This is a genomic window from Sporichthya brevicatena (assembly GCF_039525035.1).
Taxonomy (GTDB): Bacteria; Actinomycetota; Actinomycetes; order Sporichthyales; family Sporichthyaceae; genus Sporichthya; species Sporichthya brevicatena.
On sequence record NZ_BAAAHE010000006.1, the window covers coordinates 1 to 94503 of the forward strand.

General features: G+C 72.9%; 93 protein-coding genes and 1 pseudogene. 41 read left to right on the forward strand and 53 right to left on the reverse strand.

What is annotated here, in order from left to right; all coding sequences use genetic code 11:
* Together ABD401_RS02635 and ABD401_RS02640 are read right to left on the reverse strand one after the other, a co-directional pair.
* Window positions 1-456 (reverse strand): annotated as a pseudogene (locus tag ABD401_RS02635) (hypothetical protein); the annotation flags it as partial.
* Window positions 449-994, reverse strand: a complete 546-nt coding sequence (locus ABD401_RS02640; protein ID WP_425566048.1) for an RNA polymerase sigma factor — start codon at window positions 992-994, stop codon at window positions 449-451. The pseudogene ABD401_RS02635 and the gene ABD401_RS02640, both read right to left, overlap by 8 nt.
* Window positions 995-1096: 102 nt before the next feature.
* On the opposite strand from ABD401_RS02640, the gene ligD reads away from it, so the two are divergent.
* The 3 genes from ligD to ABD401_RS02655 all read left to right on the forward strand — a co-directional run bounded on the left by ligD (window position 1097) and on the right by ABD401_RS02655 (window position 3112).
* On the forward strand, window positions 1097-2029 hold the full coding sequence (gene ligD / locus ABD401_RS02645; RefSeq protein WP_344601293.1) for a non-homologous end-joining DNA ligase: 933 nt from the start codon (window positions 1097-1099) through the stop codon (window positions 2027-2029).
* Window positions 2030-2107: 78 nt separating this feature from the next.
* The gene (locus tag ABD401_RS02650; protein WP_344601295.1) at window positions 2108-2737 is read left to right on the forward strand and encodes a TetR/AcrR family transcriptional regulator; all 630 of its coding nucleotides are present in this window, start codon (window positions 2108-2110) and stop codon (window positions 2735-2737) included.
* A 147-nt stretch (window positions 2738-2884) separates the two neighbouring features.
* Entirely contained in the window at window positions 2885-3112 is a 228-nt protein-coding gene (locus tag ABD401_RS02655) for a DUF3107 domain-containing protein (protein ID WP_344601297.1), read from the forward strand.
* An 18-nt stretch (window positions 3113-3130) separates the two neighbouring features.
* On the opposite strand, the gene ABD401_RS02660 is transcribed toward ABD401_RS02655, so the two are convergent.
* A complete protein-coding gene (locus ABD401_RS02660; RefSeq protein ID WP_344601299.1) occupies window positions 3131-3823 on the reverse strand; it encodes a ferritin-like fold-containing protein in 693 nt (230 codons plus the stop codon).
* 109 nt (window positions 3824-3932) lie between these two features.
* On the opposite strand from ABD401_RS02660, the gene ABD401_RS02665 reads away from it, so the two are divergent.
* Complete coding sequence (locus ABD401_RS02665) at window positions 3933-5573, forward strand: DEAD/DEAH box helicase (RefSeq protein WP_344601301.1); 1641 nt, start codon at window positions 3933-3935, stop codon at window positions 5571-5573.
* 32 nt (window positions 5574-5605) lie between these two features.
* On the opposite strand, the gene ABD401_RS02670 is transcribed toward ABD401_RS02665, so the two are convergent.
* The 4 genes from ABD401_RS02670 to ABD401_RS02685 all read right to left on the reverse strand — a co-directional run bounded on the left by ABD401_RS02670 (window position 5606) and on the right by ABD401_RS02685 (window position 9672).
* Window positions 5606-8053 (reverse strand): DUF6923 family protein, encoded by a 2448-nt coding sequence (locus ABD401_RS02670; RefSeq protein WP_344601303.1) that lies wholly within the window; start codon window positions 8051-8053, stop codon window positions 5606-5608.
* Between the two features lie 77 nt (window positions 8054-8130).
* Window positions 8131-8310, reverse strand: coding sequence for a hypothetical protein (locus ABD401_RS02675; RefSeq protein WP_344601305.1), 180 nt, complete (start codon window positions 8308-8310; stop codon window positions 8131-8133).
* A gap of 216 nt (window positions 8311-8526) precedes the next feature.
* A complete protein-coding gene (locus ABD401_RS02680) occupies window positions 8527-8862 on the reverse strand; it encodes a hypothetical protein (protein WP_344601307.1) in 336 nt (111 codons plus the stop codon).
* Between the two features lie 36 nt (window positions 8863-8898).
* Window positions 8899-9672 carry a ParA family protein gene (locus ABD401_RS02685; RefSeq protein ID WP_344601309.1) on the reverse strand — a complete coding sequence of 258 codons (774 nt, stop codon included), beginning with the start codon at window positions 9670-9672 and terminating at the stop codon, window positions 8899-8901.
* A 99-nt stretch (window positions 9673-9771) separates the two neighbouring features.
* Between ABD401_RS02685 and ABD401_RS02690 the strand changes: the two genes are divergently transcribed.
* Complete coding sequence (locus tag ABD401_RS02690) at window positions 9772-10635, forward strand: alpha/beta fold hydrolase (protein WP_344601311.1); 864 nt, start codon at window positions 9772-9774, stop codon at window positions 10633-10635.
* 125 nt (window positions 10636-10760) lie between these two features.
* Entirely contained in the window at window positions 10761-11219 is a 459-nt protein-coding gene (locus tag ABD401_RS02695; protein WP_344601313.1) for an ATP-binding protein, read from the forward strand.
* 7 nt (window positions 11220-11226) lie between these two features.
* On the opposite strand, the gene ABD401_RS02700 is transcribed toward ABD401_RS02695, so the two are convergent.
* Window positions 11227-11889: a DUF6758 family protein gene (locus ABD401_RS02700; protein WP_344601317.1), complete on the reverse strand. Its 663-nt coding sequence runs from the start codon at window positions 11887-11889 to the stop codon at window positions 11227-11229.
* A 137-nt stretch (window positions 11890-12026) separates the two neighbouring features.
* On the opposite strand from ABD401_RS02700, the gene ABD401_RS02705 reads away from it, so the two are divergent.
* Together ABD401_RS02705 and trmB are read left to right on the forward strand one after the other, a co-directional pair.
* Complete coding sequence (locus ABD401_RS02705) at window positions 12027-12431, forward strand: NUDIX hydrolase (RefSeq protein WP_344601319.1); 405 nt, start codon at window positions 12027-12029, stop codon at window positions 12429-12431.
* Window positions 12428-13096, forward strand: a complete 669-nt coding sequence (trmB, locus tag ABD401_RS02710; protein WP_344601321.1) for a tRNA (guanine(46)-N(7))-methyltransferase TrmB — start codon at window positions 12428-12430, stop codon at window positions 13094-13096. Before ABD401_RS02705 ends, trmB begins: the two co-directional genes overlap by 4 nt.
* A 19-nt stretch (window positions 13097-13115) precedes the next feature.
* On the opposite strand, the gene ABD401_RS02715 is transcribed toward trmB, so the two are convergent.
* The 5 genes from ABD401_RS02715 to ABD401_RS02735 all read right to left on the reverse strand — a co-directional run bounded on the left by ABD401_RS02715 (window position 13116) and on the right by ABD401_RS02735 (window position 18308).
* Window positions 13116-14303 (reverse strand): Kelch repeat-containing protein, encoded by a 1188-nt coding sequence (locus ABD401_RS02715; protein WP_344601323.1) that lies wholly within the window; start codon window positions 14301-14303, stop codon window positions 13116-13118.
* 137 nt (window positions 14304-14440) lie between these two features.
* Window positions 14441-14950 (reverse strand): MaoC family dehydratase, encoded by a 510-nt coding sequence (locus ABD401_RS02720; RefSeq protein WP_019875706.1) that lies wholly within the window; start codon window positions 14948-14950, stop codon window positions 14441-14443.
* Window positions 14951-15195: 245 nt separating this feature from the next.
* Window positions 15196-16299: a DUF2332 domain-containing protein gene (locus tag ABD401_RS02725; protein WP_344601328.1), complete on the reverse strand. Its 1104-nt coding sequence runs from the start codon at window positions 16297-16299 to the stop codon at window positions 15196-15198.
* Window positions 16296-17261 carry an HpcH/HpaI aldolase/citrate lyase family protein gene (locus ABD401_RS02730; protein WP_344601331.1) on the reverse strand — a complete coding sequence of 322 codons (966 nt, stop codon included), beginning with the start codon at window positions 17259-17261 and terminating at the stop codon, window positions 16296-16298. The genes ABD401_RS02725 and ABD401_RS02730 overlap by 4 nt, the downstream gene beginning before the upstream one ends.
* A 132-nt stretch (window positions 17262-17393) precedes the next feature.
* Window positions 17394-18308 carry a DMT family transporter gene (locus ABD401_RS02735; RefSeq protein WP_344601333.1) on the reverse strand — a complete coding sequence of 305 codons (915 nt, stop codon included), beginning with the start codon at window positions 18306-18308 and terminating at the stop codon, window positions 17394-17396.
* Between the two features lie 147 nt (window positions 18309-18455).
* Here ABD401_RS02735 and ABD401_RS02740 point away from each other — a divergent pair, with 147 nt between their 5' ends.
* From ABD401_RS02740 to ABD401_RS02750, 3 genes are read left to right on the forward strand one after another with little or no spacing between them, the layout of a single operon-like run.
* Entirely contained in the window at window positions 18456-19802 is a 1347-nt protein-coding gene (locus tag ABD401_RS02740) for a magnesium transporter MgtE N-terminal domain-containing protein (protein WP_344601335.1), read from the forward strand.
* Window positions 19792-20310, forward strand: a complete 519-nt coding sequence (locus ABD401_RS02745) for a DUF1003 domain-containing protein (RefSeq protein ID WP_344601337.1) — start codon at window positions 19792-19794, stop codon at window positions 20308-20310. Before ABD401_RS02740 ends, ABD401_RS02745 begins: the two co-directional genes overlap by 11 nt.
* Window positions 20311-20329: 19 nt before the next feature.
* Window positions 20330-21484 carry an Mrp/NBP35 family ATP-binding protein gene (locus ABD401_RS02750; RefSeq protein ID WP_344601339.1) on the forward strand — a complete coding sequence of 385 codons (1155 nt, stop codon included), beginning with the start codon at window positions 20330-20332 and terminating at the stop codon, window positions 21482-21484.
* A gap of 3 nt (window positions 21485-21487) precedes the next feature.
* Here the strand turns inward: ABD401_RS02750 and ABD401_RS02755 are convergent, their stop codons facing one another.
* From ABD401_RS02755 to sigE, 3 genes are all read right to left on the reverse strand, one after another.
* On the reverse strand, window positions 21488-22066 hold the full coding sequence (locus ABD401_RS02755) for a twin-arginine translocase TatA/TatE family subunit (RefSeq protein ID WP_344601341.1): 579 nt from the start codon (window positions 22064-22066) through the stop codon (window positions 21488-21490).
* 119 nt (window positions 22067-22185) lie between these two features.
* Window positions 22186-22779, reverse strand: a complete 594-nt coding sequence (locus tag ABD401_RS02760) for a zf-HC2 domain-containing protein (protein ID WP_344601344.1) — start codon at window positions 22777-22779, stop codon at window positions 22186-22188.
* The gene (sigE, locus tag ABD401_RS02765) at window positions 22776-23372 is read right to left on the reverse strand and encodes an RNA polymerase sigma factor SigE (protein ID WP_425566051.1); all 597 of its coding nucleotides are present in this window, start codon (window positions 23370-23372) and stop codon (window positions 22776-22778) included. The genes ABD401_RS02760 and sigE overlap by 4 nt, the downstream gene beginning before the upstream one ends.
* A 164-nt stretch (window positions 23373-23536) precedes the next feature.
* Between sigE and ABD401_RS02770 the strand changes: the two genes are divergently transcribed.
* Entirely contained in the window at window positions 23537-24163 is a 627-nt protein-coding gene (locus tag ABD401_RS02770; RefSeq protein WP_344601348.1) for an O-methyltransferase, read from the forward strand.
* Between the two features lie 88 nt (window positions 24164-24251).
* On the opposite strand, the gene ABD401_RS02775 is transcribed toward ABD401_RS02770, so the two are convergent.
* Window positions 24252-25802: a leucyl aminopeptidase gene (locus ABD401_RS02775; protein ID WP_344601350.1), complete on the reverse strand. Its 1551-nt coding sequence runs from the start codon at window positions 25800-25802 to the stop codon at window positions 24252-24254.
* A 39-nt stretch (window positions 25803-25841) separates the two neighbouring features.
* The gene (locus ABD401_RS02780) at window positions 25842-26009 is read right to left on the reverse strand and encodes a DUF3117 domain-containing protein (RefSeq protein WP_019875696.1); all 168 of its coding nucleotides are present in this window, start codon (window positions 26007-26009) and stop codon (window positions 25842-25844) included.
* A 230-nt stretch (window positions 26010-26239) separates the two neighbouring features.
* Between ABD401_RS02780 and ABD401_RS02785 the strand changes: the two genes are divergently transcribed.
* Entirely contained in the window at window positions 26240-27022 is a 783-nt protein-coding gene (locus tag ABD401_RS02785; protein ID WP_344601353.1) for an enoyl-CoA hydratase-related protein, read from the forward strand.
* Window positions 27023-27039: 17 nt separating this feature from the next.
* Here the strand turns inward: ABD401_RS02785 and ABD401_RS02790 are convergent, their stop codons facing one another.
* The 3 genes from ABD401_RS02790 to ABD401_RS02800 are packed head-to-tail and all read right to left on the reverse strand — an operon-like array spanning window position 27040 to window position 28391.
* The gene (locus ABD401_RS02790; RefSeq protein ID WP_344601355.1) at window positions 27040-27612 is read right to left on the reverse strand and encodes a DNA-3-methyladenine glycosylase I; all 573 of its coding nucleotides are present in this window, start codon (window positions 27610-27612) and stop codon (window positions 27040-27042) included.
* Window positions 27609-28064 (reverse strand): SRPBCC family protein, encoded by a 456-nt coding sequence (locus ABD401_RS02795; RefSeq protein WP_344601357.1) that lies wholly within the window; start codon window positions 28062-28064, stop codon window positions 27609-27611. Before ABD401_RS02795 ends, ABD401_RS02790 begins: the two co-directional genes overlap by 4 nt.
* Window positions 28065-28391, reverse strand: coding sequence for a DivIVA domain-containing protein (locus tag ABD401_RS02800; RefSeq protein WP_344601359.1), 327 nt, complete (start codon window positions 28389-28391; stop codon window positions 28065-28067).
* Between the two features lie 143 nt (window positions 28392-28534).
* Between ABD401_RS02800 and folP the strand changes: the two genes are divergently transcribed.
* Window positions 28535-29347: a dihydropteroate synthase gene (gene folP / locus ABD401_RS02805; RefSeq protein ID WP_344601478.1), complete on the forward strand. Its 813-nt coding sequence runs from the start codon at window positions 28535-28537 to the stop codon at window positions 29345-29347.
* 11 nt (window positions 29348-29358) lie between these two features.
* Here folP and ABD401_RS02810 read toward each other — a convergent pair whose 3' ends face one another.
* From ABD401_RS02810 to ABD401_RS02840, 7 genes are all read right to left on the reverse strand, one after another.
* Entirely contained in the window at window positions 29359-29670 is a 312-nt protein-coding gene (locus ABD401_RS02810) for a hypothetical protein (protein ID WP_344601361.1), read from the reverse strand.
* 35 nt (window positions 29671-29705) lie between these two features.
* Window positions 29706-31421, reverse strand: a complete 1716-nt coding sequence (locus ABD401_RS02815) for a BNR-4 repeat-containing protein (protein ID WP_344601363.1) — start codon at window positions 31419-31421, stop codon at window positions 29706-29708.
* A 66-nt stretch (window positions 31422-31487) separates the two neighbouring features.
* Complete coding sequence (locus tag ABD401_RS02820) at window positions 31488-33185, reverse strand: BNR-4 repeat-containing protein (protein WP_344601365.1); 1698 nt, start codon at window positions 33183-33185, stop codon at window positions 31488-31490.
* A 31-nt stretch (window positions 33186-33216) separates the two neighbouring features.
* Complete coding sequence (locus ABD401_RS02825; RefSeq protein ID WP_344601367.1) at window positions 33217-34479, reverse strand: ATP-binding protein; 1263 nt, start codon at window positions 34477-34479, stop codon at window positions 33217-33219.
* A 60-nt stretch (window positions 34480-34539) separates the two neighbouring features.
* Window positions 34540-35211: a response regulator transcription factor gene (locus ABD401_RS02830; RefSeq protein ID WP_028984801.1), complete on the reverse strand. Its 672-nt coding sequence runs from the start codon at window positions 35209-35211 to the stop codon at window positions 34540-34542.
* A 182-nt stretch (window positions 35212-35393) separates the two neighbouring features.
* The gene (locus ABD401_RS02835) at window positions 35394-35993 is read right to left on the reverse strand and encodes a PH domain-containing protein (protein ID WP_344601371.1); all 600 of its coding nucleotides are present in this window, start codon (window positions 35991-35993) and stop codon (window positions 35394-35396) included.
* Window positions 35993-36802: a biotin--[acetyl-CoA-carboxylase] ligase gene (locus ABD401_RS02840; RefSeq protein ID WP_344601373.1), complete on the reverse strand. Its 810-nt coding sequence runs from the start codon at window positions 36800-36802 to the stop codon at window positions 35993-35995. Before ABD401_RS02840 ends, ABD401_RS02835 begins: the two co-directional genes overlap by 1 nt.
* Window positions 36803-36956: 154 nt before the next feature.
* Here ABD401_RS02840 and ABD401_RS02845 point away from each other — a divergent pair, with 154 nt between their 5' ends.
* The 3 genes from ABD401_RS02845 (at window position 36957) to ABD401_RS02855 (ending at window position 39151) form a co-directional block, all read left to right on the forward strand.
* Window positions 36957-38480 (forward strand): acyl-CoA carboxylase subunit beta, encoded by a 1524-nt coding sequence (locus ABD401_RS02845; protein WP_344601479.1) that lies wholly within the window; start codon window positions 36957-36959, stop codon window positions 38478-38480.
* Entirely contained in the window at window positions 38477-38731 is a 255-nt protein-coding gene (locus ABD401_RS02850; protein ID WP_344601376.1) for an acyl-CoA carboxylase subunit epsilon, read from the forward strand. The genes ABD401_RS02845 and ABD401_RS02850 overlap by 4 nt, the downstream gene beginning before the upstream one ends.
* 144 nt (window positions 38732-38875) lie before the next feature.
* A complete protein-coding gene (locus ABD401_RS02855) occupies window positions 38876-39151 on the forward strand; it encodes a DUF4242 domain-containing protein (RefSeq protein ID WP_344601378.1) in 276 nt (91 codons plus the stop codon).
* Window positions 39152-39179: 28 nt separating this feature from the next.
* On the opposite strand, the gene ABD401_RS02860 is transcribed toward ABD401_RS02855, so the two are convergent.
* Together ABD401_RS02860 and ABD401_RS02865 are read right to left on the reverse strand one after the other, a co-directional pair.
* Entirely contained in the window at window positions 39180-41231 is a 2052-nt protein-coding gene (locus ABD401_RS02860; protein WP_344601381.1) for a LuxR C-terminal-related transcriptional regulator, read from the reverse strand.
* A gap of 4 nt (window positions 41232-41235) precedes the next feature.
* Entirely contained in the window at window positions 41236-41712 is a 477-nt protein-coding gene (locus ABD401_RS02865; protein ID WP_344601383.1) for an ATP-binding protein, read from the reverse strand.
* Between the two features lie 91 nt (window positions 41713-41803).
* Here ABD401_RS02865 and ABD401_RS02870 point away from each other — a divergent pair, with 91 nt between their 5' ends.
* Both ABD401_RS02870 and ABD401_RS02875 read left to right on the forward strand, forming a co-directional pair.
* Entirely contained in the window at window positions 41804-42496 is a 693-nt protein-coding gene (locus ABD401_RS02870) for a haloacid dehalogenase type II (RefSeq protein WP_344601385.1), read from the forward strand.
* A gap of 37 nt (window positions 42497-42533) precedes the next feature.
* Window positions 42534-45053: a glycosyltransferase gene (locus ABD401_RS02875; RefSeq protein ID WP_344601388.1), complete on the forward strand. Its 2520-nt coding sequence runs from the start codon at window positions 42534-42536 to the stop codon at window positions 45051-45053.
* On the opposite strand, the gene ABD401_RS02880 is transcribed toward ABD401_RS02875, so the two are convergent.
* Window positions 45008-47602 (reverse strand): glycosyltransferase family 2 protein, encoded by a 2595-nt coding sequence (locus tag ABD401_RS02880; RefSeq protein ID WP_344601390.1) that lies wholly within the window; start codon window positions 47600-47602, stop codon window positions 45008-45010. The two genes, ABD401_RS02875 and ABD401_RS02880, sit on opposite strands and share 46 nt — an antisense overlap.
* A 116-nt stretch (window positions 47603-47718) precedes the next feature.
* Between ABD401_RS02880 and ABD401_RS02885 the strand changes: the two genes are divergently transcribed.
* A complete protein-coding gene (locus ABD401_RS02885; RefSeq protein WP_344601392.1) occupies window positions 47719-48114 on the forward strand; it encodes a hypothetical protein in 396 nt (131 codons plus the stop codon).
* Window positions 48111-50174, forward strand: coding sequence for an acyltransferase family protein (locus ABD401_RS02890; protein ID WP_344601394.1), 2064 nt, complete (start codon window positions 48111-48113; stop codon window positions 50172-50174). Before ABD401_RS02885 ends, ABD401_RS02890 begins: the two co-directional genes overlap by 4 nt.
* An 18-nt stretch (window positions 50175-50192) precedes the next feature.
* Here ABD401_RS02890 and ABD401_RS02895 read toward each other — a convergent pair whose 3' ends face one another.
* From ABD401_RS02895 to ABD401_RS02905, 3 genes are read right to left on the reverse strand one after another with little or no spacing between them, the layout of a single operon-like run.
* Window positions 50193-50810, reverse strand: a complete 618-nt coding sequence (locus ABD401_RS02895) for a PH domain-containing protein (RefSeq protein WP_344601396.1) — start codon at window positions 50808-50810, stop codon at window positions 50193-50195.
* A gap of 37 nt (window positions 50811-50847) precedes the next feature.
* Window positions 50848-51702 carry a class I SAM-dependent methyltransferase gene (locus ABD401_RS02900; protein WP_344601398.1) on the reverse strand — a complete coding sequence of 285 codons (855 nt, stop codon included), beginning with the start codon at window positions 51700-51702 and terminating at the stop codon, window positions 50848-50850.
* A complete protein-coding gene (locus ABD401_RS02905) occupies window positions 51699-52928 on the reverse strand; it encodes a homogentisate 1,2-dioxygenase (RefSeq protein ID WP_344601400.1) in 1230 nt (409 codons plus the stop codon). The genes ABD401_RS02900 and ABD401_RS02905 overlap by 4 nt, the downstream gene beginning before the upstream one ends.
* A 51-nt stretch (window positions 52929-52979) precedes the next feature.
* Here ABD401_RS02905 and ABD401_RS02910 point away from each other — a divergent pair, with 51 nt between their 5' ends.
* From ABD401_RS02910 to ABD401_RS02920, 3 genes are all read left to right on the forward strand, one after another.
* Window positions 52980-53585, forward strand: coding sequence for a Maf family protein (locus tag ABD401_RS02910; RefSeq protein ID WP_344601403.1), 606 nt, complete (start codon window positions 52980-52982; stop codon window positions 53583-53585).
* A gap of 170 nt (window positions 53586-53755) precedes the next feature.
* Complete coding sequence (locus ABD401_RS02915; RefSeq protein WP_344601406.1) at window positions 53756-54856, forward strand: WD40/YVTN/BNR-like repeat-containing protein; 1101 nt, start codon at window positions 53756-53758, stop codon at window positions 54854-54856.
* Window positions 54853-55140, forward strand: a complete 288-nt coding sequence (locus ABD401_RS02920; protein ID WP_344601408.1) for a ubiquitin-like small modifier protein 1 — start codon at window positions 54853-54855, stop codon at window positions 55138-55140. Before ABD401_RS02915 ends, ABD401_RS02920 begins: the two co-directional genes overlap by 4 nt.
* 10 nt (window positions 55141-55150) lie before the next feature.
* On the opposite strand, the gene ABD401_RS02925 is transcribed toward ABD401_RS02920, so the two are convergent.
* Both ABD401_RS02925 and ABD401_RS02930 read right to left on the reverse strand, forming a co-directional pair.
* A complete protein-coding gene (locus ABD401_RS02925; protein WP_344601410.1) occupies window positions 55151-55336 on the reverse strand; it encodes a hypothetical protein in 186 nt (61 codons plus the stop codon).
* A gap of 4 nt (window positions 55337-55340) precedes the next feature.
* A complete protein-coding gene (locus tag ABD401_RS02930) occupies window positions 55341-55931 on the reverse strand; it encodes a TetR family transcriptional regulator (RefSeq protein ID WP_344601412.1) in 591 nt (196 codons plus the stop codon).
* A 113-nt stretch (window positions 55932-56044) separates the two neighbouring features.
* Here ABD401_RS02930 and ABD401_RS02935 point away from each other — a divergent pair, with 113 nt between their 5' ends.
* Window positions 56045-56938: an SDR family oxidoreductase gene (locus ABD401_RS02935; RefSeq protein ID WP_344601481.1), complete on the forward strand. Its 894-nt coding sequence runs from the start codon at window positions 56045-56047 to the stop codon at window positions 56936-56938.
* Here ABD401_RS02935 and ABD401_RS02940 read toward each other — a convergent pair.
* From ABD401_RS02940 to ABD401_RS02950, 3 genes are all read right to left on the reverse strand, one after another.
* Entirely contained in the window at window positions 56910-57077 is a 168-nt protein-coding gene (locus ABD401_RS02940; RefSeq protein WP_344601414.1) for an acyl-CoA carboxylase subunit epsilon, read from the reverse strand. The genes ABD401_RS02935 and ABD401_RS02940 overlap by 29 nt on opposite strands.
* Entirely contained in the window at window positions 57074-58603 is a 1530-nt protein-coding gene (locus tag ABD401_RS02945; protein ID WP_344601416.1) for an acyl-CoA carboxylase subunit beta, read from the reverse strand. Before ABD401_RS02945 ends, ABD401_RS02940 begins: the two co-directional genes overlap by 4 nt.
* Window positions 58604-58669: 66 nt before the next feature.
* Window positions 58670-59839, reverse strand: a complete 1170-nt coding sequence (locus ABD401_RS02950; RefSeq protein WP_344601418.1) for an acyl-CoA dehydrogenase family protein — start codon at window positions 59837-59839, stop codon at window positions 58670-58672.
* An 83-nt stretch (window positions 59840-59922) separates the two neighbouring features.
* Between ABD401_RS02950 and ABD401_RS02955 the strand changes: the two genes are divergently transcribed.
* The 6 genes from ABD401_RS02955 to ABD401_RS02980 all read left to right on the forward strand — a co-directional run bounded on the left by ABD401_RS02955 (window position 59923) and on the right by ABD401_RS02980 (window position 67189).
* Window positions 59923-60471 carry a MerR family transcriptional regulator gene (locus tag ABD401_RS02955; RefSeq protein WP_344601420.1) on the forward strand — a complete coding sequence of 183 codons (549 nt, stop codon included), beginning with the start codon at window positions 59923-59925 and terminating at the stop codon, window positions 60469-60471.
* Between the two features lie 28 nt (window positions 60472-60499).
* Window positions 60500-62260, forward strand: coding sequence for an acetyl/propionyl/methylcrotonyl-CoA carboxylase subunit alpha (locus tag ABD401_RS02960; protein WP_344601422.1), 1761 nt, complete (start codon window positions 60500-60502; stop codon window positions 62258-62260).
* A 61-nt stretch (window positions 62261-62321) separates the two neighbouring features.
* On the forward strand, window positions 62322-62819 hold the full coding sequence (locus ABD401_RS02965; RefSeq protein WP_344601424.1) for a hypothetical protein: 498 nt from the start codon (window positions 62322-62324) through the stop codon (window positions 62817-62819).
* 17 nt (window positions 62820-62836) lie between these two features.
* Window positions 62837-63562, forward strand: a complete 726-nt coding sequence (locus ABD401_RS02970; RefSeq protein WP_344601426.1) for an enoyl-CoA hydratase — start codon at window positions 62837-62839, stop codon at window positions 63560-63562.
* Window positions 63563-63857: 295 nt separating this feature from the next.
* Window positions 63858-65411 (forward strand): HNH endonuclease signature motif containing protein, encoded by a 1554-nt coding sequence (locus ABD401_RS02975; protein ID WP_344601483.1) that lies wholly within the window; start codon window positions 63858-63860, stop codon window positions 65409-65411.
* Between the two features lie 260 nt (window positions 65412-65671).
* Complete coding sequence (locus ABD401_RS02980; RefSeq protein ID WP_344601428.1) at window positions 65672-67189, forward strand: DEAD/DEAH box helicase; 1518 nt, start codon at window positions 65672-65674, stop codon at window positions 67187-67189.
* 33 nt (window positions 67190-67222) lie between these two features.
* Here the strand turns inward: ABD401_RS02980 and ABD401_RS02985 are convergent, their stop codons facing one another.
* On the reverse strand, window positions 67223-68620 hold the full coding sequence (locus ABD401_RS02985) for an NAD(P)H-quinone dehydrogenase (RefSeq protein WP_344601430.1): 1398 nt from the start codon (window positions 68618-68620) through the stop codon (window positions 67223-67225).
* 117 nt (window positions 68621-68737) lie between these two features.
* On the opposite strand from ABD401_RS02985, the gene ABD401_RS02990 reads away from it, so the two are divergent.
* The 7 genes from ABD401_RS02990 to deoC are packed head-to-tail and all read left to right on the forward strand — an operon-like array spanning window position 68738 to window position 77074.
* Window positions 68738-69187, forward strand: coding sequence for a gamma-glutamylcyclotransferase family protein (locus tag ABD401_RS02990; protein ID WP_019875657.1), 450 nt, complete (start codon window positions 68738-68740; stop codon window positions 69185-69187).
* Between the two features lie 31 nt (window positions 69188-69218).
* The gene (locus tag ABD401_RS02995; protein WP_344601433.1) at window positions 69219-70031 is read left to right on the forward strand and encodes a purine-nucleoside phosphorylase; all 813 of its coding nucleotides are present in this window, start codon (window positions 69219-69221) and stop codon (window positions 70029-70031) included.
* 7 nt (window positions 70032-70038) lie between these two features.
* The gene (locus ABD401_RS03000; RefSeq protein WP_344601435.1) at window positions 70039-71553 is read left to right on the forward strand and encodes a phospho-sugar mutase; all 1515 of its coding nucleotides are present in this window, start codon (window positions 70039-70041) and stop codon (window positions 71551-71553) included.
* A gap of 10 nt (window positions 71554-71563) precedes the next feature.
* A complete protein-coding gene (locus ABD401_RS03005; RefSeq protein WP_344601437.1) occupies window positions 71564-73342 on the forward strand; it encodes an N-acetylglutaminylglutamine amidotransferase in 1779 nt (592 codons plus the stop codon).
* A gap of 18 nt (window positions 73343-73360) precedes the next feature.
* Window positions 73361-75124 (forward strand): N-acetylglutaminylglutamine synthetase, encoded by a 1764-nt coding sequence (gene ngg / locus ABD401_RS03010; protein ID WP_344601439.1) that lies wholly within the window; start codon window positions 73361-73363, stop codon window positions 75122-75124.
* Window positions 75121-76302 carry an osmoprotectant NAGGN system M42 family peptidase gene (locus ABD401_RS03015; RefSeq protein WP_344601441.1) on the forward strand — a complete coding sequence of 394 codons (1182 nt, stop codon included), beginning with the start codon at window positions 75121-75123 and terminating at the stop codon, window positions 76300-76302. Before ngg ends, ABD401_RS03015 begins: the two co-directional genes overlap by 4 nt.
* Window positions 76303-76312: 10 nt before the next feature.
* Complete coding sequence (gene deoC / locus ABD401_RS03020; protein WP_344601443.1) at window positions 76313-77074, forward strand: deoxyribose-phosphate aldolase; 762 nt, start codon at window positions 76313-76315, stop codon at window positions 77072-77074.
* Between the two features lie 73 nt (window positions 77075-77147).
* On the opposite strand, the gene ABD401_RS03025 is transcribed toward deoC, so the two are convergent.
* From ABD401_RS03025 to ABD401_RS03045, 5 genes are read right to left on the reverse strand one after another with little or no spacing between them, the layout of a single operon-like run.
* The gene (locus tag ABD401_RS03025) at window positions 77148-77360 is read right to left on the reverse strand and encodes a hypothetical protein (protein ID WP_344601445.1); all 213 of its coding nucleotides are present in this window, start codon (window positions 77358-77360) and stop codon (window positions 77148-77150) included.
* 57 nt (window positions 77361-77417) lie between these two features.
* Window positions 77418-78566, reverse strand: coding sequence for an adenosine deaminase (locus tag ABD401_RS03030; RefSeq protein ID WP_344601447.1), 1149 nt, complete (start codon window positions 78564-78566; stop codon window positions 77418-77420).
* Between the two features lie 53 nt (window positions 78567-78619).
* On the reverse strand, window positions 78620-79900 hold the full coding sequence (locus ABD401_RS03035) for a thymidine phosphorylase (protein ID WP_344601449.1): 1281 nt from the start codon (window positions 79898-79900) through the stop codon (window positions 78620-78622).
* Window positions 79897-80286 carry a cytidine deaminase gene (locus ABD401_RS03040; RefSeq protein WP_344601451.1) on the reverse strand — a complete coding sequence of 130 codons (390 nt, stop codon included), beginning with the start codon at window positions 80284-80286 and terminating at the stop codon, window positions 79897-79899. The genes ABD401_RS03035 and ABD401_RS03040 overlap by 4 nt, the downstream gene beginning before the upstream one ends.
* Window positions 80283-81515 (reverse strand): amidohydrolase, encoded by a 1233-nt coding sequence (locus tag ABD401_RS03045; protein ID WP_425566050.1) that lies wholly within the window; start codon window positions 81513-81515, stop codon window positions 80283-80285. Before ABD401_RS03045 ends, ABD401_RS03040 begins: the two co-directional genes overlap by 4 nt.
* 84 nt (window positions 81516-81599) lie before the next feature.
* Between ABD401_RS03045 and ABD401_RS03050 the strand changes: the two genes are divergently transcribed.
* Entirely contained in the window at window positions 81600-82901 is a 1302-nt protein-coding gene (locus tag ABD401_RS03050; protein WP_344601453.1) for a D-alanyl-D-alanine carboxypeptidase family protein, read from the forward strand.
* Window positions 82902-82940: 39 nt separating this feature from the next.
* Here the strand turns inward: ABD401_RS03050 and ABD401_RS03055 are convergent, their stop codons facing one another.
* Window positions 82941-83480 carry a 2'-5' RNA ligase family protein gene (locus ABD401_RS03055; RefSeq protein WP_344601455.1) on the reverse strand — a complete coding sequence of 180 codons (540 nt, stop codon included), beginning with the start codon at window positions 83478-83480 and terminating at the stop codon, window positions 82941-82943.
* Window positions 83481-83491: 11 nt separating this feature from the next.
* Window positions 83492-84532, reverse strand: a complete 1041-nt coding sequence (gene trpS, locus ABD401_RS03060; RefSeq protein WP_344601457.1) for a tryptophan--tRNA ligase — start codon at window positions 84530-84532, stop codon at window positions 83492-83494.
* 172 nt (window positions 84533-84704) lie between these two features.
* Between trpS and ABD401_RS03065 the strand changes: the two genes are divergently transcribed.
* Window positions 84705-86915, forward strand: coding sequence for an NADP-dependent isocitrate dehydrogenase (locus ABD401_RS03065; RefSeq protein WP_344601459.1), 2211 nt, complete (start codon window positions 84705-84707; stop codon window positions 86913-86915).
* A gap of 82 nt (window positions 86916-86997) precedes the next feature.
* Here the strand turns inward: ABD401_RS03065 and mdh are convergent, their stop codons facing one another.
* The 6 genes from mdh to purN form a co-directional block, all read right to left on the reverse strand.
* Window positions 86998-87954: a malate dehydrogenase gene (gene mdh / locus ABD401_RS03070; protein ID WP_344601462.1), complete on the reverse strand. Its 957-nt coding sequence runs from the start codon at window positions 87952-87954 to the stop codon at window positions 86998-87000.
* A gap of 124 nt (window positions 87955-88078) precedes the next feature.
* Window positions 88079-88363: a DUF3017 domain-containing protein gene (locus tag ABD401_RS03075; RefSeq protein WP_344601464.1), complete on the reverse strand. Its 285-nt coding sequence runs from the start codon at window positions 88361-88363 to the stop codon at window positions 88079-88081.
* A 43-nt stretch (window positions 88364-88406) separates the two neighbouring features.
* Complete coding sequence (locus ABD401_RS03080) at window positions 88407-89264, reverse strand: bifunctional methylenetetrahydrofolate dehydrogenase/methenyltetrahydrofolate cyclohydrolase (protein WP_344601466.1); 858 nt, start codon at window positions 89262-89264, stop codon at window positions 88407-88409.
* Window positions 89265-89292: 28 nt separating this feature from the next.
* A complete protein-coding gene (locus tag ABD401_RS03085) occupies window positions 89293-90789 on the reverse strand; it encodes a hypothetical protein (RefSeq protein WP_344601468.1) in 1497 nt (498 codons plus the stop codon).
* 401 nt (window positions 90790-91190) lie between these two features.
* Window positions 91191-92747 carry a bifunctional phosphoribosylaminoimidazolecarboxamide formyltransferase/IMP cyclohydrolase gene (gene purH / locus ABD401_RS03090; protein ID WP_344601470.1) on the reverse strand — a complete coding sequence of 519 codons (1557 nt, stop codon included), beginning with the start codon at window positions 92745-92747 and terminating at the stop codon, window positions 91191-91193.
* A 20-nt stretch (window positions 92748-92767) separates the two neighbouring features.
* Window positions 92768-93439 carry a phosphoribosylglycinamide formyltransferase gene (gene purN, locus ABD401_RS03095; RefSeq protein ID WP_344601472.1) on the reverse strand — a complete coding sequence of 224 codons (672 nt, stop codon included), beginning with the start codon at window positions 93437-93439 and terminating at the stop codon, window positions 92768-92770.
* 187 nt (window positions 93440-93626) lie between these two features.
* Between purN and ABD401_RS03100 the strand changes: the two genes are divergently transcribed.
* Window positions 93627-94445: a hypothetical protein gene (locus ABD401_RS03100; protein WP_344601474.1), complete on the forward strand. Its 819-nt coding sequence runs from the start codon at window positions 93627-93629 to the stop codon at window positions 94443-94445.
* The last annotated feature ends 58 nt before the right edge of the window (window positions 94446-94503 follow it).

The window sequence follows — 94503 nt, forward strand, 5'->3', positions numbered from 1 at the left end:
ACGCCCGCCCGGGTCCTCGGTGAACGCGTCGGCGGGCGCCGGCACAGCGAGCGGCGAGCCCGCGGCCCGGTCGGCGGCCGACTCGGGCACCCCGAGCGCCGTCGTCGTGTCGTTCGAGCTCGACCCGCCGGTGGAGGTCACGGCGAGCGGCACGCCCACGCCCAGCACGACCACCAGCGAGGCGGCCGCGGCGAGGACGCGCGGGTTGAGCTTGGAACGCCAGGAGCTCATCGCGACGACGGTCCCGCCGGCGGCGGCCGGGGGCAGCGGCGCCGCGGCGGCCCCGCTCTCCTCGGCGGCGAGGGCGCCGCCGATCAGGCCCAGCGCGCGGGCGATCGCGTCGGTGTCGGCCCGCACGGCGGCGTCGGCCGGGGCGGTGCCCTCGAGGCCGTCCAGGAGGCGATCCAGGGCGGCCGCGTACTCCTCGGGGTCCACCCCGGGGCGCTGGTCACTCATGGTCGATCACCTCCGTCTCGCGCAGTCGCTCGCGCATCGCGTTCACGGCCGCGTGCAGCCGGCTCTTCACGGTGCCCTCGGGGACGTCGAGCGCCAGGGCGATGTCCTTCACCGGCAGGTCCGCGTAGAACCGCAGCACGAGGACCTGCTTGTGCTGGTCCGGCAGGGCGTCGAGCCCCGCCGCGACCGCCATCGCCAGCACCCGGTCCTCGGGCGCCGGTTCCGGCGGGGACGTCCACCGGGCGGCGAGCCGCTCGCGCAGCCCGTCGTCCCGCTTCACCCCACGGTGCCAGTCGATCGCCACGCGTGAGGCCACCACGACCGCCCAGGCCACCGGGTCCCGGATGGGCTCCTGCCCCGGCCGGGCCGCCTGCTCGAGCAACCGCAGTCGGACCTGCTGGACGCCGTCGTCCAGCTCGGACCTCGGCACCCCACCGAGGGCGAGGACCGCACGCACGCGGCCCACACCCTCGGTCGGGAGCGGGTCGCCACCCGGCGGCGGGCCGCCGGGCGCCTTCCCGCGACCGTTTCCGGTCACCGTTCTCCCCCCAGGTCACATGGCGAGGACGCAGGACAGGGCGAAAACGTTCGGTGCCCGCCGCGATTCAGGCTGGACGCTACCGAAGATCGGCCTGCGAGCATGGGTGCCATGGCGGGTTCGAAGCAGGCCCAGAAGATCGCGGTCGAGGTCGAGGGCCGCCGGCTGCAGCTGTCGAACCTGGACAAGGTGCTCTATCCGGCCACCGGGTTCACCAAGGGCGAGGTCATCGACTACTACTCCCGGATCGCCCCGGTGCTGCTCCCGCACCTGGCCGGTCGGGCCGCGACGCGGGTGCGCTTCCCGGACGGCGTCGACGGCAATTCCTTCTTCGAGAAGAACGCCCCGAAGGCGACGCCGGAATGGGTCCGGACGGTCACGCTGCCCACCCCGGGCAGCTCCCGCGGCCGGGAGACCATCGACTTCGTCGTCGTGGAGGACGTCCCGACGCTGATCTGGCTGGCCAACCTCGCCGCGCTGGAACTGCACGTCCACCAGTGGACGGTCGGCCCCCGCGGGGGCGTGCACGGCGTCGACCGCCTGGTCTTCGACCTCGACCCCGGCGCTCCCGCGGCGCTGGCGGAGTGCGCCCAGGTCGCGCTGATGCTCCGGGAGGTGCTCGCGGACCTGGGGCTGGAGGCCCTGGCGAAGACCTCCGGGTCCAAGGGGATGCAGCTCTACGTGGGTCTCGCCGAGACCGACCCCGGCCGCACGCACGGCTTCGCCAAGGACCTCGCGGTCGCGATGGAGGAGGCGCACCCCGAGCTCGTCGTCCACCGCATGGAGAAGGCCCTGCGCGGCGGCAAGGTCCTCATCGACTGGAGCCAGAACGCCGCGGCGAAGACCACCGTCGCCCCGTACTCGCTGCGCGCCCGCGTCCGCCCGACGGTGTCGACGCCGGTGACCTGGGACGAGGTCGCCGAGGCGGCCGAGGGCCGCGAGCTCGCGTTCACCGCCCCCGAGGTCCTCGCGCGCGTCGACGAGCTCGGCGACCTGTTCGCCCCGCTGCTGACCGCGGACGTGCGCCTGCCCTGAGCCGTCCGGACGGACGAATCCGGTGCGCCGTGGTTACCGGCGGGTAGAGTTCGCCTCAGCGAACGAAGGGAATCCCAGGTGAGCGCCATCGAGGAGAGCCAGCCGCCCCGGGCGGGCCGGCTGCCGCGCAACGCGCGGCGCCGCCAGCTGCTCGACGCCGCGCTGTCCGTCTTCGTCGCGCAGGGGTACCACGCGGCCGCGATGGACGACATCGCCGACAAGGCCGGCGTCAGCAAGCCCGTGCTGTACCAGCACTTCCCGGGCAAGCGTGACCTCTACCTGGCGCTGCTCGACGAGAGCGCGGCCTCCCTGATGGAGGCAGTCCGGTCGGCGATGTCCGCCACCGACGACAACAAGGAGCGCGTCCGCGCGACGGTCGCGGCCTACTACGAGTTCGTCGAGGACAAGACCGGCGCGTTCCGCCTCGTCTTCGAGTCCGACCTCATCGGTGAGCCCGAGGTCCGGGACCGCCTGGAGGCCGTCGAGCGCCAGTGCGCCGAGATCGCCGCCGAGGTCATCGCCTCCGACACCGGCCTGCCGGACGCCGAGGCCCGGCTGCTCGGGGCCGGCCTGGCCGGGATCGCGCAGGTAACCGCCCGGACGTGGGCCGCGAACGGCGAGCCCCTCCCCCGCGAGCAGGCCATCGACCTCGTCGCCTCCCTCGCGTGGCGCGGGATCCGCGGCTTCCCGCGGACCGACGAGCACTGACCGTCCGCACGCCCGTCCGGATGCTGGGTCCCTGCGCCCTGGGCGAACGCGGCCCCCACCGGCCGTCACCGGGGCGCGCCACCCAGTAGCCTCGGCAGCGCGATTTGCCGAGCGCTCCGTCGAGCGCCACAGAGTTTCGGAGGGCCCGTGGAGATCAAGGTCGGGGTTCAGCACTCGCCGCGCGAGCTGGCCGTGGAGTCTCCGCTCAGCGCCGAGGAGCTCGAGTCGGTCATCAACAGCGCGCTGTCGAACCCCGACGGGGTCCTCACGCTGGTCGACGAGCGCGGCCGCAAGGTCGTCGTCCCGACCTCGAAGGTCGCCTACGTCGAGATCGGCGAGCCGGAGACCCGGCGCGTGGGCTTCGGCGCGCTCTAACTCCGTCCCCGGGCGGGCTCAGGCCTCCAGCCCCAGCGCCGCCATCCGCTCGCTGTGGGCGGCGGTCAACCGGCCGAGCATGGCGCCGATCTCGTTGAGGTCGATGCCGGGCCGGTCCGGGCCGCTGCCGCCCACGATCAGCGCGGCGAGCGCCTCGCGCTCCCCGGCGACGCGTTGGGCCTGCGTCAGCGCCTCGCCCATGAGCCGCCGGCCCCACAGCGCGAGCGGGCCGGCGACGCGGGGGTCGGCGTCGATGGCCGCCCGGACGTGCTCGACGGCGAACGCCGAGTGCCCGCTGTCGGCGAGGACCTCCTGGACCAGGCCGGCGGTCGCCGGGTCGAGGTACCCGCTGATCTCCCGGTAGAAGTCGGCGGCGAGGCCGTCACCGACGAACGCCTTGACCAGGCCCTCCAGCCAGTTCGAGGCCGCGGTCCGGCGGTGGAAGTCCCCCAGCGGCTCCACGAACGGCGCCATTGCGGCCGCCGGGTCCGCGCCGATCTTCACCAGGTGCTCCCGCAGCGTGGTGAAGTGGGTGAATTCCGCCACGGCCATGCGGGCGAGTTCGGCCTTGTCCTCGATCGTCGGCGCGAGCGCCGCGTCGTGCGCCAGACGCTCGAACGCGAGCAGTTCTCCGCACGCCATGACGCCCAGCAGGTCGACGACGGCCTCGTCCGGGCCGGCCTGCGGACCCCGGTCCCCCGCCGCGTTCACGGGGCGAGCCTAGGTGAGCCGCTATGCTGGCAACAGGTGTAACAGGCGTCGGCCGCTCCCGGTGGCTCGCCGTACCCCCTCGTACGCACAGCGCGCGGCGTCGTCGCGCGTGGGACCGCTTCGTTCACGGCGGTCACTCCCCGTCGCCGTCCACGAAGGACGGCCGAAACGAAGTAGGCGAATCCCTCTGACCACATTTTCCGAGCTCGGTGTCATCCCGGCCATCGTCGACGCCCTCGCTGACGAGGGCATCGTCAACGCCTTCCCGATCCAGGAACTGACCCTCCCCATCGCGCTGACCGGCACGGATGTCATCGGCCAGGCGCGCACCGGCACCGGCAAGACCCTCGCGTTCGGCATCCCGCTGCTGCAGCGGGTCGTCGCCCCGCTCGACGACGAGTGGTCCGAGCTGGTCGACTTCGGCAAGCCGCAGGCGCTGGTGATCGTCCCGACGCGCGAGCTGTGCACGCAGGTCGCGAACGACCTGCTGGTCGCCGGCAAGCGCCGCGGCGTCCGCGTCGCCGCCATCTACGGCGGCCGCGCCTACGAGCCGCAGGTCGCCGCGCTGCAGGCCGGTGTCGAGGTCGTCGTCGGCACGCCCGGTCGCCTGCTCGACCTGCGCAAGCAGCGTCACCTCGACCTCAAGCACGTGAAGTCGCTCGTCCTCGACGAGGCCGACGAGATGCTCGACCTGGGCTTCCTCCCGGACGTCGAGCGCCTCATCGAGGACACCCCGGCGAGCCGCCAGAGCATGTTGTTCTCGGCGACGATGCCCGGCCCGGTCCTCGCGATGGCACGCCGCTACCTGCGGACGCCGACGAACATCCGCGCCGAGGCCTCGGGCGACGAGACCACCGTCCCGCTGACCGAGCAGCACGTGTACCGCACGCACAAGATGGACAAGATCGAGTGCCTCGCGCGGATCCTGCAGGCCGAGGGCCGCAAGCTCGCGATGGTGTTCTGCCCGACCAAGCGGCTCGCCCAGCAGGTCTCGGACGACCTCGCCGACCGCGGCTTCGCCTCCGCCGCCGTCCACGGTGACCTCGGCCAGGGCGCCCGCGAGCAGGCACTGCGCGCGTTCCGCTCCGGGAAGGTCGACATCCTCGTCGCGACCGACGTCGCCGCCCGTGGCATCGACGTCGACGACGTCACCCACGTCGTGAACTACGTGTGCCCGGACGACGAGAAGACCTACGTGCACCGCATCGGCCGCACCGGCCGCGCGGGCCGGACCGGCGTCGCGGTGACGTTCGTCGACTGGTCCGACATGACCCGCTGGCAGCTGATCGACAAGGCCCTCGGCCTCGAGCTCGGCGACCCGGCGGAGACCTACTCCACGTCCCCGCACCTGTACTCCGAACTCGGCATCCCCGAGGGCACCAAGGGCACGCTCCCCCGTGCCGCCCGGACCCGCGCCGGCCTGGACGCCGAGGAGGTCGAGGACCTCGGCGAGACCGGGCGCAACCGCAGCAAGTCCGGCGGCGGCCGTGGCCCGGTCACGCCGCGCGGCCGCGCCGAGGAGGACCCCGGCCCCCGCAAGCCGCGACCGAAGCGCAACCGCACGCGGACCCGTACCCGGAGCGGTCAGCCGGTCGAGGCGGGCGCCGAGGGCAGCAGCGCCCCGGCCGAGTCCGCCCCCGCCGGTGGTCCGGCGGCCGAGGGCGGCGACGCCCCGGCGCGGACCCGCACCCGCAGCCGTCGGCGCACCCGCAGCGGCGCCGCCTCGGAAGGCGACGCCGCTACCGACTGACGTTCAGTCAGAACCGTTGCCGGCCTGCGCTGTCAGCAGCCGGTGACGTCGACGTCGTCCGGTGCGTTCGCGCCGCCGACGCTGCAGGCGCCGTAGCCGCGACCCGGGACGATCCGGGTCCGTGCGGTGTTCTGGTTGTTCCGCACGTTCGGGTCCCCCGGAGCCGAGACCCGGGCCTTGTTGTTGAGGGCGCCCTTGGCGTTGCGGCCGACCTTGCCGATCACCGAGATCGTCAGGCCCTTGCCGGCGCGGATCGTCCCGAGCTTGCACGTCACGGTCTGCTTCGCCGTCGAGCACGTCACGCCCTTCGGGAACTTCAGCTTCGCCGACGTCATCCCCTTGGGCAGCTTGTACTTCAGCACGCCGTCCGTACTGCGGCCCGGCCCGTGGTTACGGATCTTCAGCTTCAGCGAGATGCCGCCACCCGGGCGCACCGACGCCGGCGCCTTCACCACGACCGACAGGTCCGGACGCTGCCGCGTCGTCGTCGGCGGCTTGGGCGTCGGGGTCGGGGTCGGGGTCGGGGTCGGCACCACGACCGGTGTGGTGATCCCGCTCGTGTTGTTGCCCGGGGTCGGGTCCTCCTCGTTGCCGGTCACCGTCGCGGAGTTCAGCAGCGAGCCCGGAGTCGCCGGGGCCGTGCCGCCGTAGGTGATCACGTGGCTCTGGTTCGCCGGCAGCGGCGACCCGACGCAGTGCAGGGCGCCCGAGTCGATCGTGCACCCGGGGGTCGTCGTCGTCGCGTCCGCCAGACCCGCCGGCAGTTGGTCGTTGACCACGTAGCCCGAGCTGTGGCCCGGTCCGTGGTTGGTGACCGTGAGCGTGTAGGTCACCGGCTGCCCCGGCTGCACCGTCGCGGGGCTCGCGCTCTTGGTGATCGCGAGGTTCACGGGCTGACCGGGGCAGGCCGTGCCGTCGTTGTTGGACGACCCCGGGCCCGTCTGCGTCGACACCCGGGTGAACGTCGGCGTCGCCGAGTTCGCGGCGCCGATCGCGACCTGGTAGATGTCGCCGTTGGTGTTGTTCGACAGGCCCAGGTTGCCGTTGCCGTAGGTCCAGGCGACGCCGGTCGTGGCCCCGGCCGGGATCACGTCGCCACCCTCGAAGCGGCTCGTGGTCCCGTCGGTCTGGATCCGCACGAACCGGTCCGCGCCGGCGATCTTTCCCCAGAAGGCGCCGCCGACCCACGCCACGTCCGGCGGCAACCCGCCCCCGGTGGCGGGACCGGCCTCGGTGCGCGTCACCGCCGTTGCCGCGCGAGTCGCGACGTCGACGCGGAAGGTGGCGCCGGTGGAGTTGTTGAAGACCCAGAGGTTGCCGGCGTCGTCGAACGCGGCCGAGTTCACCCACCCGACCGTGGTCGGGCCGAGGTCGGCCACCACACCGTTCCCGTCGATGCGGAGCAGGTTCCACTGCCCGCCGGCGTCGATCCGGATCGCGTAGATCAGGTTGTCCTGCGGGTTCATCGCGATCGCGTTGTAGGTGACGCCGGTCGTGGCCGGGCTGACCGGGGTGACGTCGGTCGACCCCGGGCTCAGCGAGTCCAGCTGCGTGTCGTTCTTCTGCGCGAGGAAGATCCGCGGCGCCAGGCAGTCGAACGGGGTCGGGTCCGTGACCGTCAGCGTCGCGCCCTCCGGCGGGTTCAGACCCGTCGCCGTCACGTCACCCGGCGCGTTGACGTACGAGCCGGCGCCGGTCACCGCCACGTCCACCTCGAGCGTGCAGGCGGTGTCGCCCGCCTCGAGGTCACCGGCCAGCGCGATCGAGGTCGTTCCCGGGTCCGCAGTGACAACCCCGTCGGCGCAGTCGGTCACGGCGTTCGCCGGCGATGCGACCGTCATCCCGGTCGGCAGGGTGTCCGTGAACGACCAGTTCTCCTTCGCCGCCTGTTCCGTGGTGTTCGTGATCGTGAACCGCACCCGACCGGTCTGCCCCGTCTGGATCGCCGCCGGCACGAACTCCTTGTCGAGCGACGGCGTCGCGTCGAGGATCCGGATGTCGTCGAAGGCGAAGTCGTTGCCGCCCGCCGTCCCGTTCTCGTTCTGCATCACCAGGCCGAGTTCGGTGCCGGTGAAGAGCACCGAGTTGTCGGAGTCCATCCGCACGGTCGCCCTGGCGCCCCCGCCGGCACAGGGATTCAGGGCGGTGTCGTTGACGGGGATCAGCGTCGCGTCGTCCACGAGGAAGAAGTTCAGGCGCGGCTGCGGGTCGGCAGCACTCGCGGTGCAGTTCGTCACCGCGACGCTGACACCGAACGTGAGGAAGCGGTTGGTCACCGACAGCGGCAGCGGCGCTGACGTGCGCAGGACAGCCGCGTTCGCCGGCGAGGTCCCCTCGTTGTCCGTGAAGGCGGCGACGGCGTGATTCTGCCCAGGCGGCACCGTCCCGTTGAGCTCGCCCAGGTTCGCGGCCAAGGCCTGCAGACTGCCGTAACTCGAGCAGGCGCCGCCCACCGGATTGGTCTCCTCGCCGTTGAGCACGAACCCGTTGCACCCCTCGGGGAGGGCCCAGCCGTGCTCGGCCGAGTAGGTCTCGCCGTTGGCGCCGACGTACGCGGTCAGTGCCCGCGCCGGCTGCCCGGGCCCGGGCGGGTTGTTCTCGAATCCTCGTGGAAGATCACGACCGGCGCCTCGGGGATCCCGGGGGCCGCGGCGGCGGTCGGCCCGCTCGGTCCCGCGGGGGCGGCGTCCGCCCCGACGGCGACCAGGCCGCCGGCGAGCAGGGCGCCCGTGAGCATCGCGATCTGTGTCTTCCGAGCCGTCGCGAACGGGCGCACGGCAACCCCCCATCAAGCGCCGCGGCGGCAGCGCCCCCCAGACGTCGCCCGGGATGGGCCCGGGCAATCGGGGCGTAACGCTACGTAGGCAACCCGATCAGGATCGAGCGTGTTGCGCCAAATGAGTGGGACTTAAAAACCCTTCGCGTTCACGGTAGGTGACCGCGGTCGCGGCACTCAGCGGCGGAGGTCGACCCGGACCCACTGGTGGCGACGGCACGCGGGGCAGCGCATCCACGAGGGGTACTTCCCGCGCAGGATCGGGAGGTGGATGCTCGGGAGGGCAGCGAGCAGGGCCTGCCGCGGGCTCAGCGCGGAGACCGAGCCGCAGCCGGAGCAGGTCAGCTGCAGCGCCCCGCGGGCGACCGGCGGGGCCGGGGGCGGGGTCTCGACGGAGAACAGGGCGCGCTTGCCCTCCCGGTCGGGTCGGGGGTTGGGCACGGCCCCCGAACGCGGAGCGGCCGGACGGGCCGCGCTCCCCGAACGCGGACGCAGCCGGTCGAAGTCGCTCATGCGCTCACCCTTCTCTCGCTCCGAGGCCCGGACGCCTCAGAGCACCCCGTCCTTGATCAGCCGGTCCGCGAGTTCGCGGTAGGCCTGGGCGCCGCTGGACGACTTCGCCGTCGACAGCACGGACTTGCCGGCCGCCGGCGCCTCCGCGAACCGGATGGAGCGCGGGATCGGCGGCTCCAGCACCGCGACGCCGTAGCGCTGCGCCACGTCCGCGATGACCGCGCGCGAGTGCGTCGTGCGGCCGTCGAAGAGCGTCGGCAGGACGCCGAGCACCCTGAGGTCGCGGTTGGTGATCCGCTGGACGTCACCGACGGTGTCGAGCAACTGACCGACCCCGCGGTGCGAGAGGGTCTCGCACTGCAGCGGGATCAGGACGTAGTCGGCCGCGGTGAGTGCGTTCAGCGTGAGGACCCCGAGCGCCGGCGGGGCGTCGAGCAGGATCACGTCGTAGTCGGCGGCGAGCTCCGCGAGGGCCGAGCGCAGCGCAAACTCCCGGCCCGTACGCGTCATCAGCAGCGCCTCGGACCCGGCGAGGTCGATCGTCGCCGGCAGCAGGTCGAACCCGTCCGCGACCGGGTGCAGGGCGGTCTTCGCCGGGACCCGCCCGAGCAGCACATCGTGCACCGAGAGCTGCAGCGAGTCCGGGTCGAGCCCGAGGGAGAACGTCAGGCACGCCTGGGGGTCGAGGTCCACGACGACGACACGACGGCCGAACTCGTTCAGGGCGGCCCCGAGCGAGACCACGGTCGTGGTCTTCGCGACGCCGCCCTTCTGGTTGGCGACGGCAAGGGTCCGGGTCACCCCCCACATTCTGCCGCCCGGACATTACGTCGGATAGCGCCCGAACCGCACGCCGACGTGGATCACACCGACACGCCGCGCACTGTGACCGGACTAACGTGACCGCCCGTGAGCACACCTCCCCACCTGCGCCTGCCGGACTGCGCGAAGGCCTACCTCCTCGACACCGACCGCGGCCCGTTCGCGGTGCACGACGCCACGCCCCCGGACGGCGCCGCGGCGGCCGCCACCGTCCTGCTCGTCCCCGGCTTCACCGGGTCGAAGGAGGACTTCATCACCGCCCTGGAGCCGCTGGCGAGCGCCGGGTACCGGGCCGTGGCGGTGGACCAACGCGGCCAGTTCGAGACGCCCGGCCCCGACGACCCCGCGGCGTACACGATCGAGGCCCTCGGCGCGGACGTCGTCGCCGTCGCCCGCGCCCTCGAGGACGGCCCGGTCCACCTCGTCGGGCACTCGTTCGGCGGCCTCGCCGTCCGTGCCGCGGTGATCGAGGACCCGGCCGCGATCCGGTCGGCGACCCTGCTGTGCTCGGGCCCCGGCGCGATCGCCGGGCCGGAGGCGACGCGGTGTCAGATGTTCCTCGAGCTGCTGGCCGAGATGGAGCTCCCGGAGATCTGGACGTTCATCTCCTCGATGGCCGAGGCGAACGACGAGTACACCGGCGTCGGCAGCGACGTCGTCGACTTCATGGGCCGCCGCTTCCGCTCCTCGGCGAAGGCGAGCCTGATCGGGATGGCGACGATCCTGCTCGACACCCCGGACCGCAGCGCCGATCTCGCCGCCACCGGCGTCCCGTTGCTGGTCGCCTACGGCGAGGACGACTTCATCTGGCCGCCCGCCGAGCAGGCCGCCATGGCCGCGCGGTTGGGCGCCCGGCACGAGGTGATCGCCGACGCCGCGCACTCCCCCGCGGTGCAGGCACCTGAGGCCTTCGCCCGTCTCATGATCGATTTCATCTCGACCCTCCCGTGACGATCTCTTTTGGTCCGATGTGGTCTCGGCCGTTCGGGTACCGATTCGGACAAGCGCCTGCGCCGCGCTCCACACCCCGGCACCATGAACGAGTTCCTTGAGCGGCGCGGAAGGAAAGACAACCGGTGGAGCTTCGCACTGCCCTGCGCAACGACCCGGGTGAGGTCGAGCGGGCACGGAACCTGATCAGCGCGTGCATGCAGCGCTGGGGTATGCCGGAGGACGGCGGCGTTGCGCCGCTCCTCGTCAGCGAGCTCGTCACCAATGCCTTGCGCTACGGCGCGCAGCCGATGCGGATGGTCGCGAAGCAGGAGGGCTCGACCCTGCGGGTCGAGGTCCACGACGCCCGGGGCGGCGAGCCGCCGCGGCTGCGTCGCGCGGCGCCGGACAGCACCCACGGCCGCGGGATGATGATCGTCGACGCGCTGGCCGCCCGGTGGGGCTGGTCCGAGTTCGGCGGGGAGAAGCAGGTCTGGTTCGAGCTGGACCTGGAGCCGGCGTCGCCGGCGATCGAGCCCGCCGCCGAGGCCCCCGAGGACACCGCCTCCGCGGTCGAGAGCTCCGACGAGGTCGTCGCGGCCTGACAGTTCGTCAGGTCTGCTCGGGTCCGTCCGGGCCGCTCGGCAACGTCGTCAGGGCCGGCCCCAGGGGCAGGTCCAGGTCGCACGGGGCGTCACGCAGGTCGATCAGCGTGATGTGGTCGGCCACCAACGCGCCGGCCGACGCCGGCGTCAGGATCAGCCAGAGCCAGCACCCGAGCGCCTCCCCGACGTAGACCGCGCGGTCCGGCGCACCCGGCACGCACCACAGCGCGGTCGGGTGGCCGGCGGCGGCGATCTTGGCGTGCGGAACCTGCGTCGCGATGTCGGTGCCGGGGTCGGGACCGGCCAGGCCCGCGCAGCGCGCTCCCAGGCCGACCCCCGGCTCCTCGGCGACGATCACGAGATCGGCCGGTCCGCCGACCGGATTCGGACCGGTGAAGGCGACCGCGGTCGCGCGCACGCCGTGGCGGTCGTCGCCGGCGTGCGTGATGCCGGTGGCGAGCCACCCGGTCGGGAGCGGCCACGGCAGCCAGAACGGCACGTCCGGGGACGGACCCGCGTGGAGTTCGCGCTCGATGCGCTCCCGGGTGGGCAGGCCGACGGGAGCGAGCGGCTCGACGTCCTCGTGCACCTCGCAGCGCCAGGAGTTCGACCAGATGCCCGGGGCCCGGACGGGGCGGCCGCAGCGCGCGCAGGAGGGGTGGCCGCTCACCGCTGAGCACCCCCAGTTCCGCCCGGACGGGCACGACGTGGAATGACCCCACGCTCCTCCCCGCAACGCTGCGTCGTCAACCGTCCGCGTTTCCGGCACCACCGGTGCCCGCCTCCGTCGCCGCCTACAGTGACCGGGTGCTGCGAACCGTCCGCGTGCCCTGCGTCGGGGCCGTCGTCCACGACGACGACCACCGGTTGCTCGTGGTGCGCCGGGTCAACCCGCCGGGCGCCGGGCGCTGGTCCCTGCCGGGTGGGCGGGTCGAGGGCGCCGAGAGCGACCTCGACGCGGTCCGCCGCGAGGTGCTGGAGGAGACGGGCCTGATCGTGGCGGTCGGCGTCCGCGTCGGGACGGTCGAGATCCCGGCCGGCGACCTCGTCTTCGACGTCCGCGACTACGCGTGCGCCCCGCTCGGCGGCGACCTCGTCGCCGGCGACGACGCCGACGCCGTGCGGTGGGTCAGCCGCGCCGAACTCCTGCAGCTCGACGTCGTCCCCGGGCTGATCGACACCCTGAGCTCCTGGGGAGTGCTGCCCGCGTGAGCCCCAGCGTCTCCACCCCGGGCCCGCCGCCCCCGGGGCCGTTCCAGCCGCGCAGCTGGCGCAACCGCGGCCGGATGTCCGACGAGCACCGCGCCCGGCTCGCCGAGCGCGCCGCCGCGCTCGCGCTCCCCAACCCCGCGACCGCCGCGGCCTGGGCACCGACCGTGCTCGACATCGGCTTCGGGTACGGGGAGTCGCTCCTCGCGCTCGCCCAGGCCCGACCCGACGCCCGGGTGCTCGGCGTCGACGTCCACTCCCCCGGTCAGCTGCGGGCGATGGACGCCCTCGTCGACGCCGGCCTCGACGACGGGACCGTGCGGGTTCTCCCCGCGGATGTCACGGCGCTGCTCCCGGCTCTGACGCCGAGTTCGCTGGAGCTCGTGCAGGCGTTCCACCCCGACCCGTGGCCGAAACGGCGGCACGCCGCCCGCCGGCTGCTGCGGCCGACCGTGCTCGCGCGGATCACCGAACTGCTGCGCCCGGGCGGTGTGCTCCACGTCGTCATCGACAACGACACCTACGCCGGGTCGGTGCGTGAGACGACGGCGGACATCCCGGCCCTGCAGGAGATTCCGGCCCCCGAGGTGCCCGAGACCAAGTACGGGCGCCGCGCCCGCGCCGCCGGGCGGACGGTCCACTCGATGGCGTGGACCAGGCAGACCTGACGACCGACCTGACGGTCTGTCAGTCGGTGCCGTCGACGGTGAGCGCCCAGACGTCCGCCGTGAGCGCGGCCGAGCCGGAGCGGCCGTCGAACTGGCCGCCGACCACGTAGAGGGTGTCCCCGACCCACACCGCGGCGCCGGGCAGCCCCGGTGCCCCGTCGGGCGCGGTGAGGACGGACCACTCCGCGGTGCGGTCGTCGTAGAGCCAGCCACCGGAGGCCGACACCGGCCCGCCGAGCGCCTCGACCGCCCAGCCCCCGGAGTAGGCGTCGGGCGCCTCGACGAAGCGGCCCCAGGTCTGGGTCGCCGGGTCGAACGTGCCGCCGTAGGGCAGGCTCCGGCCCCAGTTGTCCACGGCGCCGCCGTCGGCCTCGCCGAGGGTGGGGTCGACCATGCGCTCCCCCGTCCACGCCCAGCGGTAACCACCGATGAGCTCGCTGTCCGGCAGTCGCGTCCAGGTCGTCAGGTCCGGGTCGAGGAGCGCCGCCCGCACGATCGGCGGGGCGGTGGACCCCGGCGCCTCCACGCTCTCCTTCGCGGTGAGCACGGCGCCGGCCGGGGTGTCGGTCAGCACTCGGTCGAAGCTCGGGCCGAGCGGGTCGACCGGCAGCCGCGACCACGTGTCCGTCGCGGGGTCGAAGATCTCGTCAGCCGCGTCCTCGCCGCTGGTCTCCTCGACGCGTTCCCCGGCGACCGCCGCGACGCGGTTCCCGAGCGCGGCGAGCCGGACGTCCCGGCGGTCGGTCGCCGGCAGCGGGTGCGTGTCCCAGGCGTTCGCCGCGGCGTCGAAGGAAACCAGAGCCGTGTCGGTGAGGACGTAGAGCACGTCCCCGGCCACGGTGGACGGGAACTGGTTGAGCAGGCCGAGCGGCGCCTCGGGGAGCGTCGTCCACTCGCCGGCGGCGGCGTCGTAGACGGCGCCGTCGCGGAGCGGGGCCGGGGTCGCCGCGCAGTCCGCGTTCGGCGGGCACGGCGGGCCGTCGTCGCCGCCGACCACCAGCAGACGGTCGGCGACGGCGACGGCGATCACGCCCGTGCGGGGGCTGAGCGGGGGCGCCGGCAGCTTCTGCCAGCGCAGCGCCGGACTCGCGGTCGGGGTGACCGCCGGGTCACTCGGTGCCGCGGTGCTCGTCGCCCCGGCCCGGGCCGCGTCCGCCGACGGGCCGTCGGAACTGCAGCCCGCCAGCGCGAGTACGGCAGCGAGCACGCCCGGGAGCACAGCGGTCACCGCCGAGGGACGCATGCACCGAGGACGCAGGGCGAGCTCCGAACGTTCGCTTCGGGACGGACCCTCCCAGTGTGACCGCCTTGCTACCGCTTGTCGCGCGACTCAGGCGGACCGGCTCACTTCTCCCGCGGAATCGGGGTCGGCCGGCCGGGCTGGTCCCCGCCGCGAGCGTCGAGGTACTCCTGCGTCGGCACCATGACCTTGCGACGGAAGATGCAGACGATCGTGCCGTCCTGCTTGTAGCCGATGGTCTCGACCTCGACGACCCCGCGGTCCGGCTTCGAGGTCATGTTCTTGCCGAGGACGGTCGTCTCGCCGTAGATCGTGTCGCCGTGGAACGTCGGCGCGACGTGCCGCAGCGAGGAGATCTCCAGGTTCGCGATCGCCTTGCCGGAGACGTCCTCGACGGACATGCCGAGCAGCAGGGAGTAGATGTAGTTCCCGACCACCACGTTCTTGCCGAAGTCCGTCGTGTTCTCGGCGTAGTTGATGTCCATGTGGAGCGGGTGGTGGTTCATCGTGAGCAGACAGAACAGGTGGTCGTCGTACTCCGTGACGGTCTTTCCTGGCCAGTGCTTGTAGACCGCGCCGACCTCGAACTCCTCGTACGTCCGCCCGAACTGCATGTCCCGCGTCCTCCTGCTGCGTCGATGTCGCGGGACATCCTGCCCCAGCGCCCGTCGCCGCCCTGTCCCCGGTCCGCGCCGGCCGTCTTCGGCTGGACGGATGCGGCACCTCGAGTTCCAGCGCCGCGCCCTGGCGCTGATGACCGTCGTCGACGGCGCCCGCACCTGACCACCGGTGGAGATGTCATCTCCACCGACCCGCCCGGCCGTGGAGATGACATCTCTTGTGCACTGCACAAGAGATGTCATCTCCAGTGCAGGGGGCGGGGGTGCCAGGTGACCCAGTCGCCGTGGGGGTGGCCGGAGGCGAGGTGGAGCGACGCGGGGGCGTCGGGGTCATCGGCGGGCCAGGACTGCAGCGTGAGGGCGAACTCCACCCCCGGCGGCACGGTGCGGGGGCGGCCCTCGAAGGACAGCCGCGCCACCGGGGCGTCCGCGCTCGCGCGGGAGCCGAGGGCGTCGAAGGCGGCCTCGAGCCCCGCCCGCACCTCGGCCGGGAGGTACTGCTGCATCACCGAGTGCCAGACGACCGTCACGGCGCCGGGCACGGGCTCCAGGCCCGCGACGGTGTCCACGGCGCTCTCGCGGCGCACCGGCACGGGCACGGCGTCCGCGAGGGCGAGAGCACCGCGCAGGCGTTCGAACCGCTCCACCTGGTCGGGCCAGACGTAGGAGAGCAGACGCAGCCGACCGGCCTCGGTGGCGACGTCCACCGGATCGAGGTCGGTGCCGATCCGCTCGACGATCTCGAGCGGACGGTCCAGGGGCGGGAGCTCGCCCTCCCACGGCTGACGGAGCGTCACTGGCGAGTCGACGGGCCCGATCCCGCGGCCTTCGCCGAGGTCGATGCGGACGAGGTCCGGGCGCAGGTTCAGCCCCGCGGAGGCCCCGATCTCGACCAGCCGCACCGGGAGGTCGACCCGCGCGCGCAGCGCGAGCAACCCGCCGATCAGCAACGCCGAGCGGCCGACCTCGTTCGTCTGCGGCGGCGAGACCAGGCCCGCGCGGACGTCGTCCGGCCGCGACGCCAGGACGTCCCGGAACGCCGCCCACGCCGCGTCGGGCTCGAACGGCGCGACGTCCGCACCGGCGACGCTCGGGTAGAACCGCGCGAGCTCCGGTGCCTCGCCGGCGAGCGCGAACCGGTGCACGGTGCCCACCAGCCGCAGCGCGAGCACGGCGGGGCTGGGGTCACCCGTCCAGTCCGCGCACACCGCCGCGACCGGTCCCCCGGCCGCGAAGTCGTCCGCGGCGAAGGTCAGCAGCGCCTCGTACATCGGCGACCCGATGTCGCCGCACGCCGCGGCCTGTGAGCGGAGGTGCTCCTCGATCGCGGCGTCGTGGCTCACTCGGCGGGCGGCTCGAACTTCGAGGTCCGGGAGAACCCGGCCGCGCGGCCCTTGCCGGCGACGACGAGCGCCATCTTGCGGGACGCCTCGTCGATCATCTCGTCGCCGAGCATGACCGCACCGCGCTTACCGCCGGCCTCGGAGGTGTAGTACTCGTACGCGTCGAGGATGAGCTCGGCGTGGTCGTAGTCCTCCTGCGACGGCGAGAACACCTCGTTCGCCGCCTCGACCTGACCGGGGTGCAGGACCCACTTGCCGTCGAAGCCGAGAGCGGCGGACCGGCCGGCGACGCGGCGGTAGCCGTCGACGTCGTGGATCTGCAGGTACGGACCGTCGATGGCCTGCTTGTCGTGCGCGCGGGCCGCCATGAGGATCCGCATGAGGATGTAGTGGTACGCGTCGCCGACGTCGTAACCGGGGGGCTGCTCACCCACGACGAGCGACTTCATGTTGATCGAGGCCATGAAGTCGGCCGGGCCGAAGATGATCGTCTCGACGCGGGGCGAGGCCGCCGCGATCGCGTCGACGTTGCACAGGCCGAGCGCGTTCTCGATCTGCGCCTCGATGCCGATCCGGCCCACCTCGAAGCCCATCGTCTTCTCGATCTGCGTGAGCAGGGTGTCGAGCGTGACGATCTGCTCGGCGGTCTGGACCTTCGGCAGCATGATGCAGTCGAGGTTCGCACCCGCGCCCTCGACGACCTCGATGACGTCGCGGTAGGTCCACGACGTCGTCAGGTCGTTGACGCGGACGGTGCGGACCTTGTTGCCCCAGTCGCCCTCGTTGAGCGCGGCGACGATGTTCTTGCGCGCCTCGGGCTTCGCGAGCGGCGCGACCGAGTCCTCGATGTCGAGGAAGACCATGTCGGCGGGCAGGCCCTGCGCCTTGCCGAGCATCTTCGGGCTGCTGCCGGGCACCGCCAGGCAGGACCGGCGCGGGCGGAGGTTCGCAGTTTCGGCCATTGGACGCTGCACCTTCTCGAAAACGGGACCGGGGGCGACTGCGGCGCAGCCTAACGGCCGGGCTCGGAGCGGCCCCAATCTCCCCGCAACCATCGATGGGCCCGAACGCCCAGGTCCGGCACGGATTGTGACTCAGTCCACAGGGAGGTTCGGTTGCTGCTCCGCCCGCGCCTGTCCCTCGGCGCGGACGACGACGTAGACGCCCGCGAGCAGCAGCAGACCGGCCGGGAGGGCGGTCCCGGGTGGGGCCTGGTCGAGGAAGACCGCGGCGAGGATCGCGGCCAGCGGCACCTCGAGCAGGATCGCCGTCGAGACCACGGTGGCGCCGACGCGCCCCACGACCCGGTTGAACATCGTGTGCCCGAGCAGTTGCGCGGTCAGGGTGAGCGCGGCGATCCGCAGCCAGGTCTCGCCGTCGTACCCGCCGAGGTCGACGCGAGCCGCCAGGCACACGACCAGCGTCGACGCCGCGGCCACGCCGTAGCAGAGCGAGGTGTAGACCGGCGTGGAGACGGTGCGCCGGACCTCCTCCCCCGCGGTCGTGTAGGCGGCGGCGAGCATCCCGCCGGCGATCGCGAGCACGTCACCCCAGACTGCGCGGCCGGAGACGGCGAGGTCGGCGCCGGTCAGCAGCAGGACGCCGGCGAGGGCGAGCGCGATGCCGCACCAGGTCTGCCGCGAGACCGGCCGCCCGAGCAGCCGGGAGCCGAGCGCGGCCCAGACCGGCTGGGCGCACACGAGCGCGGTCGCCGAGGCCACCGTCGTGTAGGTCAGGCTGGGCGTCCAGCACAGGAAGTGGACCCCGAGCAGCAGCCCGGACACGGTGATCAGGCGGATCTCACGCCGCGTCAGCGCCCGGTACTGCGCGCGGACGGCCGGGCGGACCACCGCGGCGGCCCCGATCGCGGCCGATCCCATCGCGTTGCGCCAGAACGCGATCGCCAGCGCCGGGGCGCCGATCGCGGCGATCATCGGCCCCGAGGTCGACACCGCCGCCACCGCGACACCGAGGACCACGAGGTCCGCGCGGGCGTGGCGGGAGTCCATCCGGGCGATTATTCGTGCCGGACGCGCCCCGCGCTGCGCCGCGGGCCGCGTGCGGGCGGATAACCTGGGCCGAACGTTCCGTATGCGCAGGTCCAGGCGCTGCGTCCATGCGCGGCGACGGCGCGCCCAACCCGCGGGGAGGCACGCATGTCCGGTGCCGCCACACGGGTCTTCGTCTCCCGGCTCGCCGGGCTGGCCGTCTTCGACCCCCGTGGTGACCAGGTGGGACGCGTCCGCGACGCCGTCGCGGCACTGCGGCCCGCCGGGGAGGTCACGCGCGTGGTCGGCCTCGTGGTCGAGGTGGGCATGCGCCGCCCGATCTTCGTGCCGATGGGCCGGGTCACCTCGATGGACCGCGGCCAGGTCATCACGACCGGCGTGGTCAACCTGCGCCGCTTCGAGCAGCGCAACGACGAGACGCTGGTGCTCGCGGAACTGCTGGACCGCAAGGTCCGGCTCACCGCCACCGGCGACGAGGTCACGGTCATCGACATCGGCATGGAGATGACCCGCAACCTCGACTGGGTCCTGTCGAAGGTGCACGTCCGCAAGGGCGGCGGCGGCAAGCTGCGCCGGCGCGGCGAGACCCTGACCGTCGCCTGGGACAGCGTCGAGGGCCTGACGGCCGGGCAGTCGACCCAGGCCGCGGCGAACATGCTCGCCGCGTTCGAGAACCTGCGCCCCGCCGACCTCGCGAACGTCCTGCACGACCTCAAGCCCGAGCGCCGCGCCCAGGTCGCCTCGGCGCTCGACGTCGACAAGCTCGCCGACGTCCTCGAAGAACTCCCGGAGGAGGATCAGGTCGAGATCGTCGGCCTCCTCGACGAGCAGCGCGCGGTCGACGTCCTCGAGGCGATGCAGCCCGACGACGCCGCGGACCTCCTCGGCGACCTGCCGACCCACGAGGCCGAGAAGCTGCTCGAGATGATGGCGCCGGAGGAAGCCGCGCCGGTCCGGCAGCTGCTCAGCTACGCCGACCACAGCGCCGGCGGTCTGATGACGACCGAGGCGGTGATCCTGCCGCCGACCGCGACCGTGGCCGAGGCGCTCGCGGCGATCCGCAACCCGGAGCTGACGCCGGCGATGGCGGCGCTGGTCTACGTCTGCCGCGCCCCGCTCGAGACCCCGACCGGGAAGTTCCTCGGCGCCGTCCACTTCCAGCGCCTGCTGCGCACCCCGCCCGGCGACCTCGTGTCCTCGGTGCTCGACAAGGAACTCAAGACGCTGCGCCCGGAGACGATGCTCTCCGACGTCGCCAGCTACCTCGCGACCTACAACGCGGTCGCGGCCCCCGTCGTCGACGCGCAGCGACGCCTCGTCGGCGTCATCAGCGTCGACGACGTCCTCGACCATCTGCTGCCGGAGGACTGGCGCAACGCCGAGACCGCCGAGGAGCCCGACGAGGACGACGCCGGGGCCGAAGGCCGTTCCTTCAGCCCGGACACCACCGGCGAGATCCGCGTCTACCGGCCGAGGAAGCGCCATGGCTCCTGACTGGCGCGAGCCGCGCGACCGACTGGACCAGCCCCGTCAGCCGGGGCGGCTGCCGAAGCGACCCCAGTGGGACGCCGAGACCTTCGCCGCGTTCGCCGAGCGCTTCGCCCGCTTCCTCGGCACGTGGAAGTTCATCGGCTACATGACCGTGTTCGTCGTGACCTGGTTCGTGTGGAACACGGTCCTGCCGGGCGACTGGCGGTTCGACGACTACCCGTTCATCTTCCTGACGTTGATGCTCTCGCTGCAGGCCTCGTACGCGGCGCCGCTGATCCTGCTCGCGCAGAACCGGCAGGCCGACCGCGACCGCGTCACCTACGAGCAGGACCGCACACGGACCGAGCGGAACATCGCCGACACCGAGTACCTGACGCGCGAGATCGCCGCGATGCGTAACTCGTTGGGCGAGGTCGCGACCCGTGACTTCCTGCGCTCGGAGTTGGGCCGCATGCTCGACGACCTGGACGAACGCGACCGGAGGGCCCGCGCCGAACGCGCGACCGAGTAGCGGGACATACGATGCGGGCATGTCTTCTGCACCGTCGGTCGAGGCCGTCCGCGCCGCACTGGCCACCGTCAACGACCCCGAGATCCACAAGCCGATCACGGAGTTGGGCATGGTGGCGGCCGTCGACGTCGCCGCCGACGGTGTGGTCTCCGTCACGGTGCTGCTCACCGTCGCCGGCTGCCCGCTGCGCGACACCATCACCCGCGACGTCACCGCCGCGGTCACCAAGGTGCCCGGTGTCACCGACGTCCGTCTGACGCTCGACGTGATGACCGCCGAGCAGCGCGAGGAGCTGCAGACCAAGCTCCGCGGCGGTGTCCCGGCGAAGGAGATCCCGTTCTCGCGGCCCGGCTCGATGACCCGCGTCTACGCGGTGGCCTCCGGCAAGGGCGGCGTCGGCAAGTCCTCGGTCACGGTGAACCTCGCCGCGGCGATGGCGGCCGACGGCCTGAACGTCGGCGTCCTGGACGCCGACATCTACGGCCACTCGATCCCCCGCATGCTCGGCGCCAACGGCCGGCCCACGCAGGTCCAGAACATGATCATGCCGCCGTCCGCGAACGGCGTGAAGGTCATCTCCATCGGCATGTTCGTCGAGGGCAACACCCCCGTCGTGTGGCGTGGCCCGATGCTCCACCGGGCGCTGCAGCAGTTCCTCGCCGACGTCTTCTGGGGCGACCTCGACGTCCTGCTGATGGACCTGCCCCCGGGCACCGGCGACATCGCGATCTCGATCGCGCAGCTCGTGCCGACCGCCGAGATCCTCGTCGTGACGACGCCGCAGCAGGCCGCCGCCGAGGTGGCCGAGCGCGCCGGCTCGATCGCGACGCAGACCCACCAGCAGATCGCCGGCGTGGTCGAGAACATGTCCTACCTGCCCTGCCCGCACTGCACCGCGGAGGGCAAGGAGCACCGCCTGGAGATCTTCGGCAGCGGCGGTGGCCGCCGCGTCGCCGAGGGACTGGGGCGCCTGCTCGGGCACGACATCCCCGTCCTCGGCGAGATCCCCCTCGACCCGCGCCTGCGCGAGGGCGGCGACGAGGGCAAGCCGCTGGCCGTCGCCGACCCCGAGGCACCCGCCTCGCAGGTCCTGCGCTCGATCGCGACCCGGCTCGGACACCGCTCCCGCGGTCTCGCCGGCCGGTCGCTCGGGCTCACCCCGGTCGGTCGCTAGACCTCAGGTCGCGTCGAGGTCGATCGGCGGGATCTCGTTCTCCGCGAGCACCCGTGACGCCCGCGGACCGACACCGTTCGCGGCACCGTTCGTGGCGCCGTTGGCCATCGGGGCGGCCGCGCGACTCGTGGAACCGTTGGAGCTCGCGGCGGCGTTGGCGGCGCGGGCGGCCTCGACCTGCCGCTTGCCGATCGCCGAGGTGCTGGACGCGTCGTCGGCCTTGCTCTGGGTCCGCGACTCCTCCTCCTGCTTCGGCGCCCCGAACTGCATGGGGTTGCGGAGATCGCGGAACTGATCCACGTCCTTGCGGATGTCGATGGTCTGGCGGAGCTCCTCGAACGGGTCGTCCGGGCCCAGCGCCTTCTTCATCATCCCGCGCGGGGTCAGGTCGGAGACCTTCACGTCGGCGAACTCCGGCCCGAGCTCACGGGTGAGCTCGTCCTTGGCGCCGTTCACGTATCCCCGGACCTGCTTCATCAGCTTGGCGGCGTCCGCCGCGAACTTGGGCAGCTTGTCCGGGCCGAAGACGATCACGGCGATGACGCCGAGAGTCATGAACTCCCAGCCACTGATGTCCAACACGTGATCTCTCCTACCCGCTCCCGCCGGGCAGACCGGGAGCCGCCCACAGGGTAGACCGGGAAAGTGCGCTCGTCAGCGGTCCGGTCACGCTCAGTCGCCCAAGCGACCCGTTCGGACGATCAGCGGACGGTGTGGGTGTGCCCGTAGAACACCTCGACGCCGGGCGGACCTTCCACCTGGGGCACGACGCTCGGGGCCGGGAACACGTGCGGGGCGGGCTCCGAGCCCGGGGACTGGGGCCCCACCACCTGGGCGAACGAGCTCCCGCCGGGTGGGGCCGGGTTCCCGGCGTTCTGGGCGTGCGCCGACGCCAGGCTCACCGCGGCGATCCCCATCGCCCCGGCCGCGAGCAGCGACCGGCGCACCCGCGAGCCCCGCGTCGCGTACGGGATCGCCGGCTCGGCCACCCCGAGGAACGCGACACGGACGGGCTTGCCGACCGGGACGGGCCGGGGAGCCGGTTCCGCGCCGAGCGGGCGGCGGCGCGGTGGCAACGGCTCCCCGGGGGCCGCGAGGTCGAGCAGCGCGCCCATCAGGTTCGCGGACGGGTCCGGCGCCGACAGGCGCGTCAGACCCGACTTCGTGCGGGACTCGGCCTCCACGGCCGCCCGGCAGCTACTGCACATCAGCAGATGCGCGGAGATCAGCTCCCGCGTCACGCGCGGCAGCTCGCCGTCCACGTAGGCGGCGAGCCGGTCTCCGAGGTGGTTCACGTCGCGACCTCCAGGGCCGCGGGCCGGCCGGTGGCGGCCTGACGGTGCTCCAGCGCGGCGCGCAGCTGCGCCCGTCCCCGGTGGATACGGCTGCGGACCGTGCCCAGCTTGATACCGAGCGTGGCCGCGATCTCCTCGTAGGACAGGCCCTCGATGTCACAGAGGACGACGGCGGCGCGGAACTCCGGCGGCAGCTGGTCGAGCGCGTACTGGATGTCGGCGTCGAAGCCCTGGTCGTCGATCAGCTGCTGCGGCGAGGGCTCACGGCCGGGCAGACGCTCGTGCGCGTCCTCCGGGAAGCCCTCGAACCGGATCCGCTGCCGGCGCCGGACCATGTCAAGGAACAGGTTCGTGGTGATGCGGTGCAGCCACCCCTCGAACGTCCCCGGCTGGTAGGTCGACAGCGAACGGAACACGCGGACGAAAACCTCCTGCGTCAGGTCCTCGGCGTCGTGCTGGTTCCCCGCCAGGCGGTAGGCGAGCCGGTACACCCGCGCGGAGTGCGTCCGGACGATCTCCTCCCAACTGGGGGGCACCCAGTCACCCTGCGCGGCTCCACCGCCGGGAGCTGGCCGGGCTGTGTCCACCGTGATCTCCTTCTCCGGACGCGGAGTCCCACCCTGGCGTGCCGCTCTGTGCGCGGCCTGTGAGCGCGGGATCGGCCCGGTAGCAACACAACGCGCGCGCCCTGCAGATCGTTCCTGCCCAGGTCAGTAGGCTGCAGACCACGAACGGCCCACAAGCGCGAGGAAGTTTCATGGCGGGCATCGGCACCGAGCACCTCGACGCCCAGGCGACGGCCGCCCTGGCCGATGCCTTTCTCGCCGAGGACGACGTCCTGCGGGCCGCACGCGCCCGCGCCGCCGAGAACGGTCTGCCGGTGCTCCCGCCGGCCGCCGGGGCGGCACTGCGCTTCCTCGCCGCCCTCCTGGACGCCCGCTCGGTGGTCGAGGTCGGCACCGGCACCGGCGTCACCGGCATCTGGCTGCTGCGCGGCATGCGCCCGGACGGGGTGCTGACCTCGGTCGACCCGGACCCGGACTACCAGCGCACCGCCCGCACCGCCTACGCCGAGGCCGGCGTCCCCGCGAACCGCGCGCGCCTCATCGCGGGCCGCCCGATCGAGGTCCTCCCCCGCCTCACCGACGGCGGCTACGACCTGATGTCGGTCTGCGCGGACCCGCTCTCCTACGCCGACTTCTCCCGTGAGGCCCCCCGCCTGCTCCGCGACGGCGGTGTCGTCGTCTTCGCCGACCCGACCGGCCGCGGCGCTGCGGCCATGCGCGAACTCGGTCAGAGCCTCGTCGAGAGCGAGGACTTCGCCCCCGTCCTGCTCCCGATCGGCACCGGCCTCCTCGCCGCGACGAAGCGGCCCGCGCGCTGACGGGTGCCTTCGACCCCCGAAAGCGCAGTACGACACACGCATTTTGCGTTCAGACGTGGCGTAGTGCGCTTTCGGGAATGAGCAGCACCTAGCGCGTGCGAGCCTTCGCGGGGTACGCCTCGAGCCAGCGGAGCAGGAGCCGGACGCCGTAGCCGGTGCCGCCCTTGGTGTTCTCGTGCTCGTCGCCGTCGATCTTGCCGGGGCCGGCCATGTCGATGTGGGCCCACGGGCGCCGGCCGACGAACTCCCGCAGGAACAGCGCCGCGGTGATCGCCCCGCCCTGCACCTTGCGGTGCTGCTGGTGGGGGACGTGGGCGAGGTCGGCGACCGGCGAGTCCAGCGCCGGTAGGTACTCGTCGACCAGCGGCATCCGCCACAGGCGGTCGCCCCCGGCGTCGGAGGCGGCGAGCAGGGCCTTGGCGAGCCGGTCGTCGGGGGTGAACAGCGCCGCCATGCGACGGCTCAGCGCGAGGGTCGCGGCTCCGGTGAGCGTCGCGAGGTCGACGATCACGTCGGGGTCGAGGTTCGCGTCGGCGTAGGCCAGAGCGTCGGCCAGGACCAGCCGACCCTCGGCGTCGGTGTTGAGCACCTCGACGGTCGTGCCGCCGTAGTGGGTGATGACGTCACCGGGGCGGAAGGCCGACCCGGACGGGAGGTTCTCGGCCGCCGCGACCAGGCCGGTGACCCGGACGCCGACGCCGAGCGCCCGCAGCGCCGACATCGCGCCGATCACCGCGGCGCCGCCGGCCATGTCGGCCTTCATGGCGACCATGCCGTCGCTGGGCTTGAGCGACAGGCCGCCGGAGTCGAAGGTGATGCCCTTGCCGACGAGGACGACGTGCGGCAGCGCGGCACCGGCCGGCGCGTCCGCGGGCGTGTACTCCAGGCGGATCAACCGGGGCCCGCGGGACGAGCCCGCCCCGACCGCGAGGATGCCGCCGAACCCGCCGGCCTCGAGGTCGGCCGGCTCCCAGATCTCGACGTCGAGACCCGCGCGGCCGGCCATCTTCTTCGCCTGGGCGGCGAGCCACGCCGGGGTCTTCTCGGCGGACGGGGTGTTCGCGAGGTCACGCGCGAGGCAGACCGCGTCCGCGGTGCGGAGGCCGCGCTCGACGGCCGGGCCCGCGGCCCCGGCCCGGCGCCCGTCGACGTGCAGGTCGACCGCGCCGACGTGGTCACGCTTCGGGGCCGCCCCGTTCGCGTTCGGCGTGTCCCCGCGCAGGGAGAACGCGTACGAGCCCAGGACCAGGCCCTCGGTGAAGGCGCGGACGCCGTCCGGGCCCGCGCCGGCCACGACGGAGGTGGCGAGGCGCTCCCGCGACCGCACGCGGCGTGCCAGGGCGGCGCCGGCGCGGCGCAGCGCCGTCGGGCTGCCGTCCCCGGTGCCGACGAGCAGGACCTGCTCGGCCGGGGCGGCCGGGTCCGTCAGCGGGATCGCGACGATCTCCGCCGCGTCGCCCCGGGCCTTCTCGCGGCGCGCGAGCGCCAGCAGGTCGAGCCCGAGGGCGGAGCCGGCGGCCGCCAGGCCGGGGCCGGCGACCGGGCCGTCCGGACCCTGCGAGATCGGGACGGCAAGAACGTCGGCACCCCCGCTGACCAGGGGCTTACCGACAACGACGTGCACGGCCGGACGGGCCATGGTTCTCCTTCGGCCGCGCGGACGGGTGCGACGAGCGGATTAGGAAACGACGCCCTTCAGGGCCTCACCGAGGGCACCGGCCTCGTCGGCCGACAGCTCGACGACCAGCCGGCCGCCACCCTCCAGCGGGACACGCATGACGATGCCGCGACCCTCCTTGGTGACCTCCAACGGGCCGTCGCCGGTCCGTGGCTTCATGGCCGCCATGCTCGCTCCTCAAGGTATTCGTCGATGTCGACCGCCCGGCGGGCGAGCCCGCGGGCGATGAAACGCCGCGTCGTTGATCTCCATTATCTCTGATGCACCGACCGACCCGGTGCGCTCACCCCCCTCCGGCGCGCCCCGGGCCCTCCGCGAGCCCGATCCGGGCCCGCACCGGGCCACTAGGCTCGGGCCGTTCCGCCGTCCGACACCGACGTCTGTCAGGGGTGCGCTCGATGTCCGATCCCGTTCTGGTCTCCACCGACGGCGGTGTCGCCACCGTCACCCTGAACCGGCCGGAGAGCTTCAACTCGCTGAACCTGCTGGCGCGGCTCCTGCTGCTCGACGCGCTGAAGTCGATCGCGGAGGACCCCGCCGTGCGCGCCGTGGTCCTGACCGGCGCCGGCCGGGGCTTCTGCGTCGGGCAGGACCTCGCGGAGATCGACTCGACCAAGTCGGCGAAGGAGCGATTCTCCGTCGTCCCGGAGCACTACGCGCCGATCGCGCGGCTCCTCGCCGAGATGGACAAGCCCGTGATCGCGGCGGTCAACGGGCCCGCGGCCGGGGCGGGGATGTCCCTGGCGCTCGCGGCGGACTTCCGGATCGCCTCGGAGAAGGCGAGTTTTACGACCGCCTTCGCCGGCATCGCGCTCAGCCCCGACACCGGCATGTCCTGGCACCTGCCGCGCCTGGTCGGGGTGAACAAGGCGACCGAGTTGCTCCTGCTCAACCCGACGGTCAAGGCGCCCGAGGCCCTCGAGATCGGCCTGGTCACCCAGGTCGTCGCCCCCGACGACCTCATGCCGACCGTCACCGCGCTGGCCGAGCGCCTGGCCGCCGGACCCACCCGTGCCTACGGCCTGATGCGCCGCGCCCTCCGCTACGCCCACGACCACGACCTCGCCGAGGTCCTGGCCAAGGAGCACGAGCTGATCGAGGAGGCCGGCGGGGCCGAGGACCACCTGAACGCGGTCGACGCCTTCCTCAACAAGCGCAAGCCGGAGTTCTCCGGGCGCTGAGACCGGCCCGCCCCCGGTCAGGGCGCGGTCTCGCACCCCGCCAGGTGGTCGTCGACCATGCCGGTCGCCTGCATGAGGGCGTACGCGGTCGTCGGACCGACGAAGGCGAAGCCGCGCTTCTTCAGCGCCTTGGCCATGGCGGTCGACTCCGGCGTCACCGCGGGCAGGTCGGCCATGGAGGCGAGGCGCCGCCGGCGCGGCGGCGGGGCGAAGGACCAGAGCAGCTCGTCCAGGCCGCCGGGCCCGAGCTCGGCCGCGGCGCGGGCGTTCTGCAGGGCCGCGAGTACCTTCGCGCGGTTGCGTACGATGCCCGGGTCCGCGAGCAGGCGGTCGACGTCGGCCTCGGAGAACTCGGCGACAGCGGGGATCGAGAAGTTCGCGAACGCCGCCCGGAAGTTCTCGCGCTTGCGCAGGATCGTCAGCCACGACAGACCGGACTGGAAGGCCTCGAGTGTCAGCCGTTCGTAGAGCCGGTCGTCCCCGTGGACGGTGCGGCCCCACTCGGTGTCGTGGTAGGCGACGTAGTCCGGAGCCGACAGCCCCCACGGGCACCGCCGGCGGCCGTCCGGCCCGGCGACCGCACCGCTCACGCGCCGGCCTCGCTGCAGACGGCGAAGCGCGCGAACCGCTTCAGGGCCAGGCCGATCACCGCGCGGGTCCCGATCGACAGGAACGGCGTCAGCAGGCGCCCGGGCGCACCGAACGGCGGGACCAGGTCCTCGCACCACACCACGCGGCTGCGGCGCTCCCCCAGCGACCGGACCTCGAACCAAGCGTTGCCCTTGAGCAGCCGACCGGTCTTGACCACGTCGAGCCGGTGCGGCGGGTCCCAGCGGGTGATCGTCATGCGGTCGGCAATGGCCAGCGGCCGGAAGCCGGTCCAGCCGATGAACTTCTCGCCCTCACCGTGGCCGGCGCCGCCGCCCACGACCTCGACGTGCGTGAGCGGCATCCACTCCGCGTGGCTCTCCCAGTCGACCAGGCCGGCCCACACCCGCTCGGCGGGCAGGTCGATGTCGACGCTCAGTTCGATCGGGCGCATTCAGGACTCCGGTCGGGGTTCGGCGATTTCCCGGGATTCGGCGGCGTTCCCCGCCTGGACGGCTTCCAGCTCACGGATCCGGGCGTCCCGGGTCGCGATCTCGTCGGCGAGGCGGTCGAGGACGGCGTCGACGGCGTCCATCCGGTAGCCGCGGACGACGACCGGGAAGCGGATCTCCGCCAGGTCGGTGGACGTGACCGGACCCTCGACGTCGGCGAGCGGCTGCGGGGTCGGGGCGACGCTGCCGAGCGTCCCGCCCACCCCCGCGGCGACCGCGGCCGTGCCGAACACGACCACCGCCACGACGACGACCATCAGCCAGAACACGGCGCCTCCCTCTGCCGCGGCGATCGTGCCACGGCACCCCGACGGACCCGCCGAGCGCACTCACCCTTTCCCACCCGAGGGAGCCGCCCGTGACCGCCTTCCGACTCGGTCGCCACACGTTCGGCGCGGACGAGCTCGCCGTGATGGCGATCGTGAACCGGACCCCGGACTCGTTCTACGACAAGGGCGCCACCTTCGACGACGAGCCCGCGCTCGCCGCCGTGGAGCGGGCCGTCGACGCCGGGGCGCGGATCATCGACATCGGCGGGGTGAAGGCCGGGCCGGGCGACGAGGTCGACACCGCCGAGGAGCTGCGGCGCGTGGTCCCGTTCGTCACCGCGGTGCGCGAGCGCTGGCCGCAGGTCGCGATCAGCGTCGACACCTGGCGCGCCGAGGTCGGGGCCGCGGTCTGCGAGGCCGGCGCCGACGTCCTCAACGACGCCTGGGGCGGGGTCGACCCGGACCTCGCCGCGGTGGCGGCGCAGTACGACGTCGGGATCGTGTGCACCCACGCCGGCGGCGCCGAGCCGCGCACCCGTCCGCACCGCGTCGCCTACCCGGACGTCATGGCCGACGTCCTCGAGCGCACGCTCGCCCTCGCCGAGCGGGCCGTGTCCCTCGGCGTCGCCCGCGAGTCGGTGCTGATCGACCCCGGCCACGACTTCGGCAAGAACACCCGGCACTCGCTCGAGGTCACCCGCCGGCTGCCGGAGATGGTCGCGACCGGGTGGCCGGTGCTCGTCTCGCTCTCCCGCAAGGACTTCGTCGGCGAGACGCTGAACCTGCCGCCCGACGACCGCCTCAACGGCACCCTCGCGACGACCGCGATCAGCGCCTGGCTCGGCGCGCAGGTCTTTCGCGCCCACGACGCCGCCGCCACCCGGCAGGTGCTGGACATGACCGCCTCGCTCCTCGGCACCCGGCCCCCCGCCGTCGCCCGGCGCGGACTGGCCTGAGCGCCGGCCGGTCAGCCGAACGTGCGCTGCAGGAGCATGCCGACCGCGGCCAGCTGGGCCGCGACCTCGACGTCCGCCGGCGGTGCCCCGGGGACGCTGTAGGGGCGCCGGACCTCCGCGGCGGCGACGACCATCGCCCGCCCGATCCGCGCCGCCTGCTCGGGCTCGAGCTCGTCGAACGACAACGACATCAGCGCCCCCGGACGGGACAGCACCGCCGCGTCCGTTGGGTCCTGGGTCAGCTCCATCACGCGCCGGTGCAGCGCCGCGGCCACCGGCGTCCGCACCGGCAACCGGACACCCCGCACCACGACCTCGGACACTGCGTTCTCCCACCCCCGGGCTTCGCGCCCGTCCGCTACAGCCGCTCGACCTTCGTGGACGCCGCGCCCCACGCCCCGCTCGGCCGGACCACGAAGTTGACCCGAGCGCCCGGCCGAAGCCCGTCCAGACGGACCGTCAGCTTCCCCGACCGGTTGGTCGTTCCGACCGGGCGGAGTCGAGTTTTCCCGTTGCGGACCACGCGCAGGAAGACCGGTACGCCCTCGGCGGGCACCGAGGTGTAGCCCTGCCGGGTCAGCACGATCGCGCGCAGGGCACCGGCGCGCGTCCGCCGCCACGTCAGCGTCAGGTACACCGGCCGGCGCCCGGTCGTCAGGCCCGTCACGGTGGTGTCGTACTTCGCGAGGCTCTCGTAGGGTCCGCGGAGCCACATCGCCAGCCACGGGCCACCGGACCCGACCGGCGTCGTCGGGGTGCGTGACCCGGGACTGTCCCCGATCTCGTGGCGCGTCCAGGTCTCGCCGTCGTCCGGGGTGCGCAGGTGAACGATCCGTCCGGTGCGCTCGCCCGGCGCGGCGTACGACAGGTAGACGTTGCGGGGATCGGCGGTGTCCAGCGTCATGCCCTCGGGGTACCGCGCCTGGCGCACGAGGGTCCGCAGCTGCCACTGCCCGTTGCGGAACCGCGCCCACTTGTACGCGGGCTGCGTCCCGTTCCCACCCAGGGACGTCACGGCCGCGATGGGCTCGCCGTTGACGACGGCGACGTCGTAGACACGTACCTGTCCGTCCGCCCCGGCGCCGTCGTACAGCAGGGAGGTCGACCGCAGGTCGATGGGACGGCCCGCCTTGATGTTCGCGAGGGTGTCCACCACGACACCGTCGGTCCGGCGCACGACGCCGTCGGCGATGCTGAAGTGGTAGAGCTTGTTCGGGCCGGACGATCCGGGCTGCCGGTCCGAACCCAGGACGTGCAACGTCGTGCCGTCGAAGGTGAACTTCAGATACGGCTGCTCACGCTGCTCGATCGGGTAGATCGTGCGCACCAGCGGGAACGCCTTGCTCCACCGGCGCAGGTCTCGACTGGTGGTCATCACCCAGAGGCGATCGGACTTGCGACGCACGATCGCGACGTACTGGTCGGTCTGCTGCGGCACCCGGAACAGGACCGCGTAGCTGGCGCCCTCGTTCTCCAGGCCGGAACCGGTCAGCTGGCGTCGCGGCGACCACTGGTCGATGCTGTCGGGATTGCGCGAGACCCGCAGATAGGCGGGGGTCTTCTCATGGCCGGACCACAGCGCCGCGTACCGCCCGCTCGCCGTCCGCATCAGCGCCGGCGAGTTGTGGTCGTCGACCGGTACCTTCCGCGCGATCGTGAACCGGCTCAGCCGCGCGTTGCTGTTCGCGATCTGCACCACTTGCAGATCACCGTTGTTCGCCAGGGCGGCGAAGGTGGTGCGACCGCGATCCTCGATCACCCGCGGGTCGAGGTACCACGACCAGGCCGACCGCCGCAGCAGCGGCGCCACCTTCGGGCCCGCCGGCGAGGCGCCCGGCCCGGTGGCGGCAACGCGTGAGGGTGACTCCTCGGGGGCGGGGCCGAGGTCGTCGAAGACGGCCGGCTGCCGCTCCTCCTCGAGCGGCTCCTCCCAGCCAGGTTCTGAGTCCGAGCCGAGGTCGAGACCGGGTATTCCGTCCGCCGACGCGGGGGTCAACACCGGTCCCGCACCCGCCACGAGGACGCCGGCCAGGACGCCGGCGAGCACGGCGGTGCGGCGTCGCCTCGAAGTCATGGTCGATTTGACCACAGGGGCCCAGCCTGCGGCCCGCGCTCGGCACCGCGGACCGACCCGGTCCGGTCAGCGCAGGCGGTGGGCCGAGGTGGAGGCCGCGCCCCAGATCGCCGTGGGCCGCACGACGAATCGGACCGTCGAGCCGTCCCGCACCCCGGTCAACCGCACGACGAGGCGACCGGACCGGTTCGTCGTTCCGACGGAGCGGAGCGTCGTCCGGCCGCCCGCGGTCACCCGCAACTGCACCGGGACGCCGTCCGCGGGGACCGTCGTGTAGCCCTGGTGGGCGACGAGTACGGCACGCATCACGCCGTCGCGGGCCCGTCGCCAGGTCACCGTCAGGTAGACCGGTCGGCGGCCGGTGGTCAGGCCCGTCACCGTGGTGTCGTAGTTGTTCCACTTCGTGTACCGGCCGTGCAGCCACATCGCGAGGAACGGCCCGCCGGATCCGACCGGGGTCGTCGGGGTCCGGGACCCGGGGGTGTCCCCGATCTCGTGGACGCTCCAGGTCTGCCCGTCGTCCTGCGTGCGCAGGTGCACGATCCGCCCGGTCTGGCCGGGGGCCGCGTAGGAGAGGTACACGTTGCGCGGGTCCGCGGTGTCCAGCGTCATGCCCTCGGGACGGATCGACTGCCGGACGAGCGTCCGCAGCTGCCACTTCCCGTTGCGGAACCGCGCCCACTTGTAGGCGGGCGCCGTGTCCGAGCGGCCGAGCGAGGTGACCGCGACGATCGGTTCGGAGTTCCGCACGGCGATGTCGTAGACCCGGACCTGTCCGTCGGCGCCCGCCCCGTCGTAGAGCAGGGTCGTGTTGCGCAGGTCGACCGGGCGGCCCGCCCGCACGTTGGCGAGGGTGTCGACGACGGTGCCGTCGGTCCGACGGACCACGCCGCCGCCGATGCTGAAGTGGTAGAGCTTGTTCGGGCCGGAGACGCCGGGCTGCCGGTCCGAGCCGAGCACGTGCAGCGTCGTCCCGTCGAAGGCGAACTTCAGATACGGCTGCTCCCGCTTCTCGATCGGGTAGATCGCGCGGACCAGCGGGAAGGCCTTGCTCCAGTGCTGCAGGTCGCGGCTCGTCGTCATGACCCAGAGCGCGTCGGTCTTGCGGCGCACGATCGCGACGTACTGGTCGGCCTGCTCCGGCACCCGGAACAGCACCGCGTAACTGGCGCCCACCTTCTCCAGGCCGGAGCCGGTGAGCACGCGCCGCGGCGCCCAGTCGTCGATGCTGTTCGGCTTGCGCGAGACGCGCAGGAAGGCCGGGGTCTTGCCGTGGCCCGACCACAACGCGGCGTACCGGCCGCTCGCCGTGCGCAGCAGCGCCGCGGAGTTGTGGTCGTCGACCTTCACCTTGCGCGCGATGGTGAACCGGCTCAGTCGCCCGCTGGCGTTGACGACCTGCACCACCTGCAGGTCACCGTTGTTGGCGAGGGCCCCGAAGGTCGTGCGGCCCCGGTCCTCGATCACGCGGGGGTCGAGGTACCAGGACCACGCCGAACTGCGCAGCAGCGGCGTGATCTTCAGTCCGTTCGCGGATGCCCCGGGCCCGGTGGCGGTCGTGCGCGACGGGGAGGCCTGCGGGGCGGGCCCGAGGTCGTCGAAGACGGCCGGCTGCGGCTGCGTCTCGAGCGGGTCCTCCCAGGCCGGTTCGGCCTCGGCGCCGACGCCGGAGCGGGCGGCGGAGGCCGGTGCCGACGTGGCACCGGCACCGGCGACCAGCAGCGCCGCGAGCGCGACGGCCACCGGCCGGAACGTCGAGAGCATGCGCCGATTGCACCACACCGGTGGGGGCGCCTCAGCCGATGACGTCGGGGTAGTCGGGGGCGGCGAGGAAGAGCGCGAACACGGCGGGCCGCTGCTGGACGAGCTCGAGGCGGGCCCCGTCGGCGCGGGCGAGGTCACGGGCGAGGGCGAGGCCGCGGCCGGTGCTCTCGCCGCCGGAGACGCCGGCCTCGAAGATGCGGTGGCCGAGGGCGTCGGAGACACCGCCGCCCTCGTCGGTGACCTCGATGACGACCGAGCCGCCGACGGTGCGGGTCCGGATCGTCACGGTGCCGCCGCCGTGGTGCAGGGCGTTCTCGACCAGGGTCGCGAGGATCTGCGAGACGTTCGCCGCAGTCGCACGGGCCGTCAGATTCGGCACCCCGACCAGCTGCAGCCCGCGTCCGGCCTTGCTGAACGCGACGCTCCACTCGTCGAGCTGCTGGGACACGATCTTGTCGATGTCGATGACGTCGGCCGCGACCGCGGTCGGGGTGCGGTTCTGCGCGAGCAGCTGCTCGACGACCTCGGTGAGGCGCTCGACCTGCGAGAGCGCGACGGTCGCCTCGTCGCGCATCGCGTCCATGTCGTCGGACATGGTGATCTCCTCCAGCCGCATGGACAGCGCGGTCAGCGGCGTCCGGAGCTGGTGGGAGGCGTTCGCGGCGAACTGCCGCTCGGCGGCGAGGATCCGGGAGATGCGTTCGGCCCGGCGCTCGAGGACGTCAGCGACGCGGTCGACCTCCGGCAGTCCGTAGCTGCGGCGGTGCCGGCGCCGGCGCGGGTCGCCGGAGCCGAACCGTTCGGCGGCCTCGGCCAGGTCGACCAGCGGGCGGGCGAGCGAACGCGCCTGCAGCGCGGCGAGCGCCCCGGCGGTCGCGACCGCGAAGAACGCCTCGACGAGGATCAGCAGCCACGCCTTGCGGATCTGACGCGTCACGCGACCGCGCGACTCGACCACCGTCACCTGCTCGCCGTGCTGCCCCGTCATGTCGACGCGCAGCGGGTTGCCCTCGTCCGGGGCCGGTCCCCCGAGCGGGAAGTTCTCGCCGCCGGGCAGCTTCACCGTCGCGCTGCGGTCCCGGGACACCAGGCGCGCGAGCGCGGAGGCGTCGACCTTCTCGCCGAGCTCGATCCGGACCTCGACGGTGTTCAGCAGGCGCTGCGCCTCGGCCCGCAGGCTGTCGTTGGCACTGCTCTCGATGCCGTTGCGCATCGCGACACCGAGCGGCACCCCGAGGAGGAACACCACCACGATGACGACCGACAGGGTCGACAGGACAAGGCGCCTACCCATGCCGGCAGCGCCCCTTCTCCCGACCGACCTCGGGCCGGATGGGTCGGCCCGCCACCGGAACTACTCGCGCTCGAAGCGGAACCCGACCCCACGCACCGTGGTGATGTACCGCGGGTTCGTGGCGTCGTCCCCGAGCTTCTTGCGCAGCCAGGAGATGTGCATGTCGAGGGTCTTGGTCGACGTCCACCAGGTGGTGTCCCAGACCTCGCGCATCAGCTGGTCGCGGGTGACGACCCGGCCGGCGTCGCGGATCAGCACGCGGAGGAGGTCGAACTCCTTCGCGGTGAGCTGGAGCTCGGTGTCGCCCATCCAGGCGCGGTGGGACTCGATGTCGATGCGCACGCCGCGGATGCCGTGCCCGACCTCCGGGGCGCCGCGGCGCAGCAGCGCGCGGACGCGGGCCAGCAGCTCGGCCAGGCGGAACGGCTTGGTGACGTAGTCGTCCGCACCCGCGTCCAGGCCGACGACCGTGTCGACCTCGTCCGCGCGGGCGGTGAGGACGAGCACGGGGATCACCTGGCCGTCGCCGCGCAGCCGGCGGCAGACCTCGAGGCCGTCCAGACCGGGCAGCCCGATGTCCAGGACGACGAGGTCGATCCCGCCCTGGCGGGCACGCTCGAGGGCCTGCACCCCGTCGGCGCGGACCTCGACCGCATAGCCCTCGCGCCGGAGCGCCCGGGCCAGCGGCTCCGAGATCGCGACGTCATCCTCGGCGAGCAACAGACGAGTCATGACCGAATGGTAAAGCGCAAAGCCCCTCGGAAACCGGCAACGCCACGACCAGCGGTTTTCGTGGCGCTTTGTCCGGGACGGGCGGTCAGGACGCCGCCGGCCGTCTCAACGACCGGTCAAGGCGTCGGTCAAGCGGGCGATCTTGGACCGGATGCCCGGTTCGCCCCGCGCGTCGACCGGGCTCAGGAGCTCGCCGGAAACTGCTGAGGCGGGAATGGCTGGTGTGACGACGCCGGGTTCGGCGGCGGAAACGCCGGCGAGGTCAACCCGGACGGACGAATCGCCGGGGGCCCGGAGTTGGCGACGGCGGCCGCGACGACCTTCTGGACCTCGGCCAGCATCGGGGTGTTCTCGATGACGAGGTCCCCGGCCGGGCTCGCGGTGGAGATCGTCAGCCGGCCGCTGCGGAACATCCGCTGCAGGAGGGTCCGACTGGCCGAGGACCCGATGACGCGGTCCAGCGGCACGTCCAGGCCCCGGCGGGAGAAGACCCCGTGGCGGACCAGCAGGCGCCGTGAGGTGAGCACCCAGCTGTGGGCGTACCAGCTCAGGAACGGCCAGACCGACCAGCGCAGGACGATCGCCCCGGCCGTGGCGCCGATGATCAACCGCAGGGTCGTCCGCGCCCCGGTGTCCGGGACGGTGCCGGCGAGGAACGCGGAGATGCCGGTCGTCGCGATCAGGATGATCACGGGCCAGACCAGCGTGAAGCAGTGCTCACGGAGCTCGAAGACCAGCTTCTCGCCCTCGAGCAGCGGGATCCGTTCCCGACGGCGCAACATCAGCCGGGCTCCCGGGCGCCGGCCGCCCGCACGTGGGTGACGTCGCCGGCCGCGACCCGGGCCGGGCCGTTCTCGGTCGCGATCACGAGCGAGCCGTCGGGGTCGACGTCCTCGCCGCGGCCGACCAGGACGTTCCCGCCCGGCAGTTCGGCCCGGACGTCGGCGCCGAGGGTCGCGCACACCGCCCGGTAGTCGGCGGCCAGGCCGCACGCCGTCGCGTCGCCGCCGGCCGCGTGCCAGGCCTCGAAGCGGGCGCCGAGCGCGCGGAGCACGACCGCGAGCAGCGTCGTCCGGTCCAGGTCGTCACCACCGGCACGGGCGAGCGAGGACGCACCCGGGATGTCCGGAGCCCCGGTGACGTTGAGTCCGATGCCGATCACCGCCATCGGGCCGCCCGGGGTGTCGACGCGCTCGACGAGGATGCCGGCGAGCTTGCCGCCCGCGGCGTCGAGGACGTCGTTGGGCCACTTGAGCCGCAGCCCGTGGATGGCGTCGGTCACGGCCACCCCCGTCAGCAGCGGCAACCAGGCCCAGCGCTCGGCCGGCACCCCCTCCGGGTGCACGAGCACCGAGAAGGTCAGCGCCTCCCCCGGCGCCGCGCTCCACGTGCGGTCCAGGCGGCCGCGGCCGGCGGTCTGGTGTTCTGCGACACAGACGTGGCCGGGCCGGGCCCGCCCCTCGACGGCGGCGGCGCGTACGTCCGCGTTCGTCGAGCCGGTCTCGGGCACGACCACGACCTCCCAGGGCCCGGCGGGCAGGGCGGCGCGCAGCAGGTCGGCGTCCAGAGGTTGTCCCAGGGGCTCGGTCACGACCTCCACATTAGGGCTGGAGAGGCCGCCAAATAGAGTGCCGCGCATGGCTGCTGAACCCGCACTGGAGACCGACCTCCCCGCGTCTCCCCCTGAGGACCACACGAACGCGATCGACATCCACACCACGGCGGGCAAACTCGCCGACCTCGCGATGCGCGAGGAGGAGGCCATCCACGCGGCTTCCGCCCGGGCGGTGGAGAAGCAGCACGCCAAGGGCAAGATGACCGCCCGCGAGCGGATCGCCGCCCTCCTCGACGAGGGCTCGTTCGTCGAGATGGACGAGTTCGCGCGGCACCGGTCCACCGCGTTCGGGCTGGAGAAGACCCGCCCCTACGGCGACGGCGTCGTCACCGGCTACGGCACGATCGACGGCCGTCAGGTCTGCGTCTTCAGCCAGGACTTCGCCATCTTCGGCGGGTCGCTCGGCGAGGTCTACGGCGAGAAGATCTGCAAGGTCATGGACCTGGCGATCAAGACCGGGTGCCCGATCATCGGCATCAACGAGGGCGCCGGCGCCCGCATCCAGGAGGGTGTGGTCTCGCTCGGTCTCTACGGCGAGATCTTCAAGCGCAATGCGCACGCCTCGGGCGTCGTCCCCCAGATCTCGCTGATCATGGGCACCTGCGCCGGTGGGCACGTCTACTCCCCCGCGCTGACCGACTTCATCGTGATGGTCGACCAGACCTCGCACATGTTCATCACCGGCCCGGAGGTCATCAAGACCGTCACCGGTGAGGAGGTCTCCTTCGAGGACCTCGGCGGCGCGCGCGCCCACAACACCAAGAGCGGCAACGCCCACTACATGGGCGCCGACGAGGAGGACGCGCTCGAGTACGTCAAGGCGCTCCTGAGCTACCTGCCGAGCAACAACCTCTCGGACCCGCCGGCCTACGCGTCGGACGCGGACCTGGAGATCAACGAGGACGATCTGACGCTCGACACGATCATCCCGGACTCGGCGAACACGCCCTACGACATGCACACCGTCATCGAGAAGGTCCTCGACGACGGCGAGTTCCTCGAGGTCCAGCCGATGTTCGCGCCGAACATCATCGTCGGCTTCGGTCGCGTCGACGGCCGCAGCGTCGGCATCGTCGCGAACCAGCCGATGCAGTTCGCCGGCTGCCTCGACATCGACGCCTCCGAGAAGGCCGCGCGCTTCGTGCGGACCTGCGACGCGTTCAACGTCCCGATCCTCACCTTCGTCGACGTCCCGGGCTTCCTCCCCGGCACCGGCCAGGAGTGGGACGGCATCATCCGCCGCGGCGCGAAGCTCATCTACGCCTACGTCGAGGCCACGGTCCCGAAGGTCACGGTCATCACGCGCAAGGCCTACGGCGGCGCCTACGACGTCATGGGCTCCAAGCACCTCGGTGCGGACCTGAACTTCGCGTGGCCGACCGCGCAGATCGCCGTCATGGGCGCGCAGGGTGCGGTGAACATCCTGTACCGCAAGGAACTCGCGGCCGCCGAGGACCCGGACGCCCGCCGCCAGGAGCTCATCACCGAGTACGAGGACACCCTCGCCAACCCGTACATCGCAGCCAGCCGCGGGTACGTGGACTCGGTGATCCCCCCGTCGCAGACCCGCGTCCAGGTCATCAAGGCCCTGCGGGCGCTCAAGGACAAGCGCGAGACGCTGCCGCCGAAGAAGCACGGGAACATCCCGCTGTGACGGACCAGCAGAAGGACCAGCCGAAGGACCAGCAGGACGAGACCCCGCAGCGGCCGTTGCTGCGGGTGGTCCGCGGCGAGCCGGACGACGCCGAGCTCGCCGCGCTGATCGCGGTCGTCTCCGCCCGGGCCGCCGCTCCGGCGGAGGAGCCCGCGCCGGAGCCGAACGCGTGGACCGACCGGACCCGCCTGGTCCGGCACCCGCTCCCCCACGGCCCCGGCGCCTGGCGCGCCTCGGCCTGGCGGAGCTGAGCACCCGCGGCAACCCGAGACAGCCGGAGATAGGGAGTCGGCGGCCCTGAGATGGGGAATTCCGCCGACGCGGGGGCAGGGCCGGCGTTCGTAGCTTCGGTGGTGTCAGCACGACCCGACACCAACCCAAGGAGCACAGCGCAAATGGCCACCTTCCTGATCGAGCGGACTGTCCCCGGCGCCTCCCAGCTCACCGCCGCCCAGCTTCGCGACATCTCCTGCAACTCGAACAAGGTCGTCGACGGCCTCGGGGTCGCCTACACCTGGAAGCACAGCTACGTCGCCGGCGACAAGATCTACTGCGTCCACGAGACCGACGACGTCGAGACCGTGCTGGAGCACGGCCGTCGCGGCGGTTTCCCGGTGGACATGGCGAACCCGATCGTCGCGGTCTTCGGCCCGGAGACCGCCGACTCCTGACCGCCGCGAACCCCGCCGGCAGCGTGACCTACAGGCCGAGCTTGCGGGCCGCCGCGGCGGCCTCACCCCGCGAGCGCACGTCGAGCTTCCCGAGGATCGCCGACACGTGGTGGTCGGCGGTCTTCGGGGAGATCACCAGCCGGGCGGCGATGTCCGCGTTGCTCAGCCCCTCGGCGAGCAGCGCGAGCACCTCAAGCTGACGTGACGTCAGACCAATCGGGTTCTCCCGCGTCGCGGGTGAGGCCCCACGCGGGACACCGCTGACCCCGGCCTCCCGCAGCCGGGCCCGGAACCGGGCCGCGACCCCACGGGCGCCCAGCTCGTCCAGCGTGGCGAGCGCCGCCAGCAGGGCGGGAGGCGACCCGTCGTCCCACCCGGCGAGGGCTTCCTCGTAGGGCTGCGGTCCGTGCGACGGCAGCGGCTCCGGCCGGACGCGGTCCGCCTCCGGCTGCACCCCGTCGGCGGCCAGCCGCCACATCCACCAGCGGAACGAACGCTCGGTGTGCTCCCGACCGGGCAGGCTCGCCGCGGCCAGGGCGGCGATGGCGTCCTGTTCCAGCCGCGGGTCGGGGACCCGGGTGAGCCAGGCCTGCTCGGCCAGCGCCCCGGCCGCGATCATCCACTTGTCGGCCTGGCCGAACCGGTCGGCGAGCGCCCAGAGCTCGTCCAGCTGCGGGTTCACCGGCGATGCCTCCCGGCGCGCGGCCAGCAGACCGAGCACCAGGTGGGCCCAGAACCGGCCCAGCGGCAGGTCGCCGGTCGCGAGCACGGCGTGAGCGTCCCGCTCGGCCTCGGCCCAGCGGCCCTGGAGCAGGTAGAGGCGGGCCCGGGTCCCCCGCTGCCACATCGAGCAGATCGTGATCGCCCGTTCCTCGCTGAACGGGATCGCCTCGGCGAGGACGGCCTCGGCGTCGGCCCACCGACCCTGCTCGACGTCCATGTGCGCGAGGTTGCTCATCGCGCCGGTGGCGAGCTCGTCCCGGCGACCCTGGAGCCCGGCGTCCCGGGCCGCGAAGAGGTCCGCGCGGCCGCCGGGATCGCCGCCCAGCAGCCGGGCCACCCCGAGGCCGACACCGGCGTTGCCCCGGAGCACCGGGTCCGCGCCGAGCGCGTCCGCGATGTCCTGCGCGCGCGTCCCCGCCGTCAGCGCGGCCTCCGTCTCGCCGCGGTGCACGGCGAGGTAGGCGGAGTTGGCGAGCGCGAATCCGAACTCACGCTGGTCCCCCGCCCGCTCGAGGATCGCCATCGACTCCCGCTCGTGCCGGGCGGCGGCCGAGGAGTCGGCGGCGTACCAGGAGAACGCCGACAGGATGCGGTGCGCACTGCCGACCGCCACGTCGTCGGCGAGCGCCCGGCGCAGTTCGAGCGCCTCGGCGCGCACGGCGATCGCGCGATCGAGCCGCTCGGTGAAGTAGAGCTCGTCGGCGAGCGCCTCCAGCAGCTCCGCCCGGCGAGCGGTGTCCACCCCGCCCTGAGACAGCGTCAGTTCGTACCAGGCGACGGCCTCCCGATGCGCGCCGGAGCGCGCGGACTCGGCGGCGGCGACGGGCGCGTAGGTCCGCACGCGCTCGACGTCCCCCGCCGCGGCGGCGTGGTGGGCCAGCACCGCCGACTCGGCCCCGAGCTCCTCCAGCGCCGACACCATGGCGGCATGGAGCCCCGGCTCGACGCCCGGCGCGGCCGCCGCGAGCACCGTCGAGCGGGCGATCTCGTGCCGGAAGGCGACGCCCGTGCCGCGCGGGTCGACGAGGCCGGTGGCGATCAGCGCCTCGACCACGTCCGACCCCACGCCGAGCGCCGCGAGCAGGTCGGCGCCCACCCCGTCCGGCGCGCACGAGAGCAGCTCCAGCGACCGCCGGGCCGGACCCGGCAGCGTCGCGGCCCGGGCCAGCACCGCGTCGCGGACGCTGTCGGGGATCGGCGAGGACGGGTCGGTCGCGATCTGGGAGACGAAGAACGGGTTGCCCCCCGTGCGCCGGTGCACGTCGGCGGGGTCCGGACCGCGGCCGTCGAGCAGCTCGGTGACCGCGGCGAGGCTCAACGGGGCCAGCTGCAGCCGCCGTGTGTCCGGGACCGTCACGAGGTCACCGAGGACCGGCCCGAGCGGGTGGTCCGGACCGACCGCGTCCGCGGTAGCTCACGACCATCAGGGACGGCGTGCCCGCGATCCGGCGGGCGAGAAAGCGCACCAGGTCCGCGGTGGCCTCGTCCGCCCAGTGCAGGTCCTCGACGATCAGCGTCCGCGGGCGGTCCCGGAGCGCCGCGAGGACGGCCGCGAAGACCTCGTGCTGCGGGGCGCCCTCCCGGAGCAGGTCGGGCAGCGGCGCGCCCAGGTCGACGGCGACGTCCCGCAGCGGACCCAGCGGACGCGGGGTGCTGAGCGCGTCGCACATGCCCCACAACGGCGGCTCGCGCAGGGCGCTCGCGAACGCTCGGAGCAGCACCGTCTTCCCGATGCCCGGCTCGCCCGCCAGCAGCACCAGACTGCCGTCGCCCGCCACCGCACGCCGGGCCCGTTCGGTGAGCACGTCGAGGGGGTGCTCGCGCTCCAGGAGCCGCACCGGCTCAGCGTACGGCCGCGCCTCCCCGTACGGCAGTCGCCAACTTTCGGCGACATGTCCACCGGTGCCGGCCGAACTAGGCTCCGGCCCCATGACCGCTGCGCCCGGACCGTCCCGCCCCGCCGCCGTCGCGTTCGACGTCGTCGAGACCCTGATCGCCCTCGAACCGCTCGGGGAGCGATTCGAGAAGGTGGGCCTGCCGGCCCACAGCGTGCGGGAGTTCTTCCCCCGGACCCTGCTCTACGGCGTCGGGCTGAACGTGACCGGGGACTACGTCCCGTTCCCCGTCGCCGCCGCGGCGGCGGTGCGCACCATTGCGCGGCACTCGCTGACGCCGGATCAGGTCGACTACGTCGTCTCGGGAATGCGCGAGCTCCCGGCGCACCCCGACGTCGAGCCGGCCATGCGGGTCCTGAACGAGGCCGGCATCCGGGTGACGTGCCTGACCAACGGCGCGCCCGAGGTGGTGGAGGCGTTCCTCGCCCGCAACGGGCTGGACCCCCTGGTCGAGAAGGTGATGACGACCTCGGAGCTCCAGTCCTGGAAGCCGCCGGCGAAGGTGTACCTCCACGCCGCGTCGGAGCTGAAGCTGCCGCCCGAGCGGGTCTGCCTGGTCGCCTGCCACGCCTGGGACTGCCACGGTGCCAAACGCGCCGGGTTGATGGCCGGCTGGGTCGCCCGGGCCGAGGGCGGCTACGACGAGATCTTCGCCCCCGCCGACGTCCGCGGGGACGACCTCGTGGCGGTCGCCCGCGGGCTGGCGGAACTGCCGTCATCGGACTGACGCACACGCGTCATGCCGACGCCCTAGGCTGCGGCGCATGGGGGACGTGGGGCGCTCACGGCGGCCGGCGCGCCGCAGCCCGGCCGAGTGGGGGCCGGAGGGCGAGCGCTTCCTCGCCGACGTCTCCCGGCGCCTCGACGCGCTCGGTCCGACGACGCTGGAGCGGCAGGCCCTGCGCATCCGCAACTACGAGATGCGCCACCTGTTCGCCGGCCGCGCGACCGGCGGGAAGCTGAGCTACGACGGCCTCGTCGGGCACCTGCGCCGCGCCGCGATCGGGTCCCGCGACCTCGCCGACGGGCTCCCCCGGCTGGTGCCGCGGTGGACCTACGCCCTCGCCCGCGTCGTGGGCCTGCAGCACCTCGAACCGGACGACGCCCTGATGTCGGCGCGGCTCCTCGGCGCGCTGTGGGAGCAGTCGGGCGCGGACGCCATCACGCCCGAGCACCAGAACTTCGCCGCCCAGCAGCTGTTCACGGCCGGGGCGCACGACACCCTGCGCCGCGCGCTCAAGAGCTTCCGGGCGCTCACGCCGGCGCAGCGCCTCGCGCTGACCGCCGACCTGCGCAACCCCGCCATCTCCCGCACCGGGGACGACGCCGCGTGGCACGCCACCGTGCGGGAGATCTTCGCCGCCGCCCGCCTGGAACCCGTCCGGCTCGGGGGCGACGGGGCGACCCGGTTCGACCGGCTGACGTGCGACCTCCCGGCCGGCACCGTCTCCGGCCCGCTGGTGAGCGTCATCCTCACCTGCTTCCGCCCCGGGCCGGAGCTGTTGTCCTCGGCGCGGTCGATCCTGAACCAGACCTGGGCCGACCTCGAACTGCTCGTCGTCGACGACGCGTCACCCGCCGAGTTCGACCCGGTGCTCGAGGAGTGCGCCGGGCTCGACCCCCGGGTGCGGGTGATCCGCCTGCCGGTCAACGGCGGCACGTACGTCGCCCGCAACGCCGGGCTCGACGAGGCGCGGGGCGACTACGTCACCGGCCAGGACGACGACGACTGGTCGCACCCCCGCCGGATCGAGTGGCAGATCGCCCCGCTGCTCGGCGACGCGAGCCTGCGGGGCACGCGCACCCAGTGCTTCCGCGTCTCGCCGCACGTCGGGTTCACCCGGCCGGGCCAGGAGCCTCGGTCGGCAGCCGGGTCCTCGCTGATGTTCGGACGGGCGGAGGCACTGGCCACCGCCGGCTACTTCGACCGCGTGCGCAAGGCCGCGGACACCGAGTACCTGCTGCGGCTCACCCACGGGCACCCCGAGTCGGTCCTCGACCTCGACGCGCCGCTCTCGTTCGTCCGCGTCGGGTCGAGCACGCTCTCGGCCGGCGAGTTCACCGTCGGCTGGCTGGCCGAGGCGCGCCGGGATTACCGCCTGCACTACGGGCACTGGCACCGGCAGCTGGCCGTAGGCGAACCCGCGCGGCTGCCCCGCGAGCCGGCCACCCGGCCGTTCCCGGCACCCGCCGCGTTCTGCCGCGGCATCCCGAACGCACCCGAGCCCCCGGACCGGTACGACGTCGTGATCCTCGGCGAGTGGCAGAGCCGGGGCGGACCGTCGCCGGCGCTGCTCGACGAGGCCCGGGCCCTGGTGGCCGGCGGCCTGCGGGTCGGCGTCGCGCACGTCGAACCGGTGGCGCCCGCCGCGGAGGCGCCGCGCGACTCGTTGGGCGACCTGCTCGACCTCGCGGCCGCCGGCGCCCTCGACCTCGTGCAGCTCGACTCGGGCCTGTCCGCCGGCCTGCTGCTGGTCCGCTGCACCGCGGCCCTGCCCTTCCTGCCGACGGTGCCGGCCGACCTCGACGTCGACCGTGTCGTCATCGTCGCCGACGAACCGCCGCACGACCCGGTCACCGGGCTGCGCTACCTCGTCCCCGCGTGCACGGCCGCGGTCCGCGACCGGTTCGGCGTCACCCCGACGTGGGCACCGATCGACCCGCGCGTCCGGGTGGCGCTGGCGCCGCACGTCGACGTCGAGCGGTTGGAGCCGCGCGACCTCGGCTGGGCGGTGGACCCGTCGCGGGCCGTGCTGCCGCGCCCGGCCCGGCGCAACCTCCGCCCCGTGCTGGGCTGGAACCCCGACCCCACCGGCGAGTGGCCGGAGCAACGCGCCGACCTGCTGGCCGCCTACCCGCGCGACGACGAGTTCGACGTGCGCATCCGCGGGAACGCCGACGCCGTCGCGAAGCTCGTCGGTCGGGTCCCGCCGCGGTGGGTGGTGTTCACGCGCGACGAGATCGCCGTGCAGCCGTTCCTGCGCGGCCTCGACTTCTACGTGCACGCGGCACCGGCGCTCACCGCGCAGACGGCGCGCAGCGTCCTCGACGCCGTCGCGCTGGGGTGCCTGGCTGTGCTCTCGCCGGAGCTCGAGCCGACGTTCGGCCCGATCGCCGAGTACGCGACGCCGGACCAGGTGCGCGCCACCGTGCGCCGCTGGGCCGCCGACCCGGTGGCCCTGGCCGCCCGGGTCGCGGAGGCGAAGGTCGCGCTGCTGGACCGGTTCGGCCCACCCGCCTACGTCGCGGCGGTCCGCGCGTTGCTGGCGCCTGCGAGGGCGTGAGCCCCGCGTAACCCGTCGACGAGCTCGGCGAAGGCCGCCGCCCCGAACCGCTCCCGGACGAAGGCGACGCCGCGCGCAGACTGCGCGTCATAGCGCGCCGGGTCCGCCCAGAGCTCGGCGACGACCTCACCCGCCGACCCCCCGGGGGCGTAGCAGGCGGCGTCACCGAAGCCGGGCCGGAACTGCTCGGGCAGGACGGCGACCGCGCCGGTTGCCAGCGCCTCGCGGATCGCGCGCTCGGTCTCCAGCGTCACCGCCTCGTTCGCCGGCGGGACGTAGAAGTCGAGCGAGGCGAGGAAGGGCCGGACGTCGATGTCGTCCTCGGAGAACGACATCCACTCCTGCGGGAGGCCGTCGTGCGTCAGCAGGCCGGTCGAGGTGACGATCACCCGCCGCAGGCGGACGTCGACCTCCACACCCGCGCCCGGCGCCGGGTAGGTCGCGCGCAGGTCGGCCGCACGGGCGCGCCAGGCCGCCACGGTGTCGCGGGTCATCGCACCGATCACGGGCCGGCGGTCGCGCAGCGGGCTGCGGGCGACGGCCCAGGAGTCGACGTCCACGACCGGCGGGGCGTCAAGGTCCCAGAGCCGGTCCGCGTCCACCAGCCCGGCGAGTTCGGCGCGGACCGCCGGACCCTGCGGCACCCAGACCGGCTCCACGCCGAACAGGTCGGTCACCGACCGCTCGGTGATCGGGACCGTGTAGACCCGCCGGCCCTCGCTGACCGGCGGCCGGTCGGCGAGCACCGCCACGCGGCCGACACCGATGTCGGTCGGCGCGCTCGTGGGGAACTGCAGGACAGGCGCGCCGTGCACGAGCAGCAGGCCGATCTGGGCGCCCTGGTCGGCGAGCACGAAGTCCGCCTCGCCGCGGTCGATCAGGTCGAGCAGGTCCGTGGAGAACGGGAGGCGCTTGGTGCTCGGCGGGAACATCGTGTCCAGCGGCAGGACCCCGAGCCGCAGGCCGCGCCCGCGCAGACTGCGCAGCTCGTCCAGCAGGATCCGCGGTGTGGAGTCCGGCGTCACCCAGTCCCCCGCGACCACGACGTCGTAGCGGTTCGGCGGAAGCGTGGCACCCGGGATCCCGGTGACGAACCGCAGCGGCGCGGGGAACGGCCGCTTCGTCTGCACCTTCGGCAGCCGGCGGTCGGCACCGGTGCGCAGGAGCTTGGCGTGCCAATGGTTGTAGGAGGCCTGGTACGTGGTCCGCGCCGCGTGCTGCCAGCCCGCGGAGAACTCCGACCGTGACAGGGATCCGTGGCCCACACGCTGGCAGGCCAGCGGGTAGTCGACGTCGACGAGACCGTCGGGGGCGCCGAGCACGAGCCGCTTGAGGAACTCGTTGTCGGCGGCCTTGCGTGCGTGGTCGTAGTAGCCGCAGTACCGGCGCACGTCCTCCCGACGGGTCATCAGAAACGGCGCGATGAACAGGATCGGGTCGTAACCGGGCTGGTTGAAGACGAAGTCGTCGCTGACGCGCAGGGACCGGCCGCGGGTCGCGCGGACCGACCGGTTCTTCAGCAGCGGCCGGACCTGGACCTCCAGCCGGCGCGGGTGCGACCAGTCGTCGGCGTCCTGACCGGAGATGAACTCACCGCGGGCGAGGTCGAGGGCCGTGTTGCGCGCCAGGTAGGTCCCGCCGTTGACCGGCTGCTTCACGACGCGCACCCGCTCCGGGTCCAGCGCCGCGACCTGCTCGAGGACCGCGTCGAACTCCGGCGGCGAGGCGTCGTCGATGACGAGCAGTTCCACGTTGCGCCAGGTCTGCTCCAGCACCGAGCGGGCCGAGGTGATCAGCGCCGCGTCGGGCCGCCAGCTGCTCATCATGACGCTGATCAGCGGGCCGTCGACCTCGTCGGTGACACCCTCGCACCGCATGCGGTCGAAGACCGTGGCGCCCTCCGGGGCGAAGGTGATGGTCTCCAGCCCGGTGCCGTCGAAGATCCGCGCGATCGTGGCGAGCCAGTCCGCCTCGCTCTTCGCGACCTTGGAGGCGTAGGGGTTCGCGAGGTCGGCCTGGATCGGGAACAGCACCCGCGGCGGCAGGTTCAGCCGCGGCAGCAGCCGCGCGAGCTCGGCGTGGAAGCCGGCGGCGTAGAGGAAGTGCGCGTAGGTCTTGCGGTGGTCCTCGTGCCAGCGCTCGACGGAGTGCTGGCGGCTGACGACGGTGAGCAGCCGGGCGGCGAGCGCCTCGTCCTCCGCCTCGAGCCCCTGCAGCCCGATCACCCGCGCGAGCTGGATCGCCGGGCGCTCGGCCAGCGGCGGCAGCCCGGTCCCGAGCCGACGGTCGTCGACGTCGTGCGCCCGCAGGTGCTCGATCAGCTCGGTGTAGGTCAGCCCCGGGCCGGCCGCGTTGCGCAGCAGGAGGTGGCGGGCGGAGAAGCTCTTCGCGTACAGCGACCCGCGCTCCATCGCGATGTTGCTGACCGAGTTGCCCAGCTCGACGTAGTCGCCGACGAGCTGCTCGCCGTCGGGCCCCCAATCCGGGACGAATCGCCGGGGCTGGACGCGCATCTGCGCGGGCGGGGGCTCCGGCGGCGGGGAGAACAAAGTGGGCGACTCCGGCAACGGTTCGGTACCGGGTGCGGTACCGCAGTGGAACGGTCGACAATGATCGACACCGATGATCGACAGAGTATCTTCGCAGCAGGGGTGAGGGATTCTCGATGCGCGCCAAGGTGATGGGACTGGGCCGGGCCCTGGGCGGCCCGCGGGCCCAGGCGCCCGTGATGGCCGTGGCCACGGTGCTGGCCGGCCTGACCGCGGCCGCCGCCCTCGCCGAGCACTACCGCTGGACGATCGTCGGGCTCACCGTGCTGGCCTGGATCGCCGTGCTGCTGGTCGTCGACACGCGCTTCCGCATCGCCCAGCTGGAGCGGGTGCAGCGCATCAAGGACGCCGAGCCGGACCCGGCCGTCCGGATGGAGCACACCCTGCGCCGGGTGCTCGCCGCCGTCGAGACCTCACGACTCGAGTCGCTCGACCGCTACGCCGAACTGGTCGCCGGCCGTCCGGGCGCCGCGGCGCGGGCCGAGGAGCCGGAAGAAGCGGCCCGGGCGTGACGGACGAGGTCGCGGGTCCGCGGCACCGGGCGAGCAAGCCCACCACCAAGGGTCTCTCGGGGACCGCGGACCGACCGCACGGCGGCTCGCGCTTCCGGGCGGACGTCGAGGGGCTGCGCGCGATCGCGGTCGGCCTGGTCCTGATCTACCACGCGGGGCTGTCCGAACTGTCCGGCGGCTTCGTCGGCGTCGACGTCTTCTTCGTCATCTCCGGCTTCCTCATCACGAGTCTGCTGCTCGCCGAGTTCGACCGTCGCGGCACCGTCTCGCTCGTCGAGTTCTACGCCCGCCGCGCCAAGCGTCTGCTGCCCGCCGCCTGCATCGTGCTGGTCGTCACCGCGATCGGGGCGCGCCTGGTCCTGCCCGAGTACCGCTGGGACGTCACCGGCGGCGACATCGTGGCCGCCGCGTTCTACTTCGTGAACTGGCGGCTGGCGGACCGGTCCGTCGACTATCTCGCCGAGGACGTCGCGCCCTCCCCCGTCCAGCACTTCTGGTCGCTCGCGGTCGAGGAGCAGTTCTACATCGTCTGGCCGGTGCTGCTGGTCGTCGTCGCGCTGCTGGCCCGCCGGTTCGGCCACGGCCGGCGGCTGCTGACGATCGGCCTGATCGGCATCGCGGTCTCCTCGTTCTGGTACTCGCTCTCCGAGACCGACGCCAACCCCGCCCGTGCGTTCTTCGTGACCCCGACCCGGATGTGGGAGCTCGCGGTGGGCGGCCTGGTCGCCGTCGCCGTCGGGGTGCTCCCGCGCATCCCGCGCCTGGTGGCCCTCGTGCTCGGCTGGGGCGGCCTGGTCGCGGTCGTGGCCGCCGGCTTCGTCGTCGAGGAGACCATGCCGTGGCCCGGTTGGCGCGCGGCGCTGCCCGTCCTGGGCACCGCGGCGGTCATCGCCGCCGGCCCGGCCGTCGGCCGCGCCGGACCTGCCGTCGTGCTCGGCACCAAGCCGATGTGCTGGATCGGCGGGCTCTCGTACTCGCTCTACCTGTGGCACTGGCCGTTGCTGGTCCTCGCCGACGAGCACTACGACGGCATCTCCACCAAGCAGGGGCTCGTGGTCGTGGCGATCAGCGCCGTGCCCGCGTGGATCACCCACAAGCTGGTGGAGAACCCGGTCCGGCACAGCCGCGTCCTGTCGGCCCGGCCGAAGCTCGCCCTCGGCGTCGGCCTGAACGTCACCGTCGCGGCCGCGGTCGGCGGGCTCGCCCTCGCGGCGGTCGTCGGGGGTACCGGCGGCAATCTCCGCCCGAACCCGGTGCGCGCGGAACGCGACGTGCCGGACCTCTACGCCAAGGGCTGCCAGCAGAACCAGGTCTCCGCCGAGGTCGTCACCTGCGAGTACGGCCCCGCGGACGCGACGACCACGATCGCGGTGTTCGGCGACTCGAAGATCGCCCAGTGGGTGCCGGCCCTGCAGGCGCTGCTGCCCCGCAACGACCTGCGCGTCGTGACCTACACGAAGTCCGCGTGCGCCCCCGCCGACGTCGACACCAACGGCAACGAGGGGCTCTACACGAGCTGCCGTGAGTGGGTCGGCAACGTCCTGACCGAGCTCACCGGTCCGGCCAAGCCCGACTTCGTCCTGACCTCGCAGCGGATCCCCACCGCGGCCGGCCCGACGCCGGAGGCCCGGCGGACCACCATGCGTGACGGACTCGACTCGACCTGGGCCCGGCTGGAGGCCGCGGGGATCCGCGTCGTCGTCCTCGCGGACACGCCCTCGCCCCCGTTCACGGTCTGGCAGTGCGTCGCCGAGAACCGGTCGGACTGGTCGACGTGCGAGTTCGAGCGCGACCCGGCGGTGGCCAACAGCGCCGCTCCCCTGCTGCGCGAGGCCGTGGCCGGTCCGCAGTCCGACCCGGCCTTCATCGACCTGACCGCGGACATCTGCCCCGCGCCGATCTGCCCGCCGGTCATCGGCGACGTGCTCGTCTACCGGCAGGGCTCCCACCTGACGGCGACCTTCGTGAAGGAACTCGCCCCGGTGCTCGGCGTCGCGCTCAAGTCGGCCGGGGTCCCGCTCCCCGCGGTCCAGCTCCCCACCCCGACCCCGGCCCCGTGAACCGAATTTGAGTGAGCGTCACATCCGGTTGAGCAGTTCCGCCTTCTTCGCCTGGAACTCGGCCTCGGAGATCACGCCCTGGTCGCGAAGTGCCGCGAGTTCGGCGATCTGACTCGGCACCGACGGCGCGGCCGGCATCCCGCCGGTGCGCTCCCGGACGTCGTTGGCCTCGACGGCGCGGTTGATCTCGCGCTGCACGTACTCGGGGCGCTTGATGTCGGTGAACCGCTGCTGCCCGCTCTCCCCCGCGGACTCGATGAGCAGGTCGCCCGAGCGCAGGATCCGCTCGAACACCGTCTGGCTCATGTCGATGTTGTTGACCCGGTTCAGCGGGACGTCCCGGCCGTGCTTGGCGACCAGGCCCTTGCGGTAGATCAGCCGCTCCGTGGTGAGGACGAAGTGGGTGCTCAGCCACTGCAGCAGGCGGGCGGTGAACCAGAGCAGCCAGACCACGAACAGCACGGCCGCGAGCCAACCGACGACCGTGCCGGTGTCCCCGTCCAGCGTCAGGGCGAAGACCCCGAACGCGACCACGGGTACCCCGACCGCGATGTGCTTGGACAAGAACCACCAGTGCGGACGCAGGTCGAGGACGATCTCCTCGCCGTCCAGCAGAAGCCGCTTCGGGTATCCCATGGAGCAGAACCTACTGCGCGAACGGCCCGGGAGGGCCTCAGTGCCGCACCGCCGTGACGAACCACGCCGCGGAGTCCAGCAGCAGTCCGTCGCCGGTGAGGTGCTCGGCGATCGTGGCGCGCAGGGCGGCGAGGCCCTCCGCGCGCGCGGCGTCGTCCAGGTCCTTGAGGAGGAACCGGACGCACGGCTGCCCGGAGACGAACTCGTAGGCCGACTCCAGGTCGGTCCCGAAGCACGCCGGCCGCCGGACACCGGTCAGCTTCACCTTGTGCAGTCCCGCCCCGGTGAGCAGGTGCCGGACCCGGTCGGGGTCGGCCAGCGACGTCGGGCCGGGCGCGTCCGGCGGGGGCGCCGGCAGGTCCCGGCCCATCGCCAGGGAGTCCCGGATGACCTGCATCCAAGTGTTGTGCGCCGGCGACTGCCACACCGCGAACAGCACACGGCCGCCCGGGCGCAGGGCCCGGGCGATGTTGGCGAAGGCCGTCGGCGGGTCGGCGAAGAACATCACCCCGAACCGGCTGAGCACGACGTCGAACCCGCCCGGTTCGAAGTGGTAGACCTGCGCGTCGGCCTGGACGAACTCGATGTTCGCGACCTGCTCGGCCTGCGCCCGGTGCCGGGCGACGTCGAGCATCGCCGCCGAGAGGTCCACCCCCATCGCGCGGCCCGGCGAGGTGCGGCGCGCGGCGTCGATCGTCGTCCGGCCGCACCCGCAGCCGATGTCGAGGACCCGCTCGGCCGGCCGCAGGTCGGCGGTCTCGAAGAACGGCTCCATGTACGCCGCGAGCGTGGCGTCGAAGGCGTCGGCGTTGGTCGCCCAGTACTCGCCGTCGGTCCCGTCCCAGGTGCGCAGCGACTCCGCGTTCGCCGGGTCGACCCGCGGCGTGTTCACGCGTCCATCCCGGTCGCCCCGGACCCTCGGCCCGCCCACGACCAGGCGTAGTCCGGGTCCTCGCAGGCCCGCGCCCCCTCACCGAGCTCCAGCGGCCGGAAGGTGTCGACCATGACGGCGGTCTCGTCGAAGCGCTCCACGCCGAGGCTCGCCTCGGCCGCCCCCGGCTGCGGGCCGTGGGCGTGGCCGCCGGGGTGCAGCGAGATCGAGCCCAGCCCGATCCCCGAGCCCTTGCGCGCCTCGTAGTTGCCGCCGACGTAGAACATGACCTCGTCGGAGTCGACGTTCGAGTGGTAGTACGGCACCGGCACGGCGAGCGGGTGGTAGTCCACCTTGCGCGGCACGAAGTTGCAGACGACGAGGTTGGTGGCCTCGAAGACCTGATGGACCGGCGGCGGCTGGTGCACCCGCCCGGTGATCGGTTCGAAGTCGGCGAGGTTGAAGGCGTACGGGTACAGGCACCCGTCCCACCCGACGACGTCGAACGGGTGGGTGGCGTGGGTGACGATCGAGCCGACGACGCCCTGCGCCCCGCGGTGCTTGACGTACACCTCGACGTCGGTGGCCTCGATCAGCGGCGGCTCCCCCGGCGGGCGGAGGTCCCGCTCGCAGTAGGGCGCGTGCTCGAGGAACTGGCCGCGGGCGGAGAGATACCGCTTCGGCGGCGTGATGTGGGAGTTGGCCTCGATCGCGTACAGGCGCAGCGGTGTCGACCCGCCGGCGGAGTCACCCGTCGGCACCCAGCGGTGGGTCGTCCCGCGCGGGATCACGACGTAGTCGCCGGGGCCGGCGTCGATCGCACCGAACAGCGTCTCGACCGTCGCGGTCCCGCCCTCGACGTACACGCACTCGTCGCCGATCGCGTTGCGGTACAGCGGCGAGCCGGCGCCCACGGCGGCGTAACTGATGCGGACGTCGGCGTTGCCGAGCACCAGCCGACGGCACGTCACCGCGTCGGCGGTCCGCCAGTTCCCCTGCTCGCCGAGGGCGTGCAGCCGCAGGTGCCGGGGCCGGAGCGGGTGATTCGGAGTCGTCGTCAGATCCGGGAGGTCCCAGCCGCGGCTGTCGACGATCGCCGACGGCACGTGCGCGTGGTAGAGCAGCGCGGAGTCCGAGGAGAACCCCTCGGCGCCCATGAGCTCCTCGGAGTAGAGCCCGCCGTCGGGCCGGCGGAACTGCGTGTGGCGCTTGGGCGGGATCGCTCCCGCCACCCGGTAGTAGGGCATGAGCTCATCCTGCCCCCAGCGGGCGCGATCACGGCGGCACAATTGCTCCCCGTGCCGCACCTGATTCTTGCCTCCGCCTCCCCCGCCCGCCTCACCACGCTGCGGCGGGCCGGGCTGAACCCGGAGGTGATCGTCAGCGACGTCGACGAGACCGCGGTGTTCGGCCCAACGCCCGCGGCGACCGCCGAACTGCTCGCGACCATGAAGGCCGAGGCCGTGGTGGGGCGCATCGAGCCGGTGCCGGGCACCGTCGTCCTCGGGTGCGACTCCCTGCTCGAACTCGACGGCCAGGCGCTCGGCAAGCCCGAGACCACGGAGGCCGCGACCGAGCGGTGGCGCGCGATGCGTGGCCGCACCGGCGTGCTGCACACCGGCCACTGCCTGATGGAGCCGGCCACCGGCCGCCGCGCGGTCGCGACCGCCTCGACCACCGTCCGGTTCGCCGACGTCACCGACGCCGAGATCGGGGCCTACGTCGCCACCGGCGAACCCCTCCGGGTGGCGGGCGCCTTCACGATCGACGGCCGCGGCGGCGCGTTCGTCGAGGGCATCGAGGGCGACCACCACAACGTCGTCGGCGTCTCCCTGCCGCTGCTCCGCCGCCTCTGCGCCGCCCTCGGCATCGCCTGGACCGCCCTCTGGGAGCTCCCCGCCTGACGCCGCCCGGCACCCCACCCGCCGCCGCCGTTGTCAACAAAGGGTGACACCCCTTACTGCGCAGTAAGGGGTGTCACCCTTTGTTTCACGGGGGCGGCGGCGGAAACCGATGAGTTCCGGTTGTCGGCGGAGTCTGGTGAGGTGAGAACCCCGGACAAGGACGGTGACGCATGTCCAGCGCGCTGGTAGCGATCGGCACGGCGAAAGGGCTGTTCCTGGCCCGCAGCGACGACGACCGGAGGAGCTGGTCCCTGACCGGACCCCACTTCGGGATGAGCGAGGTCTACTCGGCCGCGATCGACACCCGCGGCGGGCGCACGCGCATCCTCGCCGGGGCGATGAGCTGGCACTGGGGCCCGATGGTCGTCCGGTCCGACGACCTCGGCGCGACCTGGGTCGACACCGAGCGCGGCGCGGTCCGGTTCCCGGAGGGGACGGACGCGGCGGTCGCGCGCGTCTGGCAACTCGCCCCGGCGCCGGCGGACCAGCCCGGCGTCGTCTACGCCGGTGTGGAGCCCTCCGCGCTGTTCCGCTCGACCGACGGCGGCGAGACGTTCTCGCTCGTCGAGGGCCTGTGGAACCACCCCCACCGCAAGGAGTGGCAGCCCGGCGGTGGCGGCCAGGCGCTGCACACCGTCCTGCCGCACCCGACCCACCCGGACCGGGTCCTGGTCGCGATGTCGACCGGCGGGGTCTACCGGACCACCGACGGGGGTGAGTCGTGGTCACCGGCGAACCGCGGGATCGAGGCCGACTTCCTGCCCGGCGACGAGCCGGAGTTCGGCCAGTGCGTGCACAAGGTGGCACGGAACCCGCAACGGCCCGAGCAGTTGTTCGCCCAGAACCACGGCGGGGTCTACCGCAGCGACGACGGCGGCGACCGCTGGGTCTCGATCGTCGAGGGCCTGCCGGCGGACTTCGGGTTCCCGATGGTCGCCGACCCGAACGTGCCCGGCTCGGTCTTCGTCTTCCCCATCGTGTCGGGCGAGGAGCGGTTCCCGCCCGAGCGCAAGTGCCGCGTCTACCGCACCGACGACGCGGGCGCGACGTGGTCGGCGCTGACCAACGGCCTCCCCGCGGACCCGCACTACGGGGCGGTGCTCCGCGACGGGATGTGCGCCGACGACGCCGACCCCGTCGGCGTGTACTTCGGCAACCGCAACGGCGAGGTCTACGCCACCGCCGACCGCGGCGAGAGCTGGCAGCAGATCGCGGCCCACCTGCCGCCGGTGCTGTGCGTGAAGGCCGCCGTGCTCCCGGAGCCGGCGTGATCGAGGTCCCGGTCCGCCTGCCCGCGATCCTGCGTGGGTTCGCGGGCGGGCAGGCCGTCCTGCACGTGCCGCTCGACGGGAACGCGACCGTCGGCGCCCTCCTCGACCGGCTCGCGGCCGAGCGACCCGCGCTGGAACGGCGGATCCGCGACGAACGTGGCGTCCTGCGCCCGCACGTGAACGTGTTCGTGCACAAGACGAACGTCCGGGACACCGGTGGCCTCGCGACCGAGATCCCGCCCGGCGTCGAGGTGCTGGTGATCCCGGCGGTGTCCGGGGGCTAGGCGGTCCCGGTCAGGCGATGCAGTAGAGCTCGGCCCCCGCCGCGGCGGCGACCGTGGCGACCACCGGGCACAGGTCGCAGGCCCCGCCGACGCAGTTCGTCTGACTCGGCGTCATCACCGGCGCGACGACGCCGGGCATCGTCACCATCGCCAGCCCCACCAACGGGGCGAGGACCCTGAGCAGCCGGTTCCACATCCCGTCAGTGTGCGCCCGATGCCGCGCCGGCTCCAGTCGTTCCGGCCAGGTCGTGCAACTGGGCCAGGGCCTCGTCGACGAAGTCGGCGAACGTACGGCGGCCGCGGGAGGTCACCCACCGCGCGAACGCGACCTTGAAGACCGCCATCCCGGTCTCGGCCGCCAGCCCGGCCGCGGGCTCCTTGACGCCCCGGCGACGCAGGGCGTCGGTGAGGGCCCCGGAGAGCCGGGCGAGCTTGATCAACTCCCGCTCCCGCAGGTCGGCGTTGGCCGTGATGACCTCGTGCCGGCTCCGGGAGAGCTCCCGCGGCGGGAAGTAGTCACTCGCGGCCCGCAACGCGGCGGCGACCTGGTCCAGCGCCGGGGTCGACGCCGGGGTCGCGGCGAGCGCGGCGACCATCACCTCCTCCAAGGCCTCCGCCCCGGAGAAGAGCACCTCACGCTTGTCCGCGAAGTAGCGGAAGAAGGTCCGCTCGGTGACGCCGACGCGTTCGGCGATCTGCGCGACGGTCGTCGCCTCGAACCCGTGCTCGCTGTAGAGCTCGAGCGCCGCGGCGCAGAGGCGACCCTTCGCGTCAGGCTCCCAACGACCCATGGCTACCAGCGTAGGCGATGACAGATTCTGACATCAGTCGCTTCGCGGTGATGACAGAGACTGACATCGTGACGTACCGTCGATGTCAGGAACTGACATCACTGGAGGAATCGATGCGCATCTTCGTCACTGGAGCGTCCGGCTGGATCGGCGTTCCCACCGTGACCCGTCTGCTCGCCGCCGGCCACGAGGTGGTCGGGCTCGCCCGGTCCGACGCGGCTGCGGCCGCGATCCCGGCGGGGGCGGAGGTCGTCCGCGGGAGCCTGGACGACCTCGACCTGCTGCACGCGCAGGCCGCGGACTCCGACGGCGTCGTCCACCTCGCGTTCCGGCACGACATCGCCTTCGCGGGCGACTTCACCGGCGCCGTCGTCAGCGACCGGCGCGCGATCGACGCGTTCGGCGACGCCCTCAAGGGCTCGGACAAACCGTTCGTCCTCGCCTCCGGCGTGCTGGGACTGCCGGGCGGCCGGGTCATCACCGAGGACGACCGCCCGGACCCCGCGGTCCACCCGCGGTACGCCAACGCGGCCGTGACGCTCGACCTCGCGGCCAACGCCGTCCGGTCGGTCGTCGTGCGGTTCGCCCCCACGGTCCACGGGGCGGGCGACCACGGGTTCGTCGCCGCCCTCGTCGGGATCGCGCAGCAGACCGGAGTCTCGGGCTATCTCGGCGACGGGACGAACCGCTGGCCCGCGGTGCACGTCTCCGACGCCGCCGACCTCGTGCACCGGGCTCTGGAGCGAGCTCCGGCCGGTTCCGTCGTGCACGCCATGGCCGAGGTCGGCGTCCCGACCCGGGACATCGCCGAGGCGATCGGCCGACAGCTCGGAGTGCCGGCGCGATCGATCCCGCCGGAGCAGGCCGCGCACTTCGGCTTCCTCGCCGAGCTCTTCGGCATGGACGCGCCGACCTCGAGCGAGATCACGCGCCGCGAGCTGGGCTGGAACCCGTCGGGCCCGACCCTGCTCGAGGACCTCAACGTGGGCGCGTACTCGCCCCGTTGAGCGCAGCCAGCCGACCGCGGCGCCAGGCCTCGTACCCGGTGAGCGGGGCGGCGCCGGCAGGCCGTGCGCAGAGCACCGCGACGAGCGCCGCGACCTCCTCGGCCGTCGGCTCACCCCGAGTGATCGCGATGTCCGTCATACCGGCGGAACCCCGTGCCGGCGCTCGGTGAAGTGCCGGGACTTGCCGACCGACTGCCGGAAGCGCGCGACGAGCTCCGCCCGCAGCTCCTCCGGCGTGATGATCGCGTCGATGACGAGGTCGGCGGCCAGGCGGAGCAGGTCGACGTCGGCCTCGTACTCGGCACGCCGGGCGGCGACGAACTCGGCGCGCTCGGTCTCGTCGGCGATCTCGGCGATCTTATTGAAGTACACGGCGTTGACGGCGGCCTCGGGACCCATGACCGCGATCCGGCCGGTCGGGAGCGCGATGCAGGCGTCGGGGCCGAAGCCCGGGCCGCACATCGCGTAGAGCCCGGCGCCGTAGGCCTTCCGCACGATCACCGAGATCTGAGGGACCGTCGCCTCGGAGACGGCGGTAATCATCTTCGCGCCGTGACGGATGATCCCCTGCCGCTCGACCTCGGACCCGATCATGAAGCCGGGGACGTCGGCCAGGTACAGCAGCGGGATGTTGTAGGCGTCGCAGCACCAGATGAACCGGGCGGCCTTGTCGGCGGAGTCGGTGAACAGCACCCCGCCCTTGACCGCCGAGTTGTTCGCGAGGATGCCGACGACCTTGCCGTCGAGCCGGCCGAAGCCGACGACGAGCTCGGCCGCGAACATCGGCTTGACCTCGAAGAAGGAGTCCTCGTCGAGCAGGGCGTCCAGCAGGTCGTGGACGTCGAAGGGCTGGCTCTCCTTCGCCGGGATGACCTCGGCGGTCAGCGGCCGCGCCGGCTCCTCGGGCGCGAACTCCGGCGGCTGCTCCCGCCAGCAGGTCGGCAGGTAGGAGAAGTAGGCTTTGGCCTGCTCGATCGCGTCCTCGTCGTCGACGGCGAGCTGGTCGCCGCAGCCGGAGACGGAGACGTGCATCCGCGCGCCGCCCATCTCCTCCAGGGAGACCTTCTCGCCGACGACCATCTCGGCCATGCGCGGCGAACCGAGGTACATCGAGGCGTTGCCGTCGACCATGATCACGAGGTCGCAGAACGCCGGGATGTAGGCGCCACCGGCGGCCGACGGGCCGAACAGGCAGCAGATCTGCGGGACGCGACCGGAGAGCGCGACCTGGTTGTGGAAGATCCGGCCTGCGCCGCGACGACCCGGGAACATCTCGACCTGGTCGGTGATGCGGGCACCGGCGGAGTCGATCAGCCAGAAGACCGGCAACTCCTCGCGCAGCGCGGTCTCGGTGAGGCGCACGATCTTCTCGACGGTGCGGGCGCCCCAGGAGCCGGCCTTGACCGCGGGGTCGTTGGCGACGACCAGCGCGGGCCGGCCGTCGACCAGTCCCCGCCCGGTGACGACACCGTCGGCGGGGAGGCCGACGGCGAGCGCGTTGGCGAGTTGGCCGTCCTCGACGAACGTGCCCTCGTCGAAGAGCAGGTCGAGCCGCGCCCGGACGTGCAGCTTGTTCTGGGCCCCGAGCTTCTTCAGCGCGGAGGCGTTGGGCACGAGCGTGGCCTCACGCGCGGCGGCGACCGCCTTGGCCATGTCCTCGGTCATGCGGGTCCTTCGATCTCGCCGGCAGCGGACGGGTCGGGCTGAGCTGGCCGATTACTCGACCGGGAGTTACTCGACCGGGAGGCCGAGGCCGCGGCTGATCAGGATGCGCTGGACCTCGGAGGTGCCCTCGCCGATCTCCAGGATCTTGGCGTCCCGGTAGAAGCGGGCGATCGGGTACTCCTCCATGAAGCCGTAGCCACCGAAGATCTGGGCGGCGGTGCGGGTCGCGCTGACCGCCGCTTCGCTGGAGTAGAGCTTCGCGATCGAGGCGGCCTGCTTGACCTCCTTCACCGGGCGGCCGGAGTCCTTCAGCCAGGCGGCCTTGTAGGTGAGCAGACGCGCGGCCTCGACCGCGACCTGCAGGTCGGCGAGCTGGAACGCAACGCCCTGCTTCTTGCCGATCGGCTGCCCGAACGCCTTGCGCTCCAGGGCGTAGGCCAGCGAGTGGTCGAGGCACCCCTGCGCGAGACCGACGGCGAGCGCGGAGATCGCGATGCGGCCGTCGTCGAGGATGTTGAGGAACTGGGCGAAGCCGCGACCCCGCTGCCCGAGCAGGTTGGCCTCGGGCACGCGCACGTTGTCGTAGGTCAGCGGGTGCGTGTCCGACAGGTGCCAGCCGAGCTTCCGGTACGCCGGCTCGGCGGTGAAGCCGGGCGTGTTCGTCGGCACCATGATCGCGGAGATCTCGGCCTTGCCGTCGGCCGTCGTGCCGGTGCGGGCGGTCACGGTGACGACGGAGGTCAGCTCGTGGCCGGAGTTCGTGATGAAGGCCTTCGAACCGTCGATGACCCACTCGCCGTTCTCCAGAACGGCCTTGGTGCGCGTGCCGCCGGCGTCCGAACCCGCCTCGGGCTCGGTCAGGCCGAAGCCCGCGAGCGCGCGACCGGCGACGAGGTCGGGCAGCCACTGCGCCTTCTGCTCGGCGGTGCCGTAGGTGGCGATGGGGTTGATGCCGAGACCGACCGCAGCCTCGAGCGTGATGCCCAGGGACTGGTCGACGCGGCCGATCTCCTCGATCGCGACGCAGAGCGTCGTCAGGTCGGCGCCGGCGCCGCCGTACTCCTCCTCGGCCGTCAGGCCGAACAGCCCGAGCTCGGCCATCCCCTGGACGGCCTCGGTCGGCAGGCCCTTGCCCTCGGCCTCCCAACGCTCGATGTTCGGCGCGAGCGCCTTCTCGGCGAAGTCGCGGACGACCTTGCGGAACGACTCGTGGTCCTCGGAGAGGGCGAAGGACATGGGGCGGATCACCTCGGGGCACCGGAAACGCGGACGGAGTTCGGGCTGGCGGAGCAGCTGACGCTTACGTTAACGTAAGCGGCGTGAGTGAGGCGGCGCAAGAGCTCTCCCCCGGCCAGGAGTGGACGATCACGGAACTCGCGGCCGAGTTCGACGTGACCTTGCGCACGATCCGCTTCTACGAGGACCTCGGGCTCATCTCCCCCGAGCGGCGCGGCACCTCGCGCGTCTTCCGCAGTCGGGACCGGGTGCGCCTCAAGCTGATCCTCCGCGGCCGCCGGCTCGGCATGTCGCTGGACGAGATCCGCACGATCATCGACATGTACGACGCCGCCCCCGGCGAGGTCGGCCAGCTCCAGTACCTGCTCGAACAGCTCGACGCCCGGCGCGTCGACCTCGAGGCGCGCCGCCGCGACATCGAGGAGAGCCTGGAGGAGCTCGACCGCGTCGAGGCCAAGGTGCGAGCGGATCTCGCCCGTCTCTCCGGCCGCACGGGTCACACCGGCGGTTCCGGGGAAGATCGTCCGCAGGCTTCTCCGCAGCACTCGCAAGCCCGCTCACACGCTCATGCACACAGTCGTCCGGACGGTCAGCGCCGACCGTCGCGCGGACGTCCGCGGGGCGCTCAATAGACTCCGTCCGGTCTGAGGAGGAACGACGGTGCAGAAGGTTCTGATCGCCAACCGCGGTGAGATCGCCGTGCGCGTGGCACGTGCGTGCAAGGACGCCGGGATCGGGAGCGTGGCGGTCTACGCCGAGCCCGACCGGGATGCGTTGCACGTCCGGGTGGCCGACGAGGCCTTCGCCCTCGGGGGGTCGACGCCGGGAGACAGCTACCTGGTGATCGACAAGATCCTCGACGCCGCGCGCAAGTCCGGCGCCGACGCGGTCCACCCCGGGTACGGCTTCCTCGCCGAGAACGCCGACTTCGCCCAGGCGGTGATCGACGCCGGGCTGACCTGGATCGGTCCGCCGCCGTCCGCGATCATCGGCCTCGGCGACAAGGTCAAGGCGCGCCACATCGCGCAGAAGGCCGGTGCCCCGCTGGTCGCCGGCACGGCGGACCCGGTCTCGGGTGCCGACGAGGTCGTCGCCTTCGCGAAGGAGCACGGCCTCCCGATCGCGATCAAGGCGGCGTTCGGCGGTGGCGGTCGCGGCCTCAAGGTCGCGCGCACCCTCGAGGAGGTCCCCGAGCTCTACGAGTCGGCGGTCCGCGAGGCGGTCGCCGCCTTCGGCCGCGGCGAGTGCTTCGTCGAGCGCTACCTCGACCGCCCGCGTCACGTCGAGACCCAGTGCCTGGCCGACTCGCACGGCAACGTCGTCGTCGTCTCGACCCGTGACTGCTCGCTGCAGCGCCGCCACCAGAAGCTGGTGGAGGAGGCGCCCGCGCCTTACCTGACGCAGGCTCAGATCGATGAGCTGTACAGCGCTTCGAAGGCGATCCTCAAGGAGGCCGGCTACGTCGGCGCCGGCACCTGCGAGTTCCTCGTCGGCCAGGACGGCACGATCTCCTTCCTCGAGGTCAACACCCGCCTGCAGGTCGAGCACTGCGTGTCCGAGGAGGTCACCGGCATCGACCTCGTCCGCGAGATGTTCCGCATCGCGGACGGCGAGGCGCTCGGCTACGGCGACCCCGAGATCCGCGGCCACTCGATCGAGTTCCGTATCAACGCCGAGGACGGCGGACGCAACTTCCTCCCGGCTCCCGGCACCCTGACCGCGTGGAAGCCGCCGTCCGGCCCCGGCGTCCGTCTGGACTCCGGCTACGAGGTCGGCGAGACCATCCCCGGGATGTTCGACTCGCTGGTCGCGAAGCTCATCGTCACCGGCGCGACCCGCCAGCAGGCGCTGGAGCGTTCGCGCCGCGCGCTGTCCGAGTTCGTCGTCGACGGCATGCCGACGGTGATCCCGTTCCACCTCTCGGTCGTCTCCGACCCGGCGTTCGCGCCGACCGACGGCAACGCGTTCACGGTCCACACCCGCTGGATCGAGACCGAGTACGACAACCAGCTGACCCCGTACGCGGGCGCCGGCGCCGAGGCCCCCGAGGCCGAGGAGCGCCAGAGCGTCACCGTCGAGGTCGGCGGCCGTCGCCTCGAGGTCGTGCTGCCCGCGGGTCTCGCCGCGGCCGGCCCGGCCTCCGCTGCGGGCCCGGCGAAGAAGGCCCGCAAGGCCGGGGGCAAGAAGGCCGGCGCCGCGGCGTCGGGCGACTCGCTCACCTCGCCGATGCAGGGCACGATCGTCAAGGTCGCCGTCGAGGAGGGCCAGACGGTCGCCGAGGGCGACCTCATCGTCGTCCTCGAGGCGATGAAGATGGAGCAGCCGCTCAACGCCCACAAGGCCGGCACGATCACCGGTCTGTCCGCCGAGGTCGGCGCCACCGTGAGCAGCGGATCGGTGCTCTGCGAGATCAAGGACTGAGGTCATCGCCCGACCGCTCCCCCGGCCCAGCAGGTCCCTGCTGGCCACGCTCGGGCTGCCGGTGATCGCCGGCAGCCTCGCGGTCGGGCTGCTCGTCACGTCCTCTGCGGGCGCCGACACGGTTCTGGTCTCCGAGGGCTCCGAGAGTCATCTCCCGGCCTTCGTGGACCTGACCGGCGCGCGATACGTCAGCGACGCCGACGGGTTCTCCGCGCGACTGTCCGTGCGGGATCTCAAGCTGCGCACGGCCACCGTCGGCTTCACGCTGACGTTCCCCCGCTCGGGGCAGGTCTTCCGCGTCTCCAGCACCCGCACCAAGGCGGGCCACCAGACGTACCTGGTGACCCGCGACCGGGCGGGGAAGAAGCCGGCCCGCGTCTGCTCCGACTTCGTCGCGACCTGGGACGACACCCGGGACCGCATCGACATCCACGTCCCGTGGTCCTGCCTGGGCGACCAGCGGGCGACGATGAAGGTCGCCGGCCATCTCCGGTCCGGGACCCGCTCCGCGACCGGGACCGGCGACTCGGTGAAGACCGTCCGGGTCGCGTACACCTGAGGTTCGAGGAGCCCCGCTTGATCGAGAGCACCACCCACGACCGCATCACCGTCGTGACCATCAACCGACCCGACAAGCGGAACGCCCTCAACATCGAGGTGTGCGACCGTTTGAAGGCCGCGGTGACCGACGCTGTCGCCGCCGGCGCCCGCGCCCTCGTCCTGACTGGGACGGGGTCGAGCTTCTGCTCCGGCGCCGACTTCGGCGAGGTCTACACCGGCGACTTCCGTGCCTCGCTCTACGGGATGCTCCAGGCCGTCAACACCGCGCCCGTCCCGGTCGTCGCGGCGGTCAACGGCCCGGCGATCGGGGGCGGTACGCAGCTCGCGATCGCAGCCGACCTTCGCGTCGCCGCCCCCGGCGCGGTGTTCGCGATCCCGACCGCGAAGCTCGCCCTCGCGGTCGACCCGTGGACGATCCGCCGCATCGCCGACCTCGCCGGCGGCGGCCCGGCCCGGCGCCTCCTGCTCGCCTGCGAGCAGCTGACGGCGACCGAGGCCCTCGCCCACGGCCTCGCGGACCGCGAGGGCGACCTCGACGCCGCCGTCGCCTGGGCTCAGGAACTCGCCGCCCTCGCTCCCCTGACGCTCTCGTACAACAAGCAGGTCCTGAACGCCCTCGCCGCACCGGTCCCCGAGGCCGACCTCGTCGCCGCGTTCGACCGGTGCTGGTCCAGCGAGGACCTCGTCGAGGCCCGCACCGCCCGCGCCGAGAAGCGCGCCCCCGCCTTCCGCGGCGTCTGACCAACCCGCCCTGCCCCGCGCCCCGGCCCCGGGCCCCGGGCCCCGACGTCAAGAAAGGGTGTCACCCCTTACTGCGCAGTAAGGGGTGTCACCCTTTCTTGACCGGGCGGCGGACCGATGGTGCTGATGTGGCGTCAGAGGTGTTGTCTGGTCGGGTGATCCGGCGAAATCAGACTGTCGGTGGCGGCCTCTACGTTGGGTAGTGATGACGGGGACATCGACAGCAGCCAAGCCCACGCCGGGTGCGTGGCAGGTCTCGCTGGGCATCACGCCCAGCGAGGCCGAGTGCGCGTCGATGACCGGGGCCGAGTCGGTCGCGGTCCTGCGCGCGGCGCAGCGGCAGATCAACGCCGCCCACGCGGTCTGGCTGGGCCTGGTGGCCGAGGTCGGATCCCGCGGGCTGGATTCCGAGGACGAGATCGTGCGCCTGCCCGCCCCGGACCGCTGGGGCGCCGATGAGGTCCGCACCGCGCTGCGGACCTCCGCGTATACGGCCAACGAACTGCTCGACTTCGCCTGGGCCGTGACCCGCCGCTTCCCGCAGTTGCACGCCGCGATGGCCGCCGGGGACCTGAGCATCGAGCGGGCGAAGGTCATCCACTTCTGGACCCGGGACATGAGCGACGAGCACGCGAGCACGGTCATCGAGGAGGTCCTCGGGCACTGCTCCATCGACGCCGACCGGCCGTGGACCAGTGAGCAGATCGGGGTGCGGTGCCGCAAGCTCGGGATCTCGTTGGACCCGGACTGGGCGCTGCGCCGGTTCACCGAGTCCCACCGGGATCGTCGGGTGATCTCCTGGCGCAACGAGGACGGCACCGCCACCCTCGCGGCGCAGAACCAGGACCCCGCCCACGTCGCCGCCGGCATCGCCCGGGTCCGCAAACTCGCTGACGACGCCAAACGCGCCGGTGACCCGCGGCCGCTGGATCACCTGCGTTCGGAGATCGCGCTCAACCTGCTGGACGGCACCTACGCCGACCTCACCGACGACCAGATCCTCACCCACCTCGCCACCACCCGCCCCACCGAGCACGAGACCCACGAGCCGGAGGCGGCGCTTGAACCCGAGCCGGCGCCGGTGGCGCGGTCCCCGCACCGCGGGGTGCAGCTGACCGCGAAGGTCTCCACCCTGCTCGGGATGGACCGCGACCCCGCCGAACTCGCCGGACAGGGGCCGGTCCACGCCGAATTGGCGCGGGAGTGGGCGGAAAAGCTGTCAGCCGGGCAGTGGCGGTTCGCCGTCACCGGCCCCGACGGCTACGCCATCTCCTCCGGACTGGTCACCGCGCGGCCGGTCGACTGGGAACGGCGCCGGGCGAGCGACCACGGCATCGTCGACCTCCTCATCCCCACCGACCTGCTGCAGGCCCTGCTCGACGGCACGCTCACCAGCCCGGCACTGACGCCGTGGTGGCCGGTGCTGGAGGACATCGCCGACCAGGCCGCCACCGCGCCCGCCGAGGACGAGGAGACCGCGGCCGAGGACGCCCGGCGTCGCTTCCCCCGCCCAGGACTACGCCGGGACACCCAGCTGCGGATGACCACCTGCCAAGGCCCCGGGTGCCAGCTCCCCGCCACCCGCGCGGAGATCGACCACACCCTCGACCACGCCCGCGGCGGACTCACCCTCGCCGGCAACCTCGGGCCCCTGTGCGAGCACGACCACGACCTCAAAACCAAAGGCGGCTGGCAACTCATCCGGCTCGGCCACGATCGTGTCCGGTGGATCACCCGCCTCGGCGCCGTCTACGACGTCGAAATCCCACCCCTGATCGAATCCGACCGGCCGGGGGAACCCCGAGAACGACCACAACCCCGCCCCGCACCCGACGAGCCAGCCGCCTGAGGCTCCCGGGGCGGACAAGGGCGGCCATTCCCGGTCCTGAGGTGACCAGGGGCACCCCGATCCGGTCGGGGGCGGACCTTTCCACTGGTAAGCTGAGCTCAGGTCGGTTGCATTTCGTCGCCGATGTCTTACGCGGGCGAGCCGCCCGCCGCCGCGAGCAGCGAAAGCTCGGCACGTGTGGTTCCCCGTTCTCCGGAGTGCCTCGAGCGTGCCTCGTGGCCGAAACGGGCCCGTTGGGCTCGAACGGAGAGTTCTCACCCTTGTCACAGCACGCCTCGAATTCCCGCGCGCCCCGGCGCGCCCCGCACGCCCGCACCGCCGCCCACGGCAGCACCTCGTACGGCAAGCCCCGTAGCGACTCCCGCAACGGCGACTCGCGCGGCCAGAAGCCCCGCAACAGCTCCCCGCGGACTCCGCGGCCGGCGCCCGCGCCGGTGAAGTCGGACCTCGACATCAAGCTCGACGAGGCGCTCGCCGCGCCCGAGCCCCCTACCCGCACGTTCGCCGAGCTCGGGCTCCCGAAGCCGATGGTGCTCGCCCTGAGCCGCCGCGGCATCGACGCCCCGTTCGCGATCCAGTCCCGCGCCCTGCCGGACGCGCTCGCCGGTCGTGACGTCCTCGGCCGGGCCGCGACCGGCTCGGGCAAGACCCTCGCCTTCGGTCTGCCGATGCTGGCGCGCCTCGCGGCGACCGCGTCGCCGAACCGTTCCCGCAAGGGCCGCACCCCGCGCGGCCTCGTCCTCGTCCCGACGCGTGAGCTCGCGCGCCAGGTCGCGGACAACCTCGTCGCCTTCGGCCACACCGTCGACCTCAGCGTCGCGATGGTCTACGGCGGCGCCCCGATCAGCCGTCAGATCGCAACGCTGCGCGGCGGTGTCGACGTCGTCGTCGCGACGCCGGGCCGGTTGCTCGACCTCGTCGAGCGTCGCGCGGTCTCCCTCGGCGACATCGAGATCACGGTGCTCGACGAGGCCGACCACATGGCCGACATGGGCTTCCTGCCCGACGTCCGCCGCATCCTCGGCCTGACGCCGGAAGGCGGGCAGCGCCTGCTCTTCTCGGCGACGCTGGACAAGGCCGTCGGCCGACTCGTCCGCGAGTACCTGCCGGACCCGGCCGTGCACGCGGTCGCGTCGGCGAGCTCGCCGGTCGAGACGATGGACCACCTCGTGTTCAACCTGAACTCCGAGGACAAGGTCAAGATCGCGGCGGAGATCGCGGCCCGCCCGGCGCGGACGCTGTTCTTCGTCCGCACCAAGCACGGCGCGGACCGACTCGCCCGTCAGCTCGAGGCCGAGGGCGTCGCCGCCGGCGCGATCCACGGCAACCTCAACCAGAACCAGCGGCAGCGGGCGCTCGACGCCTTCGCCAACGGTTCGCGCCGGGTTCTCGTCGCCACCGACGTCGCCGCGCGCGGCATCCACGTCGACGACGTGGACCTCGTCGTGCACTTCGACCCGCCCGTCGACGACAAGGCGTACCTGCACCGCTCGGGCCGCACCGCGCGCGCCGGGACGACCGGCACCGTGCTCTCCCTCGTCGAGCGTTCGCAGCGCCGCGAGGTGGAGAACCTGCACCGCAAGGCCGGCATCGCCGCGACCCGTCACGACGTGACGCCGGGTCACCCCGAGGTGGTCGCGATCGGGACGTCGGGCACCCCGATCCCCGTCGTCACCCTGGTGCCGCCGGAGAAGCCGAAGAGCTCGCCGCGGAGTGGCGGTCGTCCGCCGCGCCGTACGACCGGTCGCCCCCGGCGGCCGATGCGCGCCGCGGGCTGAGCCCCCGGCGCACGAGCAACACGATCGCCGAGGTCAGCTGGGCGGCAGGTGCAACAGCCGCCCAGCCTCGGCGATCGAGCCCGTCATCGACGGGTAGACCGTGAACGCGTGGGCGATCTGGTCGGCGGAGAGCTGAGCGTCGACCGCCAGCGCGACCGGGAAGATCAGTTCGCTCGCCCGGGGCGCGACGACGACGCCGCCGATGATGATTCCGGTCCCCGGCAGGCAGAACAGCTTCACGAAGCCGTCGCGGACGCCCTGCATCTTGGCCCGTGCGTTCGTGCTCAGCGGCAGCATCACGGCGCGCGCCGCGACCTCGCCGCGGTCGACGTCGTCCTGCGAGACCCCGACGGTCGCGATCTCGGGCTCGGTGAACACGTTCGCCGCGACGGCGTTGAGGTTCAGCGGGCGGACCGCGTCACCGAGCGCGTGCTGCATCGCGATGCGGCCCTGGTGCGCCGCGACCGACGCCAGCATGAGCACACCCGTGCAGTCACCCGCGGCGTAGATGCCCCGCACCGAGGTCCGCGAGACGCGGTCGACCTCGACGAAACCCCCGGAGTTGAGGCGCACGCCCGCCTCCTCCAGCCCGATGTACTCGGTGTTGGGCACGGACCCGACGGCCATGAGCACGTGCGAGCCGGTGAGCACCTCACCGTCGGAGAGCTCGACGTGGACGACGTCGCCCTCGCGGGTCACCCGCTTGGCGCGCGACTGGCTGCGGATGTTCATGCCGCGCCGGCGGAACGCGTTCTCCAGGACGCTCGCGGCGTCCGCGTCCTCACCCGGGAGCACCCGGTCGCGTGAGGACACCAGCGTGACGTTCGTGCCGAAGTTGTACGCGCTCGCGAACTCGGCGCCGGTGACGCCGGACCCGACCACGATCAGGTGCTCGGGCATCTCGGAGAGGCCGTAGACCTGGGTCCAGGTCAGGATGCGCTCGCCGTCGGGCATCGCGTCCGGGAGGACGCGCGGCCGCGCACCGGTGGCGACGAGGATCGCGTCGGCGGGCAGCTCCTCCTCGGAGCCGTCGTGGCACTCGGCGAGGACGGCGTCGGGCGAGAGCAGCCGGCCCCGGCCGGACAGCACCCGCACCCCGGCCGTGACCAGCCGGTTGTGGATGTCGACGGACTGCGCCTGCGCGAGCGCCTTGACGCGGTTGTTCACGCGCGAGAGGTCGACGCCGAAGGCCGACGGGCCCAACTCCTCGCCGGAGGAGCGAACCTTGACGCCCAGGCGGCGGGACTCCGCGGCGTTCCAGGCGGCCTCGGCGGTGGCGATCAGCGTCTTGGACGGGACGCAGTCGGTGAGGACCGCCGACCCGCCGATCCCGTCGGAGTCGACGACCGTGATCTCGGCTCCGAGCTGCGCGGCCACGAGGGCCGCCTCGTATCCGCCGGGACCGCCGCCGAGCACCACGATGCGTGTCATAGGGCTTCATTCTCCCCCGCGCGGCGCCCCGACCCGAACCCGCGCCCCGCCGACCCGTTGTGACTTGCGCCCCGACCTGCCGGAAAGCGGAGTCGCGTCGCCCTAAGCTGACCACCCATGGCCCTGTACGCCGCCTACGGCAAGAACCTCGACCCGGCGTTGATGGCGCTCATCGCACCGCACTCGCCGCAGCGGGGTACCGGTTGGCTGGTCAACTGGCGCCTGACCTTCGGCGGCGAGGAGCTGCCCGGCGACGGCGCCCGCACGACGGTCGTCGAGGACCCCGGGCACCAGGTCTTTGTCGCGCTGTACGACGTCACCCCCGCGGACGAGCAGGAGCTCGACGGCTGGGAGGGCACCGCGATCGGCTTCTACCGGAAGATCCGCGTCCGGGTCGCCACGATGGACGGCGACGAGCTGGCCTGGATCTACGTCGTCGACGGCTACGAGGGCGGCCTGCCCTCGGCCCGCCTGATCGGCCACATCGCGGACGCGGCCGAGCGGGCCGGCGCCCCCGACGACTACGTGAAGTGGCTCCGCGAACGGCCCTGCCGCTCCGACCCGTGAGCCCAGGCTGAGCCCACCCGTGAACCCAGCCGTGAGCCATGCCTCGGACCGTGAGGCCGATCCCTACGCGCTCGCCGCGACGGCGGCGGAGCAGCTGCGCGCCCGGACCGGCCCCGTCGACCTCGCCGTCGTCCTCGGCTCGGGCTGGAACGGCGTCGTGCCCGCCCTCGGCGGCGACACCGACGGGATCCCCATGTCCGACCTCGCGGGATTCGCCGCGCCCACGGCGGCCGGGCACGCGGGCCGGGTCCACGTCCTCGACGCCGGGCCCCGCCGGGTCCTCGTCCTCGCCGGGCGCACCCACTTCTACGAGCACCGCGACCCGGTGGCGGTCGTGCACGGCGTCCGGACGGCGGCCGCGGCGGGGGCCCGCGCGGTCGTGCTCACCAACGCCGCCGGCGGCCTGCGCCCGGAGTGGCCCTCGGGGACGCCGGTGCTGATCGCCGACCACCTCAATCTCACCGGCGCCACCCCGCTGCAGGGAGCGCGGTTCGTCGACCTGACCGACGCCTACTCCCCCGCGCTGCGCGCCCACGCCCGCGCGGTCCGGCCGACGCTGCCGGAAGGCGTCTACGCGCAGTTCACCGGCCCGCAGTACGAGACGCCCGCCGAGGTGCGCATGGCCGGCCTGCTCGGGGCGGACCTGGTCGGGATGTCGACGGCGCTGGAGACGATCGCCGCCCGCGAGGCCGGTCTCGAGGTGCTCGGCCTGTCGCTGGTGACGAATCCGGCAGCGGGGATCGGCACGGCGCTGGACCACGACGACGTCCTCGCGACCGGGCGCGCGGCGGCGGAGGAACTCGGGGCCCTGCTCGCCGAGATCCTCACGACCTGGCCCGCGTAGCCCGGCGATGTCCGACGTCCGGTTCGGCACCGCCGGTCTGCGCGCGACGATGGGCGACGGCCCGGGGCAGTTCAACACCGCCCTGGTCGCCCGGGCCAGCTACGGCCTCGCCACATACCTGACACAGAATCAGATCGCTGGGCCGGTCGTCGTCGGCTTCGACGCCCGGCACGGTTCGGCGCGCTTCGCCACCGAGGCCGCCGCGGTCCTGCGGGCCGCCGGCCGGCGAGCGTTGCTGATGCCCCGCGAGCTCCCCACCCCGGTGCTGGCGTTCGCGGTGCGGCATCTCGCGGCCGCGGCCGGGGTGATGATCACGGCCTCCCACAACCCGGCGTCCGACAACGGCTACAAGGTCTACCTCGCCGACGGGTCGCAGATCGCGCCACCGGCCGACGCGGCGATGGAGGCGGCGATGGCGGCGGCACCGGCCGCGGTCCCGCGCACCGAGGCCGGGGCCGAGTTCGTCGGCGAGGACGTCGTCGATGCCTACCTCGCCCGCGCGGCGACGCTGGTGCCGGCCGCTGCGCGGCGGGACGCGCTGCGCGTCGCCTACACCCCGCTGCACGGCGTCGCCGGCGAGACGTTCCGCCGGGCCTGGGAGCTCGCGGGGTTCTCCCCGTACGCCGAGGTGGCCGAGCAGGCCGCGCCGGACCCCGACTTCCCGACCGTGGCCTTCCCCAACCCGGAGGAGCCGGGAGCCCTCGACCTGGCCGCCCGCACGGCGGCGCGGGCCGACGCCGACCTCGTCCTCGCCCACGACCCGGACGGCGACCGGTGCGCGGTGATGATCCGCGCCGGCGACGGGTACCGCGCGCTCAGCGGCGACGAGGTCGGGGCGCTGCTCGCCGAGCACCTGCTGACCTCCGGCCGGATCGGCGCCGACGGCGTCCTCGCGACCACGATCGTCTCCTCCCCGCTGCTCGACCGCGTCGCCGCCGCGCACGGCCGGCGCTGCGTCCGCACGCTGACCGGGTTCAAGTGGCTGGCCCGCGCGCCCGGCGTCGCCTACGCCTACGAGGAGGCGCTCGGCTACTGCGTGGACCCCGACGCGGTCCGGGACAAGGACGGGATCACCGCCGCCCTGGTGATCGCGGAGATGGCGACCTCGGTACCTCTGCGCGAGCGTCTCGACGCGCTGACGGAGCGTTACGGCGTGCACGTGTCCGCGCCTCGCTCGATCCGCATCGAGGACCCCGCACTGGCGAGCACGGTCCTGCGGCGCCTGCTGGACGCGCCCCCACCGCACCTGGCGGGAACCCCGGTCGACCACGTCGAGGACCTCAGCGCCCCGAGCACCGACCTGCCCCCGACGGCCGGCGTCCGGGTGACCGCGGGGGCGATCACCGCGGTGGTCCGACCGAGTGGAACCGAGCCGAAACTCAAGCTCTACCTGTACGTTTCCGGTGAATCCGCACCCGCGGACCCGAACCACGAACGTGCAGCTCTCACAGCGCAACTCGAGCTCGCGGGCCGTGAGTTGTGCAACGTTCTTCTCGGGATGAGGGGGTCCGAACGCGGGTAGGTTCCCTGGCGTGTGTGGATTTGCCGGTGAACTCTGCCTGAAAGACGACTCCCCCGACGTAGCCGCCGTGGCCACGATGGCGGCGACGATGTCCGACCGTGGCCCCGACGGCGGTGGCGTCTGGTCCAACGGACGTATCGCCCTCGGTCATCGCCGACTGCAGATCATCGACCTCTCCGAGGCCGGTGCGCAGCCGATGGTGGATCCCGAGCTCGGCCTGACGGTCGCGTTCAACGGCTGCATCTACAACTACCCGGAGCTGCGGGCCGAGCTGCAGCAGGCCGGCTACCGCTTCTTCTCGACCTCGGACACCGAGGTCATCGCGAAGGCCTACCGCCAGTGGGGCGACGACTTCGTCGACCACCTGATGGGCATGTTCGCGATCTGCATCGTCGAGCGCGACAGCGGTCGCGTCCTGCTCGCGCGGGACCGGCTGGGCATCAAGCCGCTCTACCTCACCGAGCGGCCGGGCCGCCTGCGGTTCGCCTCCACCCTGCCGGCTCTGCTCGCCGGCGGCGGGGTGAACACCGACATCGACCCCGTGGCACTGCACCACTATCTGACGTTCCATTCGATCGTGCCGCCGCCGCGGACGATCCTCGCCGGCGTCTCGAAGCTCCCGCCGGCGACGATGCTGACGATCGAGCCCGACGGCCGCCGGAACCAGCGCGAGTACTGGCGCCCGTCGTTCGAGCGGAACCCCGAGCAGGCCCACTGGAGCGCGCGCGACTGGGAGGACGCGGTCCTCGAAGCCCTGCGCGTCTCGGTGCGCCGGCGGCTCGTCGCCGACGTACCCGTCGGTGTGCTGCTCTCCGGTGGTCTGGACTCCAGCCTCGTGGTCGGCCTGCTGGCGGAGGAGGGCCAGCGCGGCCTCGCCACGTTCAGCATCGGGTTCGAGGCGGCCGGCGGCGAGGAGGGCGACGAGTTCAAGTACTCCGACGTCATCGCCCGCGAGTTCGGCACCGACCACCACCAGATCCGCGTCGCCACCGAACGCATGCTGCCCGCGCTGCCGCGGGCCATCGCGGCAATGAGCGAACCGATGGTCAGTCACGACGCGGTGGCGTTCTTCCTCCTCTCCGAGGAGGTCGCGAAGCACGTCAAGGTCGTCCAGTCCGGCCAGGGCGCGGACGAGGTCTTCGCCGGCTACCACTGGTACCCGCCGATGCGCACCGCCGGGAACGACGAGCTCGGCACGTACGCGCGGGCGTTCTTCGACCGCGACCTGGCCGCCCGCAACGCGGCGCTGTCGCCGGCTTACCGCCTCGACCGCGACGTCAGCACCGAGTTCGTCGCGGCCCACTTCCGCTCCCCCGGCGCCGAGACCGCCGTCGACAAGGCGCTGCGCATCGACTCGCAGATCATGCTCGTCGATGACCCCGTCAAGCGCGTCGACAACATGACGATGGCGTGGGGCCTGGAGGCCCGGGTCCCGTTCCTCGACCACGAGCTCGTGGAGCTCGCCGCCGCCTGCCCACCCGAGCTCAAGCTCGCGCAGGAGGGCAAGGGTGTGCTGAAGGAGGCCGGTCGCCGGGTCATCCCGGACGCGGTCATCGACCGCCCGAAGGGCTACTTCCCGGTGCCCGCGCTCAAGCACCTGCAGGGCCCGTACCTGGACCTCGTGCGGGACGCCCTCCACGCGCCGGCCGCCCGGCAGCGCGGACTGTTCGCCGAATCGGAGGTGTCCCGACTGCTCGCCGACCCGAACGGCAATCTCACGCCGCTGCGCGGTAATCCGCTGTGGCAGCTGGGGCTCCTCGAGCTGTGGCTCCAGGGCCACGGCCTGTAAGTCTGGGGGAACAACGACATGACGACCTCCATCGGTCAACGTCGGGAGTGGTGGCAGGCGCAGTCCTGGCGCTCGCCCGACGCCAAGACGGACGTTGCGCTGGACCTGGGGTGGGGCCGGCTGATTCTGGGTCAGACCTTCGCCGACCACGAACACCTGCTGAGTGTCCTGGCGGAGGAGACGAGCGGCCGCCGCGACATCTGCATGTACGTGACGGAGCCTCAGGTGCTCGTCAGCATGGCGCCGTTCGAGCTCTTCATCGACCCGTCGGTGACGTACCGGCTCTACCTGTCCGGCCACCACCCGGAGCCGCCGACGGACGCGTTCGTGCGCGTCCGGACGCTGCAGAGCCGGGCCGACACGGAGGCCGTCAACCGGCTGTACGCGTCGTGCGGCATGCTCACCGCCCCGCCGGCCACCCTGCTCGCCAACGCCGAGGACGAGGCGTTCCACTACCTCGTCGCCGAGGAGGTCAGCTCGAGCGGCGAGCCCGGGGCCATCGTCGGCACCGTGACCGGCGTCGATCACCGTATGGCGTTCGGCGACCCCGAGCACGGGTCGAGCCTGTGGTGCCTGGCCGTCGACCCGCAGTGTGCGCGACCCGGCGTCGGCGAGGCACTCGTGCTCACGCTGGCCGGGCGGCTCTCCGACGCCGGCGCGGCCTACGTGGACCTCTCGGTCCTCCACGACAACTCGCCCGCGATCCGGCTCTACGAGAAGCTCGGCTTCGTCCGGCACCCGGTCTTCTGCGTCAAGCGGAAGAACCCCATCAACGAGCGGTTGTTCGCCTCCAGCCCCGCCGAGGACCTCGCGCAGCTCAATCCGTACGCGCGCATCGTCGCCGACGAGGCGATCCGCCGCGGCATCCACGTCGAGGTGCTCGACCCGGCGTGGGGCGAACTGCGCCTGACGCACGGCGGCCGCAAGGTCGTCACCCGCGAGTCGCTGTCCGAGCTGACGACCGCGGTCGCGATGAGCCGCTGCGACGACAAGCGGGTGACCCGTCGGGTGCTCGCGCAGGCCGGTCTGTCGGTCCCCCGCGGTCGCGCGGCGGACGGCTCACCCGCCGACGCGGAGTTCCTCGCCGAGGTCGGTGCCGTCGTCGTCAAGCCCGCCCGCGGCGAGCAGGGGCAGGGCATCACGGTCGGCGTCACCGACCCGGCCGAGCTCGAGCGCGCGGTCGCGGCCGCGCGACGCATCAGCAACGAGGTCCTGCTCGAGGAGCAGGTCACCGGTCAGGACCTGCGGGTGCTCGTCATCGACCACGAGGTGGTCGCTGCGGCGATCCGCAAGCCGGCCGCGGTGATCGGCACCGGTGAGCACACAATCCGTTCGCTCATCGCGGCGCAGAGCCGGCGGCGCTCGGCCGCGACCGGTGGCGAGTCCCGCATCCCGATCGACGACACCACGGTCGAGATCGTGCGCGAGGCCGGCTACGACCTCGACGACGTCCTGCCGGTCGACGTCGAGCTCCAGGTCCGGCGGACGGCGAACCTGCACACCGGCGGCACGATCCACGACGTCACCGCGCAACTGCACCCGGAACTCGCCGCCGCCGCCGTGCTCGCGAGCCAGGCCCTCGACATCCCCGTGGTAGGCATGGACTTCATGGTTCCTGCCGTCGACGAACCGGACTACCACGTGATCGAGGCCAACGAACGGCCCGGGCTCGCCAACCACGAGCCTCAGCCGACCGCCCAGCGGTTCATCGACCTGCTGTTCCCGGCCACGCGCCCGCTCCCGGGCCCGTGGGTGCCGACGGCCGCGCGGAGCGACGCATGACGGCGTCCGTACCGACGCCCAAGATGCTGCCGATCGACGAGGAGTGGATGCGGGAGCTGCTGCTCAAGCTCCTGCTGATCCCCAGCCCGACCGGGCGGACCGACCAGATCATGCACTGCCTGGGCGAGGTGCTCACCGATCTCGACATCCCGTTCGAGCTCACCCGTCGTGGTGCCCTGCTCGCGACGCTGCGGGGCCAGCGGCACTCGCCCTCGCGCGCGGTCGTGGTGCACTCCGACACGATCGGGATGGCGGTGCGTCGCCTCAAGGCGAACGGGCGCCTGCAGGTCGTGCCGATCGGCACGCACAGCGCGCGGTTCTCCGAGGGCGCGCGGGTCACGATCTTCACCGACGACCCGCAGGTGTCCTACTCGGGCACGGTCCTGCCGCTCAAGGCGAGCGGGCACGCCTACGACGACGAGGTCGACACCCAGGGCGTGGGCTGGGACCACGTCGAGGTTCGTGTCGACGAGCCGGTGTACTCCGCCGCGGACCTCGCGGAGCTCGGCATCCAGGTGGGCGACTTCGTCGCGCACCACGCCCTGCCGGAGATCACGCCCAACGGTTACGTGAAATCCCGTCACCTCGACGACAAGGCCGGCGTCGCCGCGGCGCTGGCGGCGTTCAAGGCCGTCCGCGACGCGAAGGTCGACATCCCCGTCACCGCACGGTTGCTCATCACCATCGCCGAGGAGGTCGGCCACGGCGCGAGCCACGGCCTGCACGCTGACGTCGCCGAGATGGTGTCGATCGACTCGGCCGTCGTCGCCCCGGTCCAGGAGTCGGTCGAGACCGGCGTCACCGTCGCGATGCAGGACATGACCGGCCCGTTCGACTTCCACCTGACGCGCAAACTGCTCGCCGTGTGCGCCGAGCACGGTCTCGAGCACCGGCGCGACGTCTTCCACCACTACCGCTCGGACGTCGCCGCGGCCATCGAGGCCGGGGCGGAGATGCGTGCGGCGCTGATCGGGTTCGGCACGGACGCGACCCACGGCCACGAGCGGACGACGATGAGCGCGATCCGCAGCGTCGCCGAACTGACCGCGCTCTACCTGCAGTCCGACCTGACCTTCGCCGACTGGGACACCACCCGCCTCGGCACGCTCGAGGACTTCCCGAGCGAGGAGCAGCCCGCCCCCGCGCAGCAGACGGTCGAGTCGAGCGGTCAGGCCTAGGATCCGTCGGGTGTCCGGAACCCGCGAGCGCCTCGTCCAGCTGCTGACCCTGACCGACCTCACGAGCCTCGAGCTCAGCGACACCCCGGAGACGATCGCGGCCCTGTGCGCCCGCGCGCGCCGGCCGGACCCCACGGACCCCGGCGTCCCGCCGGTGGCCGCGGTCTGCGTGTACCCGTGGCTGGTGAAGGTCGCGGCCGCCGAGGTCGCCGGGACGTCGATCGCGGTGGCGAGCGTCGCCGGCAACTTCCCCTCGGGGGTTGCGACGGTGGCCGAGAAGGTCGCCGAGACCGAGCGGGCGATCGCCGACGGCGCCACGGAGATCGACCTCGTCGTCGACCACGTCGCCTTCGCGCGCGGCGCCGAGCAGGCGCTGTTCGACGAGGTGGCGGCCGTGCGCGCGGCGTCCCCCGGCGTCCGGCTCAAGGTGATCCTGGAGACCGGCGCCCTCGGCGACCCCGAGCGCATCCGCCGGGCCGCCGACCTCGCGCTCGACGCCGGCGCCGACCTGCTGAAGACCTCGACCGGCAAGGGCCACCCGGGCGCCTCCCCCGAGGCCGCCGGGATCCTCTGGGCCGCCGCGAGCGAGTACGCCGTCCGCCGCGGCCGCCGCGTCGGCGTCAAGGTCTCCGGCGGCGTCCGAACCCCCGCGGACGCCCTCGCCTACCTGGAGCAGGCCGAGGCCGCCCTCGGCGCCCCCGCGACCCCTGCGACGTTCCGGATCGGCGCCTCCGCCCTCGTCGACGCCCTCGTCACCGCCCTGCGCCCCTGACGCCGCAACGTTGTCAAGAAAGGGTGACACCCCTTACTGCGCAGTAAGGGGTGTCACCCTTTTTTGACAGAGGTCAGCGGGAGGGGGCGTCGCCCGGGCCGGCGGGGCCGCCTGAGCCGCCGGGGGCACCGGAGTCGTCGCGGCGGGGGACGACCTTGCGGACGAGGCGGCCGGTCATCGACAGCGACATCGAGAGCACCTCGGTCGCGGCGACAGCGGTACCGGTGGTCACGCGGGTGGCCCTGCGGATCAGGTCACCACCCGGCATCTTCCGCGGCTCGCCCATGGGGGCCTCCTGCGTCGATCGGTCCCGGCCGTGCGGGTCACCGGGTCTCCGGCGAGGTCAGCCTAGCCCCGTCACCCGCGACATCGCCGCCTCCGCGCGCAGCGCCGCGAATCCCGGCTTGATGACCTCGTTGATCAGCAGCAGCCGGTCGTCGAACGGCAGGAACGAGGACTTCATCGCGTTGACCGTGAACCACTCGATGTCGATCAGCCCGTAACCGAACTCCTCGACGAGCAGGCCGAACTCGCGGCTCAGCGTCGTCCCGCCGAGCAGCCGGTTGTCGGTGTTGACGGTGACGCGGAACTGCAGGTCGCGCAGCAGCCCGATCGGGTGGGCGGCGATCGAGGCGGCCGCGCCGGTCTGCACGTTGCTCGACGGGCACATCTCCAGCGGGATGCGCTTGTCGCGCACGTACGCCGCGAGCCGCCCGAGCTTGATGGGCTCGCCGTCGCGGCCCCCGGCGATGTCGTCGACGATCCGCACGCCGTGCCCGAGCCGGTCGGCGCCGCACCACTGGATCGCCTGCCAGATCGACGGCAGGCCGAAGGCCTCACCGGCGTGGATCGTGAAGTGGAAGTTCTCGCGCTGCAGGTACTCGAACGCGTCGAGGTGCCGGGTGGGTGGGAAACCGGCCTCGGCGCCGGCGATGTCGAAGCCGACGACACCGTGGTCGCGGTACCGGATCGCGAGCTCCGCGATCTCCTGCGAGCGCGCCTGGTGGCGCATGGCGGTGAGCAGGGCACCGATTCGGATGCGCCGACCGGCGGCGGCCGCCGCGCGCTCCCCCGCCCGGAATCCCGCCAGCGTCGCCTCGACGACCTCGTCCAGAGTCAGCCCGGCCGCGAGGTGCTGCTCCGGCGCGTAGCGGATCTCGGCGTACACGACGCCGTCGGCCGCGAGGTCCTCGGCGCACTCGGCGGCGATGCGGTGCAGCGACTCGGCCGTCTGCATCACCGCGACCGTGTGCCCGAACGTCTCCAGGTACCGCTCCAGCGACCCGGAGTTCGCGGCGTCGACGAACCAACGCCCCAGGGCGTCGGGCTCGGAGTGCGGGAGGCCGGAATACCCGCAGGCGTCGGCCAGCTCGAGCATCGTCGCGGGGCGCAGCCCGCCGTCGAGGTGGTCGTGCAGAAGGACCTTGGGGGCACGCCGGACGACGTCGTCGTCCCAGGCCGCACCCGACTGCGCGGAGTGTCGTGCTGCCATGACTCACGTTACGTCGTGGGGGGCCGTTCGATCCGGCGTTCGCGAGAATCCGGCTATCCGACCCGCCCACGGATCAGCGGCGGCACCGGTTCCGCGGCCGGGCCGACGGTGAACGCCTCCGCGAGCGCGTCGACGGCACCGGGGATCCGAGCGGCGTCGTCGGTCGCGAGGACGGCCAGCACATCACCGGCGCGAACCTGATCCCCACGGGACTGACGCAGCGTCACTCCAGCCGCGGCCGAGACCGGGTTCTCCTTGCGGGCACGCCCCGCGCCGAGGCGCCAGGCCGCGATCCCGACGGCGAAGGCGTCGACGCCGGTGAGCACACCGGAGGTCTCGGCCCGGATCTCGTGGTGCTCGGCGGCCACGGGCAGCGGGGCGTCGGGGTCCCCGCCCTGCGCGGTGACCATCCGCCGCCAGACGTCCATCGCGCGGCCGTCGGCGAGCACGTCGGCGGGGTCGACCCGGTCGAGACCGACGAGCGTGAGCATCTCCCGGGCCAGCGCCAGCGTCAGCTCGACGACGTCCGCCGGTCCGCCCCCGGCGAGGACCTCGACGGCCTCGGCGACCTCGAGGGCGTTGCCCGCGGTTCGCCCGAGCGGCGCGGACATGTCGGTGAGCAAAGCGGCGGTGCGCACACCGGAGTCCGTGCCGAGCGCGACCATCGTCTCGGCCAGTTCGCGGGCGTGCTCCTCAGTCTTCATGAAGGCGCCGGACCCGACCTTCACGTCGAGCACGAGCGCGCCCGTGCCCTCGGCGATCTTCTTGCTCAGGATGGAGGCGGCGATGAGCGGGATCGACTCGACCGTGCCGGTGACGTCCCGCAACGCGTAGAGCCGCGCATCGGCCGGAGCGAGGTCGGGCCCCGCGGCGGCCACGACGGCGCCGACGTCCCGCAGCTGTGCTTCGAACTGATCCTTCGTCAGATCAGAGCGCCAGCCGGGGATCGCCTCCAGCTTGTCGAGCGTGCCGCCGGTGTGTCCGAGGCCGCGGCCGGACAGCTGCGGAACCGCCGCCCCGCACGCGGCGACCAGCGGCGTCAGCACGAGGGTGATCTTGTCCCCCACCCCGCCGGTCGAGTGCTTGTCGACCGTCGGCCGGTCGAGGTCCGGGATCGTGACGCGGCGTCCGGAGTCGATCATCGCCGCGGTCCAGCGCGCGACCTCCCGCCGATCCATGCCACGCCAGCAGATCGCCATCGCGAGCGCCGCCATCTGCTCCTCGGCGACCTCGCCGCGGACGTAGGCGTCGAGCACCCAGTCGATCTGCGCGTCGGTCAGCGCCGCGCCGTCCCGTTTCGCGCGGATGACGGAGACCGCGTCCAGCGCCGTCATCGCGGCAGGTCCGCGGGTCCGAAGGAGTCCGGCAGCAGGTCCCCGAGCGGCCGCGGGCCGCCGGGGGTGTCGACCAGACACTCCGGCCCGCCGTGCTCCAGCAGCACCTGCCGGCACCGCCCGCAGGGCGTCAGGACCTCCCCCGCGGCGTTCCGGACCGCGACCGCCCGCAGCCGCGCGCGGCCACCGGCGACCAGGGCCGAGACCATCCCGCACTCCGCGCACAGCGTCAGGCCGTACGAGACGTTCTCGACGTTGACGCCGACCACGACGCGACCGTCCTCGGTCAGCCCAGCTGCGCCGACCTGCAGGCTCGAGTACGGCGCGTACGCCGCGGCAGCGCTCGTGTGCGCGGCCGTGCGCAGCGCTGCCCAGTCGATGTTCACGCGCCCTCCCCCACCGGTGCGGTCGCCACCGCGACCAGCGTCCGGATCCCGACCTCGAGGGCGCCCTCGTCGACGTCGAAGGTCGAGGTGTGCAGATCGGTCGCCGGCGCCCCGGGGCCCCGCGTCCCGAGGCGGACGAGCGCGCCGGGCACCGACCGGGTGAACCAGGCGAAGTCCTCGCCGCCGAGGCTCTGCTCGGTCGCCACGACCGCGTCCACGCCGAACTCCGTGGTCAGGGCGACCCGCAGGTCGTCGACGACGTCGGCGTCGTTGACGCACGGCGGCACCCCGCGGGTGACCTCGACCTCGGCCGTCACCCCGTGCTGCTCGGCGAGGGCCACGACGATGCCGGTGAGCAGGTCGGGGGCCGCGTCCCAGGTCGCGGTGTCCAGGCACCGCACGGTGCCGGCGAGCTCGCCTCCGGACGGGATCGCGTTCGCCGCCGATCCCGCGGCCACGCGGCCCCAGACCAGCCGCAGCCCGGCCCGCGGGTCGAAGCGCCGCGCGAGCAACGCCGGCGTCTGGGTCGCGACCACCCCGAGGGCGTGGACGAGGTCGGCGGTCAGGTGTGGCCGCGCGGTGTGCCCGCCGGGGCCGGTCAGGCGGACGAGGACGAAGTCGGCGGCGCCGGTGATCGCGCCCGCGCGCAGGCCCACCCGTCCCACGTCGAGCCGGGGGTCGGCGTGCAGCGCGACCGCGCGGCCGACGCCGTCGAGCGCCCCGGCCTCGATCGCGGCCCGCGCGCCCCACATCGCCTCCTCCGCCGGCTGGAACACGAGCCGGACGGGCCGCGGAAGCGCACCGGTGTCCCGGAGCTCGGCGAGGACGAGCCCGGCCCCGAGCAGGACGGCGGTGTGCAGGTCGTGCCCGCAGGCGTGGCAGGCGTCCGGCACCGTCGAGCGGTACGGCACGTCCTTGACGTCCGGCAGCGGGAGGGCGTCGAGGTCGGCGCGCAACGCGGTCACCGGCCGTTCACCCGGAGCGGCACCCGCGGGGGTCAGGTCGCAGACCAGCCCGGTCCCGCCCGGCAGCACCGTCGGGGCCAGACCCGCGGCGGCGAGGCGGTCGGCGACCAGCGTCGTGGTGCGGAACTCCGCACCCGAGAGCTCGGGGTGGGCGTGCAGATCGCGACGCACGTCACGCATCTGGTCGGTCATCCGGGGATCGAGCGGCACCGACATGACGGGTGTGCGCCCTCCGATCCGGAACACGGCTGCGTAGATCGTCAAGTAACCGACCCCAGCGGCGACCAGACTCTACGCTGACTCGGGAGTCACGCCTGTCGCACCATGCCACCGCTCGGGGGAGCTGAAGTGAGAACCGTCCGTCGTCGCCGCCTCGGCCTGAGCGCGGCCGTGGTCGGTCTGGTCCTGCCCGCGCTGCTCGCCTCGACCGCCGTCGCCGTCGACCCGGTCCCGAGCGCCGGCACCATCGGCGCCGCCGAGAGCACCCCGACGCCGACTCCGCAGCCACCGGCGAGCAACAACATCGGCGGCCCGCGGATGACCGAGCGCGGCATCGTCGCGGCTCCCGGCGCCCCGGCCGTCCCCGCGACCACCGCCGCGGCCTGGGTCGTCGCCGACGCCGACACCGGTGAGGTGCTCGCCGCCAAGAACCCGCACGGCCGTTACCGCCCCGCCAGCACGCTCAAGACGCTGCTCGCGCTGACGATGGCCCCGCGTCTGGACCCGAACTCCACGGTCAAGGCCGACCGCACCGACGCGAACCAGGAAGGCACGCGTGTCGGCCTGGTCGCCACGCAGGAGTACAAGGTCGACGACCTCTGGTACGGCCTGCTGCTGCGCTCCGGGAACGACGCCGCGAACGCGCTGGCCCGCGCCGGCGGCGGCACCGTCGAGCGCGGCGTCGCGATGATGCAGGCCGAGGCGCGCCGCCTGCAGGCGATGGACACCACCGTCGTGAACCCGAGCGGCCTCGACGCCGACGGGCAGTTCTCCTCCGCCTACGACCTCGCCCTGTGGGGCCGCGCAGCCCTGCAGCGCCGCGACCTGCGCCACTACGTCTCGTCGGTGCGCCACGTCTTCCCGGGCAACCGGACCGCGAGCGCGACCCCGAAGACGAAGAAGGACTTCTGGGTCTACACCGAGAACCGCCTGCTCCTGCAGGGCTTCAAGGGCGCCATCGGCGTCAAGACCGGCTACACCACGCTCGCGCAGAACACGATCATCGCGGCCGCCGAGCGCGACGGGAAGACGATCGTCGCCTCGCTGATGTACACGCCGTACGGCCAGATCACCAAGGAAGCCGGCGCGCTGCTCAACTACGGCTTCAACGTCGCCGGGAAGATCCAGCCGGTCGGTCAGCTGGTCGACCCGATCTCGACGTCGGTCGTCTCCCCCGAGGACGACGGCTTCACCTCGGTCGGCTCCAACCAGGGCCCCGCGGTCGTCGGCAGCGGCGACAAGGGCGACAAGGCGGGCAACGCCGGCTCCGCCGGCACGAGCATCAACAGCTCCCCGGTCTCCCGCGAGGACTCGCTGCGGTGGTCCGCCGTGGCCGGCTCCGCGCTCGTCGCGGTCCTGCTGATGCTCGGCGCGGCCCGGTTCTTCTCGAACCGGCGCCGGTACCGCCGCTACGGGGCGTACCGCTACTGACTGACCGACCGGGGCCGACCCGGGGCCGACCCTGCGGACTCAGTCCCCGAACGCGAAGTCGAGGAACGGCCGCCAGACCCCGTCGGCGCCGTGCTCGAAGAGGCTGAAGCCCCACACGGTGAAGCGGGCCTCGTACTGGGCGAGCTTGTCGAACGCGTGGGACAGCGCATCGTCGGAGATGTGATGGGCGACCGTCACGTGCGGGTGGTAGACGAACTCGAGCTCGCGGTGCCCGAGCGGGCCGCTGCGGACCTGCTGCTCGAGGAGCTCGCAGTCCGAGATCCCCTCGGCGAGCGTCACGAAGACCACCGGGGACGCCGGCCGGAAGGTCCCGGTACCGCGGAGCAGGATGTCGAACGGGGAGAAGCCGGCCGCGATCGACCGCAGGTGCGACTCGACCCCGGGCAGGTCCCCCTCGGTGATCGGCGTCGGCGGCAGCAGCGTCACGTGCGTCGGGATCGAGCGGGCCAGCGGGTCACCGAAGTGCTCGCGCCAGTCCTGCAGCTCGGAGCCGTGCGGCTCGGGGATCGCGATCGCGACGCCGATGGTGCGGACGACCGACGAGGAGTTCGCACTCATGCGGGCCGCCGTCAGTGCTTCGCCGGGACGAAGCCGACGCGCTCGTAGACCTGCGCCAGTGTCTCGGCGGCGACGGCGCGGGCCTTCTCCGCACCCTGGGCGAGGATCGCGTCGAGGCCCGCCACGTCGTCGAGGAAACCGTGGGTGCGCTCACGGAAGGGCGTCACGAAGTCCACGACGGCAGCCGCGACCTCCTTCTTCAGATCCCCGTAGCCGCGGCCTTCGTAGGACGCGACCAGGTCCGGGATCGGCGTCCCGGTCAGCGCGGACGCGATCGTCAGCAGGTTCGAGATGCCGGGCTTGTTCTCCTCGTCGAAGCGGATCTCCCGCTCGGAGTCGGTGACGGCGCTCTTCACCTTCTTCTCGGAGACCTTCGGCTCGTCGAGCAGCTCGACGATGCCGCCCGGCGAGGACGAGGACTTGCTCATCTTCGCCGTCGGGTCCTGCAGGTCGGTGATCTTCGCCGTCGCCTTCAGGATGTACGGCTCCGGGACGCGCAGGGTCTCGCCGAAGCGGTGGTTGAACCGCTGCGCGAGGTCACGGGTGAGCTCGAGGTGCTGGCGCTGGTCCTCACCCACCGGCACCTGGTGGGCCTGGTAGAGCAGGATGTCCGCCGCCTGCAGGATCGGGTAGGTGAACAGGCCGACGGTCGCGCGGTCGGTACCGCCCTTCGCGGACTTGTCCTTGAACTGCGTCATCCGGGAGGCCTCGCCCATCCCGGTCAGGCAGTTGAACACCCACGCGAGCTGCGAGTGCTCGGGCACATGGCTCTGGACGAACACCGTGCAGCGCTCGGGGTCCAGGCCGGCCGCGAGCAGCTGCGCCACCGACACCCGCGTCCGCTGCCGCAGCAGGGCCGGGTCGTGCTCGACCGTGATCGCGTGCTGGTCCGCGATGAAGTAGAACGCGTCGTGGGTGTCCTGCAGGCCGATCCACTGGCGGACCGCACCGAGGTAGTTGCCGAGGTGGAAGGAGTCCGCGGTCGGCTGGATCCCCGACAGCACCCTGGGTCGATCAGCGTTGCGGAGGGGGGAGTCACGGCGGGCCGACATGGGCATCATTCTTGCAGCCCTCCCGAGGGTCCGAGCCGGGCTGCTCGGCACCGGTGCCCGCGGCCGCCGCCCGGTGCCCTGATCGGGCCGGGACCCGGCCCAGGTATCTTGACCTCAAGCTAATTCGAAGTCCCCCACGCACGTCGGCGACCGCAGGAGGCGCTCCGCACCCATGGCCACGATCATTTACACCCACACCGACGAGGCGCCCCTGCTGGCGACCTACTCGTTCCTGCCGATCATCCAGGCGTACGCGTCCAAGGCGGGCGTCGAGGTCGAGACGCGGGACATCTCCCTCGCCGGCCGGATCATCTCCCAGTTCCCGGAGCGCCTGACCGAGGACCAGCGCATCGGCGACGCGCTCGCCGAGCTCGGCGACCTCGCGAAGACGCCGGAAGCCAACATCATCAAGCTGCCAAACATCTCGGCGTCCATCCCGCAGCTGAAGGCCGCGATCGCCGAGCTGCAGAGCCAGGGCTACGACCTGCCGGACTACCCGGACGACCCGAAGACCGACGAGGAAAAGGCCGTCCGGGCCACGTACGACAAGGTCAAGGGCAGCGCGGTCAACCCGGTGCTGCGCGAGGGCAACTCCGACCGCCGCGCTCCGGCGTCGGTGAAGAACTACGCCCGCAAGCACCCGCACCGCATGGGCGCCTGGAGCTCGGACTCCAAGACCAACGTGGCCACGATGGGCGCCGACGACTTCCGCTCCAACGAGAAGTCGGTCGTGCTGCCCGCGGACGACACCCTGACGATCGAGCTGGCCGCCGCCGACGGGTCGGTCACCGTGCTCAAGGACGGTCTGAAGGTTCTCGCCGGCGAGGTCGTCGACGGCACCGTTCTGCGGGTCGCCGCGCTCCGCGAGTTCCTGACCGCCCAGGTGCAGCGGGCCAAGGACGAGGGCGTGCTGTTCTCGGCTCACCTCAAGGCGACGATGATGAAGGTCTCCGACCCGATCATCTTCGGCCACGTCGTGAAGGCCTACTTCGCCGACGTGTTCGCCAAGTACGGCGACGACCTGGCCGCGGCCGGCCTGAGCCCGAACGACGGCCTCGGCGTCATCTACGCCGGGCTCGACAAGCTGAGCAACGGCGCCGAGATCAAGGCCGCGTTCGACCAGGCCCTCGCCGACGGCCCGGACATCGCCATGGTCGACTCCGACCGCGGCATCACCAACCTGCACGTGCCCAGCGACATCATCGTCGACGCCTCGATGCCGGCCATGATCCGCACCTCGGGCCACATGTGGGGCCCCGACGGCAACGAGCACGACACCCTCGCCGTCATCCCGGACAGCAGCTACGCCGGGATCTACCAGGCCGTCATCGAGGACTGCCGCGCGAACGGCGCCTACGACCCGGCCACCATGGGCTCGGTGCCCAACGTCGGTCTGATGGCGCAGGCCGCCGAGGAGTACGGCAGCCACGACAAGACCTTCGAGATCCCGACCGACGGCACCGTCCGCGTGAAGAACAGCGCGGGCGAGACGCTGATCGAGCACGAGGTCAGCGCCGGCGACATCTGGCGCGCCTGCCAGACCAAGGACGTCCCGATCCGCGACTGGGTGAAGCTCGCCGTCACCCGTGCCCGCGCGACCGGTGCTCCCGCGGTGTTCTGGCTCGACGAGAACCGGGCGCACGACGCCCAGCTCATCCAGAAGGTGCAGGCCTACCTGCCCGAGCACGACACCACGGGCCTGGACATCCGGATCCTCGCCCCGGTGGACGCGATCCGCTTCAGCCTCGAGCGGATCCGCAAGGGCGAGGACACCATCAGCGTCACCGGCAACGTGCTGCGTGACTACCTGACCGACCTGTTCCCGATCCTCGAGCTGGGCACCTCGGCCAAGATGCTCTCGGTCGTGCCGCTGATCAACGGCGGCGGCCTGTTCGAGACCGGCGCCGGCGGCTCGGCCCCGAAGCACGTGCAGCAGCTGGTGAAGGAGAACTACCTGCGCTGGGACAGCCTGGGCGAGTTCCTGGCCCTCGCGGTCAGCTTCGAGCACCTCGCGAACGTGACGGGTAATCAGCGCGCACAGATCCTGGCCGACACCCTCGACCGGGCGACCGGCACGTTCCTGGACGAGAACAAGTCCCCGGCCCGCAAGGTCGGCTCGATCGACAACCGCGGCAGCCACTTCTACCTCGCCCTGTACTGGGCGCAGGAGCTGGCGAACCAGTCCGAGGACGCCGAGCTCGCCGCCGCCTTCAAGGGCCTGGCGGAGACGCTGGCAAGCTCGGAGGAGACGATCAACGCCGAGCTGCTCGCGGTCCAGGGTTCCCCGGTCGACATCGGCGGTTACTACCGTCCCGACGACGCCAAGGCGTCCGCGGTGATGCGCCCGTCGGCCACCTTCAACGAGGCCCTGGCGAGCCTGTAGACCCGCAACGCACAAGGCCCCGCCTCCCGGAAGGGAGGCGGGGCCTTTCGCGTGGTGTGCCGTCTGCGTGTGGGCGAGGTACTCAGAGGTTCGCGACGTCGCCCTGCTTGGCGCGGACGGCCTCGGCGGCCTCCTTCAGCGCGGCGAGCTCGGTCTCGGTGAGGTCGCGCTCGACGACCTTCTTGATGCCGCCGGCGCCGAGCTCGGCCTCGACGCCGAGGTAGACGCCGGAGATGCCGTACTCACCGTCGACCCAGCAGCACACCGGCATGACCGCGCCGGAGTCCTCGGCGATGGCCTTGACCATGCGGGCCGCGGCGGCCGACGGGGCGTAGTAGGCCGAGCCGGTCTTGAGCAGCGCGACGACCTCGGCGCCACCGTTGCGGGTGCGGACCACGAGGTCCTCGATCTCCTCGGCGGAGAGCAGCTCCGAGAGCGGCTTGCCGTTGACGGTGCAGGCGCTCGGGACCGGGACCATCGTGTCGCCGTGCGAGCCGAGGGTCAGCGTGGTGACCGCACCGACCTCGACGCCGAGCTTCTCGGCGACGAAGTTCGTGAAGCGCGCGGTGTCGAGCATGCCGGCCTGGCCGATGACCTTGTTCTTCGGCAGACCCGAGGCGAGCTGCGTCAGCGCGGTCATCTCGTCGAGTGGGTTCGACACGACGACGATGACGGCGTCGGGCGAGTGCTTGACGATGTTCTCGGCGACGCCGCGCACGATCTTCGCGTTGACCTCGATGAGGTCCATGCGGCTCATGCCGGGCTTGCGCGGCAGGCCCGCGGTGATCACGACGATGTCGGAACCGGCGGTCTTCTCGTAGCCGTCGCCGTCCGCGGTGGTGGTGGCACCGGTCAGCTTGGTCTCGAAGCCCTCGATCGGCCGCGACTGGTTCATGTCCAGCGCGAGGCCCTCCGGCTTGCCCTCGACGATGTCGGTGAGGACGACCTCCTCGAAGATGTCGTACTCCGCGAGACGGAGCGCGGTCGTCGATCCGTAGAAGCCGGCTCCGACGACGGTGACCTTGCCCTTGCGCGCCATGACCAGCACTCCTTCATCAAACGGGGGCAACAACTCGGGGACAGCACTCGACGACGCCCACACGGTTTGTCTTGGCGTCAAGAGATTGCTCGGGAAAACCCTAGCCCGGCGATTCGATGGCCGCTCAGGCGGGGGGCGGGACCACCAGCGCCGCGAGGAGGACGCCCAGCCCCAGCGCGGCGAGGGTGATGACGTCCACCAGCCGGCCGCGAACCACGAGCAGACCGGCCGACTCGGACGGGAGCAGGGCGCGCAGACCGGCCGCGAGGACGAGACCTCCGGCGAACAGGACCGTCCCCCGCCGGAAGTGCTCGGAGAGCACGACCAGCACACCCGCGGCGCAGACGGCGAGCACGCACACCAGCGGCCACTCCGCCGCCACGACCCGGCGCACGACGGACCGTCGCACCGGGCGCGGACTCGGACGGCCGGGGGTACTCACGCCCGTCGGCTCAGATCCCGGCGGCGCGCTCGGCGGCGAGCACGACGTTGTCGACGAGCATCGCCCGCGTCATCGGACCGACGCCGCCCGGCATCGGGGCCAGCCAGCCAGCAACCTCGGCCGCGGCGGGGTCGACGTCCCCGACGAGCTTGCCGTCCTCCGAGCGGGACGTGCCGACGTCGAGCACCACGGCCCCCGGCTTGAGCATGTCGGCCGTGACCAGGCCCCGGACGCCGGCGGCGGCCACGACGATGTCGGCCTGCCGCACGTGGGCGGCGAGGTCGCGGGTGCCGGTGTGGCACAGGGTCACGGTCGCGTTCTCCGACTTGCGGGTCAGCAGCAGCCCGAGCGGCCGGCCCACCGTGACACCGCGGCCGACCACGACGACCTCGGCGCCGGCGATCGCGATGTCGTAGCGCGTGAGCAGCTCGACGATGCCGCGCGGCGTGCACGGCAGCGGGGCCGGCTCCCCCAGCACGAGCTTGCCCAGGTTCACCGGGTGCAGGCCGTCGGCGTCCTTGTCCGGGTCGATCAGGCCCAGCACGCGGTTCGCGTCCAGGCCCTTCGGCAGCGGGAGCTGGACGATGAAGCCGGTGCACGCCGGGTCGGCGTTCAGCTCGGCGACGGCCTGCTCGACCTCGGCCTGCGTCGCGGTCGCGGGCAGGTCGCGGCGGATGCTCGCGATGCCGATCTCCGCGCAGTCGCGGTGCTTGCCCGCCACGTACGAGTGGCTGCCCGGGTCGTCGCCGACCAGCACCGTGCCCAGTCCGGGCGTGCTGCCGTTCTCCTTGAGCTTCGCCACCCGCTGGGTGAGCTCCGCCCGGATCGCCGCCGCGGCTGCCTTACCGTCCAGGATCTTCGCCGTCACGGCCTCGATCCTAGGGGCGCGGCTCGCGTCAGCTCTTCTTGGCGTCGAGCGTCAGCAGGCCGAACGGGCTCGGCGCGTCGAAGCGGAGCTCCAGCGCGGTGGCGCCGTCGACGGCGTGCACCCCCGCCCCGTCCGGACGGTAGACACCGGTCGAGGCGGCGAGCAGGTCCTTGACCGACTTCACACCCTTCGACCCGTCCTTGACCGCGACGCCGTCGATCTTCGAGATCGCGACCGAGCGGCGCAGGATGCCGGCATCCGTCTCGCCCGGCAGCGCCGGGAACGAAGCGATGGTGATCTTGTGCTTCAGCGCGACCGCGACGACCGCGAGCAGGACGCGGGCGTCCACCTCGCCGTTCTGCAGCTGCGCCTTGGCGGTGTCGGACAGGCCGACCTTGCCGGACGCGACCAGCGACTTCCCGGTGGCGACGAGCGCGTCCCGGTCGGCCTGGATGTCGGCCGCGACCTTCGCCGCCGAGCCCGGCAGCACCTGGCGGACCTGCGTCCAGCCGCCGTCGGTGGTGAACACCGCGGCCGGCCGCGAACGGTCGAACAGCGCGCGGACCGAGTCCGGGACGCCGGTCCCGGGCTCCTCGCCCGGGCCGCCGGCCAGCACGAGGAACGAGCAGCAGTTCTTGCCCAGGTCGAGCGGTCCGGTGCTGTCGTCCGGGTAGGACGTCAGCGCGTCGGAGTCCTGACCGTTCTGAAGCAGCGTGTCGACCATCGACGCCGGGACGGCCACCGACCCGACCCCGGCGAGGTTGTTGAGCACCCAGGCGCTCGCCTCCGCGACCGGCGGGTTCTCCTTGACGCGGTTCTCCAGAAATCCGAGCCCACCGGCGGCGTAGGTGCCGACGGTCGCGCCGACGGCGATGATCGCCGTTGCCTGCGCGAACCCGATCCAGCGCCGGCGGCGACGCTTGCGCTCCGCCTCCGTCTCCGTCGAGCTCGGCGCGGGCTCCGCCGCCGCCTCGGCGACGGCCGCGGGCGCGGCGGCCGTGGGCGCCGCGTCGTTGCGCTGCGCCGGGACCAGCGGCGCGGGCGCCACCGGGGCCGGGGTCACGGCGGGCGGGGTCACGGCGGCCGGCGAGCCGTCGACCACGGCCGGGGCGGCGATCACGACGCGGTCGGCGGGCAGCGGCTTCCGGCGCCGGCGCGGGGCCGGCACGCTCTGCGCGAAGGTGGGCACGGCGACGGGCTCCGGCGTCCGGTCCTCGACGACCTCAGCGGCCGGGGCAACGGCCGGGGCAACGGGGGCCTCCGCAGCGGCGGGCGCGAGCCGGGCCGAGATCGTCTGGCCGGCGAACGGCAGCGCCGTCTCCGGATCGGCCATCCAGGGCGGGAGCGTGGCCTGCGGGCCGGTCTCCGGGAGCTCGATGTCCGGGCCGAAGTCGAAGAGCCGCTCGGCCTCGTCCGCCGCCGGGTCGACCGCGGTGTCGATCGCCCCCGCGACCGCGCCCGCGAGCGCACCGCTCCCGGTACTCCCCGTCACGATGGCCCGGCGCTCCGACCGCTCGTTGCTCACGCGTTCCTCCCCCGCCGCAGTTCCCCACCCGGCGTCCTATTCGCATACAAACGCCCTGGTAGCCGGACGGCAAGACAGCCATGCCGGAATGGAACGAACGGAGGATGCAAGACGAGCGGTTCGTCCTAGTCGGGGGGACAAAACGGACGACCCCTGCGGGCCAGTCGGCCCGCTCCGCGGCCCGGACCGGCCCGGAACCCCGCCCGAGCGCGCATCCCCGAACGGCCCCACCCCGGACCGGAATCGGTCACCCGCCGTCACCACCGCCCCTCCACTGGAGATGACATCTCCACCGGAAAACACCCCCGCACTGGAGATGACATCTCCACCGAAAAAGGCCCCCTGCACTGGAGATGACATCTCCAGTGCAGGGGGCGCCAGGCGTGGGCGGGCCCGCGGCCTCAGTGGGCGAAGTGGCGCGTCCCGGTCAGGTACATCGTGATCCCGGCGGCGCGGGCGGCGGCGATGACCTCCTCGTCCCGGACCGACCCACCGGGCTGGACGACGGCGGAGACGCCGGCGTCGATCAGCACCTGGAGGCCGTCGGGGAACGGGAAGAACGCGTCTGACGCGGCGACGGAGCCGGCGGCGCGCTCCCCGGCGCGGGCGACGGAGAGGCGGGCGGAGTCGACGCGGTTGACCTGGCCCATGCCGACGCCGACGGTGGCGCCGCCCTTGGCGAGCAGGATCGCGTTGGACTTCACGGCGCGGATCGCCCGCCAGGCGAAGGCCAGGTCGACCAGCTGCTCGGGCGACGCGGGCTCGCCGCACGCCAGCGTCCAGTTGGCCGGGGCGTCGCCGGAGGCGTCGAGCTTGTCCATGGTCTGCAGCAGGACGCCGCCGGAGATCGGGCGGAACTCCGCCGCGCGGCCCGGGAGGACCGGCGCCGACTTGAGCAGGCGGAGATTCTTCTTCGCGCGCAGGATCTCCAGCGCGGCCGGCTCGAAGTCCGGAGCGCAGATCACCTCGGTGAAGATCTCGGCGACCTGCTCGGCCATCGCCGCGGTCACCGGGACGTTGGTGGCGATCACGCCGCCGAACGCGGAGACCGGGTCGCACTCGTGGGCCTTGCGGTGCGCCTCGGCCACGTCCGCACCGATCGCGATGCCGCACGGGTTCGCGTGCTTGATGATCGCGACGCACGGGTCGGCGAAGTCGTACGCGGCGCGGCGGGCCGCGTCGGTGTCGACGTAGTTGTTGTACGACATCTCCTTGCCGTGCAGCTGCTCGGCGACGGCGAGGCCGCCGGCGTCCGAGGCGTACAGCGCGGCCTGCTGGTGCGGGTTCTCGCCGTAGCGGAGGACGGCGGAACGGGTCCAGGTCGCGCCGGCCCAGTTCGGCCACGGCGAGGACGGGTCCTCCTTGTACTGCGACCCCAGCCACGAGGCGACGGCGACGTCGTACTCGGCGGTGTGCTGGAACGCGGCGACGGCGAGCAGGCGGCGGGCTTCCAGCGTGAACCCGCCCTCGGCGACGGCGGCGAGCACGTCGGTGTAACGCTTCGGGTCCACGACGACCGCGACGCTCGGGTGGTTCTTCGCCGCGGCGCGGACCATCGACGGGCCACCGATGTCGATCTGCTCGACGCACTCGTCGGGGCTCGCGCCGGAGGCGACCGTCGCCTTGAACGGGTACAGGTTGACGACGACGAGCTCGAACGGCTCGACGCCGAGCTCGGCGAGCTGCGCGGCGTGGGCCTCGAGCCGGAGGTCGGCGAGGATCCCCGCGTGGACGCGCGGGTGGAGCGTCTTCACCCGGCCGTCGAGGCACTCCGGGAAGCCGGTGAGCTCCTCGACCTTCGTCACCGGGACGCCGGCCTCGGCGATCTTCGCGGCCGTCGACCCGGTCGACACGATGGAGACCCCGGCCGCGTGCAGGCCTTGAGCCAGCTCGGTCAGACCGGTCTTGTCGTAGACGCTGATCAAGGCCCGCCGAACCGGCCGCCGTCCGTCGCTCATCTGACTCTCCATCAGTTCGATCAGTTCGATGCTGCCGTGCCGAACCGCACCCGGCGGCCGTCCAGCACGAAGCCTTCGCGGGCCATCCGACCGACGATCTCGACCAGCAGGCCGCGCTCGACGGTCTTGATGCGTTCGTGCAGGGAGTCCTCGTCGTCGTCGTCGAGGACGTCGACCGCGGCCTGCGCCACGATCGGGCCGGTGTCGACGCCCGCGTCGACGAGGTGCACCGTGCACCCGGTCACACGAACACCGTAGGCGAGGGCGTCACGGACCCCGTGCGCGCCGGGGAACGCGGGCAGCAGCGCGGGGTGCGTGTTCACGCAACGACCCGCGAACCGGTCCAGGAACGTCGCGCCCAGGATCTTCATGAAGCCGGCGGAGACGACGAGGTCGGGCTCGTGCGCCGCGACCGCGGCGGTCAACGCAGCGTCCCAGTCCGACCGCGTGGCGTGATCACCGACGCGGCAGACGAACGTCGGGATGCCGACCTTCTCCGCGCGGCGCAGACCCTCGATGTCCGTGCGGTCCGCGCCGACGGCCACCACGGTGGCCCCGAACGCCGGGTCGGCGCAGGCGTCCAGCAGCGCCTGCAGATTCGTGCCGGACCCGCTGACCAGCACGACGAGGCGGGCTGCCCCCGGGGTAGAGCCGGACGCCGAGACTCCCACCTGCGCGACTGCTCCTGCCATCAGGGGTGCCCACTCCACGTTCCGGACGCCGGTCACGATATCCGCCCCCGGTAGGAGGAATGCACCTCCATGGCAAAGCGCCGGACGGAACGGGCCGAATCGGCGCACACTGACGCCGCCAGGAAGATCGCGACCTCCCTCCCGGTCGCGACCACACACGCAGCGGCGGCAGCGGAAGGACTCGGCGATGTACGAGCGCGGATCGAACTCCTGGAACGACTCCTACGGATCCGGCGCCTGGAACTCCGGCGGATCCACGTCCGGGGGCGACACCCGTCTGAACGGTTCGGCGAACGGCTCGGAGCACGTCTGGTACCGCTCCCCCTCGGGCGACGCGACTCCCCCGGCCCCGGCGTACACGCCCCAGCACACCGCGCCGATCCCCACGCCGGCCTACCCGTTGGCGTCCACCGGCTACGACAGCTACACCGCGGCCCCGGCTCCGGCTCCGGCTCCGGCCGGCTACGGGACGACCTACGACTCGACCTACGAGGCCACCACGTACGAGTCGGCCTACGCGCCGCCCTCCACCCCGGCCTACGCCCCGCCGGCGACCCAGACGTTCCCGGCCACCCCGGCGCCCGGCGTCGCGGACGTCACCGCCTACGACCCGGTCACGGGCCTGCCGCTGACCGAGACCGGCGCCCTCTACCCGATGCGCAACGTCGCCGGGCGGATGGCGATGATCCTCGGCGTCGTCGCGATCCTGTTCACCAGCGTGCTGTTCCCGCTGTTCCCGCTGGCGTTCCTGTTCGCGATCGGGGCGATCGTCCTCGGCCGCAAGGGCCGCCTGCGCGCCCGCTACGGCTTCGCCAGCAACCCCGGCAGCGCCGGCGGCGGCTTCGCGCTCGGCGTGATCGCCCTGGTCCTCGCGACGATCTGGACCGCGGCCGCGGCCTGGCTGTTCACCGCGTACTCCGCGACGGACTTCAAGAACTGCGTCCAGGACACCCACACCGTCGCCGAGGGCATGCACTGCATGGCCGACGTGGTGGCAGCGGGCTAGGGCGTGTTGATCAAGTGATCTGAGGGGAAGTTCGGCCAGGCTCGGGGTCATGGTCAGG

Bases quoted from the DNA above. Each gene is read 5' to 3' on its own strand.
- ABD401_RS02685 (WP_344601309.1), bottom strand. From the start codon at position 9,672: ATGTGGGGGGTGACCCGGACCCTTGCCGTCGCCAACCAGAAGGGCGGC.
- ABD401_RS02915 (WP_344601406.1), top strand. From the start codon at position 53,756: ATGTCCAGCGCGCTGGTAGCGATCGGCACGGCGAAAGGGCTGTTCCTG.
- ABD401_RS02930 (WP_344601412.1), bottom strand. From the start codon at position 55,931: ATGGGTCGTTGGGAGCCTGACGCGAAGGGTCGCCTCTGCGCCGCGGCG.
- ABD401_RS02780 (WP_019875696.1), bottom strand. From the start codon at position 26,009: ATGGCGGCCATGAAGCCACGGACCGGCGACGGCCCGTTGGAGGTCACC.
- ngg (WP_344601439.1), top strand. From the start codon at position 73,361: ATGACGACCTCCATCGGTCAACGTCGGGAGTGGTGGCAGGCGCAGTCC.
- ligD (WP_344601293.1), top strand. From the start codon at position 1,097: ATGGGTGCCATGGCGGGTTCGAAGCAGGCCCAGAAGATCGCGGTCGAG.
- ABD401_RS02770 (WP_344601348.1), top strand. From the start codon at position 23,537: ATGGCGGGCATCGGCACCGAGCACCTCGACGCCCAGGCGACGGCCGCC.
- ABD401_RS02855 (WP_344601378.1), top strand. From the start codon at position 38,876: ATGGCCACCTTCCTGATCGAGCGGACTGTCCCCGGCGCCTCCCAGCTC.
- ABD401_RS03035 (WP_344601449.1), bottom strand. From the start codon at position 79,900: ATGACGGCGCTGGACGCGGTCTCCGTCATCCGCGCGAAACGGGACGGC.
- ABD401_RS02975 (WP_344601483.1), top strand. From the start codon at position 63,858: ATGACCGGGGCCGAGTCGGTCGCGGTCCTGCGCGCGGCGCAGCGGCAG.
- ABD401_RS02925 (WP_344601410.1), bottom strand. From the start codon at position 55,336: ATGTGGAACCGGCTGCTCAGGGTCCTCGCCCCGTTGGTGGGGCTGGCG.
- ABD401_RS02885 (WP_344601392.1), top strand. From the start codon at position 47,719: ATGCGCGCCAAGGTGATGGGACTGGGCCGGGCCCTGGGCGGCCCGCGG.
- ABD401_RS03065 (WP_344601459.1), top strand. From the start codon at position 84,705: ATGGCCACGATCATTTACACCCACACCGACGAGGCGCCCCTGCTGGCG.
- purH (WP_344601470.1), bottom strand. From the start codon at position 92,747: ATGAGCGACGGACGGCGGCCGGTTCGGCGGGCCTTGATCAGCGTCTAC.
- ABD401_RS02945 (WP_344601416.1), bottom strand. From the start codon at position 58,603: ATGACCGAGGACATGGCCAAGGCGGTCGCCGCCGCGCGTGAGGCCACG.
- ABD401_RS02835 (WP_344601371.1), bottom strand. From the start codon at position 35,993: ATGTTGCGCCGTCGGGAACGGATCCCGCTGCTCGAGGGCGAGAAGCTG.
- ABD401_RS03000 (WP_344601435.1), top strand. From the start codon at position 70,039: ATGTCCGACGTCCGGTTCGGCACCGCCGGTCTGCGCGCGACGATGGGC.
- ABD401_RS02785 (WP_344601353.1), top strand. From the start codon at position 26,240: ATGTCCGATCCCGTTCTGGTCTCCACCGACGGCGGTGTCGCCACCGTC.
- ABD401_RS02895 (WP_344601396.1), bottom strand. From the start codon at position 50,810: ATGGGATACCCGAAGCGGCTTCTGCTGGACGGCGAGGAGATCGTCCTC.
- purN (WP_344601472.1), bottom strand. From the start codon at position 93,439: ATGGCAGGAGCAGTCGCGCAGGTGGGAGTCTCGGCGTCCGGCTCTACC.
- ABD401_RS02985 (WP_344601430.1), bottom strand. From the start codon at position 68,620: ATGACACGCATCGTGGTGCTCGGCGGCGGTCCCGGCGGATACGAGGCG.
- ABD401_RS03055 (WP_344601455.1), bottom strand. From the start codon at position 83,480: ATGAGTGCGAACTCCTCGTCGGTCGTCCGCACCATCGGCGTCGCGATC.
- ABD401_RS02675 (WP_344601305.1), bottom strand. From the start codon at position 8,310: ATGCTCACGGGCGCCCTGCTCGCCGGCGGCCTGGTCGCCGTCGGGGCG.
- ABD401_RS02940 (WP_344601414.1), bottom strand. From the start codon at position 57,077: ATGACGGACATCGCGATCACTCGGGGTGAGCCGACGGCCGAGGAGGTC.
- ABD401_RS02815 (WP_344601363.1), bottom strand. From the start codon at position 31,421: ATGACTTCGAGGCGACGCCGCACCGCCGTGCTCGCCGGCGTCCTGGCC.
- ABD401_RS02950 (WP_344601418.1), bottom strand. From the start codon at position 59,839: ATGTCCTTCGCCCTCTCCGAGGACCACGAGTCGTTCCGCAAGGTCGTC.
- ABD401_RS02775 (WP_344601350.1), bottom strand. From the start codon at position 25,802: ATGGCCCGTCCGGCCGTGCACGTCGTTGTCGGTAAGCCCCTGGTCAGC.
- ABD401_RS02935 (WP_344601481.1), top strand. From the start codon at position 56,045: ATGCGCATCTTCGTCACTGGAGCGTCCGGCTGGATCGGCGTTCCCACC.
- ABD401_RS02870 (WP_344601385.1), top strand. From the start codon at position 41,804: ATGACCGCTGCGCCCGGACCGTCCCGCCCCGCCGCCGTCGCGTTCGAC.
- ABD401_RS02905 (WP_344601400.1), bottom strand. From the start codon at position 52,928: ATGCCCTACTACCGGGTGGCGGGAGCGATCCCGCCCAAGCGCCACACG.
- ABD401_RS02730 (WP_344601331.1), bottom strand. From the start codon at position 17,261: ATGGCCGAAACTGCGAACCTCCGCCCGCGCCGGTCCTGCCTGGCGGTG.
- trpS (WP_344601457.1), bottom strand. From the start codon at position 84,532: ATGTCGGCCCGCCGTGACTCCCCCCTCCGCAACGCTGATCGACCCAGG.
- ABD401_RS02720 (WP_019875706.1), bottom strand. From the start codon at position 14,950: ATGCAGTTCGGGCGGACGTACGAGGAGTTCGAGGTCGGCGCGGTCTAC.
- ABD401_RS02825 (WP_344601367.1), bottom strand. From the start codon at position 34,479: ATGGGTAGGCGCCTTGTCCTGTCGACCCTGTCGGTCGTCATCGTGGTG.
- ABD401_RS03015 (WP_344601441.1), top strand. From the start codon at position 75,121: ATGACGGCGTCCGTACCGACGCCCAAGATGCTGCCGATCGACGAGGAG.
- ABD401_RS02750 (WP_344601339.1), top strand. From the start codon at position 20,330: ATGTCTTCTGCACCGTCGGTCGAGGCCGTCCGCGCCGCACTGGCCACC.
- ABD401_RS02990 (WP_019875657.1), top strand. From the start codon at position 68,738: ATGGCCCTGTACGCCGCCTACGGCAAGAACCTCGACCCGGCGTTGATG.
- ABD401_RS02795 (WP_344601357.1), bottom strand. From the start codon at position 28,064: ATGCGCCCGATCGAACTGAGCGTCGACATCGACCTGCCCGCCGAGCGG.
- ABD401_RS03030 (WP_344601447.1), bottom strand. From the start codon at position 78,566: ATGGCAGCACGACACTCCGCGCAGTCGGGTGCGGCCTGGGACGACGAC.
- ABD401_RS02740 (WP_344601335.1), top strand. From the start codon at position 18,456: ATGTCCGGTGCCGCCACACGGGTCTTCGTCTCCCGGCTCGCCGGGCTG.
- ABD401_RS03025 (WP_344601445.1), bottom strand. From the start codon at position 77,360: ATGGGCGAGCCGCGGAAGATGCCGGGTGGTGACCTGATCCGCAGGGCC.
- folP (WP_344601478.1), top strand. From the start codon at position 28,535: ATGGCGATCGTGAACCGGACCCCGGACTCGTTCTACGACAAGGGCGCC.
- ABD401_RS02735 (WP_344601333.1), bottom strand. From the start codon at position 18,308: ATGGACTCCCGCCACGCCCGCGCGGACCTCGTGGTCCTCGGTGTCGCG.
- ABD401_RS02680 (WP_344601307.1), bottom strand. From the start codon at position 8,862: ATGAGCGACTTCGACCGGCTGCGTCCGCGTTCGGGGAGCGCGGCCCGT.
- ABD401_RS02830 (WP_028984801.1), bottom strand. From the start codon at position 35,211: ATGACTCGTCTGTTGCTCGCCGAGGATGACGTCGCGATCTCGGAGCCG.
- ABD401_RS03100 (WP_344601474.1), top strand. From the start codon at position 93,627: ATGTACGAGCGCGGATCGAACTCCTGGAACGACTCCTACGGATCCGGC.
- ABD401_RS02845 (WP_344601479.1), top strand. From the start codon at position 36,957: ATGCGCGAGGAGGAGGCCATCCACGCGGCTTCCGCCCGGGCGGTGGAG.
- mdh (WP_344601462.1), bottom strand. From the start codon at position 87,954: ATGGCGCGCAAGGGCAAGGTCACCGTCGTCGGAGCCGGCTTCTACGGA.
- ABD401_RS02875 (WP_344601388.1), top strand. From the start codon at position 42,534: ATGGGGGACGTGGGGCGCTCACGGCGGCCGGCGCGCCGCAGCCCGGCC.
- ABD401_RS02745 (WP_344601337.1), top strand. From the start codon at position 19,792: ATGGCTCCTGACTGGCGCGAGCCGCGCGACCGACTGGACCAGCCCCGT.
- ABD401_RS02820 (WP_344601365.1), bottom strand. From the start codon at position 33,185: ATGCTCTCGACGTTCCGGCCGGTGGCCGTCGCGCTCGCGGCGCTGCTG.